The organism is Rathayibacter sp. Leaf296, from assembly GCF_001423045.1.
In the GTDB taxonomy this organism is placed as follows: Bacteria; Actinomycetota; Actinomycetes; order Actinomycetales; family Microbacteriaceae; genus Rathayibacter; species Rathayibacter caricis.
In genome coordinates this window covers 747,957-860,047 of the sequence record NZ_LMNR01000002.1, presented here as the reverse complement: position 1 = coordinate 860,047, position 112,091 = coordinate 747,957, and the positions used below count along the sequence as shown (strand labels likewise).

Genomic DNA, 112,091 nt, shown 5'->3' with positions numbered 1-112,091 from the left:
CGATTGGAGGAGCGCGGCGAGTCCGATCTGGCCGCACTCCTCCGCAATCGAGCCGCAGACTGAGGCGGCTGGCGCGAGGCCGGCGTCAGTAGGCGTTGGCAGCGACGAGATCGTGCTCGGCGCTGCGGTCGAGCGCGGCGAGCGCTCGGGCCGCCTGCCGCTCGCTGGGCACGGTGCCGGGGACGGCGAGACGTTCGATCAGAGCACGCTCGATCGGACTGACCACGCCTCGTACGACGCCTTCTCCGAGCACAGTCGCCCACACCGCGGGATCGACACGGAGAACCCGAGCGACCGATTCCACCACCGAACCACCTTCTGGCGTGGTCGCGCTGGGTGCCCCCGGCGCCGCGTGCGCAGCGCTGGTCGGCGTGAGCTCATCTACCAGCGCAGAAGGCAGAACTACCCGCTTCTTCTGCGCGGAGTCCCAGCAGGCGTTCTGCTTCGCCCACTGAGTCACGTTCTTCTGAGGCCGGTCCGGATCGATCAGCACTGCATGCATGGCTCGAGCGATCCCCAGGAGCGCTTCCTCGGTGATCGGATCGAGCGCCTGCTGACGCCACACCCGTTCGAAGTCGAATCGGTGGTCGGGCATCTTGCGGCCCAGCTCGAAGGCGAACTTGGACATCGCGTAGGCGACGATGTTGGCGAGATACCCGCCTTCGTACCAGTCCGCCTTCATGACGGCCGCCCTCAGCCGGTTGTACATGATGACCTTGGCAATGCTCTGCCGGTAGTAGTCGTCGTTCACCGCATCGGCCGACTGCTCCCACAGGCGGTCGGTGGCCACCGCATAGGCCATGAAGTTGCTCTGCGCACCTCGGCTGACCTCGTGAGGCTTCTGCTCCCAGGAGAAGGCGAACTTCGCCCAGTCCGTCTTCGTGATGACCTGGCTCTTCGGGAACTCGAGTTCGAAGCGCCGCTGCTCTGCAGGCGTCCGCGCGTTCTTCGTGTTCTCGTATTGACCGCGGGTCCTCTCGTAGAACCATCCGGTGCCGAACTGCACCCCGTCCCGGGCGGGCGCCTTGACGCGGAGGCTGATCTGCTCGAGTCGCACATGGAACGGGCTGTTCGAGAAGAAGTCGGCCTCGCTGACCTTGTTCTGGCTGTTCGCGTAGCGCGACACCTTCGCGACGAGCTCTGCCGCCTGAGCCGGAGCCACTGTCACCAGCTTCATCTGCACGAAGACGCCCTCCAGAGAGCGGTCCTTCGCCAGCCGGACGAAGTGCGCGAGGGACGACGTCGTCTGTCCGCCGTTGACGATCTGCCAGTTGTCGATCGAGGTGATGAAGCTGGCGCCGTCCCGCTGCTCGACCGTCACTCCTGTGGCGGTCGTCGTGAGGCCGTTGTTGTAGGCGAGGAACATGTCGGGCTCCTCGGCGAGAGTCGACTGAATCCCCTTGTTGACCTTCCCTCGCGCGCTGAGGAACGTCCTGACGTTCGACTCGAGCAACTGGCTGCCATAGCGCTGGAATGCGTCAGCCAGCAGTCGGCCGGGAAGAACGGCCAGATAGCTCGTCGCGGCCGCGCCGTTCTCCGCACCGATGAGACAGGGGAGCCCCTCCGGCATCCACTCGGTCAGATCGATCCGGATGTCGTCCCGGCCGCTCTCCGAGGCAGCCAGCTCCTCGAATCGCCGGAGGTCCCAGATGGAGTACGACGCGGGCGTGCCGGCGACGACCTCATCCTCGATGGTGATGACCCGGGAGCTGAGCGTGGCATCGGTGACGAGGATGAACTTCAGGCGGTTGAACTTTCCCAGGTTCTCGCGGAAGTAGATCGCGTACTCCGCTTCGCGGGAGCTGGGCTCGAGATTCTCGGAGAGCCAGCCGTCTACCGAATGCTCGAGATACGCCTCACCGGCGCCGAAGATCTTCCGTGCCTCGGTCTTCGTGAGGATCGTGCCCGGAGAGTCGTAGTACGCCCCGACGATGACGACGAGCGAGTCATCTGCGGTGTCCTCGGCGTACCCGAGGATCTCGAGCTTCTTCGATCGCCGCCCGGAGCAGCGCAACGGTTCGACCGTCGCGTCGAAGACGACCTCCGCCTCCTGGAGACGGGCGATCAGCTCCTCGCCGAAGGCTTGGACGGCGAAGGAGGAGGAGCCTTCCGCTCTGATGGCGATGCGCTCGCGAAGCGCTTCCTCGAAGGTCATTGATTGTACTCCGGTTCGTGCTCAGTGCAGTCGAAGACTGCTCGCGTAGTCGGCGAGCGACGCGATGTTCAAACGGTAGGTGACGCTCGTCACCGCGGCCGGAACCGAGACCGCGCGCACGCGCGGGAACTCGTCCACGACGTCAAAAGCGAGGACGTCGCCGATCCGGAACCACCAGTCGGCGTAATAGCTGTCCTCCCGGTCGAAGCCGAGGGCGTGGACGGCATCGCTCCAGAGCTTCCTGGAAGCCGGATTGTGATCGGCCTCGGCCGCCAGGGCATCGAAGAGCTGGAGCAGGTTGCGAGCCTCCTGGTCCGATGCGTCGGATCTCTCAATTGGCAGGACTGCTAGCTGGAGCGTCGCGTTGGCAGGTTCCAGCTGTTGCAGGCTCGAGATCGTCACCTCCATGGATGGCCGGTGTGCCGACTTCACCTCGACGCAGTGCCCGGAGGGGAAGATGAAGTCCTTGCTGTTGCCGAAGGGACCGCTCCAGTCCCGGAGGGCCGTGGACGGCGTCTTCCCTGCGGAGAGGATCATCTCGAGGATCGTCAGCTCGGCCATCAGCCCCCGAAGCGCGTCCTCCCCAAGTCGACCGCGCGGCTTCGCGAGGAAGTCCCGGAACGTCTCGAGACTGCGTGCGAACGCCTCCACGCTCGCTTCCGCGCCGTCGACCCGCTGGCTCTCGTCGAGAAGGTACCGGCAGAGCACGAGGAACGCGGGGTCGACGTCCGGCTCGAGGGAGGTTATCCGCAGGTAGGTCGTTCCCGACTGAGGGGCCTGCGAGACCTGCACTGAGAAGCCACGCCCCCCGTCGATGAAGTAATCGAGCGTCGACGGGAGCTCAAGCACGAGAGCCGGATGCCGCTGACTGTTCTGGACGAAGACGCGAAGCCACAGATGACGAAGCCGGACGACCTGGCCGTCCTCCCCGCGAAGCACGGTGGCGAAGGCCTCTTCAAGGTTCACGCGGCTCCCTCATCTTGTTCCTCGTCTGCCGACGGCATGTTGAGATTCATGCGCGCGTATACCGTGTTCGCTACGAATCGGGACACCCGGCCCTTCTTGCTTCCCGCCCGCTCTTCATCGTCGGAGGAGACCGGGAAGGCCACCACGACGGCGACCAGCGGTTCATCCGCTCGGATCTTCGGCCGCTTGTCCTCTTTCACCACGGTGCCATGCATTTCTTCGGCTCTCGCGTCGGTGAATGTCTGAGTGATCACGCTGTAGACGAGAAGCAGGGGACGCTCCAACGCATGGCGGATGATGGTGGGCTCCGAGAGTCGCTCGCCAGCGCTGAGACCGGCCTCGAGCTCGCGGATGACGTCCTGATTCATCGCATTCTTGATGTCGGACCCTGCTGCAACGCGTCGATTTCCAAAGCGCAGTGACTTCCCCGAGCTCGCCTCCACTCCAGTCCGGAGGCTGGTCTTCGGATCACCCGGAAGTCCGAGCGCGCTCGACTGATCCCCGGAGCCCGTTACGAATCCGACATCCCAGCTCTCCGCATTGACCGCATCAGCCAGGTGCGCGGCCAGTTGTGCCTTGTCGCTCTTGGTTGTGCGACCGAAGAATGTCTCGGTGTCGTGACCTCTGAATTGCGCGAAGAAGCGCGCGACAACTTCTGCGGGCACGCTTTCCCACAGGAGTGACCCGCGATTCGCGGCCGGGCCCTCCAGGGTCTTCAAGGTCTCCACCAGAGCGACTCCTGCTTTCAGGTTCCGGTCAAGGTCCTCAGTCTCTGAAGACAGCACATACGATTCGAAGAAAGCTCCATTGATATCCACCTCGCCTTCGATTTGCGAAGCATTCTTCTGCTTGTTCGCGGCTGTGATCAGGAATGCCTCGGGGTGCCTGCGCATCTTCAGCCCGAACTGCTGCGGCGTCATCTTCAGGGAGTTCATCAGGCGGAGGGACCCGCGCAGATCGTCCGAGACATCTGCGACGTACTTGAAGAGATCCACGACGGCAGAATCGATCCACACTCGAACGAGGTCCTCGTAGCCCGGTCGGTAGCCGAACCACCGCCCCATCTGCAACAGGGTGTCCGCGGCTGCTGCCTTCCTGACGAAGTAGCTCACCTGCAGTCCGTCGAGCGTGAGGCCCCGCGCGAGGACATCGCCTCCAACGAAGATCGTCGGCAGTCGTGATTCGGCCTCACGGTCCTCCCGTGACATCTCGCTCAAGCGCTTGTTGCGAGGGCCCATCGTCCCGCTGTTCACCAGGACGACGGTGATCTCGGCTGCAATGTCGAGGAGGTGCGGTCGCAGGTCAGTCCACGACGCTGTTCCCGGATACTCCTCCTCGAAGACGTCTTTGAGTACTGAGGCTGAGGACCTGCCATCTGCCAGCTCGTCCTCCGGCAACGCATACTCTGCGAGCACTGCTCGCGTGACCTCGTCGAGGAAGTGCTTGACCTGCGCGGTCACGTTCTCCTGCACATCGTTGAATCGGGAGACGTTGATCATCATCGACGCAGGACGAGTCTCGCCGTCTCGCGCCCGCCGAATCGCAGTGCCCACGAGGAAGGTGCTCACTGCCCTGACCATGCTGGTCGGCAACTCCTCCAGCTGCGCCGTCCGCTTGTGACTGAAGGGAAGGACCTCGAGGCAGTCCTGCACGTCGGTCCGGATGCGCCTCGGCACTTCCGGGGCGGTCTCCCGACCGAAGTAGGACTCCACTCCGGTGTAGTTCGAGGGGCTCTCGAGAGCCTGGATGAAGTCGCGGGGGAAGAGGTCCTCGTCGACCGAGTCATCGATGAGCACATTCGCGAATGGAGTCGCCGTGATGGCCACGTACGAGCTTCGACTGGAGGTGGCGAGGAGGCGGCGGATCACCTTGTTCACCGCTGCCGCGTCTTCCTCCGTCTTCGTGTTCACGGAGGCCCAGTCGGCCTCATCGTCCAGCACGACCAATGGAGCGTTCAGCTTCCCGTTCTGAGCCTGGCCGACGAGGTAGTTGGCGAGGTTCGCGAGGACTCTCGCGTTCTTCTTGACGACGAAGATCGTCGGAGTATCCCCCTCGAGGGCGACGACACCGGCGTTCTTGCTGGCGGCGCTGAAATCGGAGCGCGTCGTGGTGAGGATGTTGCTCTGGATCGTGGAGTCGATCTTTCCGACGCCGATGCGCATGTTCGCGTAGCGGGAGTCGATGTTGTCCGCGATGTAGACGGAGTCGACGCCGGTCATGTCCTTGTCGAGTCGCTGCTGGGTCTGACGTCGGAGTTCCTCCGTGTGCCCGCCGATCACGACGATGATCTTGTACCCGTAGTCGATCGCCTTGTTCAAAATGCCGAGGTAGCTGGCGGTCTTGCCTGACTGCACCTCTCCAATGACGAGCCCACGTCGAGCCCACTCGCCGTGGATCTTCGGATCGCCCATGCTTTCGAGGACAGTATCCGTCAATTCATCGAGCTTTTGAATGACATTCGGGCTCCACTCGCGATTGACGAGGAGCTGTCGGTAGGCATTCCACCGCTTGGTGTCCGTCGTGGCGCTTCGTTCGGCGAGCCATTCCTTGAACGTCGCCGGGTCGACGACGATCGGAATGAGATCGATCACGACCTTTCCCACCTCAGTCAACCGAGCAACCACATCGTCGACATCTATCGCGCCGAGCTGGGGTGCGAGAATCGGGGCGAGTTGGCGCGCCTTCGTCTCGAGATCGTCCAGCGGAATCGACCGGTCGTTCAACAGCGTCATGTTGAGAGCGTCGAGCAGGATCTTCTTCTGTGTTTTGATTGCCGAGCTCGTCATGCGTTTGCGCTCCATACCTGCTTGATGAGTCCGTCGAGGTCCTCGACGCGATCGAAGGGCTCGGTGGCCCGGAGTACCGACGCGACCTGCGCCGGGGAGAAGCTGCCGAAGCCGCCGGAGCGGTGGAGTGCGGAGAGCTGCTCCAGCACCTCCGTCGTGGTGACTGCCGGTGCAGAGTTGGTCTGGCCTTTCGCCGCCTCGACGTAGAGGTCTGCGGTAGGGAAGGTCTGTCCGAGATCGGCGAGCAATCGGCCGAGCTGTCGTCGTTGCGCGTCGGTCAGTGTCTCCTGCAACGCGCTGACGAGCGGATGATCGGCGTTGATCTGGTAGCGGTAGCCGTCACGCTCGGTCACCTTCTCCCACATCCTGGCGACAGTGTCCCCTGTCGCGCGTCGACCTCGGAAGGTGTGCACCCGCTTGCTCTTCCCGATGACCTGGTCCATCACCCGGCGGAAGTGGGTCCGGAAGGCCTGAGGAGGCTCGGCTCGGGACTTCTTGATGTCCAGCTGCCAGAGGTGATCGACGGTGTTGGGGATGTCGACCATGACGCGCGATTGCTTGGACAGCTCCTCGCGCCGGGACAGCCCGAACCAGTGACCGTAGGAGATCAGGCGGCGGTTGCGGTAAATGTAGAAGCCCTGGCGCTCTCGCATTCCCGCGCCGAGATCCCAGCGCTCGCGCTCCTTCTTCGAGAGCGCGGAGGCGTGGGGGAGGGTGTACGCCTGGAACTCGATCCGTTGCCCTTCGATCGTCAGAGGCTCCCGGTAGGACTCTTGCGTCCGAGGATTCCTCGAGAGAAAAGGGTCCAGAGCGGGCACGTCGATGCCGTTCACAGAGATGACGAGCGGATTCCGCGTGCCGTCATCCAAGAAGCGATGGAACGTGAGTGAAAGGTGACCCCTGAGATCCTGGAGACGCTCAGCCATCACGACATCGGGGCGCGCCGCCGCGCCCAGCATGTAGTCGAGCTCTTGCCAGACCACCAGCGTGCCGGCGTTCCGAGTCAGAAAGGCATCAGCGCGGGGCAGGGCCGCGTATTCGCTCTCGCCGAGAATGCTGAGCGACCACTGCCCCGTGGTGAGTACGTGATCAATATCCCACTGGAGGGCGGTCGTCTCGCCGTTCTTGCGGGTGAGAACCGTCAGCCGCCTCGCTTGGGAGAGCGACGCGGTCTTGAGGCCGAGACCGAAGCGTCCGAGGTCAGAGCCGGCGCGGGTCGTCGTCCGCGCGCTACCCGCGAGCTGCAGCGCAGTGCGCGCCTCGTCCGGGCTCATTCCGACACCGTCGTCGAGAACAGTGAGGAATGACGAATCGATCGGATCCCCAGTGATCTCGACTCTCCGCGCATCAGCGCTGATGCTGTTGTCCACGAGGTCGGCGATGGCCGCTTGGAACGAGTAGCCGACAGAGCGCATCGACTCGAGGAGCTCCACGCCGGGAACCAGGATCTCGTGCTCCAAGCCGCCCCCTTGATGAACCTGACCACAGCCTACGTGCCGGAAACAGAGCACCTGTGCAGGGATGAGTCCATGCATGTGCATTTCTTCCTAGACCACTCCGTGCCACGTCGATGCGGCGGTGCTGCGGAGGGCTGGACCGCCGCCGGCGAGGTAAGCTGCTCCTGCCCCTCGAAGGTCCAGCAAGCGTCTATGCGGGTTCGGATCGAACGGATCCTCGCGCTGATCCAGCTGGACCGTCGGATGTCGGATGCGCGATGCACACTGACGCGGGGCAGATCGAGAGGCAGTACGTGGAATTCAGAATGGGCGAGCTCTTCTGCGGCCCGGGTGGAATGGCTCTGGGAGCCCACCGGGCGGCCCAGGAGCTGGGCGTCGACCTTCAGCACGTGTGGGCGAACGACTACGACGCCGACACCTGCGCGACGTACCGCTCGAACATCCCGGGCGCGACTCCCGACTCCGTGATCCACGCCGATGTCCGGGTCCTCGACACGGCGTCCCTCGCGCCGATCGATGGCTTCGCCTTCGGCTTCCCGTGCAACGACTTCAGCCGCGTGGGCGAGCGCAAAGGGATGATGGGGCGGTTCGGGCCGCTGTACAAGTACGGCGTCAACGTCCTGAACGAGCACTCCCCGTCCTGGTTCGTCGCGGAGAACGTGGGCGACCTGAAGGGCGCCAACGACGGGCACTCGTTCCGCCAGATCCTTCGAGAGCTCGAGCGAGCGGGAGATCAGGGAGGGTATGTCCTCACGCCCCACCTCTACAAGTTCGAGCAGTACGGGCTTCCGCAGCGCAGGCATCGCATTCTCATCGTCGGCATCCGCAGGGACCTCGATGTGGAGTTCCGCATCCCTTCAGTGGAGCCCTACGCGCACATCGACAACTCGGCCGGGAACAGGCTCGAGAATCCCCCGATCGGGCCGCACGTCACACAGAACGAGCTCGCGAAGCAGAAGCCGTGGGTGATCGAGAGGTTGACGCACATCCTGCCCGGGCAGAGCGCCTTCACTGCGGAGTTGCCGGAGCACCTGCGTCTCAATGTCACGGGCGCGACGATCAGTCAGATCTACAAGCGCTTGGAGCGGGACAAGCCCTCCTATACCGTCACTGGATCCGGCGGTGGCGGGACCCACGTCTACCACTGGGACGAGCCGCGGGCCCTGACCAACAGGGAACGGGCAAGGCTCCAGACCTTCCCGGATGAGTACCTCTTCGTCGGCGGGCGGGACAGCGTGCGCCGTCAGATCGGCATGGCCGTTCCGGTCGAGGGAGCCGAGGTCGTCTTCTCGTCGCTCTTCAAGTCCTTCCTCGGGATCGACTACGAGTCGACGGACACCAACCTTCCCCGATCCGTCGCCAACGTGATCAGGTCGCCTGCGGGCAGGTGAATCGGCTGTGGGCCGTGCGAAGCCTTTGGAGTCCTGGGCGTCCTCTGAAGGCGCTCGTCGCTCGATGGTGGGCAACAAGCGTAAGAACACGACTCCGGAGCTCGCTGTGCGGAGCAGACTTCACGCCCTGGGTCTGAGATACCGCGTCGACTTCGCCCCGCTTCCCGGATTGCGGAGGCGTGCGGACATCGTCTTCACTCGGCGTCGCATCGCCGTCTTCATCGACGGCTGCTTCTGGCACAGCTGCCCCCTTCATGCCACACGCCCGAAGCAGAACGCTCACTACTGGTCGCCGAAGCTCGCTGCGAATATCGCGCGAGACCGCGACACGGATGCGCGGTTGACCGAGGCGGGCTGGCTGGTGCTCCGCTACTGGGAACACGAGGAGCCCGATGCCATCGCGGCTACGATAGCCGTCCGCTGGCGAGGGGTGAACGTGCGGTCTGGACGACCGGCGGCTAATTCAGACGGAACGTCCTGATGAGGACCTCGATCAGCTCCCGAGCGGCCTTCTCGTCGAGCTGCAGAGTCTGGCTGCTCTTGGGTCCGGAGACCCGGTCGTCGGATCCGAATGTCGACAGGTGGATGTACTTGGTCCCGTCCTCGGAAGCGACCTCCTGATAAGTGCAGTCCACTTCAGTCGAGTGCACCTTCACGTTCTGTCTGCCCGGTTGGAGGGTCCTGATCCTTGCCATGCCTGTGACCTTCTTCTCTGCGGCCCCGAGAAAGGGGACAACGTGATCAGGATGCCAGGACGCAAGCCTCACTCCGTCACTTCTTCAGCGGGTCGTTCCCCCAGTTCATCAGCGAGTACCGCCACTTCGTCTCCGTCACGTCCCCGTCCGGACGCTGCGCCGAGTGCCGGTGCACGTAGCCGACGACCTTCTTCATGTGCGCGTAGTCGTCGTCGCTGAGGTCGGTCTGCTTGGTGCCGAGGATCTCGATGATGCGGCGGCCGCTGTGGTGGCCGACCGATTCGCCGCCGCCGGACTTCTGGCCGACCTCCTTCGACTCATCGGTCTCGAGCCGGCTCTCGATCTCCTTCGCCGTCATGTTCACGGCCTCGTGGAAGTCGTCGCGGATGCTCCGCTGCTCGTCCTGATCCGGCATGTCGCTCCTCCTGTCGCAGGCGCCCGGCGCCCTCGTGCTCCTACCAGAGCGGCTGCACGGGGAGAGGTCAAGCCCCGACCGCACACCCCCGCCCACGCGTAGCGTCGCCCGTATACGGGGGCCAGAGCTCCCGCCTGTCGACTGAGAAGAGAAGAGACACGCATGCCGTCACGGAACACGCTCGTCCGCAGCCTCCACGACCTCGGCGCCGCCGCCTGGTTCGGCGGATCCCTCATGGGCGCCGTCGGGCTGAACGGAGCCGCCGCGACCTCCTCCGACCCGTCCGAGCGCCTCCGCGTCGCGTCGGTCGGCTGGGCCCGCTGGAGCCCGGTGCAGTTCGCCGCGATCATCGCCCACGGCGTCGGAGGCATCGGCCTGATCCTCGCGAACAAGACCCGCCTCGCGAACCAGCAGGAGAGCCGCACCAACACGATCATCAAGACCGTCGTCACCGGTCTCGCCGGCGCCGCATCTGTCACCGCCGCGATCGCCGGAGCGACTCAGGCCAAGCACATCGACGAGGGAGCAGAGGGAGTCACCGAGGCCGCGCCGCAGAACTCGGCCGAGCTGACGACCGCCCTCCGCGTGCAGAAGGCCACCCAGTGGCTGATCCCGGTGCTGACCTCGGTCATCATCATCCTCGGCGCCCAGCAGGGCGAGCAGCAGCGCCCGGTGAAGGGGCTCTTCGAGACCACGGCGCGCATGTTCCGCAAGTAGCGCGGACCGCCGCACGACGAAGGACGGATGCGCCGGAAGCCCCGGCGCATCCGTCCTTCGTCATGTGCCGGGCACGTCCCGCGCGCAACCGCGAGAATCAGTCTGGGCCGGCGCGGCCCCGAGGCGACTGATTCGGCGGCCGCATCGCCCGACGAGCAGGGGAGTCGCCGTGTCTCTCGCCCCCGACGATCCCTTCACGGACCGCCGACAGCGCAGCCGTCGTGCTCCCGCTGGGAGCTCCGCCGGGCTCGCGAGCAGGATCGAGGCGGTCCTGCTCGTCGTCCTCCTGCTCGGCCTCGGGGTCGTCCTCTTCGTGCTCCTCCTGGTGCAGCAGCTCGGCATCGACGCGTGCAGCGGGAACCCCGACGGGTGCGACTACACACTCCTGTCCGCCGCGACCTGGATCATCCCGGCCGTCGTCGGCCTGTTCGCGGTGCTGACGATCACCGCCGCAGCCCGCCGATCGACGACCGCCCGGCGCATGAGGGCGATCCCGCTTCTCGGCGCGGCGGCCACCGTCGTTGCGTTCCTCCTCGCTTCGGCGCTCGTCGCGATCGCGCTTGCAGGGGTGAGCACGTGACCGTCCCGGAGTGGAGGGACGAGTCGCTAGCGCCTCGCGAGGTCTCCGACCAGCTCGGCAGCGAGATCCGCCACCTGGCCGAGAAGCTGTTCTGGCGACGCTGAGACGTCCAGCCGGCGGACGTGGATCTCGACCGCTGCTCCGCGAACCGAGTAGGAGGAACCGCCCCGGCCGACCGAGATCAGCCAGCCCTCGCGGAGCCCCAGCACCGTGCAGTAGGCGTGCATCTGGTACAGGTCCTCCACCCGTGACGAGCCGGTCTTGTACTTGGCGTCGGCCACCATCACCGGGTGCCCCGAGCGCACGTGCACGATGTCGGGCCGCACCGCTTGCCGGCCGCCCTCGTCGAGGGTCGTCGAGTACTGCGCGAGCGTGACACCCGACGAGAGCGGAGCGAGCGCGTCCCGCAATGCCGTGGTGACGAAGCTCTCGAAGAGGCCGGCCATGTCGACGACGAACGAGGCGAGTGGGGACTCGCCGGCGGTGCTCGACGGAGCGCGGCGCTCGAGGATCAGGTCGGCGAAGACGAGCGCCGGAACGTAGTGCGCGGTGAGCCGGCTGCGGCGCCACGGGGGCACGGCTGCCCCGCGGCGTAGGCGCTCCACGCCGTCGAGGCGCCCGTCGAGGTGGAGGAGCCGCCGCCGCAGCGCGTCGCGGAGGCGGGGCAGCGTGAGCAGTGCACCGATCGCCGCCCGGAGGACGATGTTCTCGGCGATGTCGACCGTGTACTCGTCCACCGTCAGCTCGACCGGCAGCAGGCGACCACCGCGAGCGACCTGATCCGACATCCGGATGCGTCCGCGAACCGTGACCGCGGTCTCGTCGTAGGTCCGGTACCCCTGCAGGACCCCTCGCGCCAGCGCCCGCTCGGCCAGCCGCACGAACGTCTCGGCGATGGCGGGCGCGAGATCGTCCTCGGGGGAGGCGTCGACGTCCTCCGGGCGGAACCCGGGATCGCGCGCGTAGCCCAGCAGGAACAGCAGCGACCCCAGCGGAGTCTTGGGCTGCACGACGATCTCGTCCTCGCCCGAGCGCACCGCCCCGACTTTGTTCGACGCGGCGGCGACCTCGATCCCGCCGCGACCGAGGCGCGACTCGACCAGCCCGGCCGTGGTCGCCGCGGCGACGACGTCCGGACCGATCGGGCACGGCCGCCAGCCGCCGTTCTCCTCGAGGGAGAAACGCGTCATGCTTCGTCGATCTCGTCGACCACCAGCGGCGTCGTCAGGTCGAGTGCGTCGAGCCCGAATCGCGCGCGGATCTCCTCCCGGGACAGCCGGCCGTAGTAGTGCTCGTCGAGCAGGGGCAGGATGTCGTGCTCCCAGATCCGGACGAGCCCGTCCTCGGTGCGGGCGCTCGCCCGCAGGAGGTAGGACGGGCCGATCTGGAAGTCGCGGTCGGTCTCTCCGATGCGCTCGTTGAGGGTGTCGAGCAGCGCACCCCGCCTCGTCGTGCGGCCCTCTACCCGGTGGATCAGGCCGTGCACGGGCCGTTGCGCCGGGTGCAGCTCGAAGAAGGCGAAGCGGCGGCGGATCGCCGCGTCGACGAGCGAGATCGAACGGTCGGCCGTGTTCATCGTGCCGATGACGAACAGGTTCTTGGGCAGCGCGAACGGCTCCTTAGGGGAGTACTGCAGCGACACCTGCTCGTCGCGGTACTCGAGGAGGAAGTACAGCTCGCCGAAGATCTTCGCCATGTTGCCGCGGTTGATCTCGTCGATGATCAGCACGTGGGGGACGGCCGGGTTGCGCACGGCGGAATCGGCGAGCAGTCGGAGGGGCCCCTTCGCGAGGCGGAACACCGCGGATCCGCTCCCGTCGGTCGCGGGACGGAAGCCCTCGAAGAAGTCCTCGTAGGAGTAGGAGGGGTGGAACTGCACGATCCTCACGGCGCTCGCGGGGGCGGCGAACCGGGCCAGGGCCCGCGCGACGAACGTCTTCCCCGTGCCGGGAGGGCCGAACAGGATGATCTGCCTCCGCTCCTCGAGTACCGCGGTCACGTCGTCGAGCCAGGCGCGGTCGTAGTGGAGGCCAGCGGCGAACTCGGCAGTGGGACGCGGAAGGCGGAGGTCGGTCGGCGTGGGTGTGGGCATCGACAACGGTTCGACCCGGATGAACGCGTCGTCACGGGACAGCGCGTCGAGGACCGCCTGCGGCAGAGCATCCTCGGGAACGCGATCCTCCTCCCACCGCACCGAGCGCTGAGCGCGGTCGCCAGGCATCCACCGGCCACTCCGGAGTGTCCCCACCCGGATGCCGCGGTCGTCCCGCACCAGGATCTGCTCGCCCGGACGCATCCCGCTCAGCACGGCCGCGGTCGAGTCCACCCTCTGCAGCAGCCCGGAGATCGGCTCCGCTCCGTTCCAGCGGGCCAGAGCCGTCGTGCGGATCGCCGCGCGGCTCGCTCCGAAGTCGGCGGTGATCGCGCCCGGAAAGCCGATGGTGTCGCCGAGTACGGCCCGACTCGGAACGCACCAGGCCGCGAGCGCGTCGTCACGGTCCGCGCCGCGCCACTCCGTGCTCCACGGCGGCAGATACCAGTCGATGTCGAGGTGCCCCTGCGGATCCAGTCGGTCGCGCAGGTGCAGCAGATCGCGGTCGAGGTCGCCGGTCGGCCCCGACGGCAGTACGGGAGCGAAAGTGTCGCGGATCTTGGTCTTGTCTGCGGTCGACACGATCCGCTCGAAGACGCTCGGCCAGGTCAGCGCGAGCAGGGAGCTCTGAATCGCCGGGGAGGCGGGATCGACGGCGATGGTCTGCTCGCGGAACAGCCACGGGTCTCCGAGCGCTGCATCTCGCGTCTCGGCGTCGAGTCCGTCCCAGTGCTCGATGAAGGAGCAGAGCCACTGCAGATGACGGGCGATCTGCGGAGTGAAGCCGGCGCCGCCGCTGAACGTGCCGCGGACGTCGAACGCGGCCGCAACCGCCTCGGGGAGGGCCGGCGCGTCGGGGAGCAGTGCCAGGATCTCGCGCAGCAGCTCGCGCTTCGTCCCGGCGCCGACGTTCGTGAGCGGAAGGCGCTGGACGAAGCACAGCTCGGCCGCGAGCAGGACGACGTCCCGCGATGCGTCCGCCAGCTGCTGCAGCAGCCGCCCCCGGAATCCGCCGGACGCGTCGGGCAGCGAGTCCAGAGCACCGCGAAGAGCCCGAGCGGTGGGCGCGGTCCAGGTGCGCACGGTCGCGTCCAGTGGCGAGGCAGCCCCGCTCAGTCCGGGAGTCAGGATCACGCCGGCTGCCGCGGCGATGGCGCGGCGCTCGGCGCTGCCGGTCGGTGACGACTCCTCCGAGCGCGTCACCTCCTCCTCGAGCCCGCGCACCAGGAGGCAGTCGGAGCACCAGCCGGGCGACGTCAGCTCACGCGGATCGGTGTCGGGTGCTGCGAACCACGCGTCGAGGATCTCGGCCTCGGTCCAGGAGCGGCGCGGCTGGGTGACGCCGTGACGACAGGTCGGCACGTGCAGGCGCCCGGATCGAGCTTCGAGGTAGCCGTCCTCCGAGGAGGCCAGGCTCCAGTTCACGCCGTCGAAGGTGCGCTGCGAGCTATCGAGTGGGGTGCGGGCTGCCAGTTCGCCTTCGACGGCGAACCCCAGCTGCGCGAGGACGCGCTGCGCCTTGCCGGAGTCGAACGGCTTCGTCGTCAGCCCGGTCGCGACCGCGAGAACCTGCTTCACCGGCCACCGCCGCCCGAGTGCCTCGACCGAGTACTTCGTCACGGCGGCGGGTTCGACCGCGCCGAGCGCAGCCTCCACCGACTCCCGCGTGAGCTCGTAGGGATTCCCGTCGATGGTGAACTGCAAAGCGCCTCCCGCTGTCAGGCCGATTCTGTCGGGCTCCACCGACACTGAACGGCGGGCGCGCGGGTCACTCCGACGTCCCCAGGCAGAACGCCGCCGCGAACGCGCCGGTGCTCGTCTGCTCCGCGATGACCTCGCCGTCGAGGGTGATGCGGCAGGTGATCGCGCCGGTGTCGCCGGCGCCGGTGGTCGCGGTGAGGGACTGGACCTGCACGGCGAACTCGCCGGCGGCGGGCACCTGCACCTCCTTCGTGAAGGGGAGGGGCTGATCGGCGGCGGCCGCGGTGCCGTCGGCGAGGTCGCTCGAGGTGGCCCAGCCGATGGAGGCGTCGGGGGCGTCGCCGGTGACCTCGAGGAGGAGGGTCCGGGTGGGGCCGACCGGTTCCGTGCTCTCCGAGAGGGGTGCGCGGCTCGACTCGGCGTCCTCGAAGGCGTTCGTGACGCCGGTGACGAAGCCGGCCGTGTAGATCACGGCGAGCACGATCGACAGGATCAGCGCCACCAGGTTCAAGGCCGTGCCGGCGATCGCGGCCTTGCGGCTCCGGTTCTTCAGGAACAGGGCGATCACTCCGAGCACCAGGCCCACGAAGGCGACGAAGCCCGAGACGTAGTTCACGATCGGGATCGCGGCGCCGATCAGCGCGACGATGCCGATGATGAGGGACGCGAGACCGAGTCCGTTCCCGGTCTTCCGCCCGGGCGGGGGCGTCGACGGGCCGGGAGCGGGCTCGGGGAAGACGGCGGGGTTGTACAGGGTCATGCCGCCAGTCAACCAGCAGCGACGTTGACCGGGCCATCTCTACATAGCTAGATTTGCACCATGATCCCGCTCGCCCGCCTCACGCCCGCCACGGTCGACGTGCTTCGCGTCCTCCTCGACGACGGGGCCTCCGTCTGGGGGATGCTCGTCATCAAGCGCACGGGACGCCCGGCGGGCAGCGTCTACCCGATCCTCGAGCGGCTCGAGGGGGCGGGCTGGGTGGCCTCGTCGTGGGAGCCGGACACCGACCGCAGCGGTCCGCGGCGGCGGCTGTACGAGCTGACGGGCGACGGGGCGCAGGCCGCGCGCGCGGCGGTCGAGCGCTTCGACGCGGCAGCGGTGGCGAAGGCATCCAAGGCAAGCCGGTCCGCCCCGGTTGCCGTGCGTCTCTCCGGAGCGGAGGCCCGCGCGTGATCGACCTGCTGCTGCGCCTGCTCGCCCGCCTCCTCCCTCCTCTCGCCCGTGAGCGCTACCTCGAGGAGTGGCGAGCCGATGTGGCCGGCGCCGCCGAGGCGGGTCTGCCCCGCCGCGACGTCGTGCTCGGTGCCCTCGTGCTCAGCGCCACCCTCGACCGAGCGCTGCCGGCGCACTCGGGGGAGCCGCGGTTCCTCCGCCCGCGCCGCCTCGCCCGCCGCGGGCTCGGGCTGCTGACGGCCACCGCGGTCGTGCTGATCGGCTTCTCTCTGACCGCCGGCGGCATCGTGCCCGAGAACGCTCCGGAGGGTGTCGTCGCCACAACGAGTGCGGTTCGCTGGCTCGTCGTCGCTCTCGCGCTCCTCGCGGGGGTCGTCGGAGTCGCGCATCTGATCGGCGCCGCCCGCTCGGCCGAGACCCGCACGGCCCGGGTGTCCCTGCTCCTGGCGGTCGTCGGGCCGCTGACGGTCGTCCTCGGCACCCTCCTCCCCGGAGCGCCCTGGTGGCTGACCCTGCTCGGCTTCGTGATCGTGCTCGCCGGCCTCGCGACCGGCCTCGCGGTCATCGGAGGCACGCGACCGATCGCTCTCGAGCACCGTGTCGCGACCCGGCGGCAGCGCCTCCCGGTCGCGGTCGCCGGTGCTGCGCTGATGCTCGCCGTCGTCGTGCTCGGCACGATCGACCTGCTCGTCTGGAACCCGCTCGCGAAGGTGCCCGGCACCGAGCTCTCGACGATCTACGCGCTGATGGCCGAGCGCGACGGGTTCTCGCTGCAGCCCACGCTCGTGCTGACAGTCGTCTGGGTGGTCTTCTGGACGGTGCCGTCCCTGCTGGTGGCGGCGATGGGAGTGCACCGCTCGAGTGGCGCACTCACTCCTCGACGGCTCGCGATCGTGATGCTCTCGATGGTCGGCGCGGCGATCTTCTGCCGCTTCTTCACCGGATTCGGCATCGGCATGTCGATCGCCGACACCTTTTACACCTCCGGCGGTGACGGCTCGGTCGTCTCGGCGGCGCTCGCGATCGTGAGCCAGCTGTCGTCCGCGGCGGCCGCGATCCTGCTGGGCTGGGCTCCGCGGGTCGTGGTGCGGCCGGCCGACAGCGCGGTGGCGGTCTAGCTGTCTCTGACGAAAAGCCACCTCGCAGGGAGTGGCGCCTCCTCTGCTGATCGAGTAGCCCGCGGAGCGGGCGTATCGAGATCCACGATGTCTCGGAGTGGGCGGGTCTCGATACGCCCCTCCGGGGCTACTCGACCAGCAGGTCGGCCGCCGCTGGCGCGATGCACGCAGAAGCGGGGCCGACTCGCGTCGACCCCGCTCCGGCGTCCGTCCTACTGCTCGCTCGGGCGGCGGCGCCTGGTCAGGGCGAGCACCGCTCCTCCTCCTGCCACGAGGGCGAAGGCGAGGGCGGCGAGACCCGTCGTCCCCTCCGCTCCGGTGTGCGCGAGGGCCGCGGCGGGCTTCGCGGTGCCGGGGTGCGGAGTGGACGACGGCACGGGCGCGACGGGAGCCGCGGTCTCGGTCGGCGCCGCGGTCGGCTCGGCCGTCGGCGCCACGGTCGGCGCCACAGTGGGTTCACCGGTCGGCGTCACGGTCGGCTCCGGCGTCGGTTCCGCCGCCACCAGCTCCGGAGTCGACGCCGGCGCCACGCGGTGCAGCGTCGCCTGCTCGTAGTCGTACGACATCGCCAGCAGCGCCGCGTCCTGGCTGCGCGGAGCGGCCAGCTCGAGACCCGCGGCCGCTCCGGTCGAGGTGAACCCGGCGGGCAGCGAGACCGTCGGGATGCCCGTGTTCGCTCCCACATCGCAGAACGTCGTGCCCGCCCACTCCGGAGTCGCGGACGTCGCGCTCGTCGGCATGGCGAGGGCGTCGAGGTCGTGGTCGACGAAGTACTGGTCCATCGCGATCTTGCCGGCCTCCTGCTCGGCGACCGCCGCGTCGTAGGCCGGGTTCGGGATGTCCTCGTTGCTCTGGAAGTACTCGACGTCGCCAGGGAGCAGCGACGTCTTGCCGTCCGCGATGACGTCCGAGAAGGTGAGCGCATCGGCCGGCTCGGTGAGCGCGGCGAGGCCCTCGGGCCAGGTCGCGTCCGTCGAGGCGAAGAACGAGTCGATGCTCGGGCGCATGTCGATCCAGCCGCCGCTCTTCAGCGTCCCCGAGACGAACTCCCGGGTGAAGTCGGGCACGGGCACGATCTCGGCGCCCTGCGCGGCCAGGTCGCGGACCGCCTGGTCGACCAGCGCGGTCGTCTCGGCGAGGCCCGGACGCGCCGGGTCCTCCTCGTAGTCCCAGCGCACGTAGCCGATCCGCTTGCCCTCGAGCGCGGTGTCGCTGAGGCCCTCGACGTACGAGTCGGTGTCCTGCTCCGCGGCGATCACGGTCTGCGGGTCGGTCGGATCGACGCCGGCGAGCACCTCCATCAGCAGCGCTGCATCCGTCACGGTCGTCGTCATCGGCCCCGACACGTCCTGGCGGAGCGACAGCGGCACGATGCCGGTGACGCTCGTGAGTCCCATGGTCGGGCGGTAGCCGACGAGGCTCTGGTGGGCGCTCGGCCCCACGATCGAGCCGCAGGAGTCGGTGCCGAGGCCCGCGGGGGCGTAGCCGGCCGCGACGGCCGCGCCCGTTCCTCCGCTCGACCCGCTGGAGCTGTTCGCCTGGTTGTACGGGTTGTTGGTGCGGCCGCGCTCGGAGCTGAGCGTGTAGGTGCCGTGCCACGCGAACTCGGCCATGTTCGTCTTCGCGAGGATGATCGCTCCGGCGTCGCGCAGGCGCTCGACCGCGGTCGAGTCGAGCTTCGTCTGGTACGTGTGCAGCGAGGCGCTGCCGGCGGTCGTGGGCATGTCGAACGTGGCGTAGTTGTCCTTCACCAGGATCGGGATGCCGTGCAGCGGTCCGCGGATCGTGCCCTCGGCGCGCTCGGCGTCGAGTTCGGCGGCCGTGTCGAGGGCATCGGGGTTGGCGAGGATCACGGCGGCGAGTCCGGGCTGGTCGCCGTACGGGTCGTCGTACGCGGCGATGCGGTCGAGGTACTGCTGCGTCAGGGCGACCGACGTGGTCGCTTCGGACTCGAGGAGGGCGAGGGTGTCGGTGATGCTCAGATCGACGACCGCGGGGGCGGATGCGGGGGCCGTCGCACCGACGGCGGCGGGGGCGGTGATCGCGGCGCCGAGCGCGAGGCCCGAGCAGAGGGAGACGGCGGCGGAGAGTCGGGCGACCCTCCGGAAGGAGGAGTGGGACAAGCGAGGACCTTCGGATCGAGTGGGAAGAGGCTTGGAACCTTCCCAGTCTTCGGGCCGCGTGTTGCGGATCCGTTTCCGACCGGTTTCGATCTCGGCCCATCAGGCCCGTCGCTGCGTTCAGCCGCGGTCGAGAAGCGCTGCGAGCACTCCGCTCGTCATGAGGGCCCAGCCCACGAGCAGGGCGGCGCCGACCGCCCCGAGCAGGATCGCGACCGCGCGCCGCTCGCTCCGGGTCACCGCGCGGCCTCGGGAACGGGGAGTTCCTCCGGAACGAACGTCAGGATGTCGCCCGGCTGGCAGCCGAGCACCGAGCAGATCGCGTCGAGCGTCGAGAAGCGGATCGCCTTCGCCCGCCCGTTCTTGAGGATCGAGACGTTCGCCGTGGTGATGCCGATCGCCGAGGCCAGCTCGGTCACCGACATCTTGCGCTTGGCCAGCTCGACGTCCAGCTGCAGCACGATCGCCATCAGACGATCTCCGCCAGCTCGCTGCGCTGCTCGACCGCGAGGTGCAGGAGCCGCCGCATCACCATGACGAGGAGGCCCAGCGTCGCGCTCGACACCGCGACCAGCCCGAAGGCGAGCGCGGGGATCGGAGCGGGGACCACCGCGAGGACCGCGACCGCTCCGCCCGCCGCGAGGACGGCTCCGAACAGGAACGCGCCGATCGCCAGGTCGACCCACAGATCGGAGCGGTGATCGCCGGCGAAGAGCGCGTCGTCGCGCACCAGCGACACCAGCCGCCAGACCGCGACGAGCACGGCCTCGACGCAGAGGACGCCCGCGACGAGGACGGCGACGAGCACCCCGTCGATCGGTCCGCCGTCGAGCGCGGTCGCGGCGACCGGGCCGACGGCGACCTGCACGACGACGCAGCCGAGCAGCAGCACGGCGAGCAGGGCGCGGAGTGCGACGAGGAGTGAGCGGGGCATCGAGGTCCTCCGGAGGGTGCGGCGTATCGAAGATCGAGCGATTCGTATCGACAATCGATACTGCCAGTTCGCGACGGGGCCCGGCAAGACCCTTCACCCGATATGTGAGCGCGCGAAGTCCTGCACGAATAAGGCTGAGCGTCGCGATCCCTCCCGATCTCGCGGAATCGACCCTCCCAGCCTTACTTCTGCAGGAGCATCGCCCCTCAGGCCCCGCCCGTCCCCGCCCCGAACACGTCCTCGTACAACCCGGTCAGCTCCGGCGAGCTCGGCCCCGTCAGCCCGCACCCCAGCAGCGCGTTCTCGTCGGCAGCGAGCAGGTAGTCGGTCCCCGTCTGCCAGGTGACGCCCCGGCCCTGCGTCACGGTGACGCTGTCGCCGACCTCGCCGGCGAACCGCTCGAGCACCCTCAGCTCGACCGTGCCGTCGTCGATCGAGCGCACCTCGGCCCGGAACGCGACCTGCGCCGACGCGAGCGCCGCCGCCGGATCCGCGGGGCAGCTGTTCGTCGCTCCCGACAGGCGCGCCGAGGACGTGGCCAGGGCGAACGCGAGCGGCAGGAGGAGGGACGCGATGGCCGCGACGGCGAGCGCGCCCACTCCCGCGATCAGCCAGGGGGAGCGGCGGCGCGGCGGGGCGTCGTCGCGGTCGGTGCCCGCGAGGACCACGGCCAGCTCGCGGTCTGAGAGCGGAGGCAGGCTGGCCGCCGGATCGATCGCGCGGAGGAGCGCGCGCAGATCGCCGTCCCTCTCGGGCGACCCCCGCAGGAGCTCCTGCCCGATCCTGCGGCGCCCGCGCTCGAGCCGGTCCGTCGCGTCCTCCTCCGGCATGCCGAGCACGATGCCGATCGCGTGCGCGTCGAGGCCGTCCCACGCCCACAGGCGCAGGGGCTCCGCATCCGACTCCGCTACGCGCGAGAGGGCCAGGCGCACCCGGTCGTGCAGTCGGCGCGACTCCTCGTCGGTCTGCAGCTGCGGCGGCTCGACCAGCGCGAGCCGCTGCGAGAGGAGGGACTGCCGGCGCTGTCCTCGGAGCGCGTTCCGCAGCAGGGCGCGGGCGATCGCGAGCGCCTGCGCGACGGGGTCGGGCGGGGCGATCCTCCGCTCGCGCAGCACGGCGATCGTCAGCGCGAGGACGTCGTCGGCGGTGCCGGCGTCGGCGCGCCGCCACAGGTAGCGGCGGACCGGGTCGGCGACCGTGGCGGCGAGCACGGCGAACCGTTCGGGGTCGGCGAGAGGATCCTGCATGACCTCATGGTCGCCCCTCGCGCGCCGGTTCGCACATCCGGGGTCTCGAGGGGCCGGTGGCGATCAGGGTCGGGGTGCGGGAGGCTGGTGGCATGGAACCCGACGCCCGTCCGGCCGACGCCCACCCGGTGTCGCTCCCCGCGGTGGCGAGCTCCGCTCTCGGCCTGGTCGCGCTCGTCGCGTTCCCGGTTCCGCTGCTGTCCGCGGCCGCGGGTCTCGTGGCGGTCCTCTTCGCCCGCTCGTCGCGGGAGCAGTTGCGCGCCGAGCCGTCGCTCCGCGGCGCCCGCGCGAGCCTGCTCGGCTTCGTGCTCGGGACGGCGGCGCTGGTCGTGGGCGCGGCGCAGGTGCTGGCGCCGTACGTGCTGATGGCGCTGTTCTTCCTGTAGTCGCGCGCCTTCTACGACGTCAGCGACCCGATCACTGCGATGACCTGGATCGCAGTCAGGAGCCAGCCCACGATCACGGCGTAGGTCGCGAACCCCCAGCCCGCGCGCCCCGATCGGCGGATCCGCGCGCGGCCGAGCAGGCCGCAGACGATCGCGGCGGGTCCCACCAGGAACGCGAGCACGAATCCGGCGATCGCCATCGGCTCCACGGCCGGATCGGTGACCAGCCCCGCGTCCCTCCGCGCCCGCCCCTGCGCGTACGAGACCGGCACGGCGATCGCGAGCACGATCACCGGAGAGAGCACGAGCAGGATGATCGCGATGTGCCATCCGACGAGTCCGTAGAACATCCCGCGAGCCTACGGATGCGCTCCGCCGGAGTCGTCACCCGCGCGGGGGAGCCCGCTCGCTAGCCTGTACCCCGGCGATCCGCCCGCCCCGCCCCTTCCCCCGCCCGAGGAGCCTCATGCCCACCTGGTCCCTGCACGGAGACGGCCGTACCGTCGAGCCCGGCGCCGTCGTCGCCCCCGACGAGCGGCTCAGCTGGCCCGCGACGATCGCGATCGGCGTCCAGCACGTCGTCGCCATGTTCGGAGCGACGTTCCTCGTCCCCGTCCTCACCGGCTTCCCCGTCGCCACGACCCTGCTCTTCTCGGGTGTCGGCACGCTCCTCTTCCTCCTGATCACGCGCAACAAGCTGCCCAGCTACCTCGGCTCGAGCTTCGCGTTCATCGCTCCCGTCACCGCCGCGACCGCCGTCGGCGGAACCGGGTCGGCGCTCGCCGGGATCGTCGCCGTCGGCCTCCTGCTCGCCGCGGTCGGCGTCCTGGTGCAGTTCGTCGGACTCGGCTGGATCGACCGCCTGATGCCCCCGGTCGTGTCGGGTGCGATCGTGGCCCTGATCGGCTTCAACCTCGCTCCCACCGCCTGGGACAGCTTCGAGAAGGCCCCCGTCACGGCGACGGTCACCCTCGCCGCGATCATCCTCGGCGGAGTGTTCTTCCGCGGCTTCCTCGGCCGCGTCTCGATCTTCGTGGGCGTCGTCATCGGATACGTCGTGGCGCTGCTGCGCGACGAGATCGACTACTCCGCGGTCGGCGACGCCGCCTGGATCGGCCTGCCGCCCTTCTCCTTCCCCGACTTCGCGTCCGGATCGACGTGGTCGGGCATCGCGATGTTCCTCCCCGTCGTGCTCGTCCTCATCGCCGAGAACGTCGGCCACGTGCGCGGCGTCGCGACCATGACCGACTCCTCCGTCAACGCCCACACCGGCCGCGCCCTGATCGCCGACGGCGTCGCGACCGCGGTCTCGGGCACGTTCGGCGGCTCGGGCACCACGACCTACGGCGAGAACATCGGAGTGATGGCCGCCACGCGCGTCTACTCGACCGCCGCGTACTGGGTCGCCGGCGTCACCGCCGTTCTGCTCAGCCTCTCGCCCAAGGTCGGTGCGGTCTTCAACTCCATCCCCGCGGGCGTCCTCGGCGGCGCGACCACCGCGCTCTACGGCCTCATCGGAGTCATCGGCATCAAGATCTGGGTCGACAACCGCGTCGACTTCTCGCGCCCGGTCAACCAGTACACGGCCGCCGTCGCCCTGGTCATCGCGATCGCGGGCTTCAACTTCTCATCGGGTGGCTTCGAGCTCGGGGGCATCGTGCTCGGAGCGGGCGCGGCGCTGGTGATCTACCACCTCGGCAACGCGATCGCGCGCTGGCGCCGCACGGGCGCTGACGACGGCGGGCCGCTGCCCGCGATCGGGCAGCTGGGCGGGGACGTGCAGAAGTAGGGGAGGCGCGAGTCGGCGCTAGGGTGCCGGGATGGTCGACGTCGCCCCTTCCGCTCTGTCCTTCCTCCGCTACGACATGAGCGAGGCGGGCTCTGCGGCCTCGCTGTTCACGGCGTCCGGCGCCGGAGGGCTGTGCGGGATCTACGTGCTCGAATTCGAGAACGGCCAGCGTTACGTGGGCCAGACGACGAACATCGTGAGCCGGTACGCGTCGCATCGTCGTCACCACGGAGACGTGGTGGCCTTCCGTTTCGCGAAGTGCCCGCGAGCTCGGCTCGACGAGGAGGAGCGCGCGGAGATCCGCCGTCAGGAGCAGACGCACGGTCTGCGGAACCTCACGCTGACGGGCTGGCCCGGTGGCACCGGCGACCGTGCCGCCACGGTCGAGGAGGGCAAGAGCGTCCTGCTGCCGTGGGAGCGCGAGCGACGCGGGAGGATCGGCGAGGAGGGGGCGTCGACGCTCCCGCGGCGGTTCTGGGAGCTTGCGCGGCGTGACGACTACGCGGCGCTGTCAGGAGTCCTCGCTCGCTACATCGCCGAGACGATCGCTGATCCGTTCGGAACGCAGAGGGTGCTCTGGGTCCTGTCGGCCCTGCCGTCGACGAAGCGGTCCAAGACTGCGCGCCGTCTCTTCACGTTCAGCTGCGGAACACTCGAGACCGTGTTCGCGGTCGAGTACCTCGACGAGGGCGAGTGGCACGTCGCGGTCAGGGCCAACGTCGATGCGCCGACGTTCGACGCGGCTGTGGAGGCGCTGGGCGAGATCCCAGTCGTCTTCTACGACGGCGAAGATGCGGCCTATCGCAGCGCTGACGTCGCGTCCTACCTGTTCGCCGGGTGGGAGGAGTTCGCTGCAGCGCTCGAGTACCCGCCGTTCCTCGAGGCCGCGTACAAGCTGAACACGACGATGATGCGCCGGGGCGGATCGCCTCTGCGCAGGCATCACAACGCGTTCTTCGCGGACGATGTGCTGCGCCGGGCCGCCGTTCCTACATCGTCGAGCTGACTTCACACCCGCGGCACGCTCCTTCTTCTCCACAGATGAGCCGAACTCGTGTTCGAATGTCGGGGGTCGCTGGCATCATCCCTGTATGGCCATGATCGACCCGTACACAGCACCCGCCGAGGGCGGTCCCTCGCTGCACGCGTGCTTCGAGGAGGCGTACGGCGGCGCGATCGATGCGGCCGGGGCGGTACGGCGGTTCCGGGGGCGGATCGACGGCGAGCAGGCCGAGCTGATCGAGCTGTCGCGGCGACTCGCGATGGCGGTGCCGGAGGCGCTCGTCGATGCCGGCGTGCTCGGCAGGGGCGAGCGGATGGAGGCGGCGGCCCGCGCGCACGTCGCCGAGATCGCCACGTCGTTCCGACTGTCCGAGGCGCACGCCGGGGCCCTCGTCGAGGAGAGCCGCCTCCTCGTGAACGAGCTGCCGGCGACGCTCGCCGCCCTGAAGGAGGGAGCGTGCGCCGCTGAGTACGCCCGGGTCGTGGTGGCCGAGGCGGTGACCGTGCCGCCGGAGGTGCGCGGCCGGTTCGACGAGGAGGCGGCGGTCCTCGCCGCGTCGTGCACGCCTCCGCAACTGCGGCGCCGGCTTCGCGCGCTGCGCGAGCGGCTGCATCCCGAGACGCTGCGCGAGCGCCACCGCCGCTGCCGGGAGGATCGCACCGTCTGGGCCGACGGCGAGCTCGACGGCATGGTGACGCTGCACCTCCATCTGCCCGCTCAGGATGCGTTCGGTGCGTACGACCGGATCGATCGTGCCGCCCGCTCGGTCCGGGAGGCGGGCTCCGGAGCGACACCCGCCGACCGCGACGCACGGAACCTCCGGCAGGTGCGTGCCGATGTGGCGACAGCGCTGCTGCTCGACGGCGAGACCGTGACCGCCCCGGAGGAGCCGCACGATGCGCGAGACCCCCTCGCCGGGCCCGCCCGCACCGCCGTCCCGCGCGGTACCCGCGCGGTGGTCGCCGTCACCGTGCCGGTCCTCACCCTGCTCGGCCGCTCCGACGAGCCCGCGATCCTCGACGGCTACGGGCCCGTCGACGCCGAGACGGCGCGCGAGCTCGCTGCCCGCGCTCCGAGCCTCACCCGGATCCTCACCGATCCGCACACCGGAGCGACGCTCGGTGTCGGCCGACGCAGCTACCGTCCGCCCGCCGAGCTGCGTCGGGCGCTCGCGCACCGAGACGAGACCTGCCGGTTCCCGGGGTGCCTCCGCACCGCGCGCACCGCCGAGATCGACCACACGGTGCCGTGGCAGCACGGAGGAGCCACCGACGCCGCGAACCTCGCCCACCTCTGCGCCTCCCACCACCGACTCCGGCACCTCAGCACCTGGAGTCCCGAGAACCTCGGCGACGGCGGCGTCCGCTGGCGCAGCCCGGCGGGACGAGTGCTGACAGTGGAGCCGCCGGGGCCACCGCTCCCGGGGCAACCGCTGCCGGGGCCACCGGTGCCGGGGCCACCAGTGCCGGGGCCACCAGTGCCGGGGCCACCAGTGCCGCGGCCACTCCCGTCGAGTCGCGAGAAGGTGCCGTTCTGAGTGCGGGGGCGAACGGCCGGAGCCGACCTGCGGATCCTCCAGCGCGCCTTCTTCCGAGTTCCGGCATCGCGCCCCACCGAGCCCGAGTTCCTCAGGACCCCGAGCCCCTCACGCCTCCGCGCCCCTCAGAGCTCCACCGTGCACAGCGCCTGCACCGCGCTCCGGAACTCCGCCTGCATGTCGAGCGAGTCGCGCTGCAGCAGCCACTGCACCTGCAGCCCGTCCATCGTCGCGATCGTCCGGATCGCCGCGCTGCGCGGGTCGACGCCGGGGAGGAGCTGGCCGCGGGTGAGCATGTCGCCGAACGCGTCGGTGAACAGGTCGATGATCACGCGGTACCGCTCGGTGAAGTACCCGTGCGCCGGGTGGTCGGCGTGCGTCGCCTCCGCCGAGAGGGCGCACTGCAGCTCGATGAGCCCGGGGATGCACGTGTTGTACGCCACCAGGTCGACGAGGGCGCGCACGGTGTCGACGCCCGGGATCGTCCCGCCGCTCGGCACCCGCGCGATCGACCTGTCATCGCGGAGGGCCAGCACGGCCGAGAGCAGCTCCCACTTGTTCGCGAAGTGGTGCAGCACGCCGGCCTGGCTGAGCCCCACCTTCTCGGCGATCTCGCGGAGGGACGCGGCGTGGTACCCGCTCGCCGAGAACACCTCGAGGCCGGCGGCGACGATCTCGGCACGCCGGGCGGCGGTCTTCGCGTACTGGCCGCGCGGTCGCCGCGGAGGAGAAGTGGGGAGTGCCAACGTGTGCCTCCTGGCGCTTCGGTGCGGTGGTGAGGGGCGGACGGGTCGATGCGGGATGCGCTGGTACGCGGTCCGAGAAACCTAACTCCTCGTGGTTTCTCCGTCAAAGCCCCAGGGGTGCCCTGGCGGAACCACCCACTCCGACATCCTGCACGGTCCCTCCGCACCCTTCCCTGTTAAACCGAGCAGTGCTAGGTTTTCTGGGACGGTCGTCCGCCGCCCCCTTCAGCGTAGAAAGAGACCCCTCGTGACCGACAGCTCCACCGCCTCCCCGACCGGCACCGCGCCCTCCTCCGGCACCGCCCCGCGCCTCAGCGCCGAGGGCCCCGACGCCGACGCCCGCTTCACCGAGCTCCTCGGCCGGCTCACCCTCGAGGAGAAGGTGCAGCTGCTCACCGGCCGCGACTTCTGGACCACCTGGCCGATCGAGAAGATCGGCCTGCGCCGCATGCTCGTCTCGGACGGCCCCTCCGGCGTCCGCGGCGAGGTCTGGGACGAGCGCTCGCCCTCGCTGAACCTGCCCTCGGCGACGGCGCTGTCCTCCTCCTGGGACCGCTCGATCGCGAAGCGCTACGGAGCCGCCGCGGCCGTCGAGGCCCGCCGTAAGGACGTCGACGTCGTCCTCGGCCCGACCATCAACCTGCACCGCTCGCCGCTCGGCGGCCGCCACTTCGAGGGCTTCAGCGAGGACCCGGTCCTCACCGCCGATCTGGCCGCGGCCTACGTCAGCGGCGTGCAGGAGAACGGCGTCGGAGCGACTCCGAAGCACTACATCGCCAACGACTCCGAGACCGACCGCTTCACCGTCGACGTGCGCGTGGGCGACCGCGTGCTGCGCGAGCTCTACCTCCTCGCCTTCGAGCGCGCGATCGTCGAGACCCGCGCCTGGCTCGTGATGAGCTCCTACAACTCGATCAACGGCACGACCGCCACCGAGAACGACCTGCTCGAGACTCCGCTCAACAGCGAATGGGGTTTCGACGGCGTCGTCATCAGCGACTGGACCGCCGTGCGCTCCGTCGACAGCGCCCGCGCGGCGCAGGACCTCGTCATGCCCGGCCCGGACGGCCCCTGGGGAGCCGCGCTGGTCTCCGCGGTGCGCGCAGGAGAGATCGAGGAGTCGGCGATCGACCGCAAGGTGCGCCGCATCCTCCGCCTCGCTGCCCGCGTCGGCGCGCTCGAGGGCTTCGAGCCCGCCGTCGCCGAGCCGGTCCTCGTCGAGGACGGCCGTGCGTTCGCGCGCGAGGCCGCTGCGGCCGGCAGTGTGCTGCTGCGCAACACGAGGGAGCTGCCGTGGGACGCCTCCGCCCTCGGCTCCGTCGCCGTCATCGGCCACAACGCCCGCGACGCCCGCACGCAGGGCGGCGGATCCGCGACGGTGCTGCCCGAGAAGGTCGTCACCCCGCTCGACGGCGTCCGGAACGCCCTCCCCGGCGCCCGCGTCGACTATGCGCTCGGCGCCGTCGTGCAGGACGGAGTCGCGCCCCTCGCGCTCGAAACCATCACGAACCCCGCCACGGGCGAGCCCGGCCAGCGCGTCCGCTTCCTGGACGCGGAGGGATCCGAGCTGTTCGTCGAGGACCGCCGCGCCACCGCGCTCGTCTGGTTCGGCGGCAGCGCCCCGATCGCGGCGTCCGCCCGCGTCGAGTTCTCGACGGTGCTGACCCCCGAGGCCGACGCGACCGTGCGCCTGGGCTTCGCGGTCGTGGGCACCGCGCGGATCTTCGTCGACGGCGACCTGTTCCTCGAGGAGACCCTCGCCCCGGTGGGCGCCGACCTCGGAGCCGCGCTCCTGGCGCCGCCGTCGGTCTCGGGCCCGCTGCAGGTCACCGCGGGCACGCCCGTCGACATCCGCATCGAGTACGACATCGAGCACACCGACGGCGAGCTCGAGGGAGCCCTCGGCTTCACCTACGGCATCGAGCCCGAGGACACCCCGGCCGACCAGCTGATCGAGGAGGCGGTGGCCCTCGCCCGTGACGCCGACGTCGCCCTCGTGGTCGTCGGCACCAACTCCGCCGTCGAGTCCGAGGGCTACGACCGCAGCTCGCTGGACCTCCCGGGCGAGCAGGACGCCCTGGTGCGCGCCGTCGCCGCGGCGAACCCGCGCACCGTCGTGGTCGTCAACTCCGGATCGCCCGTGCTGCTGCCCTGGCGCGACGAGGTCGCCGCCGTGCTCGTCGGCTACTTCGGCGGCCAGGAGATGGGCGACGCGGTCGCCGACGTCCTGCTCGGCGCCGTCGAGCCGGGAGGACGCCTCCCCACGACCTGGCCCGCCGCGATCGAGGACGTCCCCGTGCTCTCGACGCTGCCCACCGACGGCGAGCTGCACTACGACGAGGGCATCCACATCGGCTACCGCGCGTGGCTCCGGAGCGAGGTCGAGCCGGCCTACGGCTTCGGCCACGGACTGGGCTACACGTCCTTCGACCTCGTCTCGGTCGCCCCGGTCGCGCCGACCCGGGCCGGCGAGGACGCCGAGCTGCTCGTCGACGTGGTCAACACGGGGGAGCGCGCGGGCAAGATCGTGCTGCAGGCGTACGCCGAGCGCCGCGACTCCGCCGTCGAGCGCCCGGTGCGCTGGCTCGTCGGGTTCGAGAGCGCGCAGATCGAGGCGGGAGCGGCGGCTCAGCTCACAGTGACCGTGCCCACGCGCCTGCTCGCGACGTGGAACGACGGCTGGGACTACGAGGCCGGCGTCTTCACGATCCGCATCGGCACCTCGCTCGAGGACGTCCCGCTGACGACCCCGCTCGAGCTGCTGGTCTGAGACCGGAGCGGGACTCCCGGGCCGTTCCTGGGAGTTCCGCTCCGCCTTCCTGGGAGCGGGGTCCGGAGCGGGTTTCTATCACGTTCGGGTCATCCCGCAACCCGGTGCGCTCCCAGGCGGCTCGCGCTTAACGTCGAGGAAGACGGCCGCAAGAGCGGACCGCCGCACACCGAGTGAGACAGCAAGGAGCACCACCGTGCCGCAGATCATCGAGACCGTCGACGTCAACGTCCCCGTGTCCGTCGCCTACAACCAGTGGACCCAGTTCGAGGAGTTCCCCAAGTTCCTCGACGAGGTCGAGTCGATCCAGCAGGTCACCGACGTCCTCACCGTCTGGAAGGTGAAGGTCGGCCCCGTCGAGCGCGAGTTCGAGGCCAACATCACCGAGCAGCACCCCGACGAGCGCGTCGCGTGGAACAGCACCGGAGGCGAGACCGACCACGCCGGTGTCGTCACCTTCCACAAGCTCTCGGACTCCGAGACCCGCGTCACCGTGCAGCTGGACTGGGAGCCCAAGGGCTTCCTCGAGTCGATCGGCTCGCTCGTCGGCGCCGGCAGCCACGCCGTCAAGAAGGACCTGAAGAACTTCAAGGAGTACATCGAATCCCAGGGCACCCCGGACGGCGCCTGGCGCGGCGACGTCGAGGCCTGAGCCGTGTCCGACGACGAGACGACCCTCAACGACTCCGAGGGCGACAAGAAGCCCGGCGGCCTCGGCGACGAGGGCACCATCCCCGACTCCGAGACCGGCCTGGCCGTCGGAGTGACCGGCGATTCCCACTTCAACCCCGAAGAGGACGCCCCCGCCGAGGACGAGTCCTAGGACCCACCCCGGTCACGACCCCGCGAGATGCCACTCGTGCGCACGCCTGACAGCGTGTCGCAGACGCGAGTGGCATCTCGCGTTTCCGCGCCCCGGCGCAGCGACCTCAGATCGCTCAGCGCCAGGCGCGCGTGTACTGCGGCGGCACGACGGAGTCGAGGTCCGCCCCCAGCTCCTGCGCCATGCGCGAGGCGGCGTGCGGGTCGCGGAGCAGCTCCCGCGCGAGCAGCACCACGTCGGCCTCGCCCGCCGCGAGCACCCCCTCGGCCTGCTCGGCCGTCGTGATCAGGCCCACCGCTCCCACCGGCGCACCGGTCGCCCGGCGCACCTCGCGCGCGAACGGCACCTGGTAGAGCGGAGCGACCGGGATCTCGGTGCCGCGGACCAGACCGCCGGTCGAGACGTCGAAGAGGTCGGCCCCCGCCTCCCTCGCCCAGCCCGCGACCACGACGGTCTCGTCGAGGTCCCAGCCGCCCTCGGCCCAGTCGGTAGCCGAGAAGCGCACGAGCAGCGGCAGCTCGCCGATCTCGGCGCGCACCTCGCGCACGATCTCGAGCAGGAGCCGCGCGCGGTTCTCGAGGGAGCCGCCGTGCTCGTCCTCGCGACGGTTCGACAGCGGCGACAGGAACTGGTGCAGCAGGTAGCCGTGGGCGGCGTGCAGCTCGATCACGTCGAAGCCCGCCTCGACGGCGCGGCGAGCGGAGTCGCGGAACGCGCGCACGAGACCCGGCAGCTCGTCCGCCGCGAGGGCCCGCGGCGCGGCGTAGCCCTCGAACGCGACGGCCGACGGAGCGACCGTGCTCCAGCCGCCCTCCTCCGCCGGCACGGTTCCGCGCCCGCTCCACTCGCGGTAGGTCGACGCCTTGCGGCCGGCGTGCGCGAGCTGGACCCCGGCGAGGGCGCCCTGCTCGTGCACGAAGTCGACGATCGGCGCCCAGGCTTCGCGCTGCTCGTCGTTCCAGAGCCCGGTGTCCCAGGGGCTGATCCGACCCTCGGGGACGACCCCCGTCGCCTCCGCGATCACCACGCCGACTCCTCCGCGCGCGATCGAGCCGAGGTGCACGAGGTGCCAGGTGGTGGGCACGCCGTCGCGGGCCTCGACCGAGTACTGGCACATCGGAGCCGCCCACAGGCGGTTGCGGGCCGTGCGGGAGCGGAGGGTGAGGGGCTGGAAGAGAGCGGGAGCGGTGGTCATCCAGGGGACAACCGCTCCCGCCCACGGATTATGCCGGGAGCCGTCAGCTCGGCCAGGCCGAGCCGGGCGCCTCCTGCCAGACGGCGCTCGAGGGAGCCAGCGCCGCGAGCTCCTCGAACAGCGAGTCCGGGATCTCGAGCGCGTCGTCCGCGACGAACTCGTCGAAGTGCTCGGCGGTCGTGGCGCCGACGACGGTGGTCGTGATCCGCTCGTCGCGGGTCGAGAACTGCAGCGCGGCCGCACGGAGCGGCACGCCGGAGCGGTCGCATGCCTCGCCCATCTCGGTGACCGCCTGCACGATCTCGGGCGGCGCGGGGCGGTAGGCGTACGTCTCGACCGGCTGGGGCCAGCGCGCGAGCGCCCCTCCTCCGTAGACCGCCGCGTTCACCACGACGACGCCGCGGTCGACCGAGACGTCGATCAGCTCGTCCGACGAGCGGTCGACCAGCGTATAGCGGTTGTGGGTGATGACGGCGTCGAAGAGGCCCGTCTCGACGTAGTGCTGCAGCATCGGCGCCGGTCCGCCCGAGATGCCGATCGAGAGCGCGACTCCCGCCTCCTTCATCGCGACGAGGGCGCGCACGGGGCCATCCTCGGCGAAGGCCTCCTCGTACGAGATCCGCTCCGGGTCGTGCAGGTAGAGGAGGGGGAGCACGTCCATGCCCAGGCGCTCGCGGCTCTCGTCGAGGCTGCGCCGCATCCGCTCGCCCGAGTAGCTGCCGGTCTCGGGATCGCGGTCGAGCTTCGTGACGACGGTGACGCCCTCGGGCACGCCGCCGTGCGCACGCAGAGCCTCGCCGATCAGGCGCTCGCTGTGACCCTGGGCGTACTCGTTCGAGGTGTCGATCACCGAGACGGCGCGGTCGGCGGAGGAGTCGAGCACGCGTTCGAGGGCGGGCACCCGCTCGAGGTCGCGGACGCGCTCGGGCTTCCACGACGTGCCGAGGGTGAGGCGCGTGACCTGGGCGCCGGAGGGCCCGAAGGGGCGGAGGAGGGGTGAGGCGGGAGTCGAGGACTGCGATGTCATGGCACCCAGCTTGTCAGTGCGCGCCTGTCAGTGCGGAGCCGTGCCCTCAGGTGCCCGCAGCTCCACGATCGCCTCGGCGACCCGCGACACGAGCTCCGCCGGCGGCTCCCGGTTCCACGGCAGCGCCACCGTGTCCTTGCCGGTGCGGAGCGCCGCGAGCTCGTGCTCGAGCTCGGGCGACAGGCGCGGCACCGGATGCAGGCCGACGTGCGTCTTCCACCCGGCCCAGTGGATCGCGTAGCGCCCGCCGAGCATCACGGCGGGCATGCCGTAGCGGATGCGCTCCTCGGCGTCGGGGACCGCGGCCAGGATCAGGCGGCGCACCTCCTCGAGCCGTTCCCGTCGTTCCGGCGGGAACGCTGCCAGATACTCCTCGACGGTGGTGGCGGCGACGCTCATGGCGCCATTCTGCTCGGCCTCGCGCCTCGAGGGCACCCCTGCCAGGATCGGGAGATGGCCAGCGAACGTCTCGACGCCCTCGTCACTCCCGCGCTCGTGGTCGACGAAGCAGTCCTCGACCGCAACATCGCCCGTGTCGCCCTCCGGGCCCGCGAGCGCGGCCTGGCGCTCCGCCCGCACGCCAAGACCCACAAGTCGCTCGAGATCGCGCGTCGCCAGCTGGCTGCGGGAGCCGTCGGCCTCACCGTCGCGACGGTGGCCGAGGCCGAGGTCTTCGCCGCGGGCGGCTGCGACGACCTCTTCATCGCCTACCCGCTCTGGCTCGACGCCGAGCGGGCCGGACGCCTGCGCCGGGTCCTGCGGACCGCGCGCGTGCGCATCGGAGTCGACTCCGCGGAGTCCGCCGAGCGCGCGGCCGCCGCGGTCCCGGCCGCCGAGCGCGAGCGCCTCGAGGTCGTTGTCGAGGTCGACTCGGGCCACCACCGCAGCGGAGTGCCGCCGCAGGAGGCGGGCGGGGTCGCGGCCGCCGCCGTCGCCGCCGGGCTCGACGTGGTCGGCGTCTTCACGTTCCCCGGGCACAGCTACGCGCTCGAGGCGCGCGCCGCCGCGGCCCGCGACGAAGCGGAGGCGCTCGCCGCGGCCGCCGCGTCGCTCGCGTCGGTCGGCGTCCAGGCCCGCGTGATCAGCGGGGGATCGACTCCCTCCGCCGACTTCGCCGATCCCGGCGTGCTCACCGAGCTGCGACCGGGGGTGTCCGCCCTCGGCGACGCGCAGCAGTGGGAGATGGGCACGATCGGACCCGAGTCGATCGCGGTCACGGTGCTCGCCACGATCGTCTCCCGCCGCGCCGACCGGCTGATCGCCGATGCCGGGAGCAAGGTGCTCTCCTCCGACCGCGGCGCCGTGTCGAGCGGGTTCGGGCGCCTGCCCGAGCACCCGGAGGCGCGGGTCACCGTGCTGTCCGAGCACCACGCCACGATCACCGGGCTCGACCTCCCGGTCGGATCGCGCGTGCGGATCGCTCCCAACCACGTCTGCGTCGCGGTGAACCTCGCCGACGAGTACTACGTGCTGACGAGCGACGGCGGCTCGGCCGTCTGGCCCGTGGACGCCCGCGGACGCAACAGCTAGAGCGCGCGGCCCCGCGGGATCCGCAGCCCGATCAGCGCGGTGAGCGCGAGCAGCACGAACGCCGAGCCGAACGCGGCGGTCGGCGAGGCGGCATCCGCCAGCGCTCCCGCGAGGAGGGGCCCGATCACTCCGCCGAGGTCGGACGCCGCCTGGAACACCGAGACGGGCCGCCCGCCGCGATCGCCCGCCGCGTCGCCCACGAGAGCGCCCGGCGCCGTCCCCATGAAGGCGGCGGCCGCTCCGTAGAAGCAGAGCAGCAGCACGAGCAGCCAGAGCTCCGACACCAGCGGCATCGCGAGCATCGCCAGCGCCGCGACCGCGAATCCGCCGATCAGCGCCGGGCGGCGACCCACCGTGTCGACGAAGCGACCGGCCGGAGCGAGCGCGACGGTCTGCACGACCGCGGCGATCGCGAAGGCGATGCCGGTCCACGCCGGGTCGTCGCCGAGGCCCTCGACCACGAGGACGGGCACGAGGGTCGCCCGCACGCCCATCGCCGACCAGCCGAGCGCGAAGTTCGCGAGCACGGCGCTCTGGTAGCGGCGATCGCGGATCACCTCGCGCATCGGAGTGACGACCACCGCCTTCGCCGCATCGGCGTCCCGCTCCGGCCGGCGCAGCAGGACCAGGCCGACGAGTCCGGCCACGGCCAGCGTGCCCGCGTAGAAGAAGAACGGCGCGGTCAGCGAGATCGCCGTCAGCACGCCGCCGACGGCGGGCCCGGCCATGCCGCCGAGCAGGAACCCGCCCTGGTAGAAGCCGATCGAGCGGCCCCTCCGCTCGGGCGCCGCCGTGCGCAGGAGGAGCGTCATCGCGGCGACCGAGAACATCGCCGACCCGATCCCGCCCGCGCCGCGCAGCAGCAGCAGGTGCGCGTAGTCGCCCGCCAGCCCGACCAGCGCGCTCGAGAGCGCCACGATGCCGATGCCCGTCGCGAGCACCACGCGCTCGCCGAGCCGGTCGACGAGCGGTCCGACGAACGGATTCGCGACCAGCCGCATCAGCGCGAACGCCGACACCACCGCTCCGACCTCGACGTAGCCGACCCCGAAGCTGCGCACGTAGACCGGCAGCACGGGCACGACGACGCCGAAGCCGAGCATGACGAAGAACGCCACGATCCCGAGGACGAGGACGTCGCGCGGGAGCCTCTCGCGCCCGCCCCGGTCCTGCCACGGAAGTCTCACCCCCCGACGCTACCGGTGATGTCCCCCATGCGGGGACGAGGCAGGGGGAACGGAGCGGGGTCTCGTCAGCCGGCCAGCGGCACGACGGAGGGCAGGATCCCCGGGTAGCTGACGTAGTAGAGGACGCCGTCGCTGTGCAGCACGCCGCGGCCGGGGTAGCTCTCGTCCTCGACGTCCGGTCCGTTGAGGAACCCGGGAGCCGAGGCGTCGTCCGCCGTGAAGCCCTCGGAGAGGAACCCCTCCCGGGCGGTCGGCCACTGCTCGTCGCTCAGGGCGAGCTGGCCGACGACGACGTACACGTCGCCCTGCCCGGTCCACCGGCAGAGCAGCCCGGCCTGCTGCATCTCCTCGACGATCGGGTAGTCGAAGTAGGTAGCCGGCTCCGGGTTCAGCCGCAGCCCCTCGGACTCGAGGGCGGCGAGCTCCGCCGCGGTGAGGAGCTCGGGGCAGGGGGTGAGGCGGCCGGCGACAGGGGCGGCCGGTGCCGGTGCCGCGGGTGCCGGTGCTTCGGCTGCGGGCGCTTCCGCAACGGGAGTCTCGGCAGCCGGCGCCGGCGTCTCGCCCTCCGGCGCCTCCGCGGTCGGAGTGGCGGCCGCGGCCGTGGCGGTCGGAGTCGCGGCGGGAGCGCGGGTGGCCGTGGTCGTCGCTGTCGGAGCCACCGTGTCGGCCGGCGCGGGCTCCGTGCAACCGGTCAGCGCGAGCACTCCCAGGAGGCCGAGGCCCAGCGTGTGCCGGGCCGTTCTCGTCCGTGCTGCGCTCGTCCGTGCTGCGCTCGTCCGCGCGGCGCGGATGCTGTCACTCGTGAACCGGCTCATCGTCGTTCCCCCTTCGTCGCGGGCTGTGCCGTGCCTCTGCAGGGCTGAGCCTCTGCAGAGAACAGCGCCTCTGCGCCGAGGCTACCCGCGACGTCCGGGCCCCGCACCGATCGACCAGACCCGCGGAGGAAGTGCCCCGGTCACGGAGTGATCGCCGACGATCCGCGCCTTGAAGACCCACGGGTTGTGACTGGCGGCGGTGCGGGCGTTGCGCCAGTGCCGGTCGAGGTTCTTCGAGGTGCTCACTCCGGAGGCGCCCAGCGCGTCGAAGACGTCGGAGGTCGCTCGGGTGGCGAGCTGCGTCAGAACGATCTGCGCCTGGGCCGCCTCGAGTTCCGCGAGGTCGTTCAGGTGCTCCTCCTGCACGAGATCGTCTCCGGAGGCGGCGTCGTGCGCGAGCTGCAGGGCCTGCGCGGCCTTCTCGACGATCGCCGAGCCCGCCCACGCGGCCGCCGAGATCTGGCCGACGACCTGCAGGATCTGCGGGTCGGCCGCGTACGAGTCGGCGTTGCCGTGCGAGTAGATGCGTGTGCGGGCGCGGACCGCCTCCGCGAGCTCCCGCTCGGCGGCGGCGATCGACCCCGCGAGCACCGACAGCAGCACCGCCTGGTAGAACGCGGTCTGGTAGCGGAACCGGGTCCCGAAGTCGATCACGTCCTCGGCGGCGACCTCCGCGTCGACGAAGGTGCTGGTGCCGGAGCCCGTGGTGCGCTGGCCGAAGCCGTCCCAGTCGTCGGCGTGCGTCACTCCGCTCTGGTGCGCGTCGACGATCGCGATCACCGTCGCGCCGGTGTCGGTGCGCTGGGCGAAGGTGTCGATCCAGTCGGCGAAGATGCTGCCGGTGGAGTAGTACTTGGTGCCGTTCACGCGGAACCGGGTCGGGTCGCCCTCGATCGGGCTGACCTTGGTGTTCACGTCGCCGATCGCGACGGTGCCGATCTCGGTCCAGGCGTTGCCGCCGAGCTGCCCGTCGGCGAAACGCGACAGCCAGCGCTCGCGGGTGCCGTCGGTCGCGACCAGGCGGTCCTCGACGAGGGCGAAGTGGCCGCGCAAGGCCTGCGGGATGTTGGAGTCGGCCGCCGCGAGCTCGGTCAGCAGGCGGAAGAGCTGGGGGAGCGACGCCCCCGCTCCTCCGTTCTCGATCGGGACGCGGACGGCGCCGAACCCGGCCTCGGCGAGGGCGCGGATCTGCTCGGCGGGCAGCACGTGATCGCGCTCGCGAGCGGAGGCGCCCGCCGCGATCTCGGCGAAGAGCGGCCGGAAGCGCGCGGCGAGGGTCTCGTAGGGGACCTTCTCGGTCGTCGCGGTGGGCGCGGCGGTGGTGGCGACAGGCATGTCGGCTCCTCTCGATCGGCGCGCCGGAGTCGGCGGCACGGGTGCGACGGTAGCCGCCGGCGGTACCGGGCCGCCGTCTGTGTCCAGGTGTTACGGGGAGGGAGGGACGGACGGATCGCCTGGGGAGGAAGGCAGGGGCGGGACCCGGCCGGGAATGCCTCGCGGCGCTCGGCGTTGCCCCTGGGGATGACTTCGACGCACCCGTCCACCCCGTCCACCTCCTCCGCCACTGCCTCCGACGCCCCCGACTCAGCGACCGACCGCCGCGCCCTCGTCGTCGGCGCGACCGGCATCGGCGGCTCCGCCCTCGTCGACCTGCTGACGGAGCAGGGCTGGCCCGTGACCGCCCTCTCCCGCCGGCCGATCGCCGAGCGGCTCGGTGTCCGCCCCCTCTCGGCCGACCTCCGCTCGGCCGAGGACCTCGCCCGCGTCCTCGCCGACGAGCGCCCCACCCACGTCTTCTTCACCGCCTGGTCACGCCAGGAGACGGAGGAGGAGAACATCGCCGTCAACGCCGGCATGGTCCGCGACCTCCTCGCAGCACTGGCGCACGCGCCGCTCGAGCACGTCGCCCTGGTCACCGGGCTCAAGCACTACCTCGGACCCTTCGAGGCCTACGGACAGGGCGCGATGCCCGACACCCCGTTCCACGAGGAGGAGGAGCGCCTGGACGCTCCGAACTTCTACTACGCGCAGGAGGACGAGCTCTTCGCCGCCGCCGAGCGCGCGGGCTTCACCTGGTCGGTGCACCGCTCGCACACCGTGATCGGGCACGCGGTCGGCAACGCGATGAACATGGGACTGACCCTCGCGGTCTACGCCTCGATCCAGCGCCAGCTCGGCGAGCCGTTCGTGTTCCCGGGCTCGCTCACCCAGTGGAACGGCCTCACCGACATGACGGATGCCACCGTGCTCGCCGCGCAGATGCTGTGGGCCGCGACCTCCGAGGCCGGTCGCGACGAGGCGTTCAACGTCGTCAACGGCGACGTGTTCCGCTGGCGCTGGATGTGGACGCGCCTCGCCGAGCACTTCGGCGTGGAGCCGGTGGGCCCGGGGGAGCAGCCGCAGCCGCTCGAGCAGCAGATGGCCGATGCGCAGCCCGTCTGGCAGCGCCTGGTCGAGCAGCACGGCCTGATCGAGCCCGACCTCGCCCGCGTCGCCTCCTGGTGGCACACCGACGCCGACCTCGGCCGTGGGATCGAGGTCGTCACCGACATCAGCAAGTCCCGCCTCGCCGGATTCACGCTGCACCACCGCACGGTCGACTCCTTTACCGCGCTGTTCGACCGCTACCGCGCCGAGAAGCTGATCCCGTAGGGCGGATCCCGGCGCCCCTTCCCGGTCTCCCGACCGTCGCCGTCCCGTCGTCTCCGCGTCACCCCGATGACACCGACCGCACCTAGCGTCACGGCATGGCGGCGGCGGTGAGCGGAGCATGATCGAGCGGGTCGACCCGTTCCTCGGCACGGAGCCCACGGACCTCCCGGATCCCGTCGGCCTCGCCGCGACCTGGTGGTCGCCGAAGCCGCAGATCGGCAACACGCATCCGGGCGCGACGTACCCGCTGGGCATGGTCTCGGCGTGCTCCTACTCCGGGGCGTACCCGACGGGCTACGGACGCTACGACCTGGCGCTCGAGGGCGTCCCTCCGCGGATCCGCGAGGGCATCGAGGCGTCGGGCTTCACCCACTTCCAGCAGTCGGGCACCGGCGCGATCCGGAAGTACTACAACTACCTCCGCGTCACGCCGATGATCGAGCCGCTCGACGAGCTCGGCCGCAGCTGGGACGTCGTCGACGAGGTCGCCGAGCCGGGCTACTACGCCGCGACCCTCTCCTCGGGAGTGCGCGCCGAGCTCACGGTCGGCCCCGCCTCGGCGGTGCACCGCTACACGTTCCCGCGCCACCGCAGCGCCCGCGTCGTCGTCGACCTGTCGCTCGGCGGCCTCGCGATCCCGAGCGGAGCGACGATCCCGCTGCGCGCGCAGCTGCGCTCGATCTCGCCCGGCGTCGCGAGCGGCGAGATCGTGATGGAGGGCGCTCCGCTGGCCGTGCACCTCGAGTGCGACGCGCTGCAGTGGCGCCAGATGCTCTGGTACGACCGCCGGCTGATGCCGGGCGGCACCCGGCTCGACTTCGACCACATCCGCCCGACGACCCTCCGCCCGTTCGGCCTGATGTGGGCCGGACCGAGCGAGCCCGGCACGACCGTGGAGCTCCGCATGGGCTTCTCCCTCCGCGGCACGGAGCGCGCCCGCGAGAACCTGCACCGCGACGTGCCGCCGACCGGCACCGGCTTCGACCAGCGCCGCGACCGCACCCGCAAGACGTGGCGGAAGCACCTGCGCCGGATCGCCGTCGACACCCCGTCCGTCGATCGCGAGACCGTCTTCTCGACCGCGTTGTACCACTCGCTGATCAAGCCGTGCCTCGCTCCCTCCGAGAGCCCGTTCTGGCCGACCGACGGTCCGTTCGTCTTCGACATCAGCACCATGTGGGACATCTACCGCACCCAGCTCCCGCTGCTCACGGCGCTGCTGCCCGAGCGCGCCGTCGAGATCGCGGCAGCCCTGCTGACCATCTGCGAGGAGGAGGGCAACTTCCCGATCGGCTACCGGATGGCGAAGGGCAGCGACCGCTTCTCGCGGCAGGGCAGCGCCCTCGCGCACACCTTCCTCGCCGACCTCTGCCGACTGGGTCTGCCCGGCATCGACTGGGAGGCGGCCCTGGTGCACATGGCGGAGGATCTCAAGCGCACCTACGGCGAGGAGTTCCTCGCGGCCGGCGAGGCGCATCCGATCAGCCACACCCTCGACCTCGCCCACGGCTACTGGTGCACCGCGGTCGTCGCGCGTCACGTCGGCGACCGGGTGCTCGCCGAGCAGCTCGAGGAGCGCGCGGCGCAGTGGGTGAACGCCTTCGACCTGCGGACGGGCCTGCTGAAGGACTCGACCTACTACGAGGGCACGCGGCACAACTACTCCTTCCGCCTGCTGCACGACATGGCGGGGCGCATCGCGCTGAGCGGAGGGGACGACTCCTTCGTCGCGCAGCTGGACGAGTTCTTCGGCTACGGCGCCGAGCCGGTGCGCCAGCCCGGACTCCCGCCCGAGCGCGCCGAGATGCTCGCGGGTGCCGCGCTCGGGCGCTTCGAGGGGCTCAACAACGAGCCCGACATGGAGTCGCCGTGGGCCTACCACTACGCCGGCCGGCCCGACCGCACGGCCGAGATCGTGCACGGCGTGCTGCACCAGCGCTTCGGCACCGGCCGCGGCGGACTGCCCGGCAACGACGACTCCGGAGGCCTGAGCTCCTGGTACGTCTGGGCGGGTCTGGGCCTGTTCCCCGTCGCGGGGCAGGGGCTGCTCCTCGTGAACGCCCCCGCGTACTCCCGCGTGTCCGTGGCCGTCGGCGGCGCCGACTTCGAGATCCGCACGACCGGCTTCGTCGAGCCCGTGCCCGGCGGGCCGGTGCAGTACGTGCAGTCGGCCGAGCTGAACGGAGCGCCGCTCGAGGCGAGCGTCCTGAGCGCCGCCGAGCTGCACCGCGGCGGCGAGCTCACCCTGCACCTCGGTCCGGAGCCGTCGGACTGGGCGACCGCGTCGGAGTACCGACCGCCGTCGCATCCGGCGCGGCCGACCACGACCACCATCCAGCCCAGCACCATCCAGCCCTAGGAGGAGACCATGGACCAGAGCACTCACGCGAGCACCGTGCAGAACCGGCTCGTGATCGTCGTCCGGGCGGATCCGGTGATCTGCGGCCACTCGGTCGAGGCGCGCAACCTGGCCGAGACGGCTCGCGAGCGCGGCTTCGACGAGGTCCGCATCGTCACCTGGCCGATCGAGCGCCTCGAGGCGGCGGGTCTGCCGCTGAAGCCGCTGGACGCGGTGCTGCCCTACAGCGCCGGCATCATCGTCGAGCGACCGGCCCCGGTGGGCGACTACAAGGTGCCGGACGGCCGCTACCTCGCCGGCATGATCGGCCGCCTGGTCGAGCTCTTCACCGACGGCGTTCCCACCGTCTGCCTCTCGCTCTACCTCAGCCCCCACACGATCGCGGTGGCGGATGCGCTGCGCGCGGCCTGGAGCACCGGGCTCCCCGTCGACGTCACCACGGTCGCGGAGGCGGTCGGCTCGGACGTCACGAACGTCGTCCGCCGGGCTGTGGAGGAGGGTCGCCTGGGCGCCGCCGCCCACATCTTCGCCTCCTACCTCTCGCAGGACCACTGCGTCGCGGTGTCGGAGTACACCCGCGACCTCATCGTCGAGGAGGCAGAGCGGATCGACGCCGCGCACGGCACCCGCTTCGCCGAGCAGTGCCGCGCCCGCATCGAGATCTCGTACCCGGCGATCGACTCCGACGCCTACTCCGACCTCGACCCGGTCGCCCTCGAGGACCTCGTGCGCGCCCGCGGACTGCGCAAGGACGGCTACGTGCTGTTCCTCTCGCGCCTCACCGAGGCCAAGGGCGTCGAGGACCTCATCGCCGGCTACGAGCGCAGCCGCGTGCACGAGCAGCACGAGCTCGTCATCGCGGGCCGCGGTCCCCAGGAGGCCGAGCTGCGCCGGATCGCGGCGGTGTCACCGCTGGCGCACCGCATCCGCTTCCTCGACGACGTGGGCGACGCCGAGAAGCCCTACCTGATGGCCGGATGCTCGGCCTTCGTGCTGCCCAGCAAGCCGCGCCCGGAGTTCGTCGAGACCTTCGGCATCGCGCTCGCCGAGAAGATGCTCGCCGGAGGCGGCCCCGTCATCACGACGCTCACCGGAGGCATCGGCGAGGCGATCGGCGAGCACGCGTTCATCACGCCGGTCGAGGACCCGGATGCGATCGCCGCCCTGCTGGACCACGCGATCCTCGAGCTCGACGACGCCGAGCGGGCGCGGCTCGCGGTGGGCGCGCGCGAGTACGCGCTGCGCTTCGACCGCCGGGCCGTGTTCGACCGGCTGTTCGCGCGACTGCCGCAGTCGGTGCGACCGGAGCCGGCGCTCTAGGGGGCGCGGGGGTCAGCGCCGGTCGCGTCGCTCCTGCGACTCCGGCGCGATCTCGGACGGCAGCGAGAGCCGGTAGCGCACGAAGCGGAGCGTGAAGCTGCGGCGCTCGGAGCCTGCGGGACTCGCGGCGCCCTCGAGGCGTTCGGCGAGCACGCGGATGCCGAGGACGGCGACGATCCGCCACTGCTCGAGGCCGCCGGAGGTGACGGCGGTGAAGACCGCTCCGGGGTGCGCGAGGTCCTGCGCGGGCGCTGCGGCGGCCCCGTCGACGTCGGCGCCGCCGTCGGTGCCGTCGATGTCGGCGCCGCCGTCGGTGTCGTCGGTGTCGTCGGTCGTGCGGGAGGTGGTGTCGAGGGTCATGTCGCCGGGCTCCTGAGGGGTGGCGGACCTGATCACGGCGCGTCGGGTGCGCCTCGAATCCGGGCGCCGGCCTCGGGCAGGGGGACCCGGGCCGGCGACCGGCCATGCGTGCGGAGCGAGGACGAGCCCGCCGGAACGTCCTCAGCGCCGCCCTCGAAGTGTAGAGGTCCTCACCATCCTGTGGCGGGGAATGTCAACCACCTTCGAGCGAATTGCGAGGAAGAGCGATCCGTGCTGTACCCGGACGCGACGAAGGCCCGCTCCAGGGAGGAGCGGGCCTTCGTGGGTGCTGCTGCCGGATCGGCTCGTCGATCGGGAGTCGTCGGATCCGGGGGAGTGGTGGCCGGTGGGGCTAGGCGGCGGGCTCGGCGCGGCGCAGCGGCACGGCGGCCTGCGTGGCGGGCTCGGGCACGATGCGCAGGCCCGCTCCGCTGTTCGCCCGCTCCATCAGCGACTCGACCCACTCCGGGTTGATCGTGGGCTGGCGGCTGCCCTTGAACTCGAACTGGATCGGGATGGTCGGGTGCATCCAGACCCCGCGGCGGCCGGTGCCGGCCTGGGGGGAGGCGTCCAGGGTCAGCAGGAAGCGCTCGTCGCGGCGGAACTTGTTGATGATCACGATCTGGAGGTGGGCGAGTGCCCGGTCCTCGACCTCGATGGCGGCGGGAGGCGTTCCGTACAGGATGTTGCCCATGATCTTCTCCGATCAGACGAGTGGGTGCGGTCCGATCAGCATATCGCTAGACAGACTTCCTACTAGTCAAGCTAGCTAACAGGGCTGGGGGGATTGACCGACCGGTACTGCAGCGATAGTGGCGCCGGACGCGGAGAGAAGAAGCCGCCAGGCCTTGTGCCCACGACGGATCGACGGTATCGCCCGAAGGTGAACGGAGGTCGAGAGCTCCGAGTCGCCGGAGCGGGGTCACGGGCGACCTCAGGCGCGACGGCGCTCCTGCGCGCTGTCCGCGAGCTCGTCGGCGAAGGCCTGGTCCGCGTAGGCGATGTCGGCCGTCTCGGTCGGGTTCTCGACGATGTCCCGCATCGTCTGGAGGAAGCGGATGATCGTTCCCGCCTCGGTCGCGTCGAGCCTCTCGGCCGCTTCGAGCATCCGGCGGTGCATCTCGTCGAGCGTCTCGCGCACCTCGCGGTGGGAGGTGGGGGTCGCGACGATGCGGATCGCGCGGCGATCGCTGGGGTGGGGCTGGCGCACGACGTGACCGCTCTTCGCGAGCCGGTCGATCAGCACGGTCGTCGACGCGGAGGAGATGCCGAGGTAGGCGGCGAGGTCCTTCGGGCTCACGTGCTGGCCGGTCTGCTGGCGACGCATGAGGAACTGCACCGCGAGCAGGTCGTTCTCGCCCATGCCCATCGATCCGCGCGTGCGGCGTCGCATCGCGGTCTCGGCGGTCCGGAAGGCCCGCATCGCGGCGAGGACCTCGACGGCTCCGGGCTCGCTCGTCTCGCCCGGGAACCAGAAGGCTCCGGGTCGAGAGGTCGCGACGTCGTCCATGCAGGACAGTCTAGACAGTCGTGTAGCAAGAACATCTAGTGATCGGGAACCCCGGTCGACCGGGTTGTGCGCGAGCGGTTCGTACCGATAGAACTGCCATAGCTAGTTAGACAAGCTAGCGATTTCAGCGGAGGGCGGTGCGGCGTGATCGAGACGGTCGACCTCCTGCCCCCGAGCACCGTCGCGGACCCGCTCCTCGGGGCGACCCTCGCGGGTCGCTACCTGGTCCTCGAGCGCATCGGCGAGGGCGGCAGCGCCACCGTCTACCGGGCCCGCGACCAGCGCCTCGCCCGTCCCGTCGCCGTGAAGGTGCACCGCGCCGTCGCCGACACCCCCAACGAGCGATCGCGACGCGAGCGCGAGATCCGCCTGCTCATCGACTCCCGCCACTCCGCCGTCGTCGAGATCCTCGACCAGGGCGAGATCGCGCACGAGGAGGGCGAGCTGTCGTACCTCGTCCTCGAGTACTTCGACCCCGCCGACCCGGCCGCCGCCTGGTTCTCCTCCTCCGACGAGCGGATGATCGCCGAGGTCGGCGCTCAGGTCGCCGACGCGCTCGCCCACCTCCACGCCCGCGGAGTGCTGCACCGCGATGTGAAGCCCGAGAACGTCCTCGTGCGCTCGCGGCCCGTGCCGGCCGGCGCCTCCCTCCGCGAGGCGAAGCTCAGCGACTTCGGCATCGCCCGCGCGGTCGACGACGCTCGCCTGACCCGCCCCGACCTGCTCGTCGGCACTGCCGGCTACCTGAGCCCCGAGAGCGTGGGAGCCGGCCCCGTCGGTCCCGCGTCCGACGTCTACTCCCTCGGTCTCGTGCTGCTCGAGGCGCTCTCGGGGCGCCGCGCCTACGAGGGCACCACGCTCGAGATCTCGCTGCAGCGGATGCACCACGCACCGGCGCTGCCCGCGAACGTCCCCGAGCGCTGGCGCCCGCTGCTGACCGCGATGACCGCGCTCGACCCGGCCGAGCGCCCGTCGGCGTCGGCCGTCGCCGAGCAGCTCTGGAGCGGGCTGCAGGGCGGGACGGTCACCGCCCCGGCGCGGATGCGCCTGCACGGGCTGCTCGCGACCGTCGCCGCCGTGGCGGTGGGTGCGCTGTCGGCGCTGTCGCTGACGCACGTCCTGGGCTGAGCGCCATCGGTGCCCGGCTCAGGTCCTCCGGAGCCAGGGTGCCGTAGTCTCCCGGCCATGAGCCCCCGTCGACTCTTCCACGTCCTCTCGATCGTCGAGGCGGTGACCTGGACCCTCCTGATCGGCGGCATGCTGCTGAAGTACGCCGTCGGCGTCGGCGACTGGCCCGTCAGCGTCGCCGGTCCGATCCACGGCTTCGCCTTCCTGGCCTACGGCGCCGCCGCTCTCGTGCTCTCGGTCAATCAGCGGTGGTCGATCGGAGCGACGGTCCTCGCGGTCGCCAGCGCGGTGATCCCGTACGCCACCGTGCCGCTCGAGCGCGGCTTCGAGCGCCGCGGGCTCCTCGAGGGCGGCTGGCGCCGGGTCGCGGGCGACGACCCGCGCGATCAGCGGGTGACGAGCAGGCTGCTGCGCTGGGCGCTCGTGCGGCCCGTGCTCGCGGGGGCGCTGGTCCTCGCGGCCGTGGCCGTCGTGTTCACAGCGCTGCTGATCGTCGGTCCGCCCGGGGGCGGCGAGGCGTAGGGATCCGCGGTCAGGCCGCTCGGCGCGCTTCGGCGTCGATCAGCACGACGGCCGCGCGGCGCGCCTGCAGGGCGGCCTCGGGCGTCCCGGCGATCGCGGCGGTCGTCTGCGCGCCCTCCGCGAGGATCGCGAGCTGCGCCGCCAGCTCGGCGTCGCCTCCGATCTGCTCGGCGAGCTCGGCGAGGAAGCTCTGGAACGACGCCTTGTGCTCGCGGGCGAGCTGCGCCACGGCCGGATTCGAGGAGCCCAGCTCGCCGAACGCGTTGATGAATCCGCAGCCGCGGAAGGTGTCCTCCGAGAACCAGTCGAAGAGGAAGTCGTAGATCGCGAGCAGCTTCTCGCGCGCGCCGTCGGCTCCGGCGACCCGGACGGTGACACCGGCGGTCCAGGCGTCGTGCCGGCCGTGCAGCACGGCCACCACGACGGCCTCCTTGCTCGGGAACTCCGCGTAGAGGCGCTTCAGCGAGACGCCAGCGGCGGTGCGCAGCTCGTCCATGCCGACCGACAGGATCCCGCGCTCGTAGTAGAGGCGGTCGGCCGCGGCCAGGATCGCGGCGCGCGGCGAGGTCGTCGCGACATCGGGATCGGCGGTGGGCGCGGGCATCCTCCCATCGTACGCGCCGAGGGAACGCGCGTTCTCGGACCGACGGGAACCGGCTGCCGCGATGTCGGCGGCCGGTGCTAGCGTCGGCCGCGCCCGGGCCTCCCCGGGCCGCGATCCCGGAGGGGGAACGGCATGGTCCTGGCGATGCAGGCGGACGACTACTCGGGCACCTCGCTGCGCGCCGTCGAGGTGGAGCTCGGCGAGCCCGGGCCCGGAGCGGTGCGCGTGCGCGTCCGCGCGGCGGGAGTGAACCCCTCCGACGCCAAGCTGCTGCGGGGCGTCTTCGGGCAGGGCCGCACTCCGGTGCGCCCGGGCTCCGAGGTGTCGGGAGTCGTGACCGCGGTGGGCGAGGGAGCCGTCGGTCCGCTCGGTCCGCTGCACGTCGGCGACGAGGTCGTGGCCTTCCGAGTCGCGGGCGGCTGGAGCGAGGAGCTGATCGCACGGGCGTCCTCCGTCCTGCCCAAGCCCGCCGGGCTCGGCTGGGAGGCGGCGGCCGGGCTCCTGCTGACCGGCACGACGGCCGTGCACCTGCTCGAGGCGGTGCGGGTCGCCGCCGGCGAGACCGTGCTCGTGCACGGGGCGAGCGGAGCGGTCGGGAGCCTGCTGGTGCAGCTCGCGGTCGCCCGCGGTGCGCGGGTGCTGGGCACGGTGAGCGCCCGCGGCGAGGCGGTCGTCCGGCGCTTCGGCGGCGAGCCGCTGGCCTACGGGCCGGGTCTCGAGGAACGCGTGCGGGCAGCGGCACCTGACGGCGTCGACGCCGCCCTCGACACCGCGGGCACCGACGAGGCCCTCGACGTCTCGGTCGCCCTGATCGCCGACCGCTCCCGCATCGCCACCATCGCGGGCTTCGAGCACGCCGAGCGCCTCGGCGGCGTGCTGCGGCTGGGCGGGGGAGCCGGCGCCGATCCCGGCACCGCGCTCCGCGACTCCGCCCGCGCACCCCTTCTCGACGCGGCCGGCCGGGGGGAGCTCGAGGTCGTCCTCGCACCCTCGTTCCCGCTCGCCGAGGCGGCCGCCGCCCTCGAGCTCGTCGCCTCCGGCCGCGCTCGCGGCAAGGTGGTGCTGGTCCCCTGAGCGAGGTGCGCACCCTCGAGCTGCGGGCGAACGGGCCGGTCGACCTCCCGGCGACCGCGAATCTCCTCCGGAACCACGCGCTGCCCGGAGCCGAGCGGGTCGCCGACGGCGGCCGCCGGCTCGAGCGGCTGCTGAGCATCGGCGGTCGGCCGCGGCACGTCGCCCTCGAGTCGACGGCGTGGGGCGCGCGCGTCACCGCCGGGGCCGATGCGGTCGACGCGGCGGCGGCGCTCGTGCGGGCCTGGCTCGATCTCGACTCCGACGTCGAGGCGATCGGCCGGTCGCTGTCCGTCGATCCGCTGCTCGCGCCCTCCGTCGCCGCGCGGCCGGGGCTGCGGGCGATCCGGTATCCCGAGGCGTTCGAGGCCGCGGTCGTCGCGGTGCTCGGCCAGCAGGTGTCGGTCGCGGCGGCGCGCACCTTCGGCGGCCGGGTGGTCGCGGCCTTCGGCGGTGCCGGCGAGGCGGGGCTGCGGTCGTTCCCGACTCCGGGCGCCCTCCTTTCCGTGCCGCTCGAGGAGCTGCGCTCGGCCGTCGGAGTCACGAACGCCCGAGCGCGCACCGTGCGGGCCGTCGCGAGCGCGTTCGCGGACGGGCTGGTGCTCCATCCCGCCGCCGACCTGCCGCAGCAGCGGCGGGCGCTGCTCGCGATCCCGGGGATCGGCCCGTGGACGGCCGACTACCTCGCGCTGCGGTTCCTCGGCGACCCCGATGCGTTCCCCGCGGGCGACCTCGTGCTGCGGCGCGCCCTGGGCGGGGTGACGACCGCGGTCGCCGAAGCGCTGTCGGAGCAGTGGCGGCCGCATCGCGCGCACGCCGCGTTCCACCTCTGGGCCTCGACCGGGGCGATCTGAACGCCGCGATCCCGCCGGTCTCCAGCTGAGAGAGACCTCTAGCTCAGGTACTCGACGTCGTCGTAGTGGAACGGCGCGTCCTCGGCGTCCGGATCTTCCGCAGGCACGTCCTCGTGCTCGAGGATCACGGCGACTCCGGGGGAGACCAGGACGCAGACCTCGCGCTCGCCGGCGACGGTGAAGCTCACCATGTCGCCGTGATCGCGGACCGCCTGGACGAGGCGTTTCTCGAGGTCCTCGGTGTCGAGCTCCAGGCTGAGCAGGAAGCGGCGTCCGTCGATGCTGAGGACGGTGCGCCTCATCGTGTCCTCCTGCTCCGGGCCCCCGCCGCGCGTCGAGCGACCGGGGGTGACCGCCTTGACGCGCAGCGAGGCGGCGTGCATCCGGATGACGGCGTTCATGTGCTCTCCGGTCGGGACTCATGGTGACGGCGGCCCGCCGTGCGGCGGTCCTCCTTCATCTCGGACTCGAAGAGGTGGCGGCGGCCGTCGGCGAGCTCGTCCCGAGCGGCGCGCTCCTGCTCGCGGAACGCGCTGTAGTACGTGTCGTCGTAGTCCTCGACGATCTGGAAGGTCCAGCGGCCCTCGATGACGTTGCGGCCGACCAGCTGCGACTCGAGGCGTTCGGCGACCCCGTCGTGCCCCGCCTCGCGGAACGCATCGACGGCCTCGCCGAGCGCGAGGTCGGCGGCTCCGGTCAGGCGGTGGAAACCGTAGAGGAAGCCGCGGGCGTGCTCGACGGTCTCGAGCGCCTCCGAGAGCTTGCCCAGTGCGGCGACGGTGGCGTCGTCGAGCCCGGCCGGGCGGAGGTGCGCGGTGTCGGGGTTGTCGTGCGAACCGGTCATCTCAATGAGCTTAGGCGGACCATACTTCGCTGCCACCCCCTTGCGCCGGGCTCGCGAAACGTCCTGGAACGAGCGCGAGGGGGTTCGTCAAGGGCCTCCCCGAGTCCGACGGGCGTCGCTTAGCGTCGCGTCATCGGGCCCCCCGAGCGACGACGTGGTCGCGGGGTCCGGCGATCGGGAGGCACCGTGCTCGGCTTCGGAATCGAGGAGGAGTTCGTCCTGCTGGACGCCACCGGCCTGCATCCGCTGGACCTGGGGAACGCGGTCTACTCCGAGTTCTTCGGGGACCCGAACTTCGGCGGCTGCCTCGGCCGCGAGTTCCTCGCCTGCCAGCTCGAGTTCACTTCGCCGGTGCTGCGGAGTCTCGCCGAGGCGCACTCCTGCCTGTCGAGGTTCCGCTCCCGCCTGACCGCGACGGCCGCGGCGTTCGACGCTCTCGCGGCCGGCGTCGGGGTGCCGTTCGCGTCCTCGGGACAGCCGGCGCTCTCTCCGGAGCCGCGCTACAGAGCAGTAGGAGAGCGGATGGGCGCGCTGATCGACGAGCACCGGGTGCAGGCCCTGCACGTGCACGTCGAGGTGCCCGGCCGCGACGCGGGAGTGGCCGCGCTCAACCGGCTCCGGATCTGGCTGCCGACGGTGCTCGCGCTGTCGGTCAACTCGCCGTTCCGCTCGGAGGCCGACACCGGCTTCGGCAGCTGGCGGAGCGTGGCGCTGCGCCGGTGGTCGACCGCCGGATGCCCGCCGCGGTTCGCGAGCGCCGACGACTACGACCGCCGCGAGCGCGCGCTGATCGGCCTCGGGGCGACGGTCGACCGCGGAGCGATCGCTTGGCAGGCGCGGCTCTCGTCACGCTATCCGACGCTCGAGATCCGGGTCGCGGATGCGCAGCTCGACGCGGCCGACGCCGTCCTGATCGCGGGGATCTGCCGCGCTCTCGTGCGTTCGGCACTCGACCGGGCCGAGGGCGGGGAGCCGTGCTCGCCGATCGCCCCCGAGCTGCTCGACGCGGCGCTCTGGCACGCGGGCCGGTTCGGGCTCGACGGCACCCTCCTCTCGCCCGGCGAGGGCCGCGCACTGCCGGCCGCCGAGGTCGTGGGCGAGCTGCGCGAGTGGATCGACGGTGCTCTGCACGACCTCGGCGACGCGGAGGCGGTGGACGACGGACTGGAGAGGCTGGCGCGCCTCGGCACGGGCGCTGCTCGGCAGCGCCGGGCCTTCGCGGAGGGGGGCACGCGCGGGCTGAGCGAGCTGCTGGGCACACCGGGCAGCCCCGCCCCGCGGAGCCTGCTGCGCGAGCTGTCGAGGAGGCGGGACTAGACGGACGGCGCGGCTCGAGGGACGGCCGGCGCCCGCGGCGGCAGCTCCACGAGCCGGACGTCGTGCAGCGCGCCCGCCTCGGCGACAGCGTTCAGATAGGTGCAGGCCGGCCGACGGCGTCGATCCGTCGGCGAGCCCGGATTGAGCAGGCGCAGGCCGCCGGGGCTCACCGAGTCCCAGGGGATGTGGCTGTGGCCGAAGACGAGCACGTCGACGTCGGGGTGCGCGGCGTCGGCCCGCGCCTCCCGGCCGCTCGAGGCGCCCGTCTCGTGGATCACGGCGACGCGCAGACCGCCGACGACCGCGTGGGCGACCTCGGGCAGGCGGGCGCGCAGCTCCTCCGGATCGTTGTTGCCCCAGACGGCGAGCAGCCGCGGCGCCCGGGCCTCGAGGGCGTCGAGGGTCGCCTCGTCGACCCAGTCGCCCGCGTGCACGACCAGGTCGGACTCGTCGACGGCGCGCCAGACCTCCTCGGGCAGCTCCTTCGCCCGCTTGGGCAGGTGCGTGTCGGCGAGCAGCAGGAGGCGGACCGGTCCGTCGAGGCGCGGGGGAGCGCCGGCGGCGTCCGGGACGAGGAGGGCCATCAGCGCCCGGGGGTCGGCTCGACCCCGCCCTCGGCGCCCGGCTGCTCGGGAGTGCCGCTCCGGGCCAGGCGCTCGTCCAGCGCGTCCAGCGTCGGCACGAACCAGAGGTGGTCGCCGCCGTTCGACTCGACGACGAAATCGTGGAAGGCGCTCGACTCCGAGACGGCCGCCGTGATGTCCCCGACGACCACGAGGCGCTTGCGGTAGTCGACGAGCGTCTGCACGAATCCGCCCGCGATCCCCGAGCGCAGGTGGAAGAACTCGGGATCGAGACGCCCGACCGGCACGACGACCGTCTCGGCCGCGCCGTCGTAGCTGCCCCCGACGAGCGCGAGCGCGTCCTCGGGGGTCGACAGGGCGGGGCCGTCGTCGTCGACGAGGAGGAGGGGGACGCCCTGACGGGTCTCGGTGCGCATCGTCCCAGTCGATCACGGCGGACCCGGGAGCGCCAGGGTCCGCGGACGGACGCCCGGCCGTGTGCTCAGCCCTGCGCTCGGAAGCCGCGCAGACGCAGGCTGTTGAGCACCACGAACACGCTCGAGAACGCCATCGCCGCACCCGCCACGAGCGGTCCGAGCAGCCCGGCCATCGCGAGCGGGATCGCCGCGACGTTGTACGCGAAGGCCCAGAAGAGGTTGCCGCGGATGATCCCGAGCGTCCGCCGGCCCAGCCGGAGCGCGTCGGGCACCCGGGCGAGGTCGTCGCCGACGAGCGTGATGTCGCTCGCCTCGATCGCGGCGTCGGTGCCGGCACCCATCGCGATGCCCAGATCGGCCGCGGCGAGGGCGGCCGCGTCGTTCACTCCGTCGCCCACGAGCGCGACGCTGCGGCCCTCGGAGCGCAGACGCTCCACGACCGCGAGCTTCTCCTCCGGGAGCACCTCGGCGATCACCTCGTCGATGCCGACGGCCGCGGCGGCCGCTGCGGCCGCGCGGGAGTTGTCGCCGGTGAGCAGCAGCACGCGGAGCCCGCGGGAGCGGAGCGACGCCACGGCGCGGGCGGCCTCGGGACGCGGCTCGTCGCGCAGCACCGCCAGACCGCGGAGCTCGCCGTCCCAGCCCACGCCGACCACGGTCCCTCCGCTGCCTCCGGCCCGCTCGGCCTGCTCGGCGAGCGCTCCGGGCGCGAAGCCCCACTGCTCCTCGAGCCAGCGGAGCCGGCCCGCGACCACGAGCCGGCCCTCGACGCGGGCACGGACGCCGAAGCCGGCGCTCGCGCGGAACCCGCTCGCCTCGGGCACGTCGAGGCCGCGCTGCTCGGCGCCCCGGACCAGTGCCGAGGCGAGCGGGTGCTCCGAGCCGCGCTCGACGGCGGCGAGCATCCGCAGCGCCTCGTCGCCGCTGGACTCGACGACCTCGAAGGCGCCGGTGGTCAGGGTGCCGGTCTTGTCGAACACGACCGTGTCGATCCGGCGGCTGGTCTCGAGGACCTCGGGTCCGCGGATCAGGATGCCCAGCTGCGCGCCGCGGCCCGTGCCGACGAGCACCGCGGTCGGAGTGGCGAGGCCGAGCGCGCACGGGCAGGCGACGACCAGCACGGCGACGGCGGGCGAGACGGCCGCCGCGAGGTCGGCGCCCGTGAGCAGCCAGCCGACGAGGGTGGCGAGCGCCAGCACGACGACGACGGGGACGAAGACCGAGGAGACGCGGTCGGCGAGCCGCTGCACCCGCGCCTTGCCCGCCTGCGCCTCCGAGACGAGGCGGCCCATCCGGGCGAGGACGGTGTCGGAGCCGACGCGGTCGACCCGCACGGTGAGCACGCCGTGGGCGTTGAGCACGCCGCCCGCCAGGACGACGCCCGGGCCCACTTCGACCGGCACGCTCTCGCCCGTGAGCATGCTCGCGTCGATCGCGCTCGAGCCCTCGAGGACGGTGCCGTCGGCGGCCACGGTCTCGCCGGGGCGGACGCGGATCCGGTCGCCGACCGCGAGCGAGGCGGCGGGGACGCGCTCCTCGGAGCCGTCCGCGGCGAGGCGCACCGCGTCCTTCGCGCCGAGGTCGAGCAGGGCGCGCAGCGCCGCTCCGGCGTCGCGCTTCGAGCGGGCCTCGAGGTAGCGGCCCGCGAGGACGAAGATCGGCACCGCGGCCGCGACCTCGAGGTAGATCTCGTCGTGGCCCGAGCGCGAGCCGAGCAGCTCGAACGGCATTCTCATCCCGGCGCGACCCGCGTCGCCGAGGAAGAGGGCGTACAGCGACCAGCCGAACGCGGCGAGCACGCCGAGGCTGATCAGCGTGTCCATGGTCGTGGAGCCGTGCCGCAGCGCCGTCACCGCGTTCCGGTGGAACGGCCAGGCGCCCCACACGGCCACCGGGGCCGCGAGCGCCAGGCACAGCCACTGCCAGTTCGCGAACTGCAGCGGAGGGATCATCGACAGCAGGACGACGGGCGCGGCGAGCAGGGCCGAGACGCCCAGGCGGGTGCGGAGGGTCCGGCGCTCGAGATCGGCGGGACCGGTCGGGTCGGAGGCGGACGGCTCGGCGCTCTCGCGGGCGGGCACCGTCGCCGTGTAGCCCGCCGCCTCCACTGCGGCGATCGCGTCCGCGGCCGTCGTGCCCTCGGGCAGCACCACCGTGGCGCGCTCGAGCGCGAGATTCACCGTGGCCGTGACTCCGGGCAGTGCGACGAGGCGCTTCTCGACCCGGGCGACGCACGACGCGCAGGTCATGCCGCCGATCGCGAGCTCGAGCGCGGCGGGAGCGGTCGTGCCGGACGATCGGGGCGCGTCGGGGGAGGCGTGCGAGGGCACGTCAGGAGAGGGGAGCGAGGCGGTAGCCGGCGTCCGCGACGGCGGCCGCGATCTCCTCGCGGCCGAGCGGGCGGAGCGAGCCGACGGTGACGGACGAGACGCCCTCGGGCGAGAGCGAGACGTCGACGCCGGTCACCTCGGGGTACGCGGCGAGCTCCTCCGTCACGCTGCGGACGCAGTGCTCGCAGGTCATGCCGGCGACGCCGAAGGTCTGCACGGAGGGTGCGGCCATCGAGGTCGAGGCGCCGTGCGACCCGCCGTGGCCGCCGCAGGCGCAGCCGCCGGTCGAGCCGCAGCCGCATGAGCCGCCGGACGGCGCCTCCGCGGTCGTCTTCGCGGTCAGGCCGAGGTCGAGTCGAGTGGTCATGCCGGTGCTCCTCGTGGTGACGGCGGGTCGGCGCCGTGATGATCGGATACCCCAGGGGGGTACTTCCATCGTAGGTCGGAGCGGGCTCCCGGGCAAGACGCGGGGCGGCGGGGGAGAATCGGGAGGGTCATCGCAACCGGAGGAGGGGACGTGGACGCAGGTGCACCGCCGCCGTGGGGCGCTCCGACCCGGGAGTCGACCCGAGGTCCCGTGCGGGCCGCGCCGCTCCCGCCGCGCACGCGGTTCGAGCCCACCGGGCTGCTCACCTCGCCCGGCGAGCTGCTGCGCCTGCGCGAGACCGTGCGCGCGCGGATCCACCATGCCGATCCCGCCCGCCGGCGCCGGCTCGCCGAGCTGGCCGACGTGGGCGAGGGCTTCACGATCCTGGGCGCCCGCGAGCTCGAGCGCTCGCTGCGCCGGGCCGCCGCCCCCGCCGCCGCGAGGCGCCCCGACCCGGTCTCGGTCGTCGTGCTGGGCTCCGACGGGCCGGCGCTCGCCGCCGAGCGCTCCGACTCGCTCCGGATCGCGCTCTGGGAGGACGTCGTGTCGGTGCAGGTCGCGACGGTCGCCCTCGGCGCCCGGCGGGTGCGCGCCCTCGCCCTGGGAGTGCTCGCCCCGGGCCGCCGTCGCCGGCGCACCGTGCTCGTACCTCTCGTCGTCGCCTCGCCCGGTCCGCTCGGCTGGACCGTCGCCGACGACCGCTCCTTCCTCCGCGCCCACGACCGGCTGCTCGCGGCCCGGCCCGGAGGCGGCCGGTGAGGGCGCGGGTGCCGTACCTGCTCGCCGCCGTGGCGGCCCTGGCGCTCGGTCTCGCCCTGCGCTTCCTCCTGGTCGGGTTGCCGGCCGACCTGGCGGGCGGCGTCCTCTACGTCGTCCTCGTCGCACTCCTGGTGGCGGCGTGCCTCCCGCGACTCGCGGGCGTGCCCGCCGCGGGCATCGCCCTCGCCTGGTCGATCGCGATGGAGCAGCTGCAGGCGATCGGAGTCGCCGCGCGGCTCGTCGAGCAGTGGCCGCCGCTGCGCCTGGTCCTCGGCACGACCTTCGCGTGGCTCGACCTCGTCGCCTACGTGCTCGGCGCGGTGCTCGCGGCGGCGGTCTTCACGGCGCTCGGCCCCCGGAGGCGTCCCGACGTCGACCCGACCCTCGTCTAGGGTGAGCGGGATGGAGGCCCAGCAGAGCACCGTCGAGAACAGCGGCACCGTCGAGCAGAGCGGCCGCGACCGGCACCACCGCGATCGCCGCACCGACCGCCGCATCCCCGAGCCCGTCGACCGCTTCGCCACGGGCGAGGACTTCCCCGAGTACCGGGTCGACCTCGAGCGGATCCGCTTCTCGCCGTACTTCGCGCGGCTCTCCGCCGTCACCCAGGTCATCTCGCCCTCGGGGGTCGGGCAGGTCGTGCACAACCGGCTGACCCACTCCATCAAGGTCACCGCCGTCGCGCGGGCGATCGCCATGCAGCTGACCACCACCGACCCGGGCCAGCGCGACCTGGTCGAGCGGCTCGGCGGCTGCGACCCGGTGGTCGTGCAGGCCGCGGCGAGCGCGCACGACCTGGGGCACCCTCCGTTCGGGCACCTCGGCGAGCAGGCGCTCGACCGCCTGGCGCGCGAGCGGCTCGGGCTCGAGGAGGGCTTCGAGGGCAACGCGCAGTCCTTCCGGATCCTGTCGGAGCTCGACGTCTGCGAGACCGTCGAGGCCGGGCTGAATCTGACCGCCGCCTCCCGCGCCGCGGTCCTGAAGTACCCCTGGGGCAGGACCGTCTGCCGGCCGGACATCGAGTCGGCCGACCCCACCGAGCTGCCGCGCGGCTCGACCGCGAGCCGGTGGGAGACCGCGCCGCCCAAGTTCTCGGCCTACACCCTCGATCTCGACGACCTGCTCGATGCGCGGGGAGTCTTCGAGGCGATCGCTCCGTGGCAGCAGACGCTCGAGTGCTCGGTGATGGACGTCGCCGACGACATCGCCTACTCCCTGCACGACCTCGACGACTTCTACCGGGCCGGAGTGCTCCAGCAGGCCGCGGTCGCCGTCGAGTTCCGCGCGTTCCTCCGCGAGCAGAACGCCCTCGCCGCCCTCGACGCCGGCGAGCTCTGGGCCCGCGCGCCCGGGCACTCGCTCGAGATGCTGCGGCGCCGCCTCGTCGCCCGCGACCCGTGGATCGCCAGCGACGAGCACTTCCGCTCCTCCGTCGAGCGGGTGTCGACCGAGCTCGTGGAGGGACTGCTCGCGGTGCCGTTCGACGGCTCCACCCGCACGGAGCGGGCGATCGAGGCGTTCGTGTCGTCCTGGATCGGCCGCCTGCAGCGCTCGGTGCTGGTGCTCGCCGAGCCGAACGTCCGCTCGGGGCACGTGTCGCTGCTCCCGGACGCCTGGCACGACGTGGCCGTGCTCAAGTTCGTGCACACCCGCTTCGTCATCGACCGCCCCGACTTCGCGACCTACCAGCGCGGGCAGTCCCGAGTGCTCGAGACGCTCGTGACCCACCTCGACGACTGGCTCGACGACCCGCGCGACGGCTCGCGCGCCCCGCAGAAGCTGCTCGACCTCATCGAGCTCGCCACCGACGGGTACTTCCGCCTGCGCGCCGACCGGCCCGAGTGGCTGCCCGCGGGGGAGCGCGGGAGGCCGCGCGTGGATCCGGAGTCGCTGCAGCGGCTGGGCCGCGCCCGCGGCATCGTCGACTACGTCGCCACCCTGACCGACGAGCAGGCGATGGCGCTCGCCGCACGGCTGCGGGGCGACCGCGAGCCGTGGGCCATGGGCACCTGAGCCGTCGCGTCCGGGGAGGTTGACAGCGGACTCCCGGTATGGCCTCGGGCCGCGATCCGCGCGGGGACGGGGGAGAGGCGGGCTGGAGGGGGTTCCCCTCGCACCCAGCCGCCGTCCAGGATTCACGGAGTGAACGAAAGCGTAAAATCATCGCGGCACCTGCCACGATCGACAACTCGACAGGGAGTTCCGTTGGACGGAAACGCAACGACCACGCACCGCAACGTCGCGTTGCTGTCCGTCGCGACCACGATCGCTCCGAACGTCACGACCTCCGAGGAGATCGACGCGCGCCTGGCGCCGGCCCTGAAGCGGCTGCGCCTGCCCACCGGCCTCCTCCAGCGGGTCGCCGGAGTGCACGAGCGCCGCAACTGGGGCGCCGGTCAGACCTTCGACGCCGCGGCGATCGACGCCGGCCGTCGCGCGCTCGAGGAGGCGGGGGTGCGGCCGGATCAGATCGGCCTCATCATCAACACCTCCGTCACCCGCAAGCACCTCGAGCCCTCCGTCGCCGTGCGCCTGCACCACGGCCTCGGCCTGCCGTCGTCGGCGATCAACTTCGACATCGCCAACGCCTGCCTGGGCTTCGTCAGCGGCATGACGCTCGCAGCGCAGCTGATCGACTCGGGCCAGATCCGCTACGCGATGATCATCGACGGCGAGGACGCCGACGAGATCCAGGTCAACACCATCGAGCGCCTGAGCCGCGACGGCGTCTCGCGCAAGGACTTCATGAGCGAGTTCGCCAGCCTCACCCTCGGGTCGGGCGCGGCGGCCGCTATCCTCGGCCCGGCCGACGCGCACCCGAAGGGGCACCGCCTCCTCGGCGGCATCACCCGCGCCGCGACCCAGTTCAACGAGCTCTGCGTCGGCAGCGTCGACGGCATGTTCACCGACGCGAAGGCCCTGCTCAAGGGCGGCATGGAGCTCGTCGTCTCCGCCTGGAAGGAAGCGAAGCGCGACTGGAAGTGGAGCGGCATGGACCGCTACATCATGCATCAGGTGTCCGAGGTGCACACCAGCGCGCTGGTGAAGGCCGTGGGCCTGGACCGCGACCGCGTCCCCACGACGTACGCGACGCTCGGCAACGTCGGCCCCGCCTCCATCCCGATCACCCTCGCGCAGGAGTCGAAGACCCTGCAGCCCGGCCACCGCGTGCTGCTGATGGGCGTGGGCTCGGGCATCAACACCGCGATGCTCGAGATCGCCTGGTGACCCCGACCGCCGGCACCCATCCGGCCGCGCGGATCCGCTCCGCGCTCGGCTCCACCGCGCCGGCGCAGCTGCCGCCGCCCGGGCTGGACGGGCTGGACCCGTCGTGGTCGCGGCTCGTCGACGCTCCGGACGCGCAGGGCGCGACCCGGCGCTGGCACCTGCTCGACACGCTCGACGCCCTCGGGACCGAGCCCGTCGGCACGATCCTCTGCGTGCACGGCAACCCCACCTGGTCCTACCTCTGGCGCCGCCTCGCCGCCGAGACCCTCGAGACCGCACGGAGCGGCGGGCCCGCCTGGCGCGTCGTCGCCGTCGATCAGCTCGAGATGGGCTTCTCGGAGCGCTCCGGCGCGCTGCACACCCTCGCCGACCGTGTCCGCGAGCTGTCGAACCTCACCGACGTGCTGGGCCTCGACCACGACGTCGTCACCCTCGGGCACGACTGGGGCGGAGTCGTCTCGCTCGGCTGGGCCGTCGACCACCCCGATGCGCTCTCGGCCGTGATGCTGCTCAACACCGCGGTGCACCAGCCCGACGGCGAGCCGATCCCCGCGCCGCTGCGCCTGGCCCTCGCGTCGGGGATCCTCGGCGCCTCCACGGTCGGCACCCCGGCGTTCCTCGAGACCACGCTCGCGATCGCGCATCCGGCACTTCCCGCCGCCGTGAAGGAGGGGTACCGCGCCCCCTACCGAGGAGCGGAGCGACGGGGCGGGGTCGGCGGATTCGTCGCCGACATACCGGTGGACGCCGCGCACCCGAGCCACGGCGAGCTGACCCGCATCGCGGCCGGCGTCTCCGGGCTCGCCGTCCCCGCGCTGATGCTCTGGGGCCCGCTCGACCCGATCTTCTCGGACCGCTACCTCGACGACCTCGTCGACCGCCTGCCGCACGCGCAGGTGCACCGCTTCGAGGGCGCCGGCCACCTCGTCGCCGAGGACGTCGACTACGCCCCCGCCGTGCTGACCTGGCTCGGCGACGCCTTCTCCGAGACGGGAGCCGCTCCGGACGTCCGTCGTCCGACGGCGCCGATCGAGCCGCTCTGGCGCCACCTCGAGACGCACGCCGACGACGACGGTCTCGCGCTCGTCGAGATGGCCCCGCCGAGCGGCGACGGTCCGCGGCGCGTCTCCTGGCGCCTGCTCTCGCGCCGGGTGCACGAGCTGGCCGCGGGGCTCCGCGCCTCGGGCGTGCGCCCGGGCGACCGCGTCTCGCTCCTGGTGCCGCCGGGTGCCGACCTCACCGCGCTGCTCTACGCCTGCCTGCGCATCGGAGCCGTCGTGGTCGTCGCCGACGCCGGGCTGGGCCTGAAGGGCCTCACCCGTGCCGTCCGCGGCGCCTGGCCCGATCTCGTGGTCGGCGCGCTCCCCGGACTGACCGTCGCGCGCGCCCTCGGCTGGCCGGGCGGACGCGTGTCGACGCAGACGCTCCCGCGCGCCACCGCGGCGGCCCTCGGCGTCGACTCCTCGATCGGCCAGCTGATCGAGCTGGGCCGCGCCGAGCTCGCCGCCGATCCCGAGATGCTCGCCGAGGCGCCCGCGGCCGACGACGTCGCCGCGATCCTCTTCACCTCGGGCTCGACGGGACCGGCGAAGGGCGTCGTCTACACGCACCGCCAGCTCGCAGGCGTCCGCGACGCCCTCGCGCGCCAGTACGGCATCGGCCCCGGGACCGGACTCGTCGCCGGGTTCGCCCCGTTCGCGCTGCTGGGACCCGCGCTCGGCGCCCGCTCCGCGACTCCCGATATGGAGGTCACCGCGCCGCGCACGCTGACCGCGGCCGCCGTGGCCGCCGCCGCCGCGCAGGTCGAGGCGACCGTCGTGTTCCTCTCGCCCGCGGCGCTCGCGAACGTGGTCGCCACGGCGGAGGAGCTCACCGCCGACGACCGCCGGGTCCTCGCGGAGGTGCGGACCTTCCTCTCGGCCGGCGCGCCCGTGTCCGAGGGCCTGCTCGCGCAGGCGCAGGCGCTGATGCCGAACGCGTCGGCGCGCACCCCCTACGGCATGACCGAGGGACTGCTCCTCACCGACGCGTCGCTCGAGGGCATCCGCGAGGCGGCCACCGACGACGACCCCCGCGGCGGCGTCTGCGTGGGCGTGCCCGCGGCGGGAGTGCGCGTGCGCATCGCTCCGCTCGACGCCGACGGCCGCGCCGCCGACTCATTCGACGAGCTGATCGGCACGACCGGCGAGATCGTGGTCTCGGCCGGTCACGTCGAGGACCACTACGAGCGGCTCTGGTTGACCGACCGGGCCGCCCGCATCGGCGCCGTGCCCGGTGAGCGCTGGCACCGCACCGGCGACGTCGGCCGCGTCGACTCCGACGGGCGGCTGTGGGTCGAGGGCCGTCTGCCGCACGTCGTCGTGACCGCCGAGGGCGTCGTCACTCCCGTCGGCCCCGAGCAGCGGATCGAGGCTCGTGTCGCCGCGGTCGCCCGCGCCGCGGTCGTCGGCGTCGGCCCGCGCGGCACCGCGCAGCTCGTCGCCGTCGTCGAGCGGAGGGACGCGGTCGCGCGCACGCGTCTCGCCGATCCGGAGCTCGCCGCCGCGATCAGGGCGGCGGTCGGCGCTCCCGTCGCGGCCGTCCTGGTCGTGCCGGCGCTGCCCACCGACATCCGGCACAACTCCAAGATCGACCGTGCGGCGCTCTCGCGCTGGGCGGGCGCGATCCTCGCCGGCGGACGGATGACGTCCCCGTGACGGTCCTGGTCACCGGCGCGAGCGGGCTGCTCGGAGGAGCGGTCGCCGCTCTGCTCGCCGCGCAGGGCCACGAGGTCCGCACGTTCCAGCGCCGCCCCTCCGCAGTCGTCGGGGTCGAGGACGCGCGCGGCTCGCTGACCGACCCCCGCGCGGTGGAGGAGGCGCTCGACGGCGTCGACGGAGTCGTCCACCTGGCCGCCAAGGTGTCGCTCGCGGGCGACCCGGGCGACTTCGACCGCGTGAACGTCGACGGCGTGCGCCGCCTCCTCGCCGCCGCCCGGCGGGCCGGAGTGGAGCGCTTCGTGCAGGTGTCGTCGCCGTCGGTGGCCCACGCGGGCTCCTCGATCACGGGGGACGACGCGGAGCCGGCCGACCCCGAGCACGCGCGCGGCGACTACGCCCGCACGAAGGCGCGGGGCGAGCTGCTCGCCCTCGCCGCCGACGCCCCCGGCTTCGCCGTGGTCGCGGTGCGGCCGCACCTGGTGTGGGGTCCCGGTGACACGCAGCTCGTTGCCCGCATCGTCGAGCGGGCGCGCGCCGGGCGCCTGCCGCTGCTGGGCGACGGGCAGGCCCTGATCGACTCGACCTACCTCGACAACGCCGCCTCGGCGATCGTGGCCGCCTTCGACCGGGCTCCCGAGGTGCACGGGCAGGCCTACGTGGTCACCAACGGCGAGCCGCGGCCGGTCGCAGAGCTGCTCGCGGGCATCTGCCGCGCCTCCGGAGTCGAGCCGCCGCGCTGGTCGGTGCCCGCGTCCGTCGCGCGCGTCGCCGGCTCGCTCGTCGAGCGGGTCTGGGCGGTGCGCCCGGGCGAGGACGAGCCTCCGATGACCCGGTTCCTCGCCGAGCAGCTCTCGACCGCGCACTGGTTCGACCAGCGCCGCACCCGCGCCGACCTGCAGTGGACGCCGGCCGTGACGCTCGACGAGGGCCTCGCCCGACTGGCGGACGCGGCCCTCTGACGCCGGGTCCGGTCAGTCCGCGAGGATGAGGTACAGCGCTCGGCGCGCCTCGTCCAGCTTCTCGGAGGCCGCGGCCCGCTGGGCGTCGCTCGCCCCGCGGAACTGCTGGATCACTCCCATCAGCTTGCCGACGTTCTCCATGAACGCGCGGGCGCTGTCGCTCGCGCCGGGAGTCGCCTCCCACGCGGCGGCGAGCTCGTCGGCGTGCTCGCGCACGTAGGTGCCGCCCGCGTCGGTGAGCTGGTACTCGGTGCCGCGGCCCTCGCCGACGGCCGTGATCAGGCCCTCGTCGACGAGCTGCTGGAGGGTGGGGTAGACGGAGCCGGGGCTGGGGCGCCAGGCGTCGCCGGTCTTCTCGGCGATCGCCTTGATCAGGCCGTAGCCGTTCGAGGTCGTCTCGGCGAGGAGGGAGAGGAGGGCCGCGCGGACGTCGCCGCGTCGGGCGCGTCCTCCGCCGCGCCCCGGTCCGCCGAAGGGGCCGCCGAAGCCGGGGCCGAAGCCGAAGCCGGGACCGAAGCCCGGGCCGAAGCCGCGTCCGTGGCCTCCGGGGCCGCGGCGCTCGCGGCGGCCGGGGTGGTCGTGGCCCGAGCGGCCGGAGTCGTGCTGCGCGCCGTCGTGGCGCGGGGAGTCGTGGTCGGGGAAGAAGTTCCTGGGGTGCATGTCTGCTCTGCTCTCGGTCGTGTGGACGCCTTCCGGAATCCGATCGCCCGTCTCGGAGCGAGTGCTCTTCGATCTGTCGGCGATGCGTTAAAGATATATCGCTACTGTTCGGCATGTCAACTGTCGAGAAGTTGACACCCGATAGCCTGGTGCCGATGCGCACCGACGATCCCGACCTCGCCGCCGTCCTCGACTCCACCCTCCTGACCGGGGCCGTGCTCACCGACCGGTCGAGCAACCTCGGCAACCTGCGCAAGCTCGCCGCGCGCGATCCCGCCCACCTCTACGGCGTCGACGTCGCCGAGCACTGGGATCTGCCGGAGCTGCTCGCACTGATGGGCGAGCGCGTCGGCATCAGCACGGACCCCGCGTTCGAGAGCGGGCAGGACCGCATCGACGCGGCGCTCACCGTCGCCCGCCTCGACGCGTACCGCCGCCGCTTCGCCGAATCCGTCCGCCGGGGCGACCTGATCCTCTTCGCCACCGCCCACCCCGCGACCCTGATGGACCTCTACCGGCGGCTGGCGTCGGCCGCGACCGAGGCGGGCGCGCGCGTCCTCGACGTCAACACGCTCCCGTTCGCGGCGGCCGACCGCATCCGCGTGCCGCTCGCCGACGAGCACCAGTTCCTCTGGTGCACCGGCGGCGTCACCTGCGTCTACCGCGGCGGCAGCCTGATGCACACGCACTCGCCCGAGCCGATGAACGCGCTGCTCGACCGGCTCGACGCCCTCGGCATCCGCCCCGACCTCGTCGTCGCCGATCACGGCTGGGCGGGCGCCGCCGGCCGCCGGGGCCTGTCGACGATCGCGATCGCCGACTGCAACGACCCCGCGGTGTTCGTGGCCGAGGCGCAGGGCTCGATCGAGGTCGTCGTCCCGATCGACGACGGACTCGCCGTCCACCTCTACGAGCCCGTCCTCCGCTACGTCCTGGCAGCCCTCTCCGAGCCCCGTCACGGTTCCGACTCGTAGACTCGTCACCTTCCCCACTTCTTCTGCAGTCGGAGCATCCGTGACCCAGCCCCAGGACGGCGTCCTCCCGCGCTTCGCCGTCGGCGTCGACATCGGCGGAACGTCGATCAAGGCGTCCCTCGTCGACGTGACCACCGGAGAGAGGGCCGCCCGCCGCTTCGCCGTCGCCAACCCGCTGGGCAAGGAGCCCGAGGACTTCGCCGCCGCGATCGCGGGCATCGTCCGCGACGTCTCGCCGATCGCGGGGACGCCCGTCGGAGTCGGCTTCCCCGGCATCGTCCGCGGCGGCGTCGTCCGCCAGACCACGCACGTCTCGCAGCGCTGGGTCGGCCTCGACGCCCAGGCCCTGCTGTCCGAGGCGACCGGGGTCGACGTGGTCGTCGTGAACGACGCCGACGCGGCCGGAGTCGCCGAGCGCGAGTTCGGCGCGATGCGCGACCGCGAGGGCCTGCTCCTGCTCACCACCCTCGGCACGGGCATCGGCACGGCGCTGGTGCACGAGGGCGTCGTGATCCCCAACTCCGAGCTCGGCCACGTGCACATCGACGGTCCCGACTTCGAGCCGCGCGTGGGTTTCTCGGCCGTCCGCCGCGAGGGCATCACCCTCGAGGAGTGGGCGGGCCGCCTCAGCGTCTACTACCGCCACCTCGAGATGCTGCTCTCGCCGCAGCTGTTCGTGATCGGAGGCGCGGCCGCGCACGTCTTCGACGAGTTCGCCGGATTCCTCGACATCGGCACCGAGATCGTCCCGGCCCGCTTCGGCAACGACGCGGGCTTCACCGGCGCCGCCATGGTCGCGGTCTCGCCCGACCGGCTCGCCCCCTGGTACCGCTCGACCAGCGGCGCCCGCCTCGATCCGGGCACGGTGCCGGTCGTCGACTAGCCGGACGACCTAGCGGATCAGCCCGCGGTACAGCGCGTCGAGCTGCCCGGCCGCCGCGCCCCAGCTGTGCGACGCCGCCCAGGCGACGCCGCCGCGGCCCAGCCGCTCCCGCTCGTCGGGGTCGGCCAGCAGCTCGCGGATCCGCTCGGCCCACTCGCCCGGGTCGGCGGAGTCGATCAGCACGCCGCTCCCCGCGTCGCGCACCGCGTCGACCAGCCCGGTCGTCCGGCGGGCGAGCACGGGCGTCCCCGACGCCGCGGCCTCGAGCGCGATGAGCCCGAACGTCTCGGCGGCCGACGGCACCAGGGCCAGCCGGGCGCGCCGGAGCCGCTCCGCCACCCCGTCGCGGTCGGCCACTCCGTCGAAGCGGACGCTCGCGGCGACGCCCAGCTCGCGGGCAGCCTCCTGCACCTGCGCCAGGTACCCCTCGCGGCCGGGCGCGGGCCCGCCGACGATCCGGAGGAGGGGCCGCTCGCCGACCGGGATCCGGGCCAGCGCCTGCACCGCGAGCAGCTGCCCCTTGAGGGGCTGGACCCGGCCGACGAGCACGATCTCGTCGGCGCGCTCGCCGTCCCCGGGCCGGAACCGCGGATCGACCCCCGGAGGCACGACGACGACGCGCGACGGATCGACGCCGTAGCCGCCCTCGACGTCCGCCCGCTCGGCCGCACCCGCGACCACCACGGCGTCGGCCGAGGCGAGCACGGAGCGCTCGGCCTCGATCCGCTCGGGGGGCTCGGGGGAGTCACCGGGGGCGAGGCGCGCGTTCTTCGCCAGCGAGCTCGAGTGCATCGAGTGCACGTGCGGCAGCCCGGTCAGCGCTCCCGCCAGTCCCGAGACCCAGTAGTGCGAGTGCACCACGTCCGCACCCGCCGCGGCCCGCGCGAACACGGGAGCGGCCTCCGCCAGCGCGTACTTGTCGCCCGCCCCGACCGGCACGCCCACGACCTCCACGCCGGGAGCGAGCGGGCCCGACTCCTCGCCGCGGGTCAGCACCACCACGTCCCAGCCCCGCAGGGCGAGCTCCGGCAGCACCGCCGCGAGGTACACGTTCATCCCGCCGGCGTCCCCCGTCGACGGCTGCTCGAGGGGGGAGGTGTGCGCCGAGACGACGGCCAGACGGGGCATCCGACCATCGTAGGCAGGCTCCGCGCCTCCACGGATCCCGGCCCGCGGCTCGCAGCGGCTCCGGAATCGGGTTGAATGGACGGATGCGCTCCGATCGGAGCGCGGAGAGCGTGAGGTCCATGGCCCGCCGGAGTCCTTCGAGCGACGCGCAGCCCTCGGCCGCGCCCGCCCCGCAGGAGACCGTCGAGGCCCCGGAGACCGCCGCGCAGGAGCCGTTCTCCGAGCAGGACATCCGTGCTCTCGTCGGCACCGCCGCGTTCGAGAAGGGCACCGTCTACGCCGACGAGGGCCGGGTCGGCGAGCTGCAGTGGTTCGGCGGCCGCACCCGCCTCTTCGGCCAGGTCCGCGGATCCGGGCGCTCGCCCTACGCCGTCAGCGTGCAGCTGCGCGAGGACGCCGGCCGCTCGATCCTCCTCGGCGGCGCCTGCAGCTGCCCCGTCAAGCACGAGTGCAAGCACGTCGCCGCGGTGCTCGTCGAGGCCCTGCGCCGCGAGCGCGAGGGCGGCCTCGCCGGCCCCTTCGCGGGCGAGACCGGCGCCGACGCGGTCCCGGAGTGGCGCAGCGCGCTGGCACCGCTGCTCGCGGGCATGGAGCGGTCGCGCTCCGGCATCCCGCTCGGCCTGCAGTTCGAGCTCCTCCCCGGCGAGCCCGTGCGGCGCCCGCCCGGCCGCTACAACAGCTACCGGCCGCCGCCCGAGCCGCGCCCGCGACTGGGCGTGCGCCCGGTGCGGATGGGCGACCGCGACCGCTGGGTCCGCACCGGCACCAGCTGGCGCGACCTCGGCTACCTGCACTACAGCCACGACTACGACGAGCGCCAGATCGACGTCGTCCGCGAGATCCAGGGGCTGCTCTCGGGGCACAGTGCGTCGAGCTACTACTCGCCCGACACCTGGCTCTACCTCGACGGCTGCCGGAGCGAGGCCATCTGGGCCGCTCTGCACGGCGCGGTCCGCGCGGGCATCGGCCTGGTCATGGGCGACCGCGATCAGACCCCGCTGCGGATCCTCGACACCACCGCGACCGCCTCCATCGACGTCACCCGCACGTCGACCGGCCTCGAGCTGCGCTCGCTCGTCGCGATCGGCGACAGCCCGGCGCCCGAGGAGTTCGGTTTCATCGGCGACCCCGCGGTCGGCCTCTACCTCTGGGAGCCCGGCGACGAGCTGCGGGCGCGCCCCGTCACCCTCGTGCCGTTCGCGGCTCCGCTGCTCTCCTCCGCCCGCACGTTCCTCTGGAGCCGCGAGCCCATCCGCATCCCGGCGCAGGAGGAGGCGGCGTTCCTCACCGAGCACTACCAGCGCCTGCACCGCCTGTTCGCGATCGTCTCGCGCGACGACTCCTTCGAGGCGCCCGCGGTGCCCGAGCCGCGCCTCGGCCTGACGCTCGAGCACACCGACGGCGCGGGCCTGCGCGGCTCGTGGTGGTGGCGCTACGGCGTCGAGGGCGCCCGCGGCGGCGACGCCGAGCGCCTGCCGCTGCGGCTGGACGACGAGACCGGCTACCGCGATCCCGAGGCGGAGCAGCGGATCCTCGACTCGCTCGGTGCGGCCGGCATCGACCCCGAGGCGACTCCCGCCCTCGTCTCGCCCTCGAGCAGACGGCTGCGCCCGACCTTCGACCTGCGCGGCATGGCCACCGTGGGCTTCCTCACCGGCGAGGTGGAGCGCCTCCGCGAGCTCGGCACGGTCGAGATCGAGGAGATCGGCGAGCGCGTCGAGTACCGCGAGGCCGAGACCGCGCCCGTCGTCGCCGTGCAGACGGTGGCCCAGCCCGACAGCCGCGACTGGTTCAACCTCGAGATCTCGGTCACCGTCAACGACGAGGCCGTGCCGCTCGCCGAGATCTTCCTCGCCCTGGCCCGCGGCGACGAATACATGGTGCTGCCCAGCGGCGTGTACTTCGCCCTCGACGACGAGCGCTTCGGCCGGCTGCGCGAGCTGATCGCCGAGGCGCGCGAGCTCTCGGACGACCCGGGCGAGACCCTCCGCATCAGCCGCTTCCAGTCGTCGCTGTGGGACGAGCTCGTCGAGCTCGGCGTCGTCGAGGCGCAGGCCGCCGCGTGGCGCCGCGCTGTCGAGGGCCTCTCGGGCTTCACCGCCACGGGCGCGCTCGAGTCGCGGCCCCTGCCCGACGGCTTCCAGGTCGAGCTCCGGCCGTACCAGCAGCTCGGCTACGACTGGCTGTCGTTCCTCTACGACAACCAGCTCGGCGGCGTCCTCGCCGACGACATGGGCCTGGGCAAGACCGTGCAGTCGCTCGCCCTCGTCGCCCGCGCGATGCAGGAGCAGCGGGCCGCCGCGGGCGACGCGGGCACCTCCCCGCGCCCGTTCCTGGTCGTCGCGCCGACGAGCGTCGTGCCCAACTGGGTCGGCGAGGCGAAGCGGTTCGCGCCGGGGCTCACGGTCGTCGGCATCGACGAGACGTCGAAGAAGAAGCGCCGCGCCCTCACGAGCACGATCGGCGAGGCCGAGCTCGTCGTCACCTCCTACGCCCTCTTCCGCCTCGACTACGAGTCCTACGCGGGCATCCAGTGGGCCGGCCTCATGCTCGACGAGGCGCAGTTCGTGAAGAACCGGCAGTCGGCGACGCACCAGCTCGCCCGCCGCCTCGACGTGCCGTTCAAGCTCGCCATCACGGGCACGCCGATGGAGAACAACGTGATGGAGCTGTGGTCGCTGCTCTCCATCGTGGCTCCGGGCCTCTTCCCCTCGCCGGCCGGCTTCGCCGAGTACTACCAGAAGCCGATCGAGCGGGAGGCCGACACCGAGCGCCTCACGCAGCTGCGCCGCCGCATCCGCCCGCTGATGCTGCGCCGCACGAAGGAGCTCGTCGCCACGGAGCTGCCGCCCAAGCAGGAGCAGACCATCGAGGTCGAGCTCGGCGCGCGGCAGCGGAAGGTCTACGACACCTACCTCGCCCGGGAGCGGCAGCGCGTGCTCGGCCTGATCGGCGACTTCGAGAAGAACCGCTTCGCGATCTTCCGGGCGCTCACCGTGCTCCGCCAGGTCGCGCTCGACGCCGCACTGGTCGACGAGGCGCACGCCACGGTGCCCTCGACCAAGCTCGACCTGCTCGACGAGCTGCTCGCCGACGCGCTCTCCGAGGGCCACCGCGTGCTGGTCTTCAGCCAGTTCACCCGCTTCCTCGGCCGCGTGCGCGACCGTCTCGACGGGGCGGGCATCGAGTACGCCTACCTCGATGGAGCGACGAAGAAGCGCGACGAGGTCATCGACCGCTTCCGCTCGGGCGAGGCGGGCGTGTTCCTCATCTCGCTGAAGGCGGGCGGCTTCGGCCTCAACCTCACCGAGGCCGACTACTGCATCCTGCTCGACCCGTGGTGGAACCCCGCGACGGAGTCGCAGGCCGTCGACCGCGCGCACCGCATCGGCCAGACCCGCTCGGTCATGGTCTACCGCCTCGTCGCGAAGGACACGATCGAGGAGAAGGTCATGGCGCTCAAGGAGGCCAAGGCCGCCCTGTTCGCCGCGGTCATGTCGGACGACGGAGCGGCGTCGGCCGGCGGCATCACGGCCGAGGACGTGCGGGAGCTGCTGGGCTGACCCGCGCGGTCGTCAGCGCTGCCCGCGGGCGTCAGCGCGAGGCCTGCTCCGCGGCCTCGCGCGCGGTGCGGACCGCGTGCACGACGTCGGCCGCGCGGCGACCGACCGCGGTGGCGGCGCGGAGCGACGGCGCGCGGTGCGGGTGACCGAGGCGCTGAGCGGCGGTGCAGGGCAGGCAGAACGCGCCGGTGACCGCCGCGTCGATGCGATCGAGGCCGCCGTCGTCCCTCCCGAAGACCAGCTCGCGGCCCTCGCGGGCCAGCGACTCGGACAGCTCGGCCTCGCCGATCGGGAGGCGGAGCGCCCAGAGCAGCGTCGCGGCGGCGATCCGGCCGGGCAGCGGGCGCCCGAGACGCGAGGCGGCGAGCTCGCCGAAGAAGTCGGCGTGTCGCTCGAGGATCCCCGTGACGGCCTCCGCGAGGCGCTCCATCTCGGGGTGCAGCGAGAGCCGTGCGAGGCGGCGGTAGGCGTGCAGCGCGATGTGGGAGTCGACCGCGAGCACGAGCGCGACCGGTCCGGGCAGGAGCCGCGCGACGCGGGCGCGCAGGGCCGAGGGAGCGGCGACCGGCTCCGGAGGCGCCGTCTCGACGCCGCGGATGCGCGGCGAGGCGGTCAGCACGTCGCCGAGCGCGTCGGCGATGCGGTGCCGCTCGACGGCCCAGGCGCTCGCGAAGCCGCGGACCCGGGCGTCCGGGTGCGTCCGGGCGACGGGCAGGACGCGCGCGATCACGGCGTGCTCGAGCGCGCGGAGGTAGGCGGTCGCGACGATCGCCTCGCGGTCGAGCGGGACGTCCTCGAACTCCCGGATCGAGAAGTCCTCACGCAGACTGCCGTGGGCGCTCCTGCTGTAGCTCTCGACGTCGAACGGCTCCGCGATGCCCATGACCCCGCCTCTCCTGCCGACGGCGTCGACGCTACCCCTCATCCTCCGCCGCTCGCTCGACGGGATCCTGGGAAACGACGGAACGGGCGGCGCCGGGCGCGAGTCGGGTCGCGGGCGCGCGTCCTGGAAGACTGGTGCGGCGCGCCGACCGGTGCGGGATCGGGGACCGGATGAACGCGCGTCTGCCGGCGATCGGCGCCGTGGTCCTCGCCGCCGTCTGCTTCGGCACCACCGGCACCGCTCAGGCCCTGGGAGCGGGCGGCGTCGATCCGCTCCTCCTCGGAGCCGCGCGCATCGTCCTCGGCGGCGCGCTGCTCGCCCTGCTCCTCGGCGTCGAGACCGTCCGGTCGCGCCGCGTCGCGCGCCCCTCCGCAGCGGTGCTCGTCCTCGTGCTGCTCGGGGCCGGGGGAGTCGCGGCCTACCAGCCCGCCTTCTTCACCGGCACGGCCGAGAACGGAGTGGCCGTCGGCACGATCGTGGCGCTGGGCTCGGCGCCGGCGTTCACCGGGCTGCTCGAGTGGCTCGTGCTGCGCACCGCGCCCAGCGCACGCTGGTTCGCGTCGACGGCGCTCGCGGCGGTCGGCGTGGTGCTGCTCGCCGGACTCGTCACGGGCGGCGGATCCGCGGGCGTCTCCGTGCCGGGGCTGCTCGGCTCCGCCGGCGCGGGCGCCTCCTACGCCCTCTACGCCGTCTGCGGCAAGCTGCTGCTCGAGCGCGGGTTCACGCCCGCGGCGGCGATGGGGTCGCAATTCGGGGTCGCCGCGCTGCTCTCGCTGCCGGTGCTGCTCGCGCGCGATGCGAGCAGGCTGGGCCCGGCGCTCCCCGCCGTCCTCTGGCTCGGCGTCGTGACGGTGGCGATCGCCTACACCTTCTTCGCGCGGGGCCTCCGGGTCCTGCCCGCCGCGACCGTGTCGACCCTGACCCTCGTCGAGCCCGCGACGGCGACCCTCCTGGGCGTCGCGCTGCTCGGCGAGCTCCTCACGCCCGACGCGGTCGTCGGAGTGGCGGTGCTCGTCGCCGCCGTGCTCCTGCTGGCCATGCCCGGCCGCCGTCGCGCAGGCGCGAGTTCCCTGCCGGCGGCGGGCGCCGGCGAGTAGCGTCCGCTCAGACCGCGGGCCCGGCCGGCGGCGCCGGGGGAGCGGCCGGATCGGGCGGCGGGGTCCCCGTGCTGATCCGGATCCCGATCACCGAGCCCTTCACCGCGCTCGACCCCGCCGGAGGGTCGGTGCCCACCACCGTGCTCAGCGGCAGAGCGGAGTCGACCTGCGAGGTCGCTCCGACCGTGAACCCGGCCTCGGTGAGCACGCGCGTCGCGCTCTCGAGGCTCCGGCCCGCCACGTCCGGCACGGCGACCTGCGGGGCGGTGATCATGTCCGGATCGGCCTGACCGAAGTCGGAGCCGCCGTACCGCGAGTCGATCGCGGTCATCAGCGGCTTCCACACCCGGTGGCGTGCTCCGGCAGCGGGTCCGCTGTCGAACGAGACGGAGTCGAGATCGATCCGGCTGCCGTCGTCGCGGGCCGAGATGCTGCCGACCCAGACGGCGAGCGACGTCGTGGTGGACGAGCCGAGCGTCCAGGTGTCGGCCGCGTTGTCCGTGGTGCCGGTCTTGGTGATGTGCGGGACGCCGTCGCGGGGATCGGCGACCACACCGGTGCCCCTCGCCGTCACGTCGAGCATCGCGTACTGCATCCCGCGCGCGACGTCGGTCGGGACCGACCGGGTGCAGGAGGGGGCGACGGGCTCGATCTCCTCGCCGTCGGGGCCGGTGATCGACTCGATCACGACCGGGGTGCAGGTGGTGCCGTCGTTCGCGATTCCCGCGTAGGCGACGGCCATCGAGAGCGGCGCGATCTCGTTCGTCCCGAGGACCGAGGCGGCGCTCTGGCTGAGCGGGTTCCCGTCGGCGCGGTGGATGCCGAACGCCTCCGCCGTCTTCCGGATCTCGCAGAGGTCGAGCAGGTGGGCCATGCCGGTGAAGCCGGTGTTGAGCGAGTAGACCGTCGAGTCCAGAGCGGTCCCGGTGTCGGAGTAGCCGCCGTCCCCGGCGTTCTTGGGGTTGTAGGAGGCGTAGTCCTGGGTGCCGTTGCAGCTGTCGGTGAAACCGGTCCAGTTCTTCTGCTTCGCATCGAACTGCTCGAGCAGGGTGTGCCCGGTGTCGAGCCAGTTCGCCAGCGTGAACACCTTGTACGCCGAGCCCGTCTGGAAGCCGTTGCCGCCGCCGGCCGACGCGTCGACGTTGAGGTTGATCGCCGAGTACTCGGGACCGCTGGCGATCACCTCCGGATCCTGGCTGTAGCGCTTGTTCTGGACCATCGAGAGGACCTTGCCGGTGCCCGCCTGGACGGCGACCGCCGTCGCTCCGACGTCGAAGCGGGGGTCGGAGGAGGGGACCTGCGCGTCGAGCAGCTCCTGCGCCGTCGCCTGCAGGTCGAGGTCGATGGTCGTGTAGACCTTCAGCCCGCCGCGCTTCACGGCCGCGTAGCGCTCGTCGTCCGTGTCGCCGAGCGCGGGGTCGTCGCGGAGCATGTGCGACACGTAGTCGCAGAAGTAGGCGGCGCTGCCGGCGGTCCGGCAGCCCGTGGACGGCGGAGTGATCGTCGGCGCGATCGGAGCGGCCACCGCGGCGTCGTGCTCGGCGGTGCCGATGCTGCCGTACTCGAGCATCCGGTCGAGGATGTAGTCGCGGCGGCTCGTGGTCTGCGCGTAGCCGTTCGCCTCCCCGTTGGCGGGGTCGTCGGGACGGTCGAAGCGGAACTTCTCGGGGTTGTTCACGATCGCGAGCAGGGCTGCCGACTGGGCGACCGTGAGGTCGGCGGCGCTGACGTCGTAGTAGTAGTTCGCGGCGGCCTCGATGCCGTAGACGGTGCCTCCGAAGAGGGCGATGTTGAGGTAGCCGAGGAGGATGTCGTCCTTCGAGTACTCCTTCTCGAGACCGATCGCGAGGCGGATCTCCTTGAGCTTGCGCTCGGGCGTCGTGGCGGTCGCCTCGGCGTAGGCGGCCTCGCGCCGCTCCTCGTCGCCGATCGACTCCGCCTGCTGCACGAGCACGTTCTTCACGTACTGCTGCGTGATCGAGGAGCCGCCCTGCGTGTCGCGGTCCAGGATGTACGTGCTCGCGATCGCGCGCAGAGTGCCGGGCACGTCGATCCCGCCGTGGTCGAAGAACCGGGGGTCCTCGCTGGCCACGACCGCGTCCTCGACCGGCTGCGCGATCTGGTCGGCCGAGACCTCGATGCGGTTCTGGTCGTAGAAGGACGCGAGGAGCGTCGGGTCCTCGGGGTCGCCCGCGTAGACGTCCGTCTTCTGCATCAGCGCGCCGATCTCGAGGGAGCTCGGGAGCGACTGGAACGCCGAGATCGTGCTCGAGGTCGCAGCGCCCGTCAGAGCGACCGCCGGCGCGACCACGAGCGTGGCGAGCAGGCCGGCGAGGACGCTGACGATGACGAATCCGAACAGCGCTCCGAGGGCTCCGTGGACGGTTCGACGGGGCTGGAAGACGGGGACGTTGGGTCGCTTCAGGATCGTTCCTCTCGCTGCACCAGCACTGTAGGCGAGGTGCCGGAGCGGCTCGGGGAGGCGCGCTGCGCTCGACGGAGCGCGCCCGCCCGGATCAGTCGAAGACCAGGTCGCCGTTCACGTCGCCGACGTCGCCCGTGTTGGCGGGGACCTCGCCCGAGCTGATCTGCAGGGGGATCACCGCTCCGTCGACCGCGTCCATGCCGGCGCTGGGGGTCGTCCACACGACCGATCCGGCGGGGACGGTCGTCGAGTCGACGATCTCCTGGTGGCCCGCGGTGAAGCCGGCGGCCTGGAGGGTCGCGGTCGCCTCCGCGACCGTGGCGCCGGTCACGTCCGGGACCTCGGTGACCGACGAGGCGCGGGTGGAGTAGCCCAGCATCGAGGACGGCGGGTCGATGAAGTCGTCTCCGCCGTACTTGGAGTCGAGCGCGGTCATGATCGGGCGGAAGATGGCGTGCCGTGCGGAGGCCGCCTGGATGGTGCCCTCGTTGCCCGTGATGCGCACCTGCCGGAGGTTGGCCTTCTTGCCGTTGTCGAAGCCGTTGATGCTGCCGACCCACACGGCGAGGGAGGCGGAGCGGCTTGCGCCGGCGGTCCACACGTCGGCCGCGTCGTCGGTCGTCCCCGTCTTGCCGATGTGCTCGATGCCGTCGTTCGGGTTCGAGGACACTCCGGTGCCGGAGGTCATGACGCGCTGCATCGCGTACTGCATGCCGTGCGCGACCTCGGCGGAGACCGCCGGGGCGCAGTCCGCCGCGGGCACGGCCACGGGGGCGCCGTCGGCGCCCGTGATGCGGTCGATCACGATCGGGTCGCACGCGACCCCGTCGTTGGCGATCCCCGCGTAGGCGCCCGCGACCGTCAGCGGGGCGATGGTGTTGGTCCCCAGCACGGTGGACGGGGTCGACCACAGCTCGGTGTTCGTCGCGGTGTGCATGCCGAACGCCTCCGCGGTCGATCGGATGTCGCAGAGGTCGAGCTGGTGGGCCATGCCCATGAAGCCCGTGTTGATCGACCCCTGCGTCGCGGTGACGGCGCTCATCGACTCGCGGTTATCGGAGGGGGCGTCGTTCTTCGGGCGGTAGAAGGGGGAGGGGAACGTGACCCCGTCCTCGGCGATGTTGCACTTCTGGGGGTAGCTGCGGAAGCCGGAGGTCGGGGAGGGAAAGCTCTCGTTGAGGGTGTGGCCGGCGGTCAGCCAGTTGGCCAGAGTGAACACCTTGTACGTGGACCCGGTCTGGACCCCGCGGCTGCCGCTCATCGCCTCGTCGACGTTGAGGTTGACGGCGCTCGTGCCGGGCGAGGCGGCCAGGACCTCGGGGTCCTGGCTGTAGACGGTGTTCTGGACCATCGAGAGCACGCGGCCGGTGCGGGCCTCGACGCTCGAGGCGGTCGCTCCCACCTCGAAGCGCGGGTCGGTCTGCGGCACGTAGGCGTTCAGAGCGGCCTGCGAGACCTGCTGGATGTCGAGGTCGAGCGTCGTGACGACGTCGTAGCCGCCGCGGCGGATCTTCGCGTAGCGCTCGTCGTCGGTCGCTCCGAAGACCTCGTCGCTGCGCAGCACGTTGAGCACGTAGTCGCAGAAGTACGCGGCGTTGCCGGCCGTGGTGCAGCCGGTGGAGGGCTGCGTGATGGTCGGCGTGATCGGCTCCGCGATCGCGGCGTCGTAGGTCGCCCGGTCGATCTTCCCGTACTTCAGCTCCTCGCCGAGGATGTAGTCGCGGCGCTCCTTGGTGGCGGCGTAGCCGTTCGCGGCGCCGTTCGACTCGCTCGCGGGGTTGTCGAACCGGAACTTCTCGGGGTTGTTGACGATCGCGAGCAGCGCCGCCGCCTGCGAGGTCGAGAGCTGGCTCGCCGGGATGCCGTAGTAGTAGTTCGCGGCGGCCTCGATGCCGTAGACGGTGCCGCCGAAGAGGGCGATGTTGAGGTAGCCGAGGAGGATGTCGTCCTTCGAGTACTCCTTCTCGAGGCCGATCGCGAGGCGCATCTCCTTGAGCTTGCGCTCCGGGGTCGGCGCGGTGGCGACCTTGTACGCCGCGGCGCGCTCGGCCTCGTCGGCGATCGACTCCGCCTTCTGCACCAGCACGTTCTTGACGTACTGCTGGGTGATCGACGAGCCGCCCTGGAGGTCGTCGCCCGAGAGGGTCACCGCGAGGGCGCGCAGGGTGCCCTGGACGTCGATCCCGCCGTGCTCGTAGAAGCGCGGGTCCTCACCGGCCACGGCGGCGTCCTTGGCGGTCTGCGCCACCTCGTCCCAGCCGACCTCGACGCGGTTCTGGTCGTAGACGGACGCGAGGAGCGTGGTGCCGTCGCCCGCGAAGATGTTGGTGCGCTGCATGGTCTGGCCGACGTCGAGGTAGCCGGGCAGGTTCTGGAACAGCCCGATCGTGTTCGTCGTCGCGAGACCGGTCAGCGCGAGCGCGGGGGTCACCCCGACCGTGATCAGGACCCCGGCGACCACGCTCATGCCGATGAACCCCACCACGGCCCTCAACGACATCCCGAGCGGCCTGTCGGAGCGGCGGGACGCGGTGGGGAGAGCCATGGAGCGGAGGTCCTTTCGGCGCGGCGGACCGCGGTCTTCGGAGGGGGACGGGCGGCGCGGAGCCTCGCGACCGTCGCGCGATGTCCCCCGTGAGAATGGTACGTGACCCACCCCTCGCGCAGGGGTCCTCCGACAGGACGACATCCGCTCTGGCGGGGGATGTACAGCGGATGCTCCGGGCTGGTAGCGGCGTGTTCGGCTCGGAGGAGCGGCGCGGCGTCACGGGGCTTCCTCCGAGCCGATGCATCCGTATCGTTGAGGGGTGCGGGCCCTCGTGAGCCCGCATCAGCACCTCGACCCAGCACCACTCGGCACCAGCGCCGGCCCCGGGGCCCCGGGACGGCCCCTCCCGGCAGGAAGCACACACCATGGCACGCATCCACGACGACGTGACGCAGCTCGTCGGCAACACCCCGCTCGTCCGCATCAACCGCCTCTCGGGCGCCGAGAGCGCCACGGTGCTCGCGAAGCTCGAGTTCTACAACCCGGCGAACAGCGTGAAGGACCGCATCGGAGTCGCGATCGTCGACGCGGCCGAGGCCTCGGGCGAGCTGCCGCCGGGCGGCACCATCGTCGAGGGGACGAGCGGCAACACGGGCATCGCCCTGGCGCTCGTCGGCGCAGCGCGCGGCTACAGGGTGATCCTGACGATGCCCGAGACCATGTCGGTCGAGCGTCGGGTCCTGCTGCGCGCCTACGGGGCCGAGATCGTGCTCACCCCGGGCGGCGAGGGCATGCGCGGCGCGGTCGAGCGCGCTCAGGCGATCGTGGCCGAGACGCCCGGGGCGATCCTCGCGCGCCAGTTCGAGAACGCCGCGAACCCCGAGGTGCACCGCCGCACCACCGCCGAGGAGATCTGGAACGACACCGACGGCCAGGTCGACGTGTTCGTCGCCGGCATCGGCACGGGCGGCACGATCACCGGCGTCGGCCAGGTCCTCAAGGAGCGCAAGCCCGGCGTGCAGATCATCGGCGTCGAGCCCATCGACTCGCCGCTGCTGACGCAGGGCACCGCCGGTCCGCACAAGATCCAGGGCATCGGAGCGAACTTCGTCCCGGCGAACCTCGACCGCGACGTCTACGACGAGATCATCGACGTCACCCTCGACGACTCGGTCCGGGTCGCCCGCGAGATGGCGGCGCAGGAGGGCATCCTCGGCGGCATCTCCTCCGGCTCGATCATGTGGGCGGCGCTCGAGGTCGCGAAGCGGCCCGAGAACGCGGGGAAGACGATCGTCGCCATCGTGTGCGACTTCGGCGAGCGGTACATCTCGACCGTTCTGTACGAGGACCTCCGCAGCTGAGCCCCTCGGCATCCCGCCCCGGAGTGCTGGGCCGGCTCCGGGAGGACGTGCGAAGCGCCCGAGTGCGCGATCCCGCCGCGCGCAGCTCGCTCGAGGTGCTGCTCTCGTACCCGGGTCTCCACGCCGTCTGGGCGCACCGCGTCGCGCACCGCTGGTGGCGGCGCGGCCTCCGCCTGCCGGCGCGACTGCTGTCGCAGCTGGCGCGGGCGATGACGGGGGTCGAGATCCATCCGGGCGCGGTGATCGGCCGCCGCCTCTTCATCGACCACGGCATGGGAGTGGTGATCGGCGAGACGGCGCGCATCGGCGACGACTGCCTGCTGTACCACGGAGTCACGCTCGGCGGGCGCTCGACCCGGCGCGAGCGCCGGCACCCGTCGATCGGCGACCGGGTCGTGCTGGGCGCGGGATCGGTCGTGCTCGGGCCGATCGTCCTCGGCTCCGACGTGAGCGTCGGCGCCAACGCGGTCGTCGTGAAGGACGCGGGCGACGGAGCGGTGCTGGTCGGGATCCCGGCCCGCGACCTCCGTGCACTCGGCCGCGCCGAGGAGTCGGTGGCCGACCCGGCGTTCTTCATCGATCCCGCGATGTACATCTGACCCGTCGCGGGGCCGCCGCTCAGTCGTCCGAGGGGTGCGCGATGCTCCGCGGCGAGCTCTTGATCCGCGCGAAGGCGTCGAGCGCGTGCGCCCGCGTCTCCTTGAGGTCGAGGATCGGCGCCGGGTAGTCCTCGCCCTCCGGGGTGAGGGTCTCGGCGAGCGTCCACGGCTCGTGGATCGCTGAGCCCTCGACGGAGGCCAGCTCGGGCACGTTCTTCCGCAGGTAGTCGCCGGCGGGATCGAACTTGTGCGACTGCGTCACGGGGTTGAAGACGCGGAAGAACGGAGACGCGTCGGCACCGGACCCGGCGACCCACTGCCAGTTCGCCGCGTTGCTCGCGGGATCCGCGTCGACGAGCGTGTCCCAGAACCACTCCTCGCCCACGCGCCAGTCGACGAGCATGTTCTTGATCAGGAACGAGGCCGTGACCATCCGGACGCGGTTGTGCATGTAGCCCGTCCGCCAGAGCTCGCGCATGCCGGCGTCCACGAGCGGATAGCCGGTGCGGCCCCGATGCCAGGCGTCGATGTCGTGCTGCGTGGCGTGCGCCCAGGGGAAGCGGTCGAAGCGGGTGTCGAAGTTGGCCGTCGCGAGATCGGGCCAGTGGAACAGCAGGTGGTAGCAGAACTCCCGCCACAGCACCTCCGAGGCGAAGCGCTCGCGCCCCTGCTCGTGGTGCGGCCCGTCGCCGCGCGACTCCACGACGGCCTGCCACACCTGGAACGGGCTGATCTCGCCCCAGCGCAGGTGCGCCGAGAGGTTCGAGGTGGCATCGTCGGCGGGTCGGTCGCGGCCGTCGGAGTAGTCGTCGAGCTGCTCGGCGATGAAGGCCCGCAACCGATCGGCCGCGGCCTTCTCGCCCGGCACCCAGCGCTCGCGGAGCCCGCCGGCCCAGTCGGGACGGGTCGGGAGCAGGCCCCAGTCGTCGAGCCGGTCGGACTCGACAGCGGAGGAGACTCCGTCGATCGAGCGCGACCGGAGGAGCGGCGCGCGGGGCGCCTCCTTCTTCTTGCAGGCGCGGGCGAACGGGGTGTAGACGGAGTAGGGGCCGCCGCCGCCGGTCTGCACGGTCCACGGCTCGAACAGGAGCGATCCCTGGTGGCTCTCGGCCTCGGTGCCGCGCGAGCGGAGCCCCTCCTTCACCGCGGTGTCCACCGCGCGCTCCGCGCCGCCGTACCGCCGGTTCCAGTGCACGGCGCCGGCACCGAGCTCCTCGGCGAGCTGCAGGATCACGGCCTCCGCGGGTCCGCGGCGCAGGATCAGCGTTCCGCCGATCGCGGAGAGGTCGTCGCGCAGCGCGCTGAGGCTGCCGTGCAGCCACCAGCGGGCAGCGCCGCCCAGCGGTCGGATGCCCGGCGACTCGTCATCGAGCACGTAGCAGACCGCGATCGGGGCGCCGCGATCGATCGCCGCACGCAGCGCGGGGTTGTCGGCCAGGCGGAGGTCGTCGCGGAGCCAGACGAGGGTCGGGGAGGAGGTGCTCATGGTCCCTCCATGATCCGCGAGGCCGACCGCACCGCGAAGTGCTGGCCGCGCCGTCCGCGGAGTGCTAGCGGCGAGCGCGCCTGGGGAGGAGCGGCCCGCGCGCTGTTCCCGGTGCGGGGGTCAGGCGGAGGCGACGCCGGCGCGGAGCTTGTCGCAGAGTGCCGTCAGCTGCGCGAGCTCGTCGTCGTCGAGTGCGTCGCCGACGTGCTGCGAGATCGTCGTCATGTGGCGGAGCGCGACGGCGCGGAACAGGTCGTAGCCCTCGTCGGTGATCGCGATGACCGTGCCCCGGGCGTCGTTCGGATCCTCGCTCTTGCTGACGTAGCCGCGGCTCACGAGCCGGTCGATCAGGCGGCTGACGCTGGGCTGGGTGAGCAGCACGTGCTTGTTGAGGTCGCGCAGCCGGGCGCGGCGCTCGGGCTGCCGGGTCAGGTTGAAGAGCACGTCGTACTCGTTGAGCGAGATCTCCTTGGAGGGGAACTCGCTGCTGAGCGCCCGCATCACGTGCACCTGAGCGCGGAACAGCGCCTCCCAGGCGGCGACAGCGCGTCTCGAACCCACCGGACCTCCTCCGTCGTGCCCAGGATACGGGGTCGCCCGCTCGCGGGGAGCGCGACTGCGCGATCGGTACGGCGCCCGCGCCCGCGTCTCGGAGGCACCGCTCCGGAACGACAGAAGGCCGGCCGCTGAGGCGAGCGGCCGGCCTTCATTCCCTTGCACCAAGAGTGTCCTGCAATCACATTCGCGCTTCGCCGCCACAGCAAACGACTAACGCTCTTGAACTATATAACGGATCGATAACGTCGCAAGAGCCCATTTCCTGACACTTCCCTGAGCCCCGCATCCGCCCGCCGACCCCCACCGGAACGCGCGCCCGACCTCCTCCGTCCGGAGCCCTCGACCACCCCCGCCCCGCTCCTGGGGACGGCTTCTGACGGCGCGCCTGCTCCCGGCACCGAGGCGATCGAGTCCCCGCGAGAGAGCGCTTCGGACCTCCGGAGCAGGCCGTCCACAAGCCTCCCGTCCGAGGAGGCCGCCGGTGAGACCGGACGTCCGTCGCACGGTGCCGGCGAAGCCGCACCTCGTCCGGACCGTGCCGGCGAAGCCGCACCGCAGACTTCGCGCCTCGACCAGCCGCCCGTCTAGAAGGCGATGGGCGAGAAACGCGTGCGAGCGTTTCGAGCGAGCCGAACGCACCTCGCTCTGCGGAACGCGACCCGTCGCGAAGCCGACCGCGGATCGAGGAGCGCTTGCGCTCCTCGATCAGAAGAGATCAGGGCTCGGCGTGGACGCGTACCGGATGGCGACGTCGGCGTGGCGGTCGAAGCGGTAGCCGACGCCGCGGACGGTGCGGACGATGTCCTCGTAGCGGCCGAGCTTGGCGCGGAGGCGGCGGACGTGGACGTCGATGGTGCGCTCGTTGGGGGCGTCGTCGTCGGCGGCTCCCCAGAGGGAGGCGATGAGCTCGGCGCGCTCGATGGTGCGGCCCTCGCGGAGGACGAGGTACTGCAGCAGCTCGAACTCCTTGTAGGTGAGGGCGGTGGTCTCGTCGTCGAGGATGACGCGCTTGCGGGAGATGTCGATGACGACTCCGCCGGGTGCGCGGTCGAGGTCGGGCTCGGCGTCGGCGCGGCGCTTGGCGACGGCGGCCGGGTCCTGGAGGGCGAGGCGGACGACGTCCACGTCGCGGCCGCCGGCGCCCTGGGGGGCGAGGGCGACGGAGGCGTAGGTCTCGGCGTCGGGGGCGAGGAGCGCGGTGACGCGCTTGAGCTGCTCGACGAGGCGGCCGAGGTCGACTCCGGCGGCGCGGGCCTTGGCCTCGTCGATGCCGACGTAGAGGGCGAAGCCGCGGGCCTCGGTGCCCTGGGGCACGGCGCGGAGGCGGGGGGTGGTCGGGGTGCTCTCGGGAGCGGCCTGGAGGCGGGGGGCCTCGTGCGCGGCGGGAGCGGGGACGGTGCGGGCGTGGAGGAGGGACATGGCGAATCCTTGGGGCTGGTCGGATCCGGGACGAGTGTCCGGGAGAGCGGATCCGGGTGTGCGCTGCGGTGCCGGCGGCCGCGTGGTGCGGGCCGGCTGGGTCGGATGGAGTGCATCCGAGGGGTTCGCCGCGCCTGCGACGCCGAGCCGATCGGACGGGGCGTGGAGCCCGGTCAGGAGGATCGGAGGGCGGAGGCTGTGCGGGAACCCGGCGAGGTCAGTGCCTCACGCACACATTCGACAACACATGACGAGGCCGCCGGCCATCATCATGCCGGCATCCCCGATGGCCTCAAGGGAGGTCAGGGCGAGCGCGTTGTCAGTCATGGGGGACAGTAAAGCGGACTGTGACGGACCGAGTCAACAGATTTCGGGTCTGCGTCCAGGATCCGGCGCGGGATCGGCTCCTCCGGGCGCGTCGCGGCACCCGGAGGGGGGACGGTCAGCCCGCGAGGCCGTAGAGGCGGTCGCCGGCGTCGCCCAGGCCGGGCACGATGTAGCCGAGCTCGTTCAGGTGGTCGTCGAGCGCGCCCAGGACGATGGTCACCTCGCGACCCTCGAACGCCTTCTCGACGGCGGCGAGGCCCTCGGGTGCGGCGAGCAGGCAGACGGCCGTGACGTCGACGGCTCCGCGGTCGAAGAGGAACCTGATCGCGGCGATGAGCGACCCTCCGGTCGCGAGCATCGGGTCCAGGACGAAGCACTGGCGGTTCGAGAGGTCGTCGGGCAGGCGCTCGGCGTAGGTGGTGGGCTCGAGCGTCTCCTCGTTGCGCGCCATGCCGAGGAAGCCGACCTCGGCGGTCGGGATCAGCTTGACCATGCCCTCGAGCATGCCGAGGCCCGCACGGAGGATCGGGACCACGAGCGGCTGCGGGTCGCTGAGCGCGAGTCCGGTGGTCTGCGTGACGGGGGTCTCGATCGTCACGGTCCTGGTGCGGACGCCGCGCGTCGCCTCGTAGGCGAGCAGGGTCATCAGCTCCTCGGCGAGCTGCCGGAAGGTGGGGGAGGGGGTGCGCTTGTCGCGCAGCACGGTGAGCTTGTGCGTGATCAGCGGGTGGTCGGCTACGTGGACGCGCATAAGCTCAATCTACTTCCCGGTCCGAGCGCGGCCGGACCGGACGCGGGCACGAGGGGGCGCGATGCGCGACAGCGACCTGCGCCTCCCCTCCGCCGCCGACGAGTGGATGGGCCTCGCGCTCGACGAGGCCCGGCGCGCCGCGGGCTGGGGCGACGTGCCGGTCGGCGCCGTGGTGGTCGACTCCGACGGCCGCGTCGTCGGGCGCGGGCGCAACGAGCGCGAGCTGCGCACCGATCCGACCGCGCACGCCGAGGTGGTGGCGCTGCGCGACGCGGCGGCCGCCCTGGGCGACTGGCAGCTCACGGGCTGCACGCTCGTCGTGACGCTCGAGCCGTGCGTGATGTGCGCGGGAGCGATCCTGGCCGCTCGCCTCGACCGCGTCATGTTCGGGGCGTGGGACGAGAAGGCGGGGGCGGTGGGCTCGCTGCACGACCTCCTCCGCGATCGGCGGCACACCTGGACGACCGAGGTGTACCCGGGGCTCCGCGCCCCGGAGAGCTCGCGGCTGCTGCTCGACTTCTTCCGCGCGCGGCGCTGAGCGGGCGGTCCTCAGCCGCGGGAGTGGCCGCCGAGCCACTCGGCCAGCATCAGCTCCGTCGCCTCCCGCATTCGGTCGAAGCGGCCCTCCTGCACGTCGTCGCGGAGCTGCTCGGCCGTGTAGCCGGCTCCGGCCGCGTACTCGGCGTCGCCCTCGAGCCAGCCCGCGGCCATCGCGCCGCTCAGCTCGGGGTGGAACTGCACGCCCAGCAGCCACTCGTCGATGCCGAACGCCTCGACGGCGTAGGCGTCCGAGGAGGCGAGAAGCGTCGTGCCCGCGGGGAGGTCGAAGGTGTCGCCGTGCCACTGCATCACCGGGACTCCCGCCAGGTGGCGCAGCGGTGAGCGCATCCCGGCGTCCGTGGGGTCGACGCGGCGGAAGCCGACCTCGCGGGTCGGACCGGGACGCACCTCGCGTCCGAGCGCGGCGGCGATCAGCTGGGCCCCGAAGCAGATGCCGAGGGTCGGCCGTCGGTGGTGCAGCCGCTCCTGCAGCAGGGCGATCTCGGGCGAGATGAACGGGTGCCGGGCGGTCTCGTAGACGCCCGCGCTGGACCCGAGCGTGACGACGAGCTCCGGCTCGTCGAGGTCGACGGAGCCGAGATCGGTGCCGGCGACGGCGTCCACCGCCCACCCGTGCTCCCGCAGGATCGGCTCGAGGACGCCCAGGCCCGCGCCGCGCTCGTTGACGATCGCCAGTGCGCGCCGCACCTCAGCCGACGTCCTCGGCGCGGAGCGCCGGGGCCGGGGCGGCCGGGCCGCGGTCGACGTCGGGCTCGAGGTAGACGACGCGGGCGGCCGGGACCGCGGCGCGGATCCGCTGCTCCGCCGCATCGATCCCGGCGGCGACGTGCTCGAGGGTCTCGGCCGCGGGGAACGCGACCTTGGCGGCGACCAGCAGCTCGTCGGGCCCGAGGTAGAGGGTCTTCATGTGGATGACGCGCTCGACGTCCTCGCCTGACTCGATGGCCGAGCGGAGCGCGTCCGCGTCGGCATCGCTCGCGCCCTCGCCGACCAGGAGGCTCTTGGTCTCGATGCCCAGGATCACGGCGACAACGATCAGCAGCGCCCCGATCATCAGGGTGCCGATCGCGTCGAAGACGGCGTTCCCGGTGATCGCCGACAGTCCGACTCCGAGCAGCGCGAAGGTCAGGCCGGTGAGCGCCGCGGCGTCCTCGAGCAGTACGACGGGCAGCTCCGGAGCCTTCGCTCGGCGGATGAAGCGGAACCACGACTGCGTGCCGCGGCTGCGGTTCGACTCCTTCACCGCGGTGCGCAGCGAGTATCCCTCGAGGCAGATCGAGACGGCGAGCACGAGGATCGGCAGCCAGACGTTCTCGAGCTCGTGCGGGTGCGTGATCTTGTCGACGCCCTCGTAGAGCGAGAAGACGCCGCCGACCGTGAAGAGGATGATCGCGACGACGAACGCGTACACGTAGCGCTCGCGCCCGTAGCCGAACGGGTGCTCGGCGTCGGCGGCCCTGCGGGACTTGCGGCCCCCGAGCAGCAGGAGGAGCTGGTTGCCGGAGTCGGCGAGCGAGTGCACGCCCTCGGCGAGCATCGAGGCCGAGCCCGAGAAGAACCACGCGATGAACTTGGTCAGGGCGATGCCGAGGTTGGCGGTCAGCGCCGCGACGATCGCCCTGCCGCCTCCGGATGCGCTCACGTCGTCTCCTCGTGGATCCTGGTGGTGCCGGTCGGTGGTCGGATCATCCTAGGGTCCTGCGGATCGGGGGAGGACCCCCTTCCGGGCCGCGGTCGCTCGCGGTTCGTAGGATGAGCGGGTGACCGACGACACCGTGCTGCTCCCCTCCATCGCCGTGCTCGGCCTGGGCTCGATGGGCGGTGCGATCCTCAGCGGACTGCTCGCCCCCGGTGTCCGCATCGACGGCGGTGTCCGGGTGACGAACCGCGACGCCGCCAAAGCCGCCGCGTGGAAGGACCACCCGGTCGTCACCGCGTTCGCGACCGAGGACGACGCGGAGGCGAACCGCCGGGCCGTCGAGGGCGCCTCCGTCGTGCTCGTCGCGGTGAAGCCGCACATGGTGCCCGCGCTGCTCGAGGAGATCGCGGATGCGCTCGCTCCCGGGACGGTCGTGGTGAGCGTCGCGGCCGGAGTCACGGTCGCCGCGTTCGAGAGCCGGCTGCCCGACTCCGTGCCGGTGCTGCGCTCGATGCCGAACACGCCGGCCGTCGTCGGCCGTGCGGTCACGGGGCTGAGCGCGGGGACCCGCTCGAGCGGCGAGGACCTCGCGCTCGTCCGCCGCCTGTTCGAGACGGTGGGCGAGGTCGTCGAGGTCCCGGAGTCGCAGCTGGACGCGCTCTCGACGATCTCGGGATCGGGACCCGCCTACGTGTTCCTCCTGATCGAGGAGCTGATCACGGCGGCGATCGCCAAGGGCTTCACTGCCGAGCAGGCGTCGACGATGGTGACCGGCACGTTCCTCGGCGCGGCGGAGCTGCTCGCGCACTCGGGCGAGGAGCCCGCCGAGCTGCGCCGCCGGGTCACGAGCCCGAACGGGACGACCGAGCGGGCGATCGCCGTGCTGCAGGAGGCGGACCTGGCGTCCCTCTTCACCCGCGCCACGGACGCGGCGCTCGCCCGTGCTCGGGAGCTCGCCGCGTCCTGAACCCGCGGGCGCGGCCTAGGAGCCCAGGGCCGCGAAGCGCTCGATGTCGCTGGGCGTGCCGCTGACGACGATGAGGTCGTGGTTCGAGACCACGGTCTGCTCGGTGGCGTACGTGAACGGCTTGCCCGGGCTCTTGACGCCCACCACCGTGACGCGGTGCTTGCGCCGGACCCCCGACTCCGTGAGCGTGAGCCCGCGGATGGGCTTGGGCGGATACATTTTCGCGAGCACGAAGTCGTCGTCGAACTCGATGAAGTCGAGCATGCGGCCCGAGACCAGGTGCGCGACGCGCTCGCCGGCTTCGGCCTCGGGGTAGATGACGTGATTCGCGCCGATGCGCTCGAGGATCTTGCCGTGCGAGCGCGAGATGGCCTTCGCCCAGATCTGCGGGATCTTGAGGTCGACGAGGTTCGCGGTGATGAGCACGGACGCCTCGATCGAGGAGCCGACGGCGACGACGGCCACCTGGAAGTCCTGCGCGCCGATCTGCGCGAGGGCGTCGAGCGAGCGCGCATCCGCCTGCACCGCGTGGGTGACCCGCTCGGACCACTTCTGCACGAGCCCCGCGTCGGCGTCGACGGCGAGCACCTCGCGGTCGAGTCGGTCGAGCTGGCCGGCCGTGGCGGCACCGAAGCGCCCGAGGCCGATCACCAGCACCGGGGCGTCGTACCTGATGCGGTCAACCAACGATGGGCCTCTCTTCCGGTCGTCTGAACAACTGCCTCCGCTGACTCGCGGCGAGCGCGGCGGCGAGAGTCACGGTACCAACGCGGCCCATGAACATCGTCAGCGCCAGGACGTAGACGCCCGACGGCGGGAGCTCGGCCGTGAGCCCCGTCGACAGCCCCGACGTCGCGAAGGCGGAGATCACGTCGAACAGCACGTAGTCGAGGGAGGCCTTGGTGATGTGCAGGATGATCACCGACGAGACGGCGACGGTCGTCGCGCCCCACAGCACGACCGAGACGCCCAGGCGCAGCACGTCGTTGGGGATCCGGCGGCCGAACGCCTCCATGTCGTTGGTGCCCCGGGCCTCCGCGAACGCGGCGAGGAACAGGATCGCGAGCGTCGTGACCTTGATCCCGCCCGCCGTCGAGGCCGAGCCTCCGCCGATGAACATCAGCATGTCGGTGACGAGCAGGCTCGAGCCGTTCAGGTCGGGGACGGAGATCGTCGAGAAGCCGCCCGACCGGGTCATCGTCGAGAGGAAGAACGACTGGAAGACGGTATCGCCCGCGTCGAGCACGCCGAACGTCTTCGGATTGTCGAACTCGAGCACGATGTAGAGCGCCGCCCCGGCGACCAGCAGGATCAGCGACGTGACGAGCGTGAGCTTGACGTGCACCGACCACTTGCGCGGGCGGCGCCAGCCGCGCGAGAAGGCGTAGATGACGGGGAAGCCGATCGAGCCGAGGAAGACGCCGATCATCAGGATCCCGAGGAACCAGTAGTCGTCCTGGAACGGGGTGAGCCCGGCGGCGTTCGGCGAGAACCCGGTGTTGGTGAACGCCATCGCCGAGTAGTAGAAGGAGTGCCACACCGCCTCGCCGATCGGGATCCCGTCGATCAGCATCCGCGGGAAGAGCAGGAGCGCGACGACGATCTCGATCACGGCGGCGCTCACGGCGACGGTGGTGAGCAGTCCGCCGATCTCGCCGAGCCGCACCGCCTGGCCCTCGGCGACGGGGCCGGAGTGGATCCGGAGCGGGTTCGAGTCGCTCGCCACCATGAGCTTGGCGCGCAGGCCGAGTCGGCGCGAGACGGCCATGCCCATGATCGAGGCGAGGGTCAGAACGCCCAGTGCGCCGATGTTGACGCCGATGAAGATGACCGAGTGGCCGAACGCCGACCAGTGCGTCGCCATGTCGACCGTGGCCAGGCCCGTGACGCAGATGACCGACATGGCGGTGAAGAACGCGTCGTGCAGCGGAGTGACCTCGCCGGCGGTCGTCGAGACCGGCAGGGAGAAGAGGAGCGTGAAGACCAGGATCAGCGCCGAGAAGATCAGGATCGCGAAGCGCGAGGGGGAGCGGCCGGCGAAGTCGTCGATGAGGTCGCGGGCCCGCTCGAAGCCCGACCACGGGGAGACGGGCGAGACCCCGACGGGGCTGCGGAACTGCTGGCGAACCACCACGGCGGATCCTCCACTCGATCGCGGCCATGCTACCCGTTCGCCGTGCGGCTCCCGGGCCCGCCGGCCGGCCGCACTCCCGGGCGCCGCAGAGGGCGGCCTGGCTACTCTGGGCGCATGCCGGACATCTTCGCGGTGATCGCCGACGGCACCCGCCGCGACATCCTCTCCCTCCTGCGCGCGCAGAGGGAGGCGGGACCGTCGGGCGCCGGGGGCATCAGCGTCTCGCAGCTCGTCGCCCGCCTCGAGCTCAGTCAGCCGACCGTGTCGAAGCACCTCAAGGTGCTGCGCGACGCGGGACTCGTCACCGTGCGCGAGAGCGGGCAGCACCGCTTCTACGCGCTGCAGTACTCGCCGCTGGAAGAGGTCGAGGACTGGCTGATGCCGTTCCTCGAGACCGAGGACGAGCCCGCGCTGCTCGACGCGGCGGCCGCGGCCCGGGCGGAGTCGCTGGGCCGGGCGATCGCGGAGCGCACCCACCAGGTCAGCACCGTCGTGCAGGACATCCAGCGCGGGGTGAGCGAGGGGGCGACGAAGGTCGCCGAAGCGCTGCGCATCCGGAAGTGACGCGTGTCGGGGCGCTCGCCGCGACGGGGGTCTGCTAGGCCGTGACCCGGGCGCCCGCTCGGTCGTGTAAGCTCGCGTGAGGCATTTTCTCGTAAGCGGCCGTCCGTCGGGCGGTCGACCCCCCTGAACGTTGTGAGGTCTTCGTGGGTTCTGTTATCAAGAAGCGTCGCAAGCGTATGGCGAAGAAGAAGCACCGCAAGCTGCTTCGCAAGACTCGCCACCAGCGTCGCAACAAGAAGTAGGCCCCGGCCTCTTCCCCTTCGAGCGTCCGCTCCCCACCGGGATCGGGCGCTCGTCTGCGTCCCGGCGCGAGGCGGTCCTGTCGCCGTGCGGCCTGCGCCAGCGGAGTCGGGCCGCCCGAGCCTCCCGTCTAAACTGGGAGCATGGTGGACATCGCGCTGACTCTCGTGGGGAAGCCCGGCTGCCATCTCTGCGACGACGCCCGCGCGGTGGTGCAGGGGGTCCTCGCCGATCTCGGGCCCGCCGCTCCGGCCGTCTCGCTGTCGGAGGTCTCGATCCTGGACGACGCCGAGCTGCACGAGCGCTTCGTCGAGGAGATCCCCGTCCTCCTGATCGACGGTCGCGTCCACAACTACTGGCGCATCGACCCCGTCCGCCTCCGCCGAGCCCTCCTGGAGCACCCATGACCGTCCGCCACGTCGTCGCCTGGAAGCTGAACGCCGTCGACCCCGCGCAACGGGCCGAGCACACCGAGCAGATCTCGAAGGCGCTGCGCGGGCTGCTGCCGATCATCCCCGAGATCGAGTCGATGACGATCGGGAAGAACACCCTGTTCCCGAAGGACAACTTCGACATGGTGCTGATCGCGGACTACGCCGACGCCGACGCGCTCAGCATCTACGTCGAGCACCCGGAGCACCGCCGCGTCGCGGGCTTCATCCGGCCGCTCGTGCGCGAGCGGGCCTGCGTCGACTTCGAGGTCTGAGTCTTCGAAGAGCAGTTCTCGAAGAGCGGAGTTCTCGGACGTCTGAGGTCTGGGCAGTCCACGTCGGCGACTGATGAACGCGGATCCGACACGGCTCCGTGATCGGATCGTTGCGGTGAACCCCACACACGGGGGACGGACTGGCCGACGAGTGGGGCGTGGATCCGCATAGTCTCTTTGCGGGGACCGCCGCTCCCCGCATCCGGGGTGCACTCAGCACTCCGACGGGGAGGAACATCCATGTCACGTCAGCGACGCCGCACCGCGGCCTCCGCGCTCGTCCTGGCCGCGCTCGTCGCCGGCCTCGCGCTGCCCGCCGCCGCTCAGGCGACCGAGCTGGTGCCCGGAGTCTCGGCGCCCGCGGTCACGGAGCCGGTCCTCGCTCCGGTGGTCGCGCCGGTCGTCCCGCCCGTCGAGGAGGTGCCGCCGGTCGTCGAGCCGGAGCCCGAGCCGGAGCCGGAGACGCCGACCGTGCCGAGCGTCCCCTCCGAGGAGCCGGCGCCCGAGGTGCCCGGCGTGCCGTCCCAGCCGGAGCAGCCGACCACGCCGTCCGAGCCCGAGCCGCAGCCGAGCACGCCGACGCAGCCGGAGCAGCCGGCGCCGGCGCAGCCCTCGCAGCCGACGCAGCCGAACCAGCCGGCGCAGCCCTCTCAGCCGAACCAGCCCGCGCAGCCCGCGCCCGCACAGCCGCAGGCCCCGGCCGGAGGGAACGCCGGCGGCACCGCCACCACGGAGGCCGGTACGACGGCTCCGCGGCCCTCCGCTCCCGGACGCACCCTGCTCTCGACCTCCGCCGCCGACCCGGCCGCGGCGCCCGCTCCGGTCGCCGAGGGCCAGCCGGTCGCCGAGTCCGCGGCTCCCGCCGTCTCGGTCTACCTCACCCGCGACGCGGGAGTGGACCCGGGCGCGCTGACTGTCGACCTCGCCCGCTTCTACGGTGTGGGCGCCGCCTACGCCGGCTTCCAGCGCGGCGAGAGCGCGACGGGCGTGCTGCGCGCGCCCGACGGCACCGAGACTCCGCTGACCGGCGACGACCGCCAGGACGGCGCGACGACCAGCACGGGCTCGGCCACCGTGCCGGCCTCAGCGCTCTCCGCGACGGGCGAGTACGCGATCACCGTCACCGGCGACCGCGGTTCCACCGCCTCCACCACCTTCTCGCTCGTCGCCTCGACCGGGCCGGGCGTCCTCGTCGAGCCGCGCGACGGCTCCGGCGCCGAGACCGGCGCTCCCCGCGGCGCGGTCTGGGGCTTCGACTCCGGCGAGGCCGTGACGATCGCCGCGGTCACGCCCACCGGGGTGAAGGCGGACCTCGCGGTCGGCGCGCTGACGGTCCGGGTCGACGACCTGGGCTGGTCGGACCTCGTGCTGGGTGACGCGATCGTGGCGACGCCCACCGCTCCGGTCTACTGCCTCGTCGCGACGGGGACCGCCTCCGGGCGCACCGCCGCCGTGACGGTCGGCTACCCCGTCGACGGCGTCTCGGCCGATCTGCCCGACGCGGCGCAGGTCTGCGGCATCGCGATCGCGACCGCCGGCGCCGAACCGGTGCTCCCCTCCACCGAGGCCTCCGGGCAGACGGCCGGAGTGGCGCTGACGATCGGCGCGGGTGCGCTGGTGGCCGTGATCCTGGCGATCGTCATCGCGAACATCGTGATCCGCCGCCGCCGCGAGTACGACGACCTCTTCATCGGCGGACCGCTCCCGCACCCGACGCAGGAGTGACCCGACGCCGGCGGGAACGCCGGTCACAACGCGGAACGCCCGCGGGACGACGAGGTCCCGCGGGCGTTCCGTGGTTCGGGGGTGACTGCGGAGATCAGTCGATCCGGCTGAACCGCAGCAGGATCGTGCGCGCCTCGGGCCGCAGCTGGAAATCCGGCCAGACGTCGGGTCCGCAGGCGCGGGAGCCCAGGCCGTGCTGGGCCGCGTCGATCGTGAGGATCGAGCGCGTCGACTCCGGGAGCTCGTGCGGGTGCTGCGCGACTCCGATCTCCTGCGGGGTGTGCCGCGCGAGGGTGAAGCCGGGCAGGCGGCCGTGCAGATCGGGGGCGGCCTCGATCCGCAGGCGCGCCGCGCCGTTCTCGTGCAGCACGAGCTCGCGCAGCGAGGAGCGGTGCCCGCTCTCCTGCGGGCGCGCGTACGGCGTCGTCAGGGCGTCGATCCCCGCCGAGAAGCGTCCGACGCGGGCCGCGCGGACGCTGTCGGGGTAGGACTCGAGCGGTCCGGTGCCGAACCACGCGGCGCCGTCGATCGAGTCGGGGAGCTCGAACGTGAGGCCGAGGCGCGGCCAGACGAGATCCCAGCGGCCGGTCGGCGCGAGGTCGGCGCGGAGGACGACCGCGTCGCCGTCGGCCGTCCAGTGCTCGTCGACCAGGAGCGCCGCGTCGAGATCGGCGGCGGACCAGCGGGTGCGGCGGCGCACGCCGTCCGAGGTGTCGAGGCTCTCGAGTCGGGATGTCAGCCGGTCGAGGCCGACCTCGCGCCAGCGGGCGGCCGAGGACGGGGCGGGCACTCCGCGTCCGTCGCCGGCGTTGGGGTCGCCGCTGAGGTAGGCCGGGAAGCCGGCGCCCTCGTCGTTGTCGGTCGGGGCGCGCCAGAGCTCGGCGCGCGGACCGTCGACGGACAGGCCCGCGAGCGACCGGAGCCGTCCGCCCGCGAAGCGCGCCGCTCCGACCGCGTCGCCGCCCTGCGTGCCGCGTCGGGCCCGGGCCCACGAGGGCTGCGGCGCCAGGGCGGAGAGGCGGCGCTGCGCCGTGGAGACGAGGTGACCCTCCGGGGCCCAGGCGGTCGCCGCGGCGAGCACGACGTCGACGGTCAGCCAGGTCTCGCCCTCGGCGGCGACGTCGACCTCGGGGAGCGGCACGGTCGCGGCGTCCCCCGCGGCGATCGCTCCGGTCTCGAGGACGCCGTCGGCGATCCTCCGCCCGTCGACCTCGGCGCGCCAGAGCACGCGGAGATCGGCGGTCGAGGCGTCGTGCCGCCGGTTCTCGACCAGCACGGAGTCCTCGCCGATCCGGGCGCGGACGGGAGCGACGATCTGCTTCCACTCGAACAGTCCGGGGCTCGGCGTGCTGTCCGAGAGGACCATGCCGTCCATCACGAAGTTGCCGTCGTGGACGACCTCGCCGAAGTCGCCGCCGTAGGCGTAGTACTCGACGCCGTCGGCCGTGCGGGCGCGGAGCCCGTGATCGCGCCACTCCCAGACGAAGCCGCCGTGCAGGCGCGGGTAGCGCTCGACGAGGTCCTCGTACTGGTCGATGGCGCCCGGTCCGTTGCCCATGGCGTGCACGTACTCGCAGAGCAGGAACGGCTTGGAGCGCTGGCGCGCGGACTCGCCGGGGGAGCAGCCCAGGAGCGTCGTGCGCGAGTCGTCGTCGCCGATCTGCCGCGTCTCGGGGACCGAGGAGTACATCCGCGAGTACACGTCGGTGTACGCGCCGGTGTAGTCGCCCTCGTAGTGCACCGGGCGCTCGGGGTCGCGCCCGTGCACCCACGCCGACATCGCGGCGAGGTTCGCTCCGGTGCCCGCCTCGTTGCCGAGCGACCAGATCACGATGCTCGGGTGGTTCTTGTCGCGCTCGACGGTGCGCTCGATGCGGTCGAGGTACGCCTCGCGCCAGGCGGGGTCGTCGCTGGGGTTGCCGGCCCAGCCCCAGCGCTCGAAGCCGTGCGTCTCGAGGTCGCACTCGAGGATCACCCAGAAGCCGAGCTCGTCGGCGAGGTCGAGCAGGCGCGGGTGCGGCGGGTAGTGGCTGGTGCGGATCGCGTTGACGTTGAACCGCTTCATCAGGGCGAGGTCCTCGCGCGCGGCGTCCTCGTCGAAGGCGCGCCCGCGGTCCGGGTGCGTCTCGTGCCGGTTCACGCCGTGGAACACGACGCGCTCGCCGTTCACCAGGAACCGGTCGCCGCGGATCTCGACGGTGCGGAAGCCCAGTCGGAGCGACACGGTCTCGCCGCGGGACGCGATCTCGGCGTCGTACAGGCGCGGCGACTCCGCCGACCACGGCTCGACCGCGTCGATCGCGATCGGAGCGACGTCCTCGGGGCTCGCCCACTCGACCTCGAGGTCGAGCTCGGGCACCCGGAGCACCACGGGGTAGGCCTCGGGGGACGCGACGAGCTCGGTCTCGAGCCGGCCGGCGCCGTCGGTGAAGGCCGTCCGCACCCAGACGTCCTCGATGCCGCCCACCGGACGGGCGATCAGGTGCACGGAGCGGAAGATGCCGGGCAGCCACCACTGGTCCTGGTCCTCGACGTAGCTCGACGCCGACCACTGGTGCACGCGCACCACGACGAGGTTCTCGCCCGGGCGCACCGCCTCGGTCACGTCGAACTCCTGCGCGAGGCGGCTGCCGGATCCGATGCCGATCTCGACGCCGTTGACCCAGACGCGGTAGCGCGACTCGACCCCGTCGAACCGCAGGACGACGGCCTCGGCGCCGGTCCACGACTCCGGGACCTCGATCGTGCGGCGGTAGTCGCCGGTGGGGTTCTCATCCGGCACGAAGGGCGGCTCGGTGGCGAAGGGGAACTGGACGTTCGTGTAGGCGGGGAGGCCGTAGCGGTCGTCGCCCTGCAGCACCCAGTGCGCGGGCACGGGGATCGAGTCCCAGGCGGAGTCGTCGAAGGACTCGGCGGCGACGTCGTCGACGCCCTCTCCCTCGGGCAGCACGTCGAGGCCGCCGAGCGTGCCCGGAGCGGCCGGCAGCAGGCGGAACCGCCACTGCCCGTCGAGCGGGATCGTCGGGGCGTCGGTGTGCAGCCAGGAGCGGGCGCGGCGGCGCAGTCCCCGTCCGGGACCCGTGTCGGTGAGGTAGTGCTCGGGGGTGGGGGTCACTGCGCGAAGCCTTCCGTCAGGCCGCCGCGCCGGGACGCCGCGGCATCGCGCGCCTCGGGGCATCCGATCGGAGTCGAGTCGTCACGTCGTCGTGGGGGGCGCCGCCGCGGGCGGCTGCGCCGTTCTGGACGCTACCACAATGTCGAGTAGCCACTCGAATTTCAGAAGGGGGCGGTCACATCGTCACGAACGAGATGATGGTCGGCCCCAGCACCGCGATGAAGAGGACCGGGAGGATGAAGAGCATGAGTGGGAAGAGGATGTTGACCGGGATCTTCATCGCCTTCTCCTCGGCGCGCATCCGCCGCTTGAGGCGCATCTCCTGCGCCTGTGTGCGCAGCACCGCGCTGACCGAGACACCGTAGGCGTCGGCCTGCACGATCGCGCGGACGAAGGTGCGCAGATCCGGGACCGACGTCCGCAGCTCCAGTGCGCGGTACGCGTCGCGGCGGGTCATGCCCACGCGCATGTCCTGCAGGGTGCGCACCAGCTCCTCGGCGAGCGGCCCCTTGCCGTTCTCGCCCGCGCGGGCCATGGCCGCCTCGAAGCCCAGCCCGGCCTCGACGGCGATCAGCATCTGATCGAGGGTGTCGGGCAGCTCGAGGCCGATCGCCGCCTGGCGCTCGAGACCGCGGCTGTGCAGGAGGAGATCGGGCACGAAGTAGGCGACGACCACGACCACGAGGATGAGCAGGACGAGGATCGGCGGCGGCTGCCGGACCAGGACGAGGGATCCCGCTGCCGCCGCGACGAGCAGCAGCAGCGGCTTGGCGAGCACGACCCGGCCCAGCGGCCACCCGGCGGGGCGCCCGGCGTGCGCGTGCAGGCGGTCGAGCCGTGCGAAGGCCCCGGGCGGCAGGAGCCGCCGGGCGATCCGCTCGAGCCGCTCCGCCGTCGAGCGGGCGTCGACCGTCTCCTCGACGAGGCCCTGGGTCAGGTTGCGTCGCGCCGCGGCGCGCTCGTCACCGGCCGGCGCGAGAGCGGCGAACAGCAGGGGGAGCGCCGCCAGCAGGCAGAGGGACGCGATCAGCACGGCTCCTCCTTCAGAACTTGAAGCTGATGACGCGGCGCATCCAGAGACCGCCGAGGACGAGCATGATCGCGGCGACCACCATCAGCACGAAGCCCAGCCAGTGCTCGGTGAACTTCGCCACGTAGGAGGGACTGGTGAGGGAGAGGATGCCGATCACCGCGAACGGCATCGCCATCAGGATGTAGACCGACATCTTGCCCTCGGCGGCCAGCGCCGAGACCTGACGGCGGATCTGGTTGCGCTCGCGGATGGTGTGTCCGACCTGGTCGAGCACCTCGGCCAGGTCGCCGCCGACCTCGCGGTGGATGCCGATCGCCTGCCCGACCCAGCTCAGGTCCTCGCTCCGCATGCGCTCGGCGGTCTGGGCGAGCGACACGTTCAGGTCGCGGCCGAGGCGCGTCTCGTTGACGACGCGCGCGAACTCCTCTGCGGTGGGCGACTCCGACTCCCGCGAGGCCGCGTCGATCGCGCGCAGCAGCGAGTGGCCCGCGCGCAGGCCGCTCGCGAGCAGCTGGAGGGTGCCGTCGAGCTGGTCGGCGAAGCGGCGCCGCCGTCGATCGGCGAGCGTGCGGAGGAGCGCGACCGCGCCGCCGAGGACGACCACGACGAGCAGGACGCCCAGGATCGCGGACCCGGCGAGGAGTCCGAGCAGGAACGCCACGACGACGGCGGCCGACACGAGGATCAGCAGCTCCGAGGGGGACTGCTTCAGGCCCGCGTCGCGCAGGGCGCCCGTCAGCCGCTCCGTCCAGCCCTGCTTCAGCAGCGCTGCCGAGATCACCTCGCTCGTCGAGCGGGTGAGCTGCGTCAGACCGGAGTCCTCGGCTCCCGCATCCGGGCGCCGACGCTCGATCGGCAGCCGAGGGCGGGAGGAGGCGAGCACTCCGAAGACCACGACGAGCACCGCCGCGTAGCAGAGCACGGCGCCCAGGACGGCCATCATCGGCGCTCACCCGGCACGGGCAGGGCGAAGACCCGCGGCGAGACGGTGATGCCCAGCTCGGCGAAGCGGTCGAGGAATCGGGGCCGGACACCGGTCGCGACCGGGCCGCCCTGGATCCGGCCCGAGGCGTCGACTCCCGCGTAGTCGAAGACGAAGGCGTCCTGCAGCACGACCACGTCCCCCTCCATGCCCTGCACCTCGGTCACGTGCGTGACCCGGCGGCTGCCGTCGCGCATGCGGGTGAGCTGCACGATCACGTCGACGGCCGACGCGATCTGCTCGCGGATCGCCCGGAGCGGCAGATCCATGCCCGCCATCAGCACGAGCGTCTCGAGCCGGGCGATCGCGTCGCGCGGCGAGTTGGAGTGCACGGTCGAGAGGGAGCCGTCGTGCCCGGTGTTCATGGCCTGCAGCATGTCGAGGGCCTCGCCGCCGCGGCACTCGCCGACCACGATGCGATCGGGGCGCATCCGGAGGGAGTTGCGCAGCAGCTCGCGGATCGACACCTCACCGCGGCCCTCGATGTTCGCCGGGCGGCTCTCGAGGCGCACCACGTGCGACTGCTGCAGCTGCAGCTCGACCGCGTCCTCGATCGTGATGATGCGCTCGCCGTGGGGGATGAAGGAGGAGAGCACGTTGAGCAGGGTCGTCTTGCCCGTGCCGGTGCCGCCCGAGACGATGATGTTGAGGTGCGCGCGCACGCAGGCGTCGAGGAGCTCGGCCATCTCGGGCGTCACCGAGCCGAAGCCGACGAGGTCGGACACGGTGAGCGGATCGCGGGAGAACTTGCGGATGGTGAGGGACGAGCCGTTCACCGCGAGCGGCGGGATGACGGCGTTGACGCGCGAGCCGTCCTCGAGCCGGGCGTCGACCAGCGGCGACGACTCGTCGATGCGGCGCCCCACGCGGGTGACGATCTTCTCGATCACGGCACGCAGCTGCGCCTCCGATCGGAACCGCGTGCCGCTGAGCGTCAGGCGGCCGCCGCGCTCGACGAAGATCTGCTCGTGCCCGTTCACCATGATCTCGGTGAGGGTCGGGTCGTCGAGCAGCGGCTGCAGGGGGCCGAAGCCGAGCACGTCGTCGGCGATCTGGGCGACGAGCCGCTGCCGCTCCTCGGGCGTGAGCGGCGCCGATTCGGCGTCGACGATCTCGCCGAGGATCTCGCGGGCCTGGCCGAGGAGGTCGGCCTCGGCGAGCGTGGGGTCGTTGAGCCGCGAGCCCATCCGGCGGAAGAGCTCGTCGCCGACCCGGCTCTTGAGGGCGAGCAGTCCGTCCTCCCGCGCGCGCTCGTCCTCCTGCGGCTCGGGGTCCGGTTCGGGCGCGGCAGGGGGGAGCGGCGCGGCGACCGGCACGTAGGGCGCGTCGCGCTCGGCGTGCTTGGAGGCGAGGCGTTCGGCGAGGCTCACTGGATCCTGACCCTTCTGCGCGGGGCCGTGCCGACCGCGCCGGTGAACGAGTCCGCGAGCTTGCCGAGCAGCACGGCGGCCCGGGAGCGGCGCTTCGAGAGCAGCAGCGGCTGCCCCATGTTGACCGAGAGCGCGAGGTCGGCCGAGCGCGGCACGACGGCCGTGACGGACATCCGCACGGTGGCCTCGATGTCCTTGACCGTGATGCCCGACTTCTTCTCGGCGAGATTCACGACCAGGTGGCGGTTCTCGGGCAGGAGGCCCAGCTCCTCGAGCACGGTGAGCTCGCGGCGGAGCCCCCGGACGCCGGGGACGTCCATCGCGGTGACGAAGAGGGCGTCGGTCGCGACCTCGAGTGCGGCGAGGGTGTGGTCGGTGAGGCCCGCGGACGTGTCGACGACGACGTAGGCGAAGTCGGAGGACAGCTGCCGGAGGAGGTGAGTGACGGCGTCCGAGGAGATGCGGTCGGCGTCGGCGGGATCCTTCGGCGCGCTCAGCGAGTAGAAGCCGGCCTCGTGCACCGCCAGGTAGGCCTTGAGCACGAGGAGGTCGGAGGCGGCCGCCGCTCCAACGGCGTCGCGGAGCGTGTGCACGGGATCCAGGCCCAGGGCGCTCGCGACGTCGCCGAATTGGGCGTCGAGGTCGACCAGCACGGTCGAGAGGGGAGCGACGCGGCCGAGGGCGACGGCGAGGTTGACCGAGAGGGTGGTCTTGCCCACTCCGCCCTTGGGGGACAGGACGACGACGACCTTGCGCTGCGGGCCGCTCCGGGCCGCCGGACGGTCGCCGATCCGGGCCTGGGCCGCCCGGCTCGAGCGGCGGAGCACCTCGACGAGGGCGGCGGCGTCCGCGTCGGGGGCGATCACGTCGCGGATGCCGGCGCGCATCGCGGCGACGGCGAGCTCGGGATCGGGGTCATCGACGAGGACGAGCGTGATCCGCGGGAAGGCGGAGTCGAGCGCGGCGGCGAAGCGCAGTGCGGCGGTGCGCTCGATCCCGGGGCCGATCAGGACCACGTCGATCGGCTCCTCGCCGGGCGGAGGGAGGATCGCCTCCGGGCGCAGGCCGGTCGCCTCGGCGGGGACCGCGGTGACGCCGGAATCGACGTCGCCGACGAGGGCTTCCGCGACGCGGTCGACGAAGGAGGCGGAGTCGGTGACCGCGAGGAAGCGGGTCACGGGAGGATCTCGCCAGGAGTGATCACGCGGGTGCCGTTCGGATCGGTGCCCTCGGGCTGCTTGGTGAGCCAGATCGTGCCGGATTGTGCCGCGCTGACGAGGATCTCGGCATCGGGGCCGTTCACCGCCAGAGTGACGAAGACCGATCCTCCGGGGAGCGGAGTGACTCCGCTCGTGTCGCCCTCGACCGGGGGGCCGAGCCCCTGGAGCGTCGTGACGAGGACCTTCTGCAGCCGCATGTGGGTCTCCAGACCGACCGAGACGACCACTCCCACCGTGTCGCCGGGGGCGAGGCCGCCGCCGACGACGCGCTCGGGGCTCAGCAGGACGGTCACCTCCTGCAGTCCGGCGGGGACGTCGACGCGACCAGGGACCTCGAGGGCGCCCGGCGACACCATGCGTGTCGTGAGCAGCTGCTCCCCGGTCACCAGGTCGACCGAGGTGACCAGGCCGCCGAGGCCGTCGAGCGTGGTCGCGGCGCCGACGGCGACCGCGGCCTGGGGGAGGGCCTTCACCTCGACGTACTGCGAGAGCTGGTCGGCGGGGGTTCCGGCGGGAGCGTCGCGGGCGAGCACGAGGACGTCGATCGGCCGCTGGTCCTCGAGTGCGCGCTGATCGGCGTCCCGCGCGTAGAGGGTCACGGCCATCACGCCGACGACGGCGAGCACGAATCCGAGGATCGCGAACAGGATGCGGAGCTTCACGGGGCGGGGGTCCTAGTCCGTCAGGGTGATGATGGAGGCGCCGAGGTCCGTGCCACCGCGGGTGAACGCGTCGTTGAGCGAGACGAATCGGACGAACTTGCCGATGAGCCCCTTGCAGGTGCCCTTGCACCCCGCGCCCGCGTAGGTCTGGTTGTTCCAGCTCATGCCGGGGAAGTTCCAGCCGAGCACCTGGAAGGCGGCGAATCCGCTGATCGTGTACCAGCCGCCCGATCCGGTCCCGCCCTTGTCGGAGTAGACGGGGAGCAGCACCGTGGTGCCGCCGAGCTTGGACAGCTGGGTGGAGCAGCCCGGGGGCAGGCTGACTCCGGTGCTGCCGGAGACCGGAGCGGGCTTCGCGATGTCGACCTTCGCTCGGCAGGTGCCGAGGGGATCGTTCAGCCAGCCGAATCCGCCGGGGAGCAGCTGTCCGGAGGGGCTCGTCGTCTGGCAGGCGGTGCCGCCGGAGTCGCCGTGCATGCTGATGACCTGCACGGCTCCGTCGAGGCGGAACACGCAGGGCGCGAAGGCGAGTGCGAGTGCCGCTTCGCCCGCGGCGGGACCGCCCCAGGACGCTGTGGCCGACTGCCCGACCTCGAGGGAGTCGATCCCGAAGACCGGGGCGAACACCGTCGCGAGGGAGCCGGCGCCGGTGGAGCCGTCCTTCGCGGAGGTGGTGACGCGCACCGAGTTCGCGGTGGGGAAGGTCGTGACGGCACCGGAGGCTCCGTCGCCGGCGTTGGCATCCGCGTAGGTCGCGGCCAGGGCGGCGGCCGCGGCCTTCGCAGCGGCGGTGGTGCACGGGGTCGCCGCGCAGCTCTGGGCGACGGCGAGGGCGGCCGCGTCGGCGCCGTTCTGCAGCTCGGCGCGCTCGACGTTCAGCCGGGCGATGTCGATCGCGAGGGCGGCGCACGAGAGCACGACGACCATGGCGACGGCGACGAGGATCGTGACGGCGCCGCGCTCGTCGGAGAGGCGCGCTGTCAGCCGCCGCATCGCATCGCCGCCTTCCCGGTCAGGGTGATGCCGTCACCGAAGAGGCCGGTCATCAAGTGGTACTGGTAGCGGATGGTCGTGGTGCCGCGGCTGCCGACGGTGCAGGCGGTCGGTGAGACGGTGATCTGGGCATCGGTGAGAGCGGGGGACAGATTGAATGCCGAATCTTTGACCGCTCTTCTGGCGGCCGCAGGGTCATTGGAGAGCGCCATGCTCCTCGCGCCCTCTCGAGCGGCATTGGTGAGAGTCGTCTGAGCGGTGAAGACGAGCGAGAACTCGACTATGCCGACGAGGATCACCATCAGGATGGGAAGCAATAGCGCGAATTCGAGAGCAACGGCTCCTTTGTCATCGCGAAGTCGGAAAGGCATGTCCCCTCGTCCTGATCGGAGCGGAAGAGGGGAAAGGCGCCGCGGAGGCCGCAGCGCCCTTCCCCTCCTGTCAGGACCTACGGACGGGTCGTCGGCGTCGTGCCCGCCGCGGGGAGCTTGTTGCTGACATCGGCGAAGATGCTCGCCAGCTGCGGGCCCAGGAGCACCACGACGCCGATGATCACGACGGCGATCAGTCCGACCAGCAGTCCGTACTCGACGGCGGTCGCGCCCTTCTGCTCCTCGCGGAGGCGGTCCTTCGTCGTGGTGACGAGAGTCTGAAGAGTGATGAGGAGAGAGAGCATGGTGAACCTCCGAGATGGGGTGAGCGAGACCGGTTTACAAGGGGAGCAGGCAATCGACGACCCAGTGTGAGACCGATCGTGCGAAAGCCGGTGGTGCTGCCGCGGAGAAAGAGGAGCAGTCGGATCACGGGGGTGATCGAGAGCCCGCCGATATTCATTCGGCTGCATTCATTTCTGCGACATCACTGATGATAGAGAGAACGCCCGGTCCGTCTCGTACCCTTCCGGGGGACAAACCGACTGACGATACGTCCCTCCGCGTCACCCCGGGAGAGAGAGCACCAGCAGGGCTCCGGCGAGCATCATCGGCCCGAAGGGCAGCGGCGTCCCCCGCCGTGCGCGGCCGGTCAGCAGGAGCACCGCCGCGGCCAGCGCGGCGAGGACGAATCCGGCGGCGGCGCCCAGGAGCAGCTCCGTCCAGCCCCGCGAGGCGAGCATCGTGCCGATGATCGCCGCGAACTTCACGTCGCCCATCCCGAGGCCGCCCGGCGAGACGAGGGCGAGGACGAGGTAGACCGCGAACAGCGCCAGCCCGCCCAGCAGCGCGCGGAGCCCGTCCCCGGGCCGCCCGTCGACGATGCCGGCGACGAGGACGAGCAGCCCGCCGAGGGCGATCAACGGCACGACGAGGACGTTCGGCAGCAGACGGTGCCGCAGGTCGATCACCGAGAGGTGCACGCCCACGACGGTGAGCAGCACGAGGACGGCCAGCACGGCGCTCGGCGGGTTCGCGGAGGTGAGGGCGGCCGCACCCAGGGCGCTCGCCGCACCCGTCGCGATCGCCACGGCCGCCGACGAGCGTCCCGGCGGCAGCCCCCGCTCGACGCGGGGGAGGCGGCGGAGCGCCGCGTCGATCGAGGCGCCCGCGACGAAGGCGACGACGGCTGCGATCACGACGACGGCGGCGGAGGAGGGCATGCGCTCCATCCTGCACTCCGCGCCATCGGACACGGCGCATTCCCGGGTTGACGGCGCATACTCGCGGCGGCCGCGCGCGGGAGACCCCGCGGTCCGCCGGCGTTCACGTCGGCGAGCGGGAGAGCGAGACCGTTCCACCGCCACACGGGAGCCCCCTGGCGTGAGACCCCGGGGGGCTCCTCCACTCCTCCCCGGGACCTCCGCTCCTCCTGCTCGGCGCGGCTGCCCGACGGAGCTACTTCACGGAGCCCTCGGTGAGCCCGCCCTGCCAGAAGCGCTGCAGCACGATCATCGCGATCGCCAGCGGGATGATCGACAGCAGCACGCCTCCGGTCGTCAGCTCGTAGAACTCGGGCAGGCGGTCGACCTGGCTGAGCCAGTTGTTGAGCCCCAGCGTGATCGGGAACAGCTCCGTGTCCGACAGCATCACCAGCGGCAGGAAGTAGTTGTTCCAGATGCCGACGAGCTGGAAGAGGAACACGGTCACCAGCGCGGGGGTCAGGATGCGCAGCCCCAGCGTGTGGAAGATCCGCAGCTCGCTCGCCCCGTCGATCCGCGCCGCCTCGATGACCGCGGTGTCGACCGTCGCCTGCGCGTAGATGCGGCAGAGGAAGAGCCCGAACGGCGAGACCAGGGAGGGGATCAGCACGCTCCAGTACGTGTTCGCGATGCCCATCTGGCTGAAGAGGAGGAACAGTGGCAGGGCCGTCGCGGTGCCGGGCACGAGCACTCCGGCGAGGATCGTGCCGAACACGAGCCGGTTGCCCCGGAACTCGTACTTCGCGAGCGCGTAGCCGCCCGCCGCGGCGAGGTACGTCGCGAGCAGGGCGCCGACTCCGGCGTAGAGCACCGAGTTGAGGAACCAGCGGACGAAGATGCCGCCGTCGTACGACAGCACCTGGCCGAGGTTGTCCCAGAGCGCGAACGTCGGCGCGAACCAGAAGCCGTAGGTGGCGAAGAGGTCCTCGGTGGTCTTCGTCGCCGCGACCACGACCCAGTAGACGGGGACGAGGAAGTACACCGCGACGATCACGAGGATCGCCGTGACGATGATCGTGGAGGCGCGGTGGCGGCCGGCCGAGCGGTCGGGGCCGCGACCCGCTTTGGCGGGCCGGTTCGCGGTGACGACCCCGGTCGTCGTGGGCTGCGCGGTCTCGCGCGTCGCCTGGCTCATGAGGACTTCCTGTTCGAGATCGAGAGGAACGTGAAGGAGAGGACGAACGCGACGAGGGCGATCAGCACGGCCTGCGCGGCGGCGACGTTGTAGTCGTTGTAGGCGAACGCGGTCGTGTAGGCGCTGAGGTTCGGCGTGTACTGGCTGTCGATCGCGGGCGCGACGGTCTTGAGGACCTGCGCCTCGGCGAAGAGCTGCAGGGTGCCGATGATCGAGAAGATCGTGGTCAGCACGAGCGCCGGGCGGATGAGCGGCAGCTGGATGCTGCGCGCGACGCGGAACGTGGACGCTCCGTCGACCTTCGCCGCCTCGTACAGCTCGACCGGGATCGCCTTCAACTGGGCGACGATGATCAGCATGTTGTAGCCCGTGTAGCTCCACAGCGAGATGTTCGCGATCGACCACAGCACCGAGTCCGCGCCGAGGAAGTCGGGCTCGAGGCCGACCACGTTCGCCGCGTCGATGATCGGGCTGAGCCCCGGCACGTAGAGGAACGACCAGAGGATCGTCGCGATCACTCCGGGCACCCCGTAGGGGAGGAAGTAGGCCGCGCGGAAGAACCCGGGGAACCGGGCCGAGGCCGACTCGAGCATCAGCGCGAGCACCGTGCAGAGCGCGATCATCACCGGCACCTGGACGACGCCGAAGAGGAACATGCGCCCGATCGAGGCGAGGAAGTTGCCGTCGGCGAGGGCCTGCGCGTAGTTCCCGAACCCGGCGAACTCGGTCGTCACTCCGGCCTCGCCGAAGAGGCCCGAGCGGGTCACCTTCGTGAAGCTCGAGCCGATCGCCACGACGATCGGGATGATGAAGGTGAGGACGAACAGGGCGAGGAACGGGGCGAGCAGGATCCACGGGGCGCGCCCCTGGGCTCCGCCGCGCTTGCGGTTCCCTGTCCTGCCGGTGGCCGCGACCGCGGCGGCGGCCGGGGAGGTCGTCGTGGTCATGCCGAGGCCTTCCTGATGCTGAGGCCCTTGTTCTGGAAGACCGTGATGATCTGCTGCTCCGCCTCGGCGACCGCGTCGACGAGGGTGGTGCCCGACGCCTTCTTCCGGAAGCCGTCGCTGAGGATGTTGAAGGACTGCTGGGTGACCGGCCACCAGGACCAGTCGGGGTTCTGCTCCTTCGCCGCGGGCACGAGGATCTCCTCGTTGTAGTTCTGGCCCGAGAAGAACTCGCTCGGTCCCTTGCGCGCGGTGCCGATCTCGCCGACGGCGGGCGACCAGCCGATGCCGCTGTTGGCGATCATCGCGTCGATGCCCTCCTGCGAGGTCGTCATCCACACCGCGAACTCGAGTGCCTCCTTCGGGTGCGCGCTGCTGGCGAAGACGGCGGCCGTGGATCCGCCGAGGAAGCTCGAGCCGAAGCCCGTGCCGCCCCAGACCGGCATGGGCGCCGCCCGCCACTTGCCCGAGCCGCCGCTCACGCCCTGGATGAGCGCGTCGCCCCAGCTGCCCGTGGTGCAGGAGGCGATGCCGCCCGTCGCGGCCGCCGCGAACCACGCGGGGGAGTAGGCGCCGTAGCCGGTCTCGACGAGGTCCTGATCGATCGCGGTGTCGAAGAAGGAGGCGACCTGCGTCGTGGCCTCGTCGGTCATGTCGATGACCCAGCCGTCCTCCTCCGCCGTCAGCCACTGCGCGCCGGCCTGCGTGGCGAAGGCCGCGAAGACGGAGGCGTCGGCGAGGGGGAAGCAGTCGATGTAGGAGTCGGCGCCGCGCAGCTCGGTCGCGACCGCCGCCCAGTCGTCCCAGGTGCGCGGAGGCTCGGCTCCCACGCGCCCGAGCACCTCGGGCTGGTAGAAGAAGGCCATCGGACCGCTGTCCTGGGGGATCCCGTAGACGCCGCCGGTGTAGCTGACCTGACCCCAGAGGGTGGGGTCGTAGAGGTCGGCGTAGTCGGCCGCGCCGTAACGGTTCAGGTCGACCAGACCGTTCACGAGCATGAACTCGGGCAGCGAGCGCATCTCGACCTGGCCCAGGTCCGGTCCGCCGCCGGCGGCGAGGGCCGAGTACAGCTTCTGGTAGCCGCCCGCGTTGCCGCCGGGGATCCAGACCGCGTCGACCTGGACGTCGGGGTGCGAGGCGTTCCAGACGTCGCAGACCTTCTGCAGGTCCTTCAGCCAGGCCCAGTACTGCAGCCGGATCGGTCCGCTCGCGGCCGGGATCGCCGGCGCGGTGTTGACCGAGGTGGTGCCCGGGGTGGCGCAGGCCGCCAGGGTCCCGAGTGCGGCCGTGCCGAGTCCGGCGGCCATGAGCTGTCTCCGTGTGAACGGCTTCACTGTCCCTCACTTCGTCGTGGATGGGTGCCGTGGAGGTCTCCCGGCCCGGTGGTTCGGACGCTATCACAAATTCGAGTAGCCGCTCGAAATTGGTGGGAGCGCGGCCGGAGCGCGCGCTACGCTGGCCGCCTGAGAGCGGCGCCCGCTCTCGTGACCAGCGGAGGTAGGCGTCGTGTCCGAGATCCCCGAGCCCGTCCGCACCCGCCGCGGACCCTACGCGAAGTCGGCGCAGCGGCGCCGCGCGATCATCCAGGCGGCCCACGCGGTCTTCGCCTCCCGCGGCTACGCGCGCGGCTCGCTGCAGGAGGTCGCCGACCGGGTGGGCCTCAGCCAGACCAGCCTCCTGCACTACTTCCCGACCAAGACCGACCTGCTGCTCGCGGTGCTCGAGCACCGCGACGCGATCACGGGTGACGGCTCGGCTCCGCCCGACCCCGACGAGAGCATGGTCGAGGGGATCCTGCGCCAGACCCGCTACAACGAGACGGCCCCCGGAGTGATCGAGCTCTACGCGGTGCTGTGCGGCGACTCGACCACGGCCGATCATCCGGGCCGTGAGTTCTTCGCCCGGCGCTTCCGGTCGCTCCGCCAGGGCTACGCCGACGACCTGCGCGCCCTGCGGGCCGAGGGGCGGCTGCGCGAGGGAGCCGACCCCGACCGGGTCGCGGCGTCGATCATCGCGCTGTGGGACGGCATCCAGCTGCAGTGGCTCCTCGAGCGCGACGCGGTCGACATGGTCGCGTGCCTGACGGACTATCTCGACCTGATGGTGTCGCCTCCGCGTCGCTGACCAGGCCCTAGGCTCCGGGCATGGGGACGACCTGGAACGACACCGGCTGGATCTGGATCGGCTTCGCGCTCGTGACCGCGGGGCTCGCCGAGCAGAAGGGGCGCTCGCGCTGGCGCTGGTTCGTGCTGGGCCTGCTGCTGGGGCCGCTCGCGCTGGCGCTGGTCGTGCTCTGGGCGAGGCCCGAGCCCGGAGTGGTCACGGACGTCCGCTGGAACTTCGCGATCGGAGCGGCGCTCGCCGCTGTCGCCCTGCTGATCGTGGCGGTGACGTCGAGCCTGTGGCTCCTGCTCGTCCCGGCGGCGCTCGCGGCGGTGATCGCGGGCCTGCTGGCCTGGCTCAGCCGACGCGTGCCGTTCGAGCGCCTCCCGCGCTGACGCCGGACCGCCGCTGACGCCGGACCGCCGCTGACGCGAGGGAACCCCGGACCGTCCAAGGAACCAGGTACTCCTGGCGGTCTCGACGGTCCGGGGTTCCCTCGGTGCGGGACGGCCTACGGCAGCAGGCGCGACGGGCCGCGGAACAGGTAGGTGACCTCGCGCAGGTTCGCCTGGTGCAGCATCAGCATGATCACGCGCGAGAGGCCCATGCCGAAGCCGCCGTGCGGCGGGACGCCGTAGCGGAAGAAGTCGAGGTAGAAGCCGAGCTCCTCGGGGTCCAGGCCCTTCTCGCGGGCCTGCTCGACCAGCACGTCGACGCGGTGCTCGCGCTGCGCTCCGGTCGAGATCTCGACGCCGTTGTAGATGAGGTCGTAGCTGTTGGTGATCGCCCCGTCGCCCTCGCGGCGCATGTGGTAGAACGGCCGGATGCTCGAGGCGTAGTCGGTCAGGAACACGAAGTCGTGGCCGAACTCCTCCTTCACGTACGCCGCGATGCGGCGCTCGCCCTCGGGGTCCATGTCGTCGTCGGCGCGGGGCACCTCGTAGCCGCGCTCGGCGACGATGCGCTTGGCCTCGGCGAGGGGGATGCGCGGGAACGGAGTGGTGGGCACCTCGAGGTCGATGTCGAAGAGCGCCTTCACCTCGGCGCCGTGCTTCTCGACGACGGCGGTGAGGCCGGCGACCATCAGCTGCTCGTGCAGCTCCATGACGTCCTCGTGCGACTCGATCCACGAGACCTCGGAGTCGACGCTCGTGAACTCGGTGGCGTGACGGGAGGTGAAGCTCGGGTCGGCGCGGAAGGCCGGCCCCACCTCGAACACCTTGCCGAAGCCTGCGGGCTGCGCCATCTGCTTGAAGAACTGGGGGCTCTGCGCGAGGTAGGCCTTGGTCTCGAAGTACTCGACCTCGAACAGCTCGGCCCGCGACTCCGAGGCGCTCGCCATGAGCTTCGGGGTGTGGATCTCGATGAAGTCGTTGTCGATCCAGTAGGTGCGCAGCGCGTGCTCGAAGGTGGTCTGCACGCGGGCGATGAGGTTCTGCTCCGGACGGCGGAGGTCGAGGAAGCGCCAGTCCATGCGCTTGTCGATGCCGGAGTCGGGCGCGATGGGCGCCTCGGGGATCGACGCGGCGACGATCTCGAGCGTCTCGAGCTTCACCTCGATGCCGCCGAGCTTCACGCGCTCGTCGTGCTTGAGCTGACCCGTCACCGTGAGGAAGGAGCCCTGGGCGAGGCCCGAGATCTCCTCGGTGATCGCGAGCTTCGCGGCGGCGACCTCGTCGCCCTCCTCCGCCTCGCGGACGGCGGGGTTCACGAGCTGCACGGCGCCGGACTCGTCGCGGAGGACCACGAACTGCACCTTCTTCTGGTCGCGCACGGTCTCGACCCAGCCGGACACGCGGACGGGTCCGTCCTCGAGCGCGGCGAGCTTCTTGACGGTGGTTCGGGGGAGGCGGGTCTCGTCGGTCACGGTAGGGGAGTCTACCCGCGGGGCGGCGCGGCTCAGCGGAGGACGCCGAGCCGTCGGGCCGCCGCGACCGCCGCCGTGCGCGTCGAGACGTCGAGCTTGGCGAAGACGTGGACGAGGTGCGACTTCACGGTCGTCTCGGAGAGGAAGAGGCGCGCCGCCACCTCTGCGTTGCCCAGACCTCGGGAGACCAGCTCGAGCACTTCCGTCTCCCGGGCGCTCAGCCGTACCTGCGGCGAGCGGAGCCGCTCGAGCAGACGGGCGGCCACCGCCGGAGCCAGCGCGCTCTCCCCCGCCGCGGCGGCGCGGATCGCGGCGACCAGCTCGCTGGGCGGTGCGTCCTTGAGGAGGTAGCCGCTCGCTCCGGCCTCGACCGCGCCGAGGATGTCGGCGTCGGTGTCGTAGGTGGTGAGGACGAGGACGGAGGGCGGGGCGGGCAGTGCGCGCAGCAGGCGGGTCGCGTCCACTCCGTTCTGGTCGATCGCTCCGCCGAAGCGCAGGTCCATCAGGACCACGTCGGGGGCGAGCTCGCGGGCCGCGACGAGCGCCTCGGCCGGTGAGCCCGCCTCGCCCACCACGGTGACACCGTCCTCGTCCCCGATCAGAGCACGCACGCCGGTGCGGACGATCGGGTGGTCGTCGACCAGGAGGACGCGGATCACGACGTTCCCGCCGGGAGTTCGACCGCGACGCACGTCCCGGACGGTCCTGAAGCGACGCGCAGGCTGCCGCCCAGCTGCTCCGTGCGCTCGCGCATCGCCCGCAGCCCGAAGGAGTCGCGTCGGCCCGGCCCCGCCGATGAGTCGGGATCGAACCCCGATCCGTCGTCCACGACCGTGAGCCGCGCGATGTCGCCGGCGTGACGCAGGGTCACCGTGATCCGCTCGGCGCCGGAGTGCTGCAACGCGTTGGCGACCGCGCCCTGAGCGAGACGCAGCAGGGCGGTCTGAGTCTGCATCGACAGGGAACGGCAGTCGTCGGCCTCGATACCGACCTGCACGCCGGGTCGCCGCCACTGGGACTCCGAGAGCCGGCGGAGCGCGCCGTCGATGCTCTCGCGGGCGAGGGCGGGCGGGGCGAGCTCGCGGATGAACCGCCTCGTCTCCTCGAGGTCGGCGGCCGCCGTCTCCCGGGCCAGCCGCAGATGCTCGATACCGGGCCGCTCCGGATCGGCGCGCTCGGCCGCCCGCAGCAGCATCTGGATGCTCGACAGCCCCTGCGCCACGGTGTCGTGGATCTCCCGCGCCAGGCGCGCGCGCTCCTCCGAGACCGCCGCGGCCCGCTCGCTCGCGGTCAGCCGGTCTCGAGTGGCGAGCAGCTCGGCGACCAGCTCCTCCCGCTCGTGAGCTTCGCGGGCCAGCGCCCGGGCGGCGAGGCCGATGAGCACCGCGACGCCGGCGGCGACGAGCGGGCCGACGACACCGCCCACGCTCCACCGCCCCTCCCGGCCGAGAGCCAGGACGGCGACCACCGTCAGGAGGAGGACGGCGACCGGTGCGATGCGCACGGGCAGCACGTGCATCGCGACGAAGAAGAGGGGGAACGCCAAGTAGGAGGCGTCCGGATCCAGCAGGACCAGAACGCTCCAGACGACCGTGACGGCGAGGAGCCAGAGCGCACCGCGCATCCGACTCGCGCCCGTGAAGCGCGGGCCGACGAGGTAGCCGACCAGCAGGAGCGCGCAGAGTGCGAGCACGGCCGCGGTTCCGCCGTGCGGAGGGATCAGGGCGCGCACGACGACGAGGAGAAGCAGTCCTGCGACCAGCAGGTGCAGGCCCGCGCGCAGCCCGATCAGGACGGGGGCGAGAGCGGTGTGCGGCACGGAAGCGAACGTTACGCGCCCGCGGAACCGGCGTCATCGTACGAACGGAGGACGGGCGCCCCCTTCGGTCCACGCTCCGCCGCCGTCCTCCTGCACGATGCGATCGAGGCGGCGGCGATCGAGACTCGACGAGCCGCTGCTCCGCGGCATCCACCGTCTCAGGAGGTCCCGTGTTCGTCGCCTGGCGCGAGCTGCGTTCCGCACGCGGCCGCTTCGTCCTGATCGGCACCGTCGTCGCGCTGATCACCCTGCTCGTCGGGTTCCTCTCGGGGCTCACGGGCGGGCTCGCTCTGCAGAACGTGTCCGCCGTGCTCGCTGTGCCGGCCGACCGTCTCGTGTTCTCGGCCGGACCGGACGCTCCGTCGTTCCAGGACTCGGTCGTCACCGCGGCGGAGGCGACGGCGTGGGCCGCGATCCCGGGAGTCGAGTCGGTCGAGCCGCTGGGGATCCTCCAGACGCGTGCCGAGGCGGGCGACACCACGGCGGCGGTCGCCGTGCTGGGGTCCGGTCCCGCTCTCGGCGGTCCGTCCGTCGGCGGTGCGATCGTGCTGACCGCCTCGGCTGCGCGCTCTCTCGACGCGGCAGTGGGCGACTCCGTCGAGATCGCAGGGACGTCGTTCAGGGTCTCCGCCGTCACCGGAGACGGCTGGTACAGCCACACGCCGGTGGTGCGCGTGGCCTCGGGGGACTGGCAGGCGCTCTCAAGCGCCCTCGGCAGTCCTGCGTACGCCACGGTCCTCGCCGTCCGGGGCTCCCCGGACTGGGCTGCCGCCAGCACGACCACCGGCACGGTGGCCGACACGATCCTCTCGTCGCTTCCCGCGATCGGATCGTTCCGCTCCGAGATCGGCTCGCTGCTCCTGATGGTCGGGATGCTCTTCGGCATCGCGGCCCTCGTGGTCGGCGCCTTCTTCACGGTCTGGACTCTGCAGCGTTCCGGGGACATCGCCGTGCTGAAGGCGCTCGGAGCGTCGACCGGCTCGCTCCTGCTCGACGCCCTCGGTCAGGCCCTGGTCGTGCTGATCGTCGGAACGGGGGCGGGGATGCTCGCGGTGCTGGCGCTCGCCGCCGTCACCGGTTCTGCGCTGCCGTTCCTCCTCAGTCCGCTGACCACCCTCGTCCCGGCCGGTCTGATGATCGTGCTCGGGCTCCTCGGAGCGGCGGCCGCCCTGCGCGCCGTCGTCTCCACCGACCCCCTCACCGCCCTCGGGAGCGCACGATGATCGAGCTGCAGGACGTCACCCTGACCTTCCCCGACGGGGACCGCACCCTCACGGCCGTCGATCACGTCACCCTCGACTGTCCGCCCGGCGTGGTCACCGGTCTGACCGGGCCCAGCGGTTCCGGGAAGTCGAGCCTGCTGGCCGTCGCAGGCACCCTCCTCCGACCGGACTCCGGTCGAGTGGTGCTCGACGGGATCGACGTGACGTCGCTCTCCCGCGCCGACGCGAGCCGCGTGCGCCGCTCGCGGGTCGGCATCGTCTTCCAGCAGGCGAATCTGCTCCCGGCGCTCACCGCACGCGAGCAGCTGCTCGTCATGGACCGGCTCGGCGGCCGTCGCGAGCGCTCCAGGACCGAGGCCCGCGCCGACGCGCTCCTCGCCGAGGTGGGTCTCGCCGACCGGGGAGGAGCGCGCCCCTCGCAGCTCTCGGGCGGGCAGCGGCAGCGGATCAACGTGGCGCGAGCGCTGATGAACGACCCCGCCGTGCTGCTAGTCGACGAGCCCACCAGTGCTCTGGACGCCGAGCGCGGCGCCGCGATCGTGGACCTCGTGGTGCGGCTGACCCGCGAGCACTCGACGGCGACGCTGCTGGTCACCCACGATGTCGTGCACCTCT

Annotated in this window: 106 protein-coding genes (2 of these 106 cut by a window edge); 46 read left to right on the top strand and 60 right to left on the bottom strand. The window is 72.0% G+C overall.

The window, feature by feature from the left end; translation table 11 throughout:
• Positions 1-63, top strand: the 3' end of a protein-coding gene (locus ASF46_RS14250; RefSeq protein WP_056868168.1) for a sigma factor-like helix-turn-helix DNA-binding protein. It extends 2,049 nt beyond the left edge of the window; the window shows 63 of its 2,112 coding nt (coding positions 2,050-2,112); the start codon falls outside the window, past its left edge; it ends in the stop codon at positions 61-63.
• A 22-nt stretch (positions 64-85) separates the two neighbouring features.
• On the opposite strand, the gene ASF46_RS14245 is transcribed toward ASF46_RS14250, so the two are convergent.
• Genes ASF46_RS14245 through ASF46_RS14230 form a run of 4 tightly spaced genes read right to left on the bottom strand, consistent with a single transcriptional unit; the run spans position 86 to position 7,367 of the window.
• Positions 86-2,155, bottom strand: coding sequence for an AIPR family protein (locus ASF46_RS14245; RefSeq protein WP_056868167.1), 2,070 nt, complete (start codon positions 2,153-2,155; stop codon positions 86-88).
• A 21-nt stretch (positions 2,156-2,176) separates the two neighbouring features.
• A complete protein-coding gene (locus ASF46_RS14240; RefSeq protein WP_056868166.1) occupies positions 2,177-3,121 on the bottom strand; it encodes a PD-(D/E)XK motif protein in 945 nt (314 codons plus the stop codon).
• Positions 3,118-5,907, bottom strand: a complete 2,790-nt coding sequence (locus tag ASF46_RS14235; RefSeq protein ID WP_056868165.1) for a Z1 domain-containing protein — start codon at positions 5,905-5,907, stop codon at positions 3,118-3,120. The genes ASF46_RS14240 and ASF46_RS14235 overlap by 4 nt, the downstream gene beginning before the upstream one ends.
• A complete protein-coding gene (locus ASF46_RS14230; protein WP_082485608.1) occupies positions 5,904-7,367 on the bottom strand; it encodes an ATP-binding protein in 1,464 nt (487 codons plus the stop codon). Before ASF46_RS14230 ends, ASF46_RS14235 begins: the two co-directional genes overlap by 4 nt.
• Positions 7,368-7,621: 254 nt before the next feature.
• On the opposite strand from ASF46_RS14230, the gene ASF46_RS14225 reads away from it, so the two are divergent.
• Both ASF46_RS14225 and ASF46_RS18890 read left to right on the top strand, forming a co-directional pair.
• Positions 7,622-8,755 (top strand): DNA cytosine methyltransferase, encoded by a 1,134-nt coding sequence (locus tag ASF46_RS14225; protein ID WP_200919717.1) that lies wholly within the window; start codon positions 7,622-7,624, stop codon positions 8,753-8,755.
• A 7-nt stretch (positions 8,756-8,762) separates the two neighbouring features.
• On the top strand, positions 8,763-9,236 hold the full coding sequence (locus tag ASF46_RS18890) for a very short patch repair endonuclease (RefSeq protein WP_327205467.1): 474 nt from the start codon (positions 8,763-8,765) through the stop codon (positions 9,234-9,236).
• Here the strand turns inward: ASF46_RS18890 and ASF46_RS14220 are convergent.
• Both ASF46_RS14220 and ASF46_RS14215 read right to left on the bottom strand, forming a co-directional pair.
• Positions 9,214-9,405 (bottom strand): hypothetical protein, encoded by a 192-nt coding sequence (locus ASF46_RS14220; RefSeq protein WP_157602531.1) that lies wholly within the window; start codon positions 9,403-9,405, stop codon positions 9,214-9,216. The genes ASF46_RS18890 and ASF46_RS14220 overlap by 23 nt on opposite strands.
• Before the next feature lie 121 nt (positions 9,406-9,526).
• On the bottom strand, positions 9,527-9,865 hold the full coding sequence (locus ASF46_RS14215; protein ID WP_056868162.1) for a DUF3140 domain-containing protein: 339 nt from the start codon (positions 9,863-9,865) through the stop codon (positions 9,527-9,529).
• A 162-nt stretch (positions 9,866-10,027) separates the two neighbouring features.
• On the opposite strand from ASF46_RS14215, the gene ASF46_RS14210 reads away from it, so the two are divergent.
• Together ASF46_RS14210 and ASF46_RS14205 are read left to right on the top strand one after the other, a co-directional pair.
• On the top strand, positions 10,028-10,582 hold the full coding sequence (locus tag ASF46_RS14210; RefSeq protein ID WP_055790249.1) for a hypothetical protein: 555 nt from the start codon (positions 10,028-10,030) through the stop codon (positions 10,580-10,582).
• A 169-nt stretch (positions 10,583-10,751) separates the two neighbouring features.
• Complete coding sequence (locus ASF46_RS14205) at positions 10,752-11,162, top strand: hypothetical protein (RefSeq protein WP_056868161.1); 411 nt, start codon at positions 10,752-10,754, stop codon at positions 11,160-11,162.
• A gap of 26 nt (positions 11,163-11,188) precedes the next feature.
• Here the strand turns inward: ASF46_RS14205 and ASF46_RS14200 are convergent, their stop codons facing one another.
• The 3 genes from ASF46_RS14200 to ASF46_RS14190 all read right to left on the bottom strand — a co-directional run bounded on the left by ASF46_RS14200 (position 11,189) and on the right by ASF46_RS14190 (position 15,715).
• On the bottom strand, positions 11,189-12,352 hold the full coding sequence (locus ASF46_RS14200) for an McrC family protein (RefSeq protein WP_056868160.1): 1,164 nt from the start codon (positions 12,350-12,352) through the stop codon (positions 11,189-11,191).
• A complete protein-coding gene (locus tag ASF46_RS14195; protein ID WP_056868159.1) occupies positions 12,349-14,958 on the bottom strand; it encodes an AAA family ATPase in 2,610 nt (869 codons plus the stop codon). The genes ASF46_RS14200 and ASF46_RS14195 overlap by 4 nt, the downstream gene beginning before the upstream one ends.
• 64 nt (positions 14,959-15,022) lie before the next feature.
• Positions 15,023-15,715, bottom strand: coding sequence for an MmpS family transport accessory protein (locus ASF46_RS14190; protein WP_056868158.1), 693 nt, complete (start codon positions 15,713-15,715; stop codon positions 15,023-15,025).
• Between the two features lie 60 nt (positions 15,716-15,775).
• On the opposite strand from ASF46_RS14190, the gene ASF46_RS14185 reads away from it, so the two are divergent.
• Entirely contained in the window at positions 15,776-16,129 is a 354-nt protein-coding gene (locus ASF46_RS14185) for a PadR family transcriptional regulator (RefSeq protein ID WP_056868157.1), read from the top strand.
• Entirely contained in the window at positions 16,126-17,247 is a 1,122-nt protein-coding gene (locus tag ASF46_RS14180) for a hypothetical protein (RefSeq protein WP_056868156.1), read from the top strand. The genes ASF46_RS14185 and ASF46_RS14180 overlap by 4 nt, the downstream gene beginning before the upstream one ends.
• A 212-nt stretch (positions 17,248-17,459) precedes the next feature.
• Here ASF46_RS14180 and ASF46_RS14175 read toward each other — a convergent pair whose 3' ends face one another.
• The 4 genes from ASF46_RS14175 to ASF46_RS14160 all read right to left on the bottom strand — a co-directional run bounded on the left by ASF46_RS14175 (position 17,460) and on the right by ASF46_RS14160 (position 21,548).
• Positions 17,460-19,370: an amidase family protein gene (locus ASF46_RS14175; protein WP_056868155.1), complete on the bottom strand. Its 1,911-nt coding sequence runs from the start codon at positions 19,368-19,370 to the stop codon at positions 17,460-17,462.
• A gap of 233 nt (positions 19,371-19,603) precedes the next feature.
• Positions 19,604-19,837 (bottom strand): helix-turn-helix domain-containing protein, encoded by a 234-nt coding sequence (locus tag ASF46_RS14170; RefSeq protein ID WP_055790266.1) that lies wholly within the window; start codon positions 19,835-19,837, stop codon positions 19,604-19,606.
• Positions 19,837-20,301 carry a DUF2975 domain-containing protein gene (locus ASF46_RS14165; RefSeq protein ID WP_055790268.1) on the bottom strand — a complete coding sequence of 155 codons (465 nt, stop codon included), beginning with the start codon at positions 20,299-20,301 and terminating at the stop codon, positions 19,837-19,839. Before ASF46_RS14165 ends, ASF46_RS14170 begins: the two co-directional genes overlap by 1 nt.
• Before the next feature lie 206 nt (positions 20,302-20,507).
• Positions 20,508-21,548 (bottom strand): RNA polymerase sigma factor, encoded by a 1,041-nt coding sequence (locus ASF46_RS14160; protein WP_056868154.1) that lies wholly within the window; start codon positions 21,546-21,548, stop codon positions 20,508-20,510.
• A gap of 92 nt (positions 21,549-21,640) precedes the next feature.
• Here ASF46_RS14160 and ASF46_RS14155 point away from each other — a divergent pair, with 92 nt between their 5' ends.
• Complete coding sequence (locus ASF46_RS14155) at positions 21,641-21,934, top strand: hypothetical protein (RefSeq protein ID WP_056868153.1); 294 nt, start codon at positions 21,641-21,643, stop codon at positions 21,932-21,934.
• An 11-nt stretch (positions 21,935-21,945) separates the two neighbouring features.
• Here ASF46_RS14155 and ASF46_RS14150 read toward each other — a convergent pair whose 3' ends face one another.
• On the bottom strand, positions 21,946-22,284 hold the full coding sequence (locus ASF46_RS14150) for a DUF4190 domain-containing protein (RefSeq protein WP_056868152.1): 339 nt from the start codon (positions 22,282-22,284) through the stop codon (positions 21,946-21,948).
• Between the two features lie 116 nt (positions 22,285-22,400).
• Here ASF46_RS14150 and ASF46_RS14145 point away from each other — a divergent pair, with 116 nt between their 5' ends.
• The 3 genes from ASF46_RS14145 (at position 22,401) to ASF46_RS14135 (ending at position 26,263) form a co-directional block, all read left to right on the top strand.
• The gene (locus ASF46_RS14145) at positions 22,401-23,723 is read left to right on the top strand and encodes a uracil-xanthine permease family protein (protein ID WP_056868151.1); all 1,323 of its coding nucleotides are present in this window, start codon (positions 22,401-22,403) and stop codon (positions 23,721-23,723) included.
• Positions 23,724-23,754: 31 nt separating this feature from the next.
• Positions 23,755-24,729: a GIY-YIG nuclease family protein gene (locus ASF46_RS14140; RefSeq protein WP_056868150.1), complete on the top strand. Its 975-nt coding sequence runs from the start codon at positions 23,755-23,757 to the stop codon at positions 24,727-24,729.
• Between the two features lie 85 nt (positions 24,730-24,814).
• Positions 24,815-26,263, top strand: coding sequence for an HNH endonuclease signature motif containing protein (locus tag ASF46_RS14135; RefSeq protein WP_056868149.1), 1,449 nt, complete (start codon positions 24,815-24,817; stop codon positions 26,261-26,263).
• A 125-nt stretch (positions 26,264-26,388) separates the two neighbouring features.
• Here the strand turns inward: ASF46_RS14135 and ASF46_RS14130 are convergent, their stop codons facing one another.
• Entirely contained in the window at positions 26,389-27,009 is a 621-nt protein-coding gene (locus ASF46_RS14130) for a TetR/AcrR family transcriptional regulator (protein ID WP_056868148.1), read from the bottom strand.
• Positions 27,010-27,457: 448 nt separating this feature from the next.
• On the opposite strand from ASF46_RS14130, the gene ASF46_RS14125 reads away from it, so the two are divergent.
• The 3 genes from ASF46_RS14125 (at position 27,458) to ASF46_RS19595 (ending at position 30,602) form a co-directional block, all read left to right on the top strand.
• Entirely contained in the window at positions 27,458-29,779 is a 2,322-nt protein-coding gene (locus ASF46_RS14125) for a glycoside hydrolase family 3 protein (protein WP_235576994.1), read from the top strand.
• Positions 29,780-29,975: 196 nt separating this feature from the next.
• The gene (locus ASF46_RS14120; RefSeq protein WP_056868146.1) at positions 29,976-30,431 is read left to right on the top strand and encodes an SRPBCC family protein; all 456 of its coding nucleotides are present in this window, start codon (positions 29,976-29,978) and stop codon (positions 30,429-30,431) included.
• Positions 30,432-30,434: 3 nt separating this feature from the next.
• Positions 30,435-30,602 carry a hypothetical protein gene (locus ASF46_RS19595; RefSeq protein ID WP_200919716.1) on the top strand — a complete coding sequence of 56 codons (168 nt, stop codon included), beginning with the start codon at positions 30,435-30,437 and terminating at the stop codon, positions 30,600-30,602.
• A gap of 115 nt (positions 30,603-30,717) precedes the next feature.
• On the opposite strand, the gene ASF46_RS14115 is transcribed toward ASF46_RS19595, so the two are convergent.
• The 3 genes from ASF46_RS14115 to ASF46_RS14105 are packed head-to-tail and all read right to left on the bottom strand — an operon-like array spanning position 30,718 to position 33,223.
• Positions 30,718-31,797 carry an NADH:flavin oxidoreductase/NADH oxidase gene (locus tag ASF46_RS14115; RefSeq protein WP_056868145.1) on the bottom strand — a complete coding sequence of 360 codons (1,080 nt, stop codon included), beginning with the start codon at positions 31,795-31,797 and terminating at the stop codon, positions 30,718-30,720.
• Positions 31,798-31,840: 43 nt separating this feature from the next.
• Positions 31,841-32,824, bottom strand: a complete 984-nt coding sequence (locus tag ASF46_RS14110; protein ID WP_056868144.1) for an aldo/keto reductase — start codon at positions 32,822-32,824, stop codon at positions 31,841-31,843.
• Between the two features lie 27 nt (positions 32,825-32,851).
• Positions 32,852-33,223, bottom strand: a complete 372-nt coding sequence (locus tag ASF46_RS14105) for an iron chaperone (RefSeq protein ID WP_056868143.1) — start codon at positions 33,221-33,223, stop codon at positions 32,852-32,854.
• A 54-nt stretch (positions 33,224-33,277) separates the two neighbouring features.
• On the opposite strand from ASF46_RS14105, the gene ASF46_RS14100 reads away from it, so the two are divergent.
• The gene (locus ASF46_RS14100) at positions 33,278-34,354 is read left to right on the top strand and encodes an alanine racemase (protein ID WP_056868142.1); all 1,077 of its coding nucleotides are present in this window, start codon (positions 33,278-33,280) and stop codon (positions 34,352-34,354) included.
• Here the strand turns inward: ASF46_RS14100 and ASF46_RS14095 are convergent.
• The 3 genes from ASF46_RS14095 to ASF46_RS14085 all read right to left on the bottom strand — a co-directional run bounded on the left by ASF46_RS14095 (position 34,351) and on the right by ASF46_RS14085 (position 37,691).
• Positions 34,351-35,541, bottom strand: a complete 1,191-nt coding sequence (locus ASF46_RS14095; protein ID WP_056868141.1) for an MFS transporter — start codon at positions 35,539-35,541, stop codon at positions 34,351-34,353. The genes ASF46_RS14100 and ASF46_RS14095 overlap by 4 nt on opposite strands.
• Before the next feature lie 65 nt (positions 35,542-35,606).
• Entirely contained in the window at positions 35,607-36,356 is a 750-nt protein-coding gene (locus ASF46_RS19195; protein ID WP_056868140.1) for a hypothetical protein, read from the bottom strand.
• An 81-nt stretch (positions 36,357-36,437) separates the two neighbouring features.
• On the bottom strand, positions 36,438-37,691 hold the full coding sequence (locus ASF46_RS14085; RefSeq protein ID WP_056868139.1) for an acyl-CoA dehydrogenase family protein: 1,254 nt from the start codon (positions 37,689-37,691) through the stop codon (positions 36,438-36,440).
• A gap of 186 nt (positions 37,692-37,877) precedes the next feature.
• Between ASF46_RS14085 and ASF46_RS14080 the strand changes: the two genes are divergently transcribed.
• The 3 genes from ASF46_RS14080 (at position 37,878) to ASF46_RS14070 (ending at position 42,687) form a co-directional block, all read left to right on the top strand.
• A complete protein-coding gene (locus ASF46_RS14080) occupies positions 37,878-39,008 on the top strand; it encodes an SDR family oxidoreductase (RefSeq protein WP_056868138.1) in 1,131 nt (376 codons plus the stop codon).
• Positions 39,009-39,126: 118 nt separating this feature from the next.
• On the top strand, positions 39,127-41,367 hold the full coding sequence (locus ASF46_RS14075; RefSeq protein WP_056868137.1) for a glycoside hydrolase domain-containing protein: 2,241 nt from the start codon (positions 39,127-39,129) through the stop codon (positions 41,365-41,367).
• A gap of 9 nt (positions 41,368-41,376) precedes the next feature.
• The gene (locus ASF46_RS14070) at positions 41,377-42,687 is read left to right on the top strand and encodes a glycosyltransferase family 4 protein (RefSeq protein WP_056868136.1); all 1,311 of its coding nucleotides are present in this window, start codon (positions 41,377-41,379) and stop codon (positions 42,685-42,687) included.
• Positions 42,688-42,699: 12 nt separating this feature from the next.
• On the opposite strand, the gene ASF46_RS14065 is transcribed toward ASF46_RS14070, so the two are convergent.
• From ASF46_RS14065 to ASF46_RS14055, 3 genes are all read right to left on the bottom strand, one after another.
• Positions 42,700-43,047 (bottom strand): hypothetical protein, encoded by a 348-nt coding sequence (locus ASF46_RS14065; protein WP_056868135.1) that lies wholly within the window; start codon positions 43,045-43,047, stop codon positions 42,700-42,702.
• Positions 43,048-43,399: 352 nt separating this feature from the next.
• The gene (locus tag ASF46_RS14060) at positions 43,400-43,741 is read right to left on the bottom strand and encodes a hypothetical protein (protein WP_055790318.1); all 342 of its coding nucleotides are present in this window, start codon (positions 43,739-43,741) and stop codon (positions 43,400-43,402) included.
• A 240-nt stretch (positions 43,742-43,981) separates the two neighbouring features.
• Complete coding sequence (locus ASF46_RS14055; protein WP_082485505.1) at positions 43,982-44,557, bottom strand: MarR family winged helix-turn-helix transcriptional regulator; 576 nt, start codon at positions 44,555-44,557, stop codon at positions 43,982-43,984.
• Between the two features lie 144 nt (positions 44,558-44,701).
• On the opposite strand from ASF46_RS14055, the gene ASF46_RS14050 reads away from it, so the two are divergent.
• Complete coding sequence (locus tag ASF46_RS14050; RefSeq protein WP_056868134.1) at positions 44,702-45,685, top strand: serine/threonine-protein kinase; 984 nt, start codon at positions 44,702-44,704, stop codon at positions 45,683-45,685.
• A gap of 57 nt (positions 45,686-45,742) precedes the next feature.
• Complete coding sequence (locus ASF46_RS14045; RefSeq protein ID WP_056868133.1) at positions 45,743-46,207, top strand: DUF3817 domain-containing protein; 465 nt, start codon at positions 45,743-45,745, stop codon at positions 46,205-46,207.
• 10 nt (positions 46,208-46,217) lie between these two features.
• Here the strand turns inward: ASF46_RS14045 and ASF46_RS14040 are convergent, their stop codons facing one another.
• The gene (locus ASF46_RS14040) at positions 46,218-46,811 is read right to left on the bottom strand and encodes a TetR/AcrR family transcriptional regulator (protein WP_056868132.1); all 594 of its coding nucleotides are present in this window, start codon (positions 46,809-46,811) and stop codon (positions 46,218-46,220) included.
• Between the two features lie 132 nt (positions 46,812-46,943).
• On the opposite strand from ASF46_RS14040, the gene ASF46_RS14035 reads away from it, so the two are divergent.
• Together ASF46_RS14035 and ASF46_RS14030 are read left to right on the top strand one after the other, a co-directional pair.
• Positions 46,944-47,885 (top strand): NADP-dependent oxidoreductase, encoded by a 942-nt coding sequence (locus ASF46_RS14035; RefSeq protein WP_082485504.1) that lies wholly within the window; start codon positions 46,944-46,946, stop codon positions 47,883-47,885.
• A 5-nt stretch (positions 47,886-47,890) separates the two neighbouring features.
• Complete coding sequence (locus ASF46_RS14030) at positions 47,891-48,736, top strand: DNA-3-methyladenine glycosylase 2 (protein WP_056868131.1); 846 nt, start codon at positions 47,891-47,893, stop codon at positions 48,734-48,736.
• A gap of 38 nt (positions 48,737-48,774) precedes the next feature.
• Here ASF46_RS14030 and ASF46_RS14025 read toward each other — a convergent pair whose 3' ends face one another.
• Together ASF46_RS14025 and ASF46_RS14020 are read right to left on the bottom strand one after the other, a co-directional pair.
• The gene (locus ASF46_RS14025) at positions 48,775-49,137 is read right to left on the bottom strand and encodes a hypothetical protein (RefSeq protein WP_056868130.1); all 363 of its coding nucleotides are present in this window, start codon (positions 49,135-49,137) and stop codon (positions 48,775-48,777) included.
• Complete coding sequence (locus tag ASF46_RS14020; RefSeq protein ID WP_056868129.1) at positions 49,134-49,580, bottom strand: hypothetical protein; 447 nt, start codon at positions 49,578-49,580, stop codon at positions 49,134-49,136. The genes ASF46_RS14025 and ASF46_RS14020 overlap by 4 nt, the downstream gene beginning before the upstream one ends.
• Before the next feature lie 186 nt (positions 49,581-49,766).
• Between ASF46_RS14020 and ASF46_RS14015 the strand changes: the two genes are divergently transcribed.
• Positions 49,767-50,897 (top strand): carboxylate-amine ligase, encoded by a 1,131-nt coding sequence (locus tag ASF46_RS14015; RefSeq protein WP_056868128.1) that lies wholly within the window; start codon positions 49,767-49,769, stop codon positions 50,895-50,897.
• Here the strand turns inward: ASF46_RS14015 and ASF46_RS14010 are convergent.
• The 4 genes from ASF46_RS14010 to ASF46_RS19780 form a co-directional block, all read right to left on the bottom strand.
• Positions 50,894-51,481, bottom strand: coding sequence for a metallophosphoesterase family protein (locus ASF46_RS14010; RefSeq protein ID WP_056868127.1), 588 nt, complete (start codon positions 51,479-51,481; stop codon positions 50,894-50,896). The two genes, ASF46_RS14015 and ASF46_RS14010, sit on opposite strands and share 4 nt — an antisense overlap.
• Positions 51,481-51,897, bottom strand: coding sequence for a DUF4180 domain-containing protein (locus ASF46_RS14005; RefSeq protein WP_056868126.1), 417 nt, complete (start codon positions 51,895-51,897; stop codon positions 51,481-51,483). Before ASF46_RS14005 ends, ASF46_RS14010 begins: the two co-directional genes overlap by 1 nt.
• Before the next feature lie 65 nt (positions 51,898-51,962).
• Positions 51,963-54,146: a heavy metal translocating P-type ATPase gene (locus tag ASF46_RS14000; protein WP_082485605.1), complete on the bottom strand. Its 2,184-nt coding sequence runs from the start codon at positions 54,144-54,146 to the stop codon at positions 51,963-51,965.
• Between the two features lie 82 nt (positions 54,147-54,228).
• A complete protein-coding gene (locus ASF46_RS19780; RefSeq protein ID WP_235576955.1) occupies positions 54,229-54,594 on the bottom strand; it encodes a heavy-metal-associated domain-containing protein in 366 nt (121 codons plus the stop codon).
• 150 nt (positions 54,595-54,744) lie between these two features.
• On the opposite strand from ASF46_RS19780, the gene ASF46_RS19460 reads away from it, so the two are divergent.
• From ASF46_RS19460 to ASF46_RS13965, 6 genes are all read left to right on the top strand, one after another.
• On the top strand, positions 54,745-55,353 hold the full coding sequence (locus ASF46_RS19460; RefSeq protein WP_056868124.1) for a hypothetical protein: 609 nt from the start codon (positions 54,745-54,747) through the stop codon (positions 55,351-55,353).
• Positions 55,350-55,745, top strand: coding sequence for a DUF2809 domain-containing protein (locus ASF46_RS19455; protein WP_107573473.1), 396 nt, complete (start codon positions 55,350-55,352; stop codon positions 55,743-55,745). The genes ASF46_RS19460 and ASF46_RS19455 overlap by 4 nt, the downstream gene beginning before the upstream one ends.
• Before the next feature lie 10 nt (positions 55,746-55,755).
• Entirely contained in the window at positions 55,756-57,366 is a 1,611-nt protein-coding gene (locus ASF46_RS13980) for a deoxyguanosinetriphosphate triphosphohydrolase family protein (protein WP_056868605.1), read from the top strand.
• A 192-nt stretch (positions 57,367-57,558) separates the two neighbouring features.
• Positions 57,559-58,581 carry a 3-oxoacyl-ACP synthase III gene (locus ASF46_RS13975; RefSeq protein ID WP_055790347.1) on the top strand — a complete coding sequence of 341 codons (1,023 nt, stop codon included), beginning with the start codon at positions 57,559-57,561 and terminating at the stop codon, positions 58,579-58,581.
• Positions 58,578-61,277, top strand: a complete 2,700-nt coding sequence (locus ASF46_RS13970; RefSeq protein WP_416351496.1) for an alpha/beta fold hydrolase — start codon at positions 58,578-58,580, stop codon at positions 61,275-61,277. Before ASF46_RS13975 ends, ASF46_RS13970 begins: the two co-directional genes overlap by 4 nt.
• Positions 61,274-62,239, top strand: coding sequence for an NAD-dependent epimerase/dehydratase family protein (locus tag ASF46_RS13965; protein ID WP_056868122.1), 966 nt, complete (start codon positions 61,274-61,276; stop codon positions 62,237-62,239). Before ASF46_RS13970 ends, ASF46_RS13965 begins: the two co-directional genes overlap by 4 nt.
• 12 nt (positions 62,240-62,251) lie before the next feature.
• On the opposite strand, the gene ASF46_RS13960 is transcribed toward ASF46_RS13965, so the two are convergent.
• A complete protein-coding gene (locus ASF46_RS13960; RefSeq protein WP_056868121.1) occupies positions 62,252-62,899 on the bottom strand; it encodes a PadR family transcriptional regulator in 648 nt (215 codons plus the stop codon).
• 155 nt (positions 62,900-63,054) lie between these two features.
• Here ASF46_RS13960 and ASF46_RS13955 point away from each other — a divergent pair, with 155 nt between their 5' ends.
• Entirely contained in the window at positions 63,055-63,873 is an 819-nt protein-coding gene (locus ASF46_RS13955; protein WP_082485603.1) for a phosphatase, read from the top strand.
• A 40-nt stretch (positions 63,874-63,913) separates the two neighbouring features.
• Positions 63,914-64,756, top strand: coding sequence for an ROK family protein (locus ASF46_RS13950; protein WP_056868119.1), 843 nt, complete (start codon positions 63,914-63,916; stop codon positions 64,754-64,756).
• A gap of 9 nt (positions 64,757-64,765) precedes the next feature.
• Here the strand turns inward: ASF46_RS13950 and ASF46_RS13945 are convergent, their stop codons facing one another.
• On the bottom strand, positions 64,766-65,884 hold the full coding sequence (locus tag ASF46_RS13945) for a glycosyltransferase (protein ID WP_056868118.1): 1,119 nt from the start codon (positions 65,882-65,884) through the stop codon (positions 64,766-64,768).
• 119 nt (positions 65,885-66,003) lie between these two features.
• Here ASF46_RS13945 and ASF46_RS13940 point away from each other — a divergent pair, with 119 nt between their 5' ends.
• Positions 66,004-69,447 (top strand): DEAD/DEAH box helicase, encoded by a 3,444-nt coding sequence (locus ASF46_RS13940; RefSeq protein WP_056868117.1) that lies wholly within the window; start codon positions 66,004-66,006, stop codon positions 69,445-69,447.
• A 31-nt stretch (positions 69,448-69,478) separates the two neighbouring features.
• Here ASF46_RS13940 and ASF46_RS13935 read toward each other — a convergent pair whose 3' ends face one another.
• Complete coding sequence (locus ASF46_RS13935) at positions 69,479-70,330, bottom strand: hypothetical protein (protein ID WP_056868116.1); 852 nt, start codon at positions 70,328-70,330, stop codon at positions 69,479-69,481.
• 170 nt (positions 70,331-70,500) lie between these two features.
• Between ASF46_RS13935 and ASF46_RS13930 the strand changes: the two genes are divergently transcribed.
• Positions 70,501-71,427, top strand: coding sequence for a DMT family transporter (locus ASF46_RS13930; RefSeq protein ID WP_056868603.1), 927 nt, complete (start codon positions 70,501-70,503; stop codon positions 71,425-71,427).
• 7 nt (positions 71,428-71,434) lie between these two features.
• On the opposite strand, the gene ASF46_RS13925 is transcribed toward ASF46_RS13930, so the two are convergent.
• Both ASF46_RS13925 and ASF46_RS13920 read right to left on the bottom strand, forming a co-directional pair.
• Complete coding sequence (locus ASF46_RS13925) at positions 71,435-73,738, bottom strand: penicillin-binding protein (RefSeq protein ID WP_056868115.1); 2,304 nt, start codon at positions 73,736-73,738, stop codon at positions 71,435-71,437.
• A 205-nt stretch (positions 73,739-73,943) separates the two neighbouring features.
• Positions 73,944-76,397: a penicillin-binding protein gene (locus tag ASF46_RS13920; RefSeq protein ID WP_162240184.1), complete on the bottom strand. Its 2,454-nt coding sequence runs from the start codon at positions 76,395-76,397 to the stop codon at positions 73,944-73,946.
• 368 nt (positions 76,398-76,765) lie between these two features.
• Here ASF46_RS13920 and cysK point away from each other — a divergent pair, with 368 nt between their 5' ends.
• Positions 76,766-77,701, top strand: coding sequence for a cysteine synthase A (gene cysK, locus ASF46_RS13915; RefSeq protein WP_056868114.1), 936 nt, complete (start codon positions 76,766-76,768; stop codon positions 77,699-77,701).
• Entirely contained in the window at positions 77,698-78,300 is a 603-nt protein-coding gene (gene epsC / locus ASF46_RS13910; protein WP_082485602.1) for a serine O-acetyltransferase EpsC, read from the top strand. Before cysK ends, epsC begins: the two co-directional genes overlap by 4 nt.
• 19 nt (positions 78,301-78,319) lie before the next feature.
• On the opposite strand, the gene ASF46_RS13905 is transcribed toward epsC, so the two are convergent.
• The 4 genes from ASF46_RS13905 to upp form a co-directional block, all read right to left on the bottom strand.
• Complete coding sequence (locus ASF46_RS13905) at positions 78,320-79,786, bottom strand: cryptochrome/photolyase family protein (RefSeq protein WP_056868112.1); 1,467 nt, start codon at positions 79,784-79,786, stop codon at positions 78,320-78,322.
• A 120-nt stretch (positions 79,787-79,906) separates the two neighbouring features.
• Positions 79,907-80,287, bottom strand: coding sequence for a MarR family winged helix-turn-helix transcriptional regulator (locus ASF46_RS13900; RefSeq protein WP_082481348.1), 381 nt, complete (start codon positions 80,285-80,287; stop codon positions 79,907-79,909).
• Between the two features lie 762 nt (positions 80,288-81,049).
• Complete coding sequence (locus tag ASF46_RS13895; RefSeq protein WP_082485500.1) at positions 81,050-81,763, bottom strand: winged helix-turn-helix domain-containing protein; 714 nt, start codon at positions 81,761-81,763, stop codon at positions 81,050-81,052.
• A gap of 442 nt (positions 81,764-82,205) precedes the next feature.
• Entirely contained in the window at positions 82,206-82,841 is a 636-nt protein-coding gene (gene upp / locus ASF46_RS13890; RefSeq protein WP_055790386.1) for a uracil phosphoribosyltransferase, read from the bottom strand.
• 61 nt (positions 82,842-82,902) lie between these two features.
• On the opposite strand from upp, the gene ASF46_RS13885 reads away from it, so the two are divergent.
• Positions 82,903-83,379 carry a nucleoside deaminase gene (locus ASF46_RS13885; protein ID WP_056868111.1) on the top strand — a complete coding sequence of 159 codons (477 nt, stop codon included), beginning with the start codon at positions 82,903-82,905 and terminating at the stop codon, positions 83,377-83,379.
• 11 nt (positions 83,380-83,390) lie between these two features.
• Here the strand turns inward: ASF46_RS13885 and ASF46_RS13880 are convergent, their stop codons facing one another.
• Both ASF46_RS13880 and ASF46_RS13875 read right to left on the bottom strand, forming a co-directional pair.
• Positions 83,391-84,089 (bottom strand): glutamine amidotransferase-related protein, encoded by a 699-nt coding sequence (locus tag ASF46_RS13880; RefSeq protein ID WP_056868110.1) that lies wholly within the window; start codon positions 84,087-84,089, stop codon positions 83,391-83,393.
• Between the two features lies 1 nt (position 84,090).
• Positions 84,091-85,044, bottom strand: a complete 954-nt coding sequence (locus ASF46_RS13875; protein WP_056868109.1) for a cation diffusion facilitator family transporter — start codon at positions 85,042-85,044, stop codon at positions 84,091-84,093.
• A 118-nt stretch (positions 85,045-85,162) separates the two neighbouring features.
• Here ASF46_RS13875 and proC point away from each other — a divergent pair, with 118 nt between their 5' ends.
• Complete coding sequence (gene proC / locus ASF46_RS13870) at positions 85,163-86,008, top strand: pyrroline-5-carboxylate reductase (RefSeq protein WP_082485498.1); 846 nt, start codon at positions 85,163-85,165, stop codon at positions 86,006-86,008.
• Positions 86,009-86,023: 15 nt separating this feature from the next.
• Here the strand turns inward: proC and ASF46_RS13865 are convergent, their stop codons facing one another.
• Positions 86,024-86,695 carry a potassium channel family protein gene (locus ASF46_RS13865; protein WP_055790397.1) on the bottom strand — a complete coding sequence of 224 codons (672 nt, stop codon included), beginning with the start codon at positions 86,693-86,695 and terminating at the stop codon, positions 86,024-86,026.
• The gene (locus ASF46_RS13860) at positions 86,688-88,058 is read right to left on the bottom strand and encodes a TrkH family potassium uptake protein (RefSeq protein WP_056868600.1); all 1,371 of its coding nucleotides are present in this window, start codon (positions 88,056-88,058) and stop codon (positions 86,688-86,690) included. Before ASF46_RS13860 ends, ASF46_RS13865 begins: the two co-directional genes overlap by 8 nt.
• Positions 88,059-88,256: 198 nt before the next feature.
• Between ASF46_RS13860 and ASF46_RS13855 the strand changes: the two genes are divergently transcribed.
• The 5 genes from ASF46_RS13855 (at position 88,257) to ASF46_RS13840 (ending at position 91,377) form a co-directional block, all read left to right on the top strand.
• Complete coding sequence (locus ASF46_RS13855) at positions 88,257-88,706, top strand: ArsR/SmtB family transcription factor (protein ID WP_055790400.1); 450 nt, start codon at positions 88,257-88,259, stop codon at positions 88,704-88,706.
• A 143-nt stretch (positions 88,707-88,849) separates the two neighbouring features.
• The gene (locus tag ASF46_RS18875; protein WP_003792170.1) at positions 88,850-88,948 is read left to right on the top strand and encodes a 30S ribosomal protein bS22; all 99 of its coding nucleotides are present in this window, start codon (positions 88,850-88,852) and stop codon (positions 88,946-88,948) included.
• A gap of 141 nt (positions 88,949-89,089) precedes the next feature.
• Positions 89,090-89,353, top strand: a complete 264-nt coding sequence (locus ASF46_RS13850; RefSeq protein ID WP_055790402.1) for a glutaredoxin family protein — start codon at positions 89,090-89,092, stop codon at positions 89,351-89,353.
• The gene (locus ASF46_RS13845; RefSeq protein WP_056868108.1) at positions 89,350-89,652 is read left to right on the top strand and encodes a Dabb family protein; all 303 of its coding nucleotides are present in this window, start codon (positions 89,350-89,352) and stop codon (positions 89,650-89,652) included. Before ASF46_RS13850 ends, ASF46_RS13845 begins: the two co-directional genes overlap by 4 nt.
• A gap of 240 nt (positions 89,653-89,892) precedes the next feature.
• A complete protein-coding gene (locus ASF46_RS13840) occupies positions 89,893-91,377 on the top strand; it encodes a hypothetical protein (RefSeq protein ID WP_056868107.1) in 1,485 nt (494 codons plus the stop codon).
• A 94-nt stretch (positions 91,378-91,471) separates the two neighbouring features.
• Here the strand turns inward: ASF46_RS13840 and ASF46_RS13835 are convergent, their stop codons facing one another.
• From ASF46_RS13835 to ASF46_RS13775, 13 genes are all read right to left on the bottom strand, one after another.
• Positions 91,472-94,555 (bottom strand): glycoside hydrolase family 2 TIM barrel-domain containing protein, encoded by a 3,084-nt coding sequence (locus ASF46_RS13835; RefSeq protein WP_082485497.1) that lies wholly within the window; start codon positions 94,553-94,555, stop codon positions 91,472-91,474.
• A gap of 112 nt (positions 94,556-94,667) precedes the next feature.
• Entirely contained in the window at positions 94,668-95,525 is an 858-nt protein-coding gene (locus tag ASF46_RS13830; protein ID WP_056868105.1) for a type II secretion system F family protein, read from the bottom strand.
• 10 nt (positions 95,526-95,535) lie between these two features.
• The gene (locus ASF46_RS13825; RefSeq protein ID WP_056868104.1) at positions 95,536-96,468 is read right to left on the bottom strand and encodes a type II secretion system F family protein; all 933 of its coding nucleotides are present in this window, start codon (positions 96,466-96,468) and stop codon (positions 95,536-95,538) included.
• On the bottom strand, positions 96,465-97,877 hold the full coding sequence (locus ASF46_RS13820; RefSeq protein ID WP_056868103.1) for a CpaF family protein: 1,413 nt from the start codon (positions 97,875-97,877) through the stop codon (positions 96,465-96,467). The genes ASF46_RS13825 and ASF46_RS13820 overlap by 4 nt, the downstream gene beginning before the upstream one ends.
• Positions 97,874-99,055, bottom strand: coding sequence for an AAA family ATPase (locus tag ASF46_RS13815; protein WP_056868102.1), 1,182 nt, complete (start codon positions 99,053-99,055; stop codon positions 97,874-97,876). The genes ASF46_RS13820 and ASF46_RS13815 overlap by 4 nt, the downstream gene beginning before the upstream one ends.
• On the bottom strand, positions 99,052-99,759 hold the full coding sequence (gene cpaB / locus ASF46_RS13810; RefSeq protein WP_056868101.1) for a Flp pilus assembly protein CpaB: 708 nt from the start codon (positions 99,757-99,759) through the stop codon (positions 99,052-99,054). Before cpaB ends, ASF46_RS13815 begins: the two co-directional genes overlap by 4 nt.
• A gap of 12 nt (positions 99,760-99,771) precedes the next feature.
• Positions 99,772-100,752 carry a pilus assembly protein TadG-related protein gene (locus ASF46_RS13805; protein ID WP_056868100.1) on the bottom strand — a complete coding sequence of 327 codons (981 nt, stop codon included), beginning with the start codon at positions 100,750-100,752 and terminating at the stop codon, positions 99,772-99,774.
• Positions 100,740-101,123: a TadE/TadG family type IV pilus assembly protein gene (locus ASF46_RS13800; protein WP_056868099.1), complete on the bottom strand. Its 384-nt coding sequence runs from the start codon at positions 101,121-101,123 to the stop codon at positions 100,740-100,742. The genes ASF46_RS13805 and ASF46_RS13800 overlap by 13 nt, the downstream gene beginning before the upstream one ends.
• A gap of 77 nt (positions 101,124-101,200) precedes the next feature.
• Positions 101,201-101,428, bottom strand: a complete 228-nt coding sequence (locus ASF46_RS13795) for a Flp family type IVb pilin (protein WP_056868098.1) — start codon at positions 101,426-101,428, stop codon at positions 101,201-101,203.
• Between the two features lie 261 nt (positions 101,429-101,689).
• Complete coding sequence (locus ASF46_RS13790; RefSeq protein WP_157602525.1) at positions 101,690-102,346, bottom strand: prepilin peptidase; 657 nt, start codon at positions 102,344-102,346, stop codon at positions 101,690-101,692.
• 235 nt (positions 102,347-102,581) lie between these two features.
• Positions 102,582-103,520, bottom strand: coding sequence for a carbohydrate ABC transporter permease (locus ASF46_RS13785; protein WP_056868096.1), 939 nt, complete (start codon positions 103,518-103,520; stop codon positions 102,582-102,584).
• On the bottom strand, positions 103,517-104,467 hold the full coding sequence (locus ASF46_RS13780) for a carbohydrate ABC transporter permease (protein ID WP_056868095.1): 951 nt from the start codon (positions 104,465-104,467) through the stop codon (positions 103,517-103,519). Before ASF46_RS13780 ends, ASF46_RS13785 begins: the two co-directional genes overlap by 4 nt.
• On the bottom strand, positions 104,464-105,798 hold the full coding sequence (locus ASF46_RS13775) for an ABC transporter substrate-binding protein (protein WP_056868094.1): 1,335 nt from the start codon (positions 105,796-105,798) through the stop codon (positions 104,464-104,466). Before ASF46_RS13775 ends, ASF46_RS13780 begins: the two co-directional genes overlap by 4 nt.
• Positions 105,799-105,970: 172 nt before the next feature.
• Here ASF46_RS13775 and ASF46_RS13770 point away from each other — a divergent pair, with 172 nt between their 5' ends.
• Positions 105,971-106,588, top strand: a complete 618-nt coding sequence (locus ASF46_RS13770; protein WP_056868093.1) for a TetR/AcrR family transcriptional regulator — start codon at positions 105,971-105,973, stop codon at positions 106,586-106,588.
• Between the two features lie 20 nt (positions 106,589-106,608).
• Positions 106,609-106,962: a hypothetical protein gene (locus ASF46_RS13765; RefSeq protein ID WP_056868092.1), complete on the top strand. Its 354-nt coding sequence runs from the start codon at positions 106,609-106,611 to the stop codon at positions 106,960-106,962.
• A gap of 116 nt (positions 106,963-107,078) precedes the next feature.
• Here ASF46_RS13765 and aspS read toward each other — a convergent pair whose 3' ends face one another.
• Genes aspS through ASF46_RS13750 form a run of 3 tightly spaced genes read right to left on the bottom strand, consistent with a single transcriptional unit; the run spans position 107,079 to position 110,253 of the window.
• Positions 107,079-108,434, bottom strand: a complete 1,356-nt coding sequence (gene aspS, locus ASF46_RS13760; protein ID WP_056868091.1) for an aspartate--tRNA(Asn) ligase — start codon at positions 108,432-108,434, stop codon at positions 107,079-107,081.
• A gap of 32 nt (positions 108,435-108,466) precedes the next feature.
• Positions 108,467-109,093 carry a response regulator transcription factor gene (locus tag ASF46_RS13755; RefSeq protein WP_056868090.1) on the bottom strand — a complete coding sequence of 209 codons (627 nt, stop codon included), beginning with the start codon at positions 109,091-109,093 and terminating at the stop codon, positions 108,467-108,469.
• Positions 109,090-110,253, bottom strand: coding sequence for a sensor histidine kinase (locus ASF46_RS13750; protein ID WP_056868089.1), 1,164 nt, complete (start codon positions 110,251-110,253; stop codon positions 109,090-109,092). The genes ASF46_RS13755 and ASF46_RS13750 overlap by 4 nt, the downstream gene beginning before the upstream one ends.
• Positions 110,254-110,423: 170 nt before the next feature.
• Here ASF46_RS13750 and ASF46_RS13745 point away from each other — a divergent pair, with 170 nt between their 5' ends.
• The gene (locus ASF46_RS13745; RefSeq protein WP_056868088.1) at positions 110,424-111,476 is read left to right on the top strand and encodes an ABC transporter permease; all 1,053 of its coding nucleotides are present in this window, start codon (positions 110,424-110,426) and stop codon (positions 111,474-111,476) included.
• Positions 111,473-112,091, top strand: the 5' portion of a protein-coding gene (locus ASF46_RS13740; RefSeq protein ID WP_056868087.1) for an ABC transporter ATP-binding protein. The gene runs 80 nt beyond the window's last position; only the first 619 of its 699 coding nucleotides appear in the window; it begins with the start codon at positions 111,473-111,475; its stop codon lies off the right edge, out of view. Before ASF46_RS13745 ends, ASF46_RS13740 begins: the two co-directional genes overlap by 4 nt.

Excerpts from the sequence above, each read along its gene's own strand:
- ASF46_RS13980 (WP_056868605.1), top strand. The coding sequence starts at position 55,756 with ATGGAGGCCCAGCAGAGCACCGTCGAGAACAGCGGCACCGTCGAGCAG.
- ASF46_RS14150 (WP_056868152.1), bottom strand. The coding sequence starts at position 22,284 with ATGTTCTACGGACTCGTCGGATGGCACATCGCGATCATCCTGCTCGTG.
- ASF46_RS14190 (WP_056868158.1), bottom strand. The coding sequence starts at position 15,715 with ATGACCCTGTACAACCCCGCCGTCTTCCCCGAGCCCGCTCCCGGCCCG.
- ASF46_RS14155 (WP_056868153.1), top strand. The coding sequence starts at position 21,641 with ATGGAACCCGACGCCCGTCCGGCCGACGCCCACCCGGTGTCGCTCCCC.
- ASF46_RS13780 (WP_056868095.1), bottom strand. The coding sequence starts at position 104,467 with ATGACCACGACGACCTCCCCGGCCGCCGCCGCGGTCGCGGCCACCGGC.
- ASF46_RS13805 (WP_056868100.1), bottom strand. The coding sequence starts at position 100,752 with ATGCGGCGGCTGACAGCGCGCCTCTCCGACGAGCGCGGCGCCGTCACG.
- ASF46_RS13845 (WP_056868108.1), top strand. The coding sequence starts at position 89,350 with ATGACCGTCCGCCACGTCGTCGCCTGGAAGCTGAACGCCGTCGACCCC.
- ASF46_RS13855 (WP_055790400.1), top strand. The coding sequence starts at position 88,257 with ATGCCGGACATCTTCGCGGTGATCGCCGACGGCACCCGCCGCGACATC.
- ASF46_RS14105 (WP_056868143.1), bottom strand. The coding sequence starts at position 33,223 with ATGAGCGTCGCCGCCACCACCGTCGAGGAGTATCTGGCAGCGTTCCCG.
- ASF46_RS14080 (WP_056868138.1), top strand. The coding sequence starts at position 37,878 with ATGACTTCGACGCACCCGTCCACCCCGTCCACCTCCTCCGCCACTGCC.
- ASF46_RS13900 (WP_082481348.1), bottom strand. The coding sequence starts at position 80,287 with ATGCGGGCGCTCAGCAGCGAGTTCCCCTCCAAGGAGATCTCGCTCAAC.
- ASF46_RS14235 (WP_056868165.1), bottom strand. The coding sequence starts at position 5,907 with ATGACGAGCTCGGCAATCAAAACACAGAAGAAGATCCTGCTCGACGCT.
- ASF46_RS13835 (WP_082485497.1), bottom strand. The coding sequence starts at position 94,555 with ATGCCCCGAGGCGCGCGATGCCGCGGCGTCCCGGCGCGGCGGCCTGAC.
- cysK (WP_056868114.1), top strand. The coding sequence starts at position 76,766 with ATGGCACGCATCCACGACGACGTGACGCAGCTCGTCGGCAACACCCCG.
- ASF46_RS13800 (WP_056868099.1), bottom strand. The coding sequence starts at position 101,123 with ATGCCTTTCCGACTTCGCGATGACAAAGGAGCCGTTGCTCTCGAATTC.
- ASF46_RS13825 (WP_056868104.1), bottom strand. The coding sequence starts at position 96,468 with ATGATGGCCGTCCTGGGCGCCGTGCTCTGCTACGCGGCGGTGCTCGTC.
- ASF46_RS14245 (WP_056868167.1), bottom strand. The coding sequence starts at position 2,155 with ATGACCTTCGAGGAAGCGCTTCGCGAGCGCATCGCCATCAGAGCGGAA.
- ASF46_RS13955 (WP_082485603.1), top strand. The coding sequence starts at position 63,055 with ATGCGCACCGACGATCCCGACCTCGCCGCCGTCCTCGACTCCACCCTC.
- ASF46_RS13785 (WP_056868096.1), bottom strand. The coding sequence starts at position 103,520 with ATGAGCCAGGCGACGCGCGAGACCGCGCAGCCCACGACGACCGGGGTC.
- ASF46_RS14025 (WP_056868130.1), bottom strand. The coding sequence starts at position 49,137 with ATGAACGCCGTCATCCGGATGCACGCCGCCTCGCTGCGCGTCAAGGCG.
- ASF46_RS13790 (WP_157602525.1), bottom strand. The coding sequence starts at position 102,346 with ATGCCCTCCTCCGCCGCCGTCGTCGTGATCGCAGCCGTCGTCGCCTTC.
- ASF46_RS13765 (WP_056868092.1), top strand. The coding sequence starts at position 106,609 with ATGGGGACGACCTGGAACGACACCGGCTGGATCTGGATCGGCTTCGCG.
- ASF46_RS14160 (WP_056868154.1), bottom strand. The coding sequence starts at position 21,548 with ATGCAGGATCCTCTCGCCGACCCCGAACGGTTCGCCGTGCTCGCCGCC.
- ASF46_RS13795 (WP_056868098.1), bottom strand. The coding sequence starts at position 101,428 with ATGCTCTCTCTCCTCATCACTCTTCAGACTCTCGTCACCACGACGAAG.
- ASF46_RS14100 (WP_056868142.1), top strand. The coding sequence starts at position 33,278 with ATGGCCAGCGAACGTCTCGACGCCCTCGTCACTCCCGCGCTCGTGGTC.
- ASF46_RS13905 (WP_056868112.1), bottom strand. The coding sequence starts at position 79,786 with ATGAGCACCTCCTCCCCGACCCTCGTCTGGCTCCGCGACGACCTCCGC.
- ASF46_RS14035 (WP_082485504.1), top strand. The coding sequence starts at position 46,944 with ATGGTCCTGGCGATGCAGGCGGACGACTACTCGGGCACCTCGCTGCGC.
- ASF46_RS13930 (WP_056868603.1), top strand. The coding sequence starts at position 70,501 with ATGAACGCGCGTCTGCCGGCGATCGGCGCCGTGGTCCTCGCCGCCGTC.
- ASF46_RS14170 (WP_055790266.1), bottom strand. The coding sequence starts at position 19,837 with ATGGCGATCGTGCTGCAGCTGGACGTCGAGCTGGCCAAGCGCAAGATG.
- ASF46_RS13850 (WP_055790402.1), top strand. The coding sequence starts at position 89,090 with ATGGTGGACATCGCGCTGACTCTCGTGGGGAAGCCCGGCTGCCATCTC.
- ASF46_RS14200 (WP_056868160.1), bottom strand. The coding sequence starts at position 12,352 with ATGACGCGTTTCTCCCTCGAGGAGAACGGCGGCTGGCGGCCGTGCCCG.
- ASF46_RS13945 (WP_056868118.1), bottom strand. The coding sequence starts at position 65,884 with ATGCCCCGTCTGGCCGTCGTCTCGGCGCACACCTCCCCCCTCGAGCAG.
- ASF46_RS14125 (WP_235576994.1), top strand. The coding sequence starts at position 27,458 with ATGCTCGTCTCGGACGGCCCCTCCGGCGTCCGCGGCGAGGTCTGGGAC.
- ASF46_RS14005 (WP_056868126.1), bottom strand. The coding sequence starts at position 51,897 with ATGCGCACCGAGACCCGTCAGGGCGTCCCCCTCCTCCTCGTCGACGAC.
- ASF46_RS14000 (WP_082485605.1), bottom strand. The coding sequence starts at position 54,146 with ATGACCTGCGCGTCGTGCGTCGCCCGGGTCGAGAAGCGCCTCGTCGCA.
- ASF46_RS14135 (WP_056868149.1), top strand. The coding sequence starts at position 24,815 with ATGGCCATGATCGACCCGTACACAGCACCCGCCGAGGGCGGTCCCTCG.
- ASF46_RS13960 (WP_056868121.1), bottom strand. The coding sequence starts at position 62,899 with ATGCACCCCAGGAACTTCTTCCCCGACCACGACTCCCCGCGCCACGAC.
- ASF46_RS14040 (WP_056868132.1), bottom strand. The coding sequence starts at position 46,811 with ATGCCCGCGCCCACCGCCGATCCCGATGTCGCGACGACCTCGCCGCGC.
- ASF46_RS19780 (WP_235576955.1), bottom strand. The coding sequence starts at position 54,594 with ATGACCACTCGACTCGACCTCGGCCTGACCGCGAAGACGACCGCGGAG.
- upp (WP_055790386.1), bottom strand. The coding sequence starts at position 82,841 with ATGCGCGTCCACGTAGCCGACCACCCGCTGATCACGCACAAGCTCACC.
- ASF46_RS13935 (WP_056868116.1), bottom strand. The coding sequence starts at position 70,330 with ATGGGCATCGCGGAGCCGTTCGACGTCGAGAGCTACAGCAGGAGCGCC.
- ASF46_RS14115 (WP_056868145.1), bottom strand. The coding sequence starts at position 31,797 with ATGACCACCGCTCCCGCTCTCTTCCAGCCCCTCACCCTCCGCTCCCGC.
- ASF46_RS14210 (WP_055790249.1), top strand. The coding sequence starts at position 10,028 with ATGCCGTCACGGAACACGCTCGTCCGCAGCCTCCACGACCTCGGCGCC.
- ASF46_RS13885 (WP_056868111.1), top strand. The coding sequence starts at position 82,903 with ATGCGCGACAGCGACCTGCGCCTCCCCTCCGCCGCCGACGAGTGGATG.
- ASF46_RS14110 (WP_056868144.1), bottom strand. The coding sequence starts at position 32,824 with ATGACATCGCAGTCCTCGACTCCCGCCTCACCCCTCCTCCGCCCCTTC.
- ASF46_RS13840 (WP_056868107.1), top strand. The coding sequence starts at position 89,893 with ATGTCACGTCAGCGACGCCGCACCGCGGCCTCCGCGCTCGTCCTGGCC.
- ASF46_RS13920 (WP_162240184.1), bottom strand. The coding sequence starts at position 76,397 with ATGGCTCTCCCCACCGCGTCCCGCCGCTCCGACAGGCCGCTCGGGATG.
- ASF46_RS13940 (WP_056868117.1), top strand. The coding sequence starts at position 66,004 with ATGGCCCGCCGGAGTCCTTCGAGCGACGCGCAGCCCTCGGCCGCGCCC.
- ASF46_RS14140 (WP_056868150.1), top strand. The coding sequence starts at position 23,755 with ATGGTCGACGTCGCCCCTTCCGCTCTGTCCTTCCTCCGCTACGACATG.
- ASF46_RS14055 (WP_082485505.1), bottom strand. The coding sequence starts at position 44,557 with ATGGACGACGTCGCGACCTCTCGACCCGGAGCCTTCTGGTTCCCGGGC.
- ASF46_RS14165 (WP_055790268.1), bottom strand. The coding sequence starts at position 20,301 with ATGCCCCGCTCACTCCTCGTCGCACTCCGCGCCCTGCTCGCCGTGCTG.
- ASF46_RS14215 (WP_056868162.1), bottom strand. The coding sequence starts at position 9,865 with ATGCCGGATCAGGACGAGCAGCGGAGCATCCGCGACGACTTCCACGAG.
- ASF46_RS14060 (WP_055790318.1), bottom strand. The coding sequence starts at position 43,741 with ATGGGCAACATCCTGTACGGAACGCCTCCCGCCGCCATCGAGGTCGAG.
- ASF46_RS14145 (WP_056868151.1), top strand. The coding sequence starts at position 22,401 with ATGCCCACCTGGTCCCTGCACGGAGACGGCCGTACCGTCGAGCCCGGC.
- ASF46_RS14065 (WP_056868135.1), bottom strand. The coding sequence starts at position 43,047 with ATGACCCTCGACACCACCTCCCGCACGACCGACGACACCGACGACACC.
- ASF46_RS14045 (WP_056868133.1), top strand. The coding sequence starts at position 45,743 with ATGAGCCCCCGTCGACTCTTCCACGTCCTCTCGATCGTCGAGGCGGTG.
- ASF46_RS19195 (WP_056868140.1), bottom strand. The coding sequence starts at position 36,356 with ATGAGCCGGTTCACGAGTGACAGCATCCGCGCCGCGCGGACGAGCGCA.
- ASF46_RS13895 (WP_082485500.1), bottom strand. The coding sequence starts at position 81,763 with ATGTCCCTCCTCCACGCCCGCACCGTCCCCGCTCCCGCCGCGCACGAG.
- ASF46_RS14010 (WP_056868127.1), bottom strand. The coding sequence starts at position 51,481 with ATGGCCCTCCTCGTCCCGGACGCCGCCGGCGCTCCCCCGCGCCTCGAC.
- ASF46_RS14020 (WP_056868129.1), bottom strand. The coding sequence starts at position 49,580 with ATGACCGGTTCGCACGACAACCCCGACACCGCGCACCTCCGCCCGGCC.
- ASF46_RS14070 (WP_056868136.1), top strand. The coding sequence starts at position 41,377 with ATGGACCAGAGCACTCACGCGAGCACCGTGCAGAACCGGCTCGTGATC.
- ASF46_RS14075 (WP_056868137.1), top strand. The coding sequence starts at position 39,127 with ATGATCGAGCGGGTCGACCCGTTCCTCGGCACGGAGCCCACGGACCTC.
- ASF46_RS14185 (WP_056868157.1), top strand. The coding sequence starts at position 15,776 with ATGATCCCGCTCGCCCGCCTCACGCCCGCCACGGTCGACGTGCTTCGC.
- ASF46_RS14085 (WP_056868139.1), bottom strand. The coding sequence starts at position 37,691 with ATGCCTGTCGCCACCACCGCCGCGCCCACCGCGACGACCGAGAAGGTC.
- ASF46_RS14225 (WP_200919717.1), top strand. The coding sequence starts at position 7,622 with ATGCACACTGACGCGGGGCAGATCGAGAGGCAGTACGTGGAATTCAGA.